The sequence below is a fragment of the Flavobacterium sp. DSP2-3-1 genome (genome assembly GCF_049896865.1).
In the GTDB taxonomy this organism is placed as follows: Bacteria; Bacteroidota; Bacteroidia; order Flavobacteriales; family Flavobacteriaceae; genus Flavobacterium.
Genome location: NZ_JAFCVD010000005.1, coordinates 173,014 through 258,145 on the forward strand (window position 1 = coordinate 173,014; position 85,132 = coordinate 258,145).

The window sequence follows — 85,132 nt, forward strand, 5'->3', positions numbered from 1 at the left end:
CGATTGGTGGGGAATCGTTCTATTAACCGCTTTTATTGGCTCCTTACAATACGTTCTGGAGCATGGTCAGCAAGACGATTGGTTCAATAATAACACAATTGTATTGTTAACTGTTGTTTCTGTTTTTGGTTTAGTGCTTTTTATTTGGAGAGAACTTACCTATCAACATCCCATAGTAAATTTAAGAGTTTTGAAAGACACCAACCTGAGAGTAGGAACCATAATGTGTTTTATTCTAGGTTTCGGATTATATGGCTCTACTTTTATCATCCCTATTTACACACAATCCGTATTGGGCTGGAGTGCTTTAGATGCCGGTTTACTGTTGATTCCAAGTTCCATTACTACCGGAATTATGATGCCTTTTATTGGTAAAATGATTCAGCGTGGCATACCGCAAACGTATATGGTGGCAGCAGGATTCTTGTTATTTTTCTTTTTTACGTATTGGATGCAACAGGTAATCACACCAGATTCTGGTGCAGAACATCTGTACTGGCCACTGATATTAAGAGGAATTGGATTGGGATTATTATTTGTTCCTATTTCTACACTTTCCTTGTCCACTTTAAAAGGAAAAAGCATTGGCGAAGGAGCCGCTTTTACAGGAATGATGCGACAATTGGGAGGTTCTTTCGGAATTGCTATTATCACTACTTTTATTGCTAGATTCAATCAGGAACACCGCGTGAATCTTATTTCGCATCTGAATTCAACTTCTTATGAAGTACAAAAAATAGTGCAACAACTAAAAATGGGATTTATGTCTAAAGGCTATTCAGAAAATGAAGCTTTGGCAAAAGCCTACAAAGCCATTGAATATAAAGTAATGGTTCAAAGTTCCGTATTATCTTATATGGACATCTTTTTGTACTTAGGCGCATTATTTTTGTTGTGTATTCCTTTTATACTTTTGATAAAAAAAGGAAAAAACAAAATCAATCCTGCCGATGCCATGCATTAATATTGAAATATACCTGAAAGATAAACAGCATTTGATGCATTCCTTCATCGGAGCTGTAAATATTATGCTAATGTTTTAAGAAAAATACTTATCATTACGTAAAAATTGTGATCCTTTAAAAAATACGATAGCAGATAGAATTAAACTAAATCTAAAAAGAATGAGCCCGACACAATATCGAGCTCATCATTATTTCAATTAATTATAAAATTGTATAAGATTTTATGTACTGTCGTGATCCGCTTTTGGAATGTAATTCGCTACTTAAAATTTCAACTGGTAAACTTCATCCAAATCTTTTTCAGAACTGATATTAACCTCTAAATCGGTAACAAAACCGGAGTTTAATCCGTAAGCCCATCCGTGTAACGTCAAATCTTGACCATTTCTCCAAGCTGCCTGAACAATTGATGTTTTAGCAAGGTCAAAAACCTGTTCTTTTACGTTCAATTCTACGAAAGTGTTAAAACGTTCTGTTTCGTCCAGAATAGAATCCAAGTACGTATTATGCAAACGATACACGTCTTTGATGTGGCGAATCCAGTTATCAATGATCCCAATAGAATCATTTCCCATTGCTGCTTTTACACCTCCGCAACCGTAATGTCCGCAAACTAAAACGTGTTTGACTTTCAAAACGTTTACTGCGTAATCCAATACGCTCAACATATTCATATCAGAATGAACAACCATGTTAGCGATGTTTCTGTGTACAAAAACTTCACCCGGTTTTGCACCTACGATTTCATTTGCAGGAACGCGACTATCCGAACAACCAATCCATAATAATGGTGGTGTTTGACCTTTAGCAAGATCTTGGAAATAATTCGGATCGCTTGCTAACGAAGTTTCAACCCATTTTTTATTATTCTCCAATATTTTTTTATAAAAATCGCTCATAATTTTTTTTATTAATAATTATACAAACGTATATTTTTTGTCATTAGGTGTAAAGAAACATTTTTTTGAATTTAAATTCCTAATTATTTTTCGCTTTATTTTTGAAAAAATTATTCCTCTGTCATTTCTTTTTTTACCATAACTCGTTTTGCGGCATCGTAATAATGCTCAATAGTAACGTATTTTTGTATATCCGTGCTGTTTTCCAACTGATATGCTTTTTTAAATCCTTTTAATTTAACTTTAATGTTATTGTCTACAGCTCTGGTAGTTTTAAACTCATGGATCAAATCCAAAATATCATGCGCAATATAAACCGTATCTTTTGCATCAATGATAACCTTAGAATTTTCCGGTATTTGACTTAATGTTTGTTTGATGGCTGCTTTGTTTAAGAAAGAAACTTCTTGAGCTAAATCGATATGAATCACATCTCCATCTTCATATTCCTCTTTTCTAAAATAATAAGCTCTTTTAAGATTCCCTTTTAAAACAAAAATAACACTGATGATGATTCCCAAAGCTACTCCTTTCAACAAATCCAAAAATACAACTGCTAATAATGTAGCAATAAAAGGAACAAACTGATATTTTCCTTTTTCCCAAAAATGTATAAATCTAGCAGGTTTAGCCAGCTTATATCCCACTAAAATCAAGATGGCTGCTAAAGTTGCTAATGGAATTTTATTAAGAACTACCGGAATAGCAAGTACACTAATTAACAATAATGATCCGTGAATAATGGTTGACATCTTAGACTTTGCCCCAGAATTATTGTTTGCCGAAGAACGAACAATTACAGAAGTCAATGGTAAACCGCCTAATAAAGAACTCACCATATTACCAATTCCTTGCGCTTTTAATTCTTTATCGGTGTCAGTATATCTTTTTTGCACATCCATCCTGTCTGATGCTTCAATACTCAAAAGTGTCTCAATCGAAGCTACAATAGCAATCGTAAATGCTACTACCCAAACCTTTGGATTCATAATTCCAGATAAATTAGGTGTGACGATAATTGATTTAAATTCTTCGAATGACGATGGAACCGGTAAAGAAACTAAATGTTCTTTCCCTATCGCCAATGCACTCCCGTTGCCAATGAATATTTCATTCAAAATAACAGCAACAGTTACGGCAATTAATGCTCCCGGAACTAATTTTAGTTTTTTAAAAAATGGAAAATTATCCCAAGAAATTATGATTGCCATAGAAACTAACGTAATAACTATAGAACCTATTTGGAGGTAATCAAAAATATTAAACAACGCTGAAAAAGTATTACTGCCATCCGTTTGCGAAAAGGCTTGATCTCCCTCAAAATCACTGTCATATCCAAATGCGTGCGGCAATTGTTTCAGAATAATTATAATTCCAATACCCGCCAGCATTCCTTCGATAACATTCGTTGGGAAATAATTAGAAATACTTCCGGCTTTCGCAAATCCAAGTATCAATTGTATCAGACCTGCAAAAAAGACTGCTGTCAAGAAAATATCAAATGCCCCTAAATCCGTAATTGCTGTTAGAACAATTGCCGTAAGTCCGGCGGCCGGTCCAGAAACGCTTATGTGAGAAGTACTTAAATAACCCACTACTATCCCTCCTATAATTCCTGAAATAATTCCTGAAAATAAAGGAGCACCCGAAGCCATTGCAATACCTAAACATAACGGTAGCGCAACCAAAAAAACCACTAAACCAGACGCAAAATCGGATTTAAGGTTAGCAAAAAGATTAATTTTTTTTGTCATAATACCTAACTAAAAGTGAATAAAAACAGTTGTTCACATGCTACATGTGAAAATTGATTAAAAAAATATAATCAAAAATTGTGCATTAAACTTCGTTAGGCGGAGGAATAAATATGGAAGCCGTTATATTATCGTGTTTAGATAAATTCTCAGATAAAATGGCGCTTGAAGTTAATTCTGCGGGAAGGATTACATCTAAAAAATTATCCAAATAAAAAAATGTCTTGATTTCCTTCTGAGCATGTTCTTCTTCAGAGACAGTGTAGAAAATTGAAATATCAGCGCTTTTCTCAATCACAGTAACTATTGTTGGTGTGGCAAGAAACGCAATAAATATGATTAAGAATATTTTAGAGATCATTTTCATTGTAGCAAAAATAGAATAATAGTTCATAAAAAAAACATCCAATATCCTAAATTTTAAAAAAATTAACATTAAAAAAAAACCAGTAAAAAATCAATTGATTTCATCTGGTTTTCAATTTATTACAAACTTTCTTCTAGCCACGCCTGCATCATCCAAATTGTTTTTTCTTGTTCAGAAATAAAATCACTCATCATCGAATTTGTTCCTTCATCATTAATCTCACCGGATTTTTTTAAAATTTCTCTTTCTATTTTTAATAAATAGGACAAGGAAGTAACAATCAAATGAACTGCTTTTTCATCGTTAGAAATATTTTTACCTACAACTAATTGATTATTATTTATATAATCTTCAAAAGTATGAAGCGGTGTCCCGCCAACTGTAAGAACCCTTTCGGCAATCAAATCAATCTTAATTTGGGAATCAGTGTATAATTCTTCGAATTTTACATGCAAATCAAAAAAACGTTTTCCTCTAATATTCCAATGAATTCCTCTTAAATTTTGATAATAAACTTGAAAATTTGACAACAAAATATTTAATTCATTTACTATCAATTCTGATTCTTTTACGGGTAATCCTAAAATATTTGTTTTCATTATTTTTATTTTATACAAACGTAGGTAAGAAAAAGCAACTTTACACTATAAGTCAAATTGATTGTTTTTATATTTGCATCAGATATTATTATAAAAGATGACAATTACTCAATTAAAATATGTTTTGGCTGTGGCCGAACACAAAAATTTCACACTTGCTGCTGAGAAATGTTTTGTAACGCAACCAACATTAAGCATGCAAATTCAGAAAATTGAAGAGGAATTAAGTATTCAAATATTTGACAGAACCAAAAAACCGATTCAACTAACTGATATTGGTCAAAAAATAGTCAATCAAGCCAAAAATATTGTCAATGAAGCCGATCGTATCCAAGATATAGTGGAGCAACAGAAAGGATTTATTGGGGGTGAATTCAGATTGGGAATAATTCCAACGATTATGCCTACGCTCTTGCCGATGTTTTTGAATAATTTTATAAAAAAATACCCAAAAGTAAAGCTCATCATCGAGGAGCTCAATACGGACGAAATAATAACAAAACTAAAAAATGGTCATCTTGACGCAGCGATAGCCGCGACTCCTTTACTGGAAGAGAAAATCAAAGAAATTGTATTATATTTTGAACCATTTGTAGCTTACATTCCGGAAAGTCATCATCATTTTCAAAAGGAGGAAATAGAAGTTTCCGATCTAAACTTAGATGAAATCCTGTTGTTACAAGATGGACATTGTTTTCGTGACGGAATATTGAATTTGTGTAAAAACAACACTGGTAAAAGTGAAACGAGTCATTTTCAAATAGAAAGTGGCAGTTTTGAAACGCTGATAAAATTAGCCGACGAGGGTTTAGGAACAACATTGCTCCCCTATTTACACACCTTGGATTTAAAAGAAACTGACAAATTAAAATTACGACATTTTAAGGAACCAAAACCGGCCAGAGAAGTAAGCCTTATATACCCAAAAAGCGAATTGAAAATCCAGATAATTGAAGCCCTTAGGAGCACAATTGCCGGCGTCATAAAAGGCGCTATTGTTTTTCAGAACGTTCAAATTATAAGTTCGATACATAAAAAATAAAAAAAGGAACCGTTTTTTGCGGTTCCTTTCCTTTATGAATTTACTATAAGTAAACATTGTTTCAACTCTGGTTTTCCTATGGTATAACTCAATAACCATTCTCGCAGTTGCTCCATTTCATAAGGCAACAACATTTTGATGGCTTTTTCTAACTCTTTGCAAAAAAGCAACGGATCAAAACTTACTCTTTCTAAGACAGATTTTGTATAATCATACATGATTTTCGACATAATAAATGAAGATTTTAAGTTAGATTTTTTTAATAAAGCTTCGTAAAAATACAGTAATTTTAATCACACTATTATTATTTAACGAAGTTTTTAGTTTTTTATTTTAGATGAAGAAAAATTCAGAGAAAAATAAATAATTGAAAACAAACACTTTAACTATTTAAGTTCGTTTTTCAGGGCTCGAAACATTTCCCTTTTTCCTGGTGGCCCCGCAAGCTTCTCGACAGTAAAACCTACTTCGATCATGCTCCTTTTAACCACACCTCTGGCAGCGTACGTAACCAGCACTCCATTTTGTTTAAGCGCTTTAAACATTTTTTCAAAAATTGCCGTACTCCATAGTTCAGGTTGCACTCTGTATCCAAAAGCATCGAAATAAATCAAATCAAATTTATTTTCATCGTTAATTTCTTCAAAGAATTGTTTCCTTTTAGTCAATGTAAAATCATCATTCAAAACAATTTTTTCTTCCCAATTGCTTTCATGCATAATATCGAAAATCGCACTTTCCTGAGTTGCCTCTAATTCGGTCACATAATTCATCTTCAAAACTTCATCAGTTGAAATTGGATAGGCTTCTACTCCAACATAATCGATAGTTTGCTGCATTTTTTTAGCCTCCAAAAGTGTAATAAAAGCATTTAAACCAGTGCCAAATCCTATTTCCAAAATAGCAACTTTCTGGTTTTGAAATAAGGAAAGACCATTTTTTATAAAAACATGTCTTGCTTCCTGAATGGCTCCGTGTTTAGAATGATAACATTCGTCCCATTCTGATATATGTATGGTTGTTGAACCATCGAGTGTCTGGATTATTTCTCTTTTCAAAATTATACGCTTTATTTGTATTGATTTAAAATTCTAATACTTGTCAAAATTAATAAAAACTATTACGCTTACTGATGAAAAAGCACAATTTATTATGTAATCGAGAGAATTAAACTTATTTATTTCTAATTTTTTAAAACGTAAATAAATCTTAGTCAAAGACTATAATTAATATTGTTTTGATAAGTAATTTGCTGATTTTTATTTAATTTTGCAAAAATTAAATGCCAATTTGTGAAAACCAGATTCTTTTAAGTTTTAACTCATCATTTTAAAAAAATTAAAAAACAATACATTACTATGAGTACAACTCAAACTAACAAAATTGAAATTATAAAATCTTCTACTTCAAAAATAAACGAGGTAGATTTTGACAACTTAAACTTTGGTTCCGTTTTTACGGATCATTTATTTGAATGTGATTTTAAAAACGGGGAATGGCAAGAGCCAGTTATTAAGCCTTATGCCCCTTTTTTGTTAGACCCATCAACAAGAGTTTTTCATTATGGCCAAGCTATTTTTGAAGGGATGAAAGCCTACAGAGACAGCACTGATGCTATTTGGCTTTTTAGACCTGATGAAAATTACAATCGTTTTAATAAATCAGCAGTGAGAATGGCTATGCCGGAAGTTCCAGAAGAAATTTTCATGAATGGTCTAAAGCAATTGTTACAATTAGACAAAGCCTGGATCAAAAAAGGAAAAGGAAACGCCATGTATATCAGACCGTTTATGATTGCAACTGGAACTGGTGTAATTGCAAATCCATCAAATGCTTATAAATTTATGATTATTTTATCTCCTGTATCTTCTTATTATTCAGGCGATGTAAAAGTATTGATAGCTGAACATTTCAGTAGAGCTGCCAATGGAGGAATTGGGGCTGCTAAAGCTGCCGGAAATTACGCTGCACAGTTCTACCCTACTGAGTTAGCGAATAAGGAAGGTTTCCAACAAGTAATTTGGACCGATGATGCAACGCATACTAAACTGGAAGAAGCAGGAACGATGAATGTTTTCTTTCGAATAAATGACACATTACTAACAGCTCCGGTCAGTGAAAGAATTCTTGATGGTGTAACCCGAAAAACACTAATTGATTTGGCTAAAAGTGAAGGTATTGATGTAGAGGTTCGTCCCGTATTGGTTTCTGAACTTGTTGAAGCTTCTAAAAACGGAACTTTAAAAGAGATTTTTGGCGCTGGAACAGCAGCTGTCGTTAGTCCAATTTCTGGATTCTCCTATCAGGATGTTTATTATGAATTGCCAAAAATCGAAAAAACTGTGGCAATACAATTAAAAGATAAGTTGACTAATATCCAAAATAAACTGGAAGAAGATACTTTTGGGTGGACTGTTAAAGTATAAATTCAACATTTTATAATTTTAAAAAAGCGATTTTCACTCTGAAAATCGCTTTTTTGTTTTCTATTATTTTGGCTGAATTTAGTTTGCTAGGACGCTAATTAAGTATTCTCAAATATTTTAGAAAAATCTGGTTTAAAATAATTTGGACCTTTCAATACTTTTCCATCTTCCCGATATATAGGTTTTCCATCTTTATCTAATTTACTCATGTTACTCCGTTGGATTTCATCGAAAACGGCCTCTATTTTATGTTGTAAACCATGTTCGATAATAGTTCCGCACAAAATGTACATCATGTCACCCAATGCATCCACAATTTCTATTAAATCATTGTTTTTGACTGCTTCAAGATACTCTTCGTTTTCCTCTTTCATTAAATTATAGCGGAGCTCATGTTTACTTTCTCCTAAATTAGCGGTGGGAACTTCACTGTGGCCTATTTTAAAAGCCGTGTGAAATTCTTTGACTGAGTTTATCTGTTTTTGCATCTTTTTATTTTATTAAATGAAAAGGCAAATTAGCAACTATTTCTAAACTATTAACTAAATTTGCCTAAAATAATTTAAACTATGTTTAGTCAAGGTCAATTAGTGTTTGCAGGCTTATTTTTTATTGCATTTATTATTGCTGCAATTTATTCTTACCGAAAAGATATAAAAATACATCAAGAGTTTTACAAAGGAAATTACAAAATTCTGATAGGATTTGGAATTTTTATTGGAATTTTATTTTTAATAAAAGTGTTTTTCAAACGTTAATTTTCTTAAAATAAAGAAATAATGTCCACTTTTCAGTGGACTTTTTTATTTCCTTACTATTTTATCATTCCAAATCAAATTCCTTACTTCTGCTTTGTAAAGCTAGATTACAGTTTTAAATATTAGTTATTCTCAATTCGTTTAATCACCAAGATTCATTTCAGAAAATTAACTTTTTTGACTACGATTTTTGATGTAAAAATGACATTATATTTATTTAACACTTTCTGCTACTTGTAAATTAAATCTTTAACTTTACAAAAATTAATAAACCTGTGTATTATGAGGATTTTAAAATATTTATTTCTTTTACTGCTACTTAGTTTTGTGGCTTTATCCATTTTTGTGGCCACTCAAAAAGGAGATTTTACTGTAGAAAGAAGTCAAATCATAAATTCTCCAAAATCAAATGTGTTTAGTTTTGTTAATGATTTCAGAAACTGGGAAGATTTTGGTTCTTGGATTACAGAAGATCCGCAAATGAAAATAAATTACTCTACTGTAACAATCGGACCTGGAGCATCGTATTCATGGGAGGGAAAAGATGGAACAGGAAATATAAAAACTCTTTTTGTTAAAGAAAACGATAGTATATCTCAAAAAATGAATTTTGGCGGTACGGAATCTTTGGTTTTTTGGAAATTTAAAGATACGGTTGGAGGCACAAAAGTTACTTGGAAAACCATCGGAAAAATGAGTTTTTCTATGAAAGTCTACACTGCATTCAACGGTGGAATTGACCATTTCATTGGCAAAATATATGAAAAAAGCTTGGCTAGTCTTGACAAAACTCTTGATTTTGAACTAAATACATACACTGTAAAAGTGAATGGATTAACAAAAAAATCCGGTACTTTTTACTTAAAACAAACCTTTACCAGTAAAATTTCCAGTGTTACTAAAAATTCCAGAGTCGTATTTTATAAAATCATTACATTCTGCAAACAAAATAATATTGAATTAAATGGCAAACCGTTTATACTTTATCACACTTATGATTTAGCGAACGGATTGACCAAATTATCCTTTTGTGTACCAATAAAAAGTCAAATATTAACGAGCTCGGGAAGTGATATTTTAGCGGATAAGTTAGAACCTTTTGATGCAGTCAAAACAACTTTGACCGGCGATTATTCCCATAGTAGAAAAGCATTGGATAAAACCAAAGAATACATAAACGCTAATAGAATTGCGGTATATCCTGTGTTTTCACATTTAGAAATTTTCACAAAAAGCCGATCCCAAATTAAGAATCCTTCGAAATGGGTCACTGAAATTTACTACCCTATTACACCAAAAGCAATTCCTGTCAATTCTTATGTAACACCTGTCATCAAGAAAGTGGAAGCAGTAAAAACACCGGAACCGGCTATCATTAAAGAAGAAGAGCAATCCGAATTTTAAAATTGTTTTACGACGATTAAACCTTTTTAATAAATTCCATTCTAACCTTAAAATAAAAATTTTGCTAGAAGAACAGGAATTTATAAAACGATTGTTAAACCCTAAAACGCAAAACCAAGCGTTTCAGCGTTTGATATTGGATTATCAAAGACCTCTTTACAATCACGTTCGTAACATCGTTTTGAACCACGATGATACCGATGATGTTCTGCAAAATACTTTTATTAAAATATTTCAACATTTGAAAAATTTTAAAGGAGAAAGCAAACTCTTTTCATGGATGTACCGTATTGCGACCAATGAAGCCTTAACTTTTCTAAAACAAAAATCAAAATTAAGTAGCATTTCATCTGAAATATTGCAAAACAAAACGCTCGACAATCTGGAAGCCGACGTCTTTTTTGATGGTAATGAAATTCAACTAAAATTACAAAAAGCGATTGCATTGTTGCCAGAAAAACAACAGCTGATTTTTAAAATGAAATATTTTGAAGAACTCAAGTACGAAGCAATTTCGGAAATTTTGGGAACTTCGGTGGGAGGATTAAAAGCATCCTATCACATAGCAGTAAAAAAAATAGAAACTTATGTATCGATCAATTAAACCTTTTCGCAATAATCATGTCTAAAAAATATGAAAGCATTTAAATTAGAAAACGAGCCTAAAATTGAAACCGGATTTAAAACACCGGATGATTATTTTGAAAATTTTTCGGTCAAAATGATGGAACAATTACCTGCGAGTGAACCAAAAGTAATTTCCATTTTTCAAAAAAGAAAAAATATATTACTGATGGTTGCAGCAGTTTTAGTAATTGCCTTGATGATTCCATCTTTAAATTATTCAACAGCCAATTCTCAAGCATTGGATAGAATTGCACTGGAAAATTACATTAATTATCAATCAAACGTAAACCAATATGACTTGCTCCGTGTTTTGGAAACCGAGGATATTAATAACATGAATACAAGTATTGTTTTAGAAGATGAAGCTATAGAGGACGTTTTATCAACCAATTCAAATTTGGAAAATCTAATTTTAGAATAAATAACAAATATCCTTTAAGCTAAAATTTTAAAAAAACATAAAATGAATTTTAAAAAATTATTACCCCTATTATTGCTGTTTGTTTCAGTCAGCTTTTACGCTCAAGGTGAAAGTATGCAAGAAAAAAAAGAGAAAATAAAAACGTTAAAGGTCGCTTTTTTTACGACAGAACTAGACTTGACAACAAATGAAGCAGAGAAATTCTGGCCTCTTTACAACACTTTTGATGATAAACAATTTGAATTAAGACATCAAAAAATGAGAGCTTTTATGAAAAGAATGAGTGACGGTTCATTAGATAAAATAACCGAAAAAGAAGCTAATAATTTTTTAATTCAAATGGAAGATACCGAAGAAGAATTATTTTTACTTCGAAAAAAATTCACTCTAAATTTGAGAAAAATACTGCCTTCAGTAAAAATTATTAAACTCCGAAAAGCAGAGGAAGATTTCAATAGAAAATTATTACATCAATACCGTAATAAAGGCCAGAAGAAATAATCGCTTTTTTATTTTCACAGTTAAAAAAATACCGTAAGTACCATGTTATTTTGGAACTTAGGTTTTTTTTTACTTAAAATTAATGCGAATCATTTTATTTTGTCCCGCTGCGATAGCGGTTTGTTCATCTGTAAAGCGAATTGTGTTCAGAGTTGAATCGGTTGACAATTGTTTCCATGAAACGCCGCTGTCAGAAGAATAATGAATTCCCGAAAAACCAACAGCAACAAGACCTTTACCGTTACTTTTAGGAACATATTGTACGCAAGAAGCATATCCGAAACCTTGATTTTCAGCTGTAAGCGTCCATGTTTTTCCACCATCTGCTGTAATAGCTTTATTGGAGTAGTTCTGATTTCTGTTTTCGTAATCACCTCCGGCTACAAATCCGTTATCTGCATCATAAAAATCAGCCGTAAAAATTCCGGTCATCGTTTTGCCTTGCACAATAGGAGAATTATAAACAGTCCAGTTATTTCCTCTATTGGAAGAATAAAAAACCCTCGATTTTTTTCCACCGGAAACAATCCATGTATTATTTTCTCTGATGACAATATTAGTATTGCTTGCCGCAAAAGCGGCTTCGCCATCCAACACTTTTGGCAATTTATCACACGGAATTTTATTCCATGAATTTCCTCCGTCGCGTGTCGTAATGATGTTAAGACAATCAGCGATTGGATCTCCAATGGCAATACCTTCTTTATCATCCCAAAATTGCATACTGTCATAAAAAACTTTTTCATGATTTTCTTGGTACACTATTTTTGTTTCTTTTCCATCTTTTGAAATTCGGTGTAACAACGCCGGATTTGCAACATTTAAAATAAATAAATGCTTCGCTGTTTGGGCAATACTTCTGAATTCAAGTTTTAAAGAATCCTTGATAATGGTGTTCTCCAATTTTTGACCGGTATTTAAATTGTAGAAACCATATCTTCCTTTATCTGCAGCATACCAAATTTTATTTTCATCAATCAGAATCGCTCTAATACTTATTTTATCTTGAAAAAGCGTATCAATTATAACAGATTGAAAACTAATTCTATTTAAATTCACTAATTTATAATCAGCTGTTTTACAAGACACCAGAACAATTACAACCAATATAATTAAAAAAATATTTTTCATTTTCATACATTTTAGGGCTAATTTACAATTAATAATCAAAACACAAATAGCGACTAATATTAATTGGCATAATAATTGGATCTTGAAAAAAAAAGGGAAAACTTAATCCATTTAATTATGAAAACGAAATTACTATTATTGAGTCTATTGACCTCTGTTTTCGCAACACAAACGCAAGCGCAAGATAGAACATCAGTAAATGCAATGAATGCCGAAATCAGCGATAATCTTGATCTAAGAGCTGTTGCTTCTATTTTTGGGGATTCTAGAGACTTACAGGATTTTGAAAGACGCCTGAATGATCCTGAACTTCAAATATCAAATTTAGATTTAAACGACGACAATCAAGTTGACTATTTACGGGTTATTGAAACCGTCGAAAATAGAACGCATTTAATTATTATTCAATCTGTCCTTGATGATGATTTTTACCAAGATGTTGCTACAATTGATGTTGAAAAAGACAGAAACAATAAAATTCACGTTCAAGTGGTTGGAGATGTTTTCATGTATGGTGAAAATTATATTTATGAGCCCGACTATTATACCACTCCTTTAATATATGCTTCATTCTGGTCACCTAATTATCATCCTTATTACTCTACTTGGAATTGGGGATATTATCCTTCCTATTATTATGCATGGAATCCATTTCCTGTATTCCGTTATAGAAATAATATTAACATTAGTCTGAACATCAATAACAATTATAATTATGTTAACAACAGAAGAAGTAATCGTGCTGTAGTTTTACACAATTCAAGACGTTCAAATGGTTACGAAAGACAAAATCCGAATTATTCGTTTTCAAGAAGAAATGTTAATGTAACAAACCGTTATGAATTAGATCAGAGAAGAGCTTCTAGAAATGAAGTTGGTTACTCAAACAGAAGAACTGAAACTCAAAGAGACAATTCGCAAAACAGAATGAACACTACAAGAGGTGGAGTTTCAGCACAAAGGTCAGGTTCGTCCCGGGATTATTCTCAAAACAGAACCAATCCTTCTACTCAGGCATCGCCAGAAAGAGGAAATTCTCAAAGAGAGTATTCTCAAAACAAAACCAATCCTTCTACTCAGGCATCGCCAGAAAGAGGAAATTCTCAAAGAGAGTATTCTCAAAACAGAACCAATCCTTCTACTCAGGCATCGCCAGAAAGAGGAAATTCTCAAAGAAAGTATTCACAAAACAGAACCAATCCTTCTACTCAGGCATCGCCAGAAAGAGGAAATTCTCAAAGAGAGTATTCTCAAAACAGAACCAATCCTTCTACTCAGGCATCGCCAGAAAGAAGAAATTCTCAAAGAGAGTATTCTCAAAATAGAACTAATTCTTCTACTCAGGGAACGCCACAAAGAGGAAATTCTCAAAGAGAGTATTCTCAAAACAGAACTAATTCTTCTACTCAGGGAACGCCACAAAGAGGAAATTCTCAGAGAGGGTATTCTCAAAACAGAACCAGTCCTTCTACTCAGACATCGCCAGAGAGAGGAAATTCGGAAAGAGGAGAATCACAAGGCAGAATCGATCCTTCTAGTCAAGCTGAACCACTAAGAGGTAATTCTCAAAGAGATTATTCTCAAAGCAGAACCAGTTCTTCTGGTCAGGCATCGCCAGAAAGAGGAAATTCTCAAAGAGGAGAATCACAAGGCAGAACCAATCCTTCTAGTCAAGCTGAACCACAAAGAGGAGAATCACAAAGAAGAGAATCGCAAAGCAGAGGCAATTCTTCCAGAAATGACAACGGAAGATCTTAAAAAACGGTATCAGAAAAGTAAAAAAACACGGCTCATTTAGCCGTATTTTTTTTATGAAATAAAAAGCGCTAATTTATTATAAAAGTGTAAATTTGAACCAGTTTTTTAAAAATTATACATGAGCACAGCGCACAAGGACTTGCATAGCAAATTGACATTAGGAGGTTTATTAATTTCATTGGGAATAATTTATGGCGATATCGGAACTTCGCCTTTATACGTAATGAAAGCTATACTTGGGGATCATATCATTAATGCAGATATTGTTTTAGGAGGCGTTTCAGCAGTTTTTTGGACACTTACTTTACAGACCACCATAAAGTACGTCATCATCACTTTAAGTGCTGACAACAATGGCGAGGGTGGAATCTTTGCTTTATATGCTTTAGTCAAAAAAACAAAAATTAAATGGCTGATTGTCCCAGCAATAATCGGTGGAAGTGCCTTACTCGCTGACGGAATTATAACACCCCCGATTTCAGTATCGTCTGCAATAGAGGGGATAAAAACATTTTATCCACAAATAAATACAATCCCAATTGTTATAGGTATTTTATTTGTGTTGTTTACAATTCAGCAATTTGGAAGCAAATTAGTCGGTAAATTTTTTGCACCTATGATGCTGATTTGGTTTAGTATGCTTGCTGTTTTGGGAATTACACAGATTTCTCAACATGCTGAGGTTTTTAAAGCAATCAACCCATATTATGCTTATCATTTATTGACGATTCATCCGGAAGGCTTTTTTGTTTTAGGGTTTGTATTTCTTTGTACAACGGGAGCTGAAGCATTATATTCGGATATGGGACATTGCGGCAGAAAAAATATTAGAATCAGCTGGATTTTTGTAAAGACTGCTTTAGTGCTTAATTATTTTGGTCAAGCAGCTTATTTAATTCAACACGAGGGAAAAACATTACAAAGTTTGGGTGGAGAAAACGGAAATCCTTTTTACCTAATAATGCCAGACTGGTTTCAACCTATCGGAATTGTCATTGCTACACTTGCTGCCGTAATTGCGTCGCAAGCATTAATTAGCGGATCTTTTACTTTGATAAATGAAGCGATGCGATTGAATTTTTGGCCAAAAGTAAAAATCAAATATCCTACTGAATTGAAAGGCCAACTGTACATTCCATCAATCAACTGGTTGTTGTTTATCGGTTGTGTTGGAATAGTTTTGCACTTTGAAGAATCCAGCAATATGGAACATGCTTACGGTCTGGCCATTATCTTGTGTATGATTATGACCACTATTTTACTTAATTTTTATTTAATATTGAAAAGAGTAAAATTATATTTCATTGTACCATTGATTACTATTTATTTAATAATCGAATTTAGTTTTTTGGTAGCCAATATTACTAAGTTCGCTGAAGGTGGTTATGTAACGCTTTTAATAGCAATCGCTTTAATTAGTATAATGACCATTTGGTATTTAGCGAAGCAAATTAATAAAAGCTACACTAAAATTGTTAAAATTGAGGATTATAAAAAAGTTCTTGGTGAATTAAGTACTGACTTATCTATACCGAAATATGCAACACATTTAGTTTACATGACCAATGCCGGAAGAGTGGATGAAATAGAAGAAAAAGTAATGTATTCTATTTTACAAAAAAGACCAAAAAGAGCTGATATTTACTGGTTTGTTCATGTTAATATATTAACGGAACCTTACAAAACAGAATATAAGGTAACTGAAATAGTAAAAGATGATTTGTACCGTGTAGACTTCAATTTAGGCTTTAGAGAACCTACTAAAATCAACCTGATGTTTAAGGAAGTTATCAAGGATATGGTCCAAAAAGGAGAAGTTGATATTACCAGCCGTTACGAATCTTTGAACAAAAATAACATCATCGGTGATTTCAAATTTGTATTGTCTGAAAAGTTCCTTTCTAACGACAGTGACTTAAGATGGCATGAAAAAATAATTATGAACTCTTATTTCTTAATTAAAAAATTAAGTTTATCCGAAGAAAGAGCCTTTGGTTTAGACAGCAGTTCTGTTAAAATCGAAAAGTTTCCAATGGTGCTTCACGCGCCTGAGAAGATCGCATTAACAAGGGTAAAATAAACTTTTTTCATTTTAAAATATAGAAAAACACTGTTTTAAATGCAGTGTTTTTTTATGCAAAAAAATTAAAATCAATAACATTCATTGTTTAAAATATAACATTCGATCAATTAATAGTACCTTTGCACCTCAATTATTTAAAATGAGATTACACAGAAATTTAGTTTACACAACAATAGACGCCTTGAATGCCATTTTTAACGAAGGCGAATATGCGGATAAAGTAGTGGCAAGATCCTTAAAAAAAGACAAACGTTGGGGAAGTTCTGACAGAAAGTTTGTTGCCGAAACCATCTACGAAATTGTACGTTGGAAAAGATTATACGCAGAAATAGCCGAAGTAAAAGAGCCATTTGACCGAGAAAATCTTTGGAGAATGTTTTCTGTTTGGGCAGTATTAAGAGGTTATCCTATTCCGGATTGGCGTCAACTGGAAGGAACTCCAGAACGAAAAATAAAAGGGCGTTTTGACGAACTTTCAAAAGTAAGAGCTTTAAAAGAATCTATTCCGGACTGGATGGATGAATTAGGCGTAAAAGAATTAGGCGAGAAAGTTTGGGCTACCGAAATCACAGCTCAAAACCAACCAGCTAAAGTAATCTTGAGGGTAAATACTCTTAAGACAACAAGAGAAGCGTTGCGTGCTATTTTGATGGATTTGAACATTGAAACAGAAACGCTGAAAAATCAGCCTGACGCTTTAGTGCTGAAAGAAAGAGCTAATGTTTTCTTGACTGATGCATTCAAACAAGGTTTTTTTGAAGTTCAGGATGCCAACTCACAATTAGTTGCTGCTTTCCTTGATGTAAAACCAGGAATGCGTGTAGTTGATACCTGCGCTGGCGCCGGAGGGAAAACGCTTCACATTGCTTCTTTAATGGAAAACAAAGGACAGTTAATCGCTATGGATCTGTATGAAAGCAAATTAAAGCAATTAAAAATCAGAGCCAAAAGAGACGGTGCTTTCAATATTGAATACCGTATTATTGACTCGACAAAAATCATAAAAAAATTACATGAAAAAGCAGACCGTGTTTTGATTGACGCACCATGTAGCGGTTTAGGAGTTTTGAAAAGAAATCCCGACGCTAAATGGAAATTGAAACCGGAATTCATTGACAACATCCGTAAAGTACAATCGGAAGTTTTAGAAAGTTATTCTAAAATTGTAAAACCGGGAGGGAAATTAGTGTACGCTACTTGTTCTATTTTACCATCCGAGAATCAAGATCAAATTGCTCGTTTTTTGACTACAGATATTGGTAAACATTTCAATTTTATAAAAGACCAAAAAATCTTGGCTTCAGAGTCAGGTTTCGATGGATTTTACATGGCTCTTTTAGAACGCAAAGATGAAGTCAAAAAGGTTCAATTGTAAGAAGAAACTAAAATATAAACATATTACTAAGAGTACAGAAGCTGTCCCATAAAGACAGCTTTTTATTATTACAAACATTGTCTTAATTCGAAATCCTTTTTACATTTAATTTATTTTTTTATTTTAAAATTTTCTACCGCTTTTATTTTGATTTTTTGATTTCAAAAATATGGCGCTATTTTATTTATTTTAAAAATATTGACCTAGGATTAGATAACTTTAGCTAGTAACCTTTTGATTTCTAAAACACTGTTTTTCGATAACCACTATTTTTGTTGATTTTTTGATACGAATTTGCTCATTTTTATCACATATGGCAAACTAAACTAATCTTTCTGTCTTAACATAGATTTCTGATACTAAAATTATTTTGAATTTTGTAGGAATAGATTAGCATAATCGGCTGTAATGGCTTCCCAAGTGTAAATTTTATTAGCCACATTTTTCATATCCTTAGCAACCACATTTAACTCTTCTTGATTAATTTTTGATAATATTTTTAACAATTCATTTTTATTTCCAAAATACTTGGCTTTGTTAGCTGTAGTTTCCACATTATAATTTACACTATAAGCTATAATTGGCAACTCTAAATACATAGCTTCCACTAATGAAGGATTAGTTCCTCCTGCACTATGGCCATGTACATATACATAACAATTACTTCTAATTTGGTTTAATATATTTTGATCATAAATGGGCTCTAATAAATGGATATTTTCAAAATTATTGAATTTCAATTTCATTTCTTTACCATAATTACTGTTGTTCCAATTCCCAATAACAACAATATTTAAACTTGGATGTTCTGAAAAGGAATGCAATATTAAATAGATGTTATTTTCTGGTTCTATTCTACAAACTTTAAATGCGTATTTTTTAGCCAAGAAAGGATATTGAGATACAACAATGGAACTTAACGCTTCTTTCTTTGTGTGATTAGCACCATATGCAATTAACTCACTATTGATATTATAAACGTATTTTACATACTCTTGGATTACTTTGTTGTCTGCAACAACATTATCGGCGTAAGTTACTGCTATTTTTTCAGAATATTTTAAAAACATTTTAGCTACCCTCCCCCATTTTGCACGTTTCCACTCTAACCCATCGATGTTAACAATAATTAATTTATTAGATATCAATTTAATAAATGGCAAAACAATACAACCCGAAACTCCCAATATTAACAGTACATCGGCATAAAATACGGCGTTAAAAATGGAAATTATATCGTACAAAATACTTTGAACACCATTTGCATTTAATGGAATGTATTTTAAATTGGCATTATTATACCTTTTTAACTTTTTAGAATAAAAAACACCACTACAATAAACAGTAACATCAAATGAATTGGTTAAGTGCTTCGTTAAATATTCAGTAAGAGTTTCAAAGCCACCATATTTAGCAGGAAGACCAACAACACCGATAATGGCTATTTTTTTTTGTATCATACTGAAATTACTTTTTCAAGCATTATTTTAGCGCTTTCTTCCCAAGAATATTTTCCTTTAATAGTTGATTGTATTGCACTTAAATCTATATTTTTTATGTTTTTTGTCATTTGATTAATGATTTTAGCGAATTCGTCGTAATTATTTGGATCAAAAAAATAGGGTTTAAAAAAATCAAAATCAGCCATTGCGGTAGTATTAGAGCAAATAACAGGTGTACACAATGCTCCCGCTTCTAGTGGAGGGATACCAAATCCTTCAGCTTTAGAAGGATAGACAAAAAATTCTGCTGCATTTAAAAAATTCTTCAAATCTAAATCACTAACTTTCTCAAACCAGAAAATAGATTTTTTAATTTCTTTTTTTAAACTACTTATATTGTCAAAAAGTCCACTGTGCAATGTATTGTCTCCAATTAATACGAGAGCAAAACCTTTTTTCCAAAGTTTTTCCTTCACAAAAGCTGTAACTAATAAATTTTGATTTTTTCTCGGTTCTATACGGCTTACATATAAAATAAAATTTTGGACGGCATATCGATCATTGATGTATAATTTTGACACATCTTTTGAGCTTTTAAAATGAAAGTAATCATCTGAAACAGCATTTGGGGTAATTATTATTTTATTTGCTTTAATATTAAATTGTTTGGCAATTTTTTGTTTGGAATAATCTGAGACCGTTAGTAAATAGTCACAGCGTTTAGCACTTAAAAAAAATAATATGTTACGTTGTAATCGATAGAAAAAAGAAAAATCATTAAAAAAATCATTAAAAAGAATATCATGAATTGTAACGATATACTTGCAGTTTCTATTTTTAAAAAAAGGAATAACATACTGAAAATGAGCATGTGTGCAACCTAATTCATTGATTATTTTAGGTATTTCAATAAAAATCCTATTAAAACTTCTTGTCGAAGAATACTGAATGTATTTTACATTCGGATGATTTCCAAAATATTCCTTAATATTTTCAATTTTATTTGCACCAAAATACAAGGTAATAGTAGGGTTTAAAAATAAAATCTTTAAATACAATTCTTTAACATATGTCAATGTACCTTGAAATTCCCCGTCAAATATATGTGCATCAACAAAAATTTTATAGTTTTTCATACATATACTGATTTTAAAAAATTTACTACCGGCATTCTGTTACTTCTTTACACTCAAATATATCTTTATTTTTCTGACAAAATAACTTTCAATTTTCCATACTTCAAATAAAGATTTTAATAAAAAGATTTTTGAGTTGCTCGACTTAAGATATGCTTTATGAAAATAGATTTTACTTTTGAAAGCGTATTTGTGCATTTTAATAAAACTCAAATGATTTGAAATAGTTTGTGAGGATAAATGATTATAATTTAAGTTATACAAAAGGTAATTGTTAAGTCCCAATCTTTTAACTTTGATACCTATAATAGATTCTTCCATATACAAAAAAGTATTTTCATCTAACAACCCCATATCAAAAAACACTTTTTTAACACCCATGAAAAAAGAGCCCGCCAAACAATCTACAGGCTTGGTTTTTGAAAGATGGTCAGTATTATAGATTTGCCTCCCTCTGAAGAAGTCTTCATCACGAAAAAAAAAATCTAATATGAATAGTGAGCCTTTTAAATCATCTATAAATCTTGGGATTTTCCATGCTGACATCTTTGATATCTTTCCATTATCATGCATTAAAGGAGCGATAAAAGCCGGTTTATTTAATTTTTTATATTGTTCAGCCATTTTGAATAATAATAATGTGTCTTTTATCATAATATCATTATTGCTAATTACAATGAAATCTATGTTCTTTTTTTCTAAATGATGTAAACCAAAATTATTGCCATATGCATAACCTCCATTTTTTTCGCTAAGAATTACTTCAATATTTTTAATTTCTAGATACGTATCTTTTAATATATCATATGATTTATTGGATGAGCAATTATCAACTATTAGAATATTTAAATCTATTTTTTCTTGTTTTTGCAAGTACTTAACGCAGTTAATAGTATCTAAATAAGATTCAAAATTCAAGACTATTACATCAATAGACGTTAATTTATTTACTTTTTTCATCAAATAGTGTTTTGCTTTAGAAACTGTTTTTAGAGCACCAAATATCAACTTGTTAAGTGTAGTAGTTCAAAACATTAGTTCAAGTTTTTTTTGTGGAGTGAAGTAAAACACCAATTTGATTAAGAACCGTTTTAAATGAAATATTTCTTGTTGTATTGACAATTTTTTTTCCAAGGGTTCGGGAGAAAATTACTAAAATTGACTAAAATTTATTATTAAAAAAAATTACAACCAACGGATTAAATTAATTTAACGTAGCTCTAGCAATAAAGAAATTTTAGCTTTAATTAGTTATAAAAGAAAATTCTATAAATTAAAAACAATATAATTATCAGTTAAATGCTAAACTCCTAATTACTTTCGCTCTTGTAATTTGGAAGTTTTGTCATTTTAAGTATTTCTCTCATTTTCTGTCCCCAAATGTCCCAATTTAATTCGTTTTCAAATTTCTTGCGGGCGTTTAAAGATAAATTACTTAATTGGACTCGATCATCTAAAAGCGATTGAATAGTAGCCGCATAATCATGTGAAGTAGCTGTAAACGGCAAAGTATAACCATTTACACCACTTTCAATAATTGAACTAACTCCACCGGTATCTGTAGTTATAACCGGTATTCCAAAAGCATTAGCTTCGCAAAACACTATAGGAGTGCAATCAGCACGGGTAGGAACAAATAGAAGATGTGTATTGTATAAAATATTTAATAAAATATCATATTCTTCACATTTGTTTTTATCAAGAAATGGCACTATTTTAATTTTATCATCATTTTGTAATAAAACAGGAATACAACCACAAATTGTTAAAGTTATATCATATCCTCTATTAATTAAAAGATTGAATGTTTCTATTACAATTTCTCCACCTTTTCTTTGCCAATCTACTCCTAAAAAAAGAAAATTTATGGTACTATCGAATTGTTTGTTTAAACTTGCTTTTTGCGGTGTAAAATCTAGATTGGCTCCAAATTGCACTGTAAATACAGAACTTTTATCAACTTTATAATTATTAATTACATATTCAGCTGCCCAAGTGGAAGAATAAACATGAGTGACGGACTTTATAAGTGCGTATTTTTCAATTAAATTACCCTCTTTATAAGAAAAATAGGAAATATTTGAAAAATAATCATAATAATTGTTTAATTGTCCAAAAGAGCTATCTGACAAATAACATATTGGTATCGATGTGTCCAAATGAGCTATTTCCGTCGATGCTACTGGAGCAAAAATTACATCAATTTTTTTATTTTTGAGTTTTTTTTTTATTTGAGAAGCATAAAATTTACTTAGTACCAAACTGTGCGATCTATCATATTTTTTTAAAAAAAACATCTGATTTATAAAAGTGTTTATTAAAAGCAGTGATTTTATTATTAAATTGTACTTTACTGGCGCAATTAAATAAACTTCATCGACTTCTTTCAATAAGGATTCATACATCTTAAAATGGGTTCCGGACCAACTTCTTTTATCTTTTGGATTTTTTGCGGTTAGATATCCAACTGTAATTTTTTCTTTCATATTGTTGGTTACAATTAATTTAACTTTATAATTTTTCCTCTGAATGTTTTCATTTTAAGTGTAGCGCCAATTACAATTAGTAGCAGCATAGGCGTTGTTGTTGTAAAAATTCCATGAACTACAAAAGTTAGAAGTAAGACTGTAAATACAGCTGCCTGTAAAAGCATTGTCGTTAATTTTTCTAGCTTACTAAAACTTAGTACAGGAACTTTCAAGGCCACTTTTAATAGTTTAAATAAAAAAAGAAAGAAAAAAAATAACCCAAGTAATCCGGTTTTTAATAATACTGTAATAAAACCATTATGGAACATAGGTAAAACATCTAATGAATCCATTTCACCATTAAAAATCCAATTCGGAGTATAAACGACAGTACCGAAGCCCTGGCCAACTAATATCTCAATAAAATTACCTTCACTGAATTTTGTTAACCCTAAAAATGCTTCATATCCGCGCCAGTTTTGACTTATTTCAAATGATGTTTCATAATCCTGAACAAGAATTTCATTGAAAGAATGATTTATTTTTGATTGAAATGTATCTTCTTCAATTGCACTGGATTCAACTTTTATGAAAAAGCTTCCAAAAATAATTACTACTACTACAAACACTGTTAGCCAGTAGATTTTTAAAATATAAAAAGCTTTGTTTATTAAAGGAATTAAAATCATTACCAATAATAAAAAATAATCTGTTCTCGAAAATGATATCGCAACTGAGAACAGAGAAATACCCATTATCAGCCATTCTTGAAAATTTTTAAATATTTTAAATTTACATATTCTTGCGTAAAACAATATTGTAAATGCTAACAATGCTGTTGCATTTGATAAGCTATACTCATATCTTGTTTCAAGACCTAGTTGGGTCAATAATGCTGGATTTAAAACTAACTCTACAAATTTATAAACAGTTATAACAAGCGAACTTAGTACAACAATTCGTATTAGCTCTCTAAAATCAATTATGTTTTTAGACATGTAAAACCCGATAATTATAAATATTGGAGCTTGAATAAAGTACATTATATCTCTAGAAAAATAATACAAATCATATTCCGCTAAATGGACTATCCCAACTAAAAATCCTGTAAAAATAATCATCTTTAAAAAAAAAATATTTTTTAATCCAAGAGAGGTATTTACTGATCTATTAAGTTCAAGATGAATTAATAAAGGAATTGATAAAAAAACTACAGCTTGGTCCCAAGCTGTTTGGGAAAGAACCAATAGCAGGGCAGTATACCAGAAAGTCAGATCTTTTTTATTAGATTTTAGAAATCTTTTCATGATTTATTTATAAAATGAAAATACTTTTATATTGTTTCTTTGAATAACTATTGCGGCATAAATTGTTATGGTAAACTCGCAAATTAATAAAGATATAGCTGCCCCAACAGTAGATAGTTTGAATACAAAAAGTAAAATTCCTAAGACAAACAAATTTAAAATTGCACCCGTCATGTAGATTCTAGAAAAATATTTATCCATTTTAAAAGGTAACAATACAACGTTAAATAGTATTGATGCAGTGGGCAGTATTATTATAAGTGGAGATAAAATTCTAAAAATTAATATTGAATGGTTTACATTTTGACTAAACAACAAATGAAATATTGGCTCTGCAAAAATGAATCCGATTATCCAAATAAAAATTGAAATTAAAATCGTAAAATTTAAAATTCTCCGCAAAAAAACTACAGTTTCTTCGAATGAGTTTTTTGCCAATTGAATAACATGTGGATAAATTGTTTGAGTAAAGGGAGAAAATATGGCTACAATTATTCTCAAAGCTTTTTCTGCGATTGCATAATAACCAACCATAGTTGTATTAGTTACCAATCCTAAAACAACTGTAGTTGTTGTTGTGTATAAATTAGTAGAAATTGTAGAAATAAAAATATAATATCCTTCTCTAAGATGTCTCCAGACATTTATACTTTTTTGGATTTTAAACGGAATTTTAAAATTTACATTTATTATAATCATTGAAATAATACCAACAAAAATATATCCTCCAGAATTTAATACTGGGACTAATAAATAATCACTTGGAGATTTTACAAATACAAATATCGAAATAGTAAAAATAGCTTTTGAACTTACAGACAGAATTGTGATGTATTTCATCTTTTCCATTCCTTGAAAAAACCACGTCGGAAATAACATTGTTCCTATGACCATACCAAAGGTTAAAAAATACAACTCCCAGTGAATTGAAAATTTTTCAAAACTAAAAACTATAATTGCCATTACAACAAAACAGATTATTACTAATACAAAACGAGCTGTCATAATTGAATTATAGGCTGTCGTTAATTCTTCGGTGTTATTCTTGGTTAATGATATTTCTCTGGTTCCGGAAAAATTAAATCCATATTCCGAGATGATAGAAAAATAGCTAATAAGTGCTTGTGCAAAGATAACAAGTCCGTAAATTTCTATTCCAAGAGTTCTAACCATATAGGGAAATGTAATTAATGGTAATATTAAATTAGCAGCATGTAAAAATGATAATGATATAAAATTAGAATATAATTTTTTGTTTTCCGCTCTCTTAAATTTTTTTATCATTATCTAATGTCTTTAATTTTCAATTCAAAAAAGAAGATTTCTTAACTAAAGTTTTTTGGTAAAATCACTTGATTTTTTAAACTTAAATTATAGTTGAACAATACTTTAAAGAAATTATTTAATTTTTTAAAAGACGATGAAACTTATTTTAATTAAAAACTTAAAATGCGTGATGTATATTATTAAGTTCGCTGGATGATTGAAATTGAATACTATTATAATTTAAACAAACATAACAAATCCAACCATCGCTATTAATAAAAGTGCAATAGCTATAATAAATATAATACCAAATTTGTTTTTAGAAAAAATCATCTAGATTAGCTATTTAAGAATAAAATATTTTAAAAAAAATTTAATTCACAAACAAATCTTTTTACAGCTCCGCTGTAGAAAGTTACATAAATGAACAGTCCACGTTTAATAAAAATTATGATTTATTCCTTTTTTTTAGTAGTAATAAAAAGTGATTAACGCTATTAATTCATTTGAAAAAAGAATCAAATCAATTATAAAAAACACTTTGTCAATCATTTAAAAGTAAGATTACTAACTTATGAATCACAAAAAGTTAAAAAAATAAATCTTAATTTTAACTAATCAAAATAATTCGAAAAATTTATGATTTTGATTTGTAATGATTTCAGTAAATTTATCAGTTTGACTTTGAAAGGCCAATAAGCAACAATACTATTGAAATGTTTTGATTTCCCTTATCGAATTATCCTACTATGATCCTTTTCCACCAGTTTTTTTTTGGAATAGATCTACCGTACCCATAACTTTGCCCATACCCGTAGCCTCGTTTTAAATCAACACCATTTATAAGAATCGCCATATTAGGCAATCGCTTTTCATTGAACATTTTTTTTGGAATTTCTAAAAGCCTCTTGTCTAAATTATTAAGTCTAATTACATACAAGCATAAATCAGCATAATGACTTAACAATAGCGAGTCAGTAACCATTTTTACAGGAGCTGTATCTACAACAACGTAATCATAATTATCTTTTGCGTAATCGAAAATTTCATCAAAACGACCGTTCATTATTAGCTCAGATGGATTAGGAGGTACTGTCCCTGAATTTATAATGTCAAAGTTTCCTTCTAAAGAACGTTCAATCACATCCGAAACTTTTAGAAAATTATCCATTAAAAAATTGGACAATCCATTTCCTATATTTTGATTAATATATTCATTACTATTTGCTTTTCTAATATCTCCACCTATTAACAATACTTTTTTATTAGAAAGGGCAATTACCGATGCTAGATTTAATGTGGTAAAAGTTTTACCTTCTCCAACAATTGTCGACATAATAAATATTATTTTTGCGCGACCTTTTATTTTAGAAAGCATAAAATTAATATTGGTTCGCAACATCCTGAAAGATTCAGAAATATTCTCTTTATCAGTGTCGTGAATTACGATTTTACTACCTCTAATCGTTTTAGGGATTTCTCCAATTATTGGTGCTTTTATGATACTTTCAATGTCTTTTATAGATTGGACTTTATTATCAAAAAAATATATAATATACAAAGTTGTAAATGGTATTAATAAACCTAATGACAGCGCTGTGATGATTACAAGAATTAATTTTGGACTTGTAGGTCTATTGCTCCCATCTGCAAAATCAATTATTTTTGCTTTAGGTGCAGTTACTGCTAGTGAGATAGCATTTTCTTCTCTTTTTTGTAACAGAAACAAATATAAGGTTTCAATAATTTGCTGTTGACGTTGAAATTCTTTAAATTGTCGTTCTTGTTTTGGCGCCGAATAAATTCTTGAAAATACTTTATCTTCCTCTTTTTTAGTATTATTTAAAGCGATATTCAGAGATGCTTTTAAATTTTGCAAACCATGTGATATTCCGGTTCTCAATTGTTTCAGTTGCTCATCCAAATTTATAATAACAGGGTTCTTTTTGCTTGAACTCTTTAAAATCCGATTGCGTTCTATTAATAATTCATTGTATCTAGCACTATTTGTACTAACCGCATCATCTGATAGCCCTATATTTGACGGTATAATTTGTTCAGTGTTTTTGTTAACATAATCTGTAACATACTCAGCAACTCTTACCTGAGTATTTAAATCAACAATCTTTTTTTCTAATTCTGCATTGTTTTGTAGTATTAGTGAAGATTCAGAGTCAATGTCGGTTAATTGATTATTTTTTTTAAAATTTTCCACTCCCTGATCTACATTTGACAATTCATTTTTAATAAGATCCAGACGTTCATTTATAAATAAATTTGTGCTTTTACCGATAAATAATTTATCATCCACGGCATCTTTGTTATATTGTTGTACTAAATTATTTAAAATATCTTGTGACTTTAATTTAACAGGTGCTTTTAAAATTAATTGAATTAAACTAGACTTTTTATACATTGTTTTAACTTCAATATTTGTTCTTAAGTCTTCAATAATATTTTTTATGGGAACGACCTTAACTACTATTTCTTCATTTTTTTTTAAGTTTTTTAATTCAGCTGGTATAATAGTAATATTTCCAAAATCTGTTTGCACATTTTCACCAAATAAATAGACTTTACTAACTGTACCCCTACTGTTTTTGAGAACAAATTTTGCAGGTGTTAAAGCAAGAATGGAAAAAGTAGTGTCTTTACTATACACTAAGGAATCTTTCAATAAAAAATTAATTATGAAAGGAATTTCATTTTTGTATAATTCTTTATTGGAAATCATTCCCTTTTCATAAAAAGTAATGTTTGTACCTAATTTTTTTACTACACTTTCCATCAAACTAAACGATTTTAGCATCCCAATTTCATTATCGATAGATGTTTTACCAAGAGTGGTCAGTCCTAAGTCTTCAAAAGCTGAAAGTTCAGAAGGCAACCCCTTACTGTTTTCATCGTTAATTAAAATTGTTGAAGTAACAGTATATTGTTTAGGGATAAATTTTAAATATGCGTATGCGCCTAAACTAAAAATAAATATGCTAATTAAAAACCATTTCCAATTGTAGGCATACTTTTCAAATTTTTCTCGATAATTAATGGGTTCTTCGTCTTCAAACATATAATTGGAGGGGTTCTCATTTTGCATAATTTAGATTTTAAAGTTTTAGCGAGTAAGAATGGCTATTATTGAAATTAATGATGAAATTGATGAAAGTATTATACCTGCATTAGCGCCAACAGCTGATGAGTTTAACTTTGTTTTATTAGGTTCTACATAAATCACATCATTTTGCGCTAAATAAAAATAAGGAGAACTAAAGATTTTTTTATCCGTTAAATCTAGTTTGATAATAGCTCTTTTTCCTGCCTGCTCTCTTATTAACATTACATTTTTTCTCTTACCGTGTATGGTTAGATCACCGGCTAAGCTAATGGCTTCTATTATGGTAACTCGCTCGTTTGGTATTAAATAAGTACCTGGAGTTTTTACTTCACCTAAAACAGCTACTTTAAAATTTATTAATCGAATGTTTACAATAGGTTTTGCAAGATATTCTGCTAAAGTCACAGTTAATTTTTTTGTCAATAATTTTGTAGTAATTCCTTCTACTTTAACAGCTCCAATAACTGGAAAATTAATTTCACCTTCATTATCAACGATATAAGTTAAGGGTTCTGGATCCGCTGCACTAATCGATTCATATAAATTAAAAGGAACTGCTGCTCCTTTATCAATTGCTGATACGTTGATGCTTAAAATATCACCTATTTGAATTTTAGGCTCAAAAATTTCATAATTTTCAAAAGTTAAATCATTCCCATTGTCTTGAAAATACACCATTTTTTTAGAAGAAACACAGCTGGTGAAAATTACAGTTAACCATACTAGCAATAAGTATTTAATATTTTTATTTTTCATATAATTGTTGTTTAAATTTTATTTTTATACGGAGATAATATTTTTCATAATTCACTTTTTTCATTTTTATTTAAAAGAAAATAATTGAATTTACTTATGAAAATTTCACCTACACTATACATTGTTAATTCTTTTAATAGGCTGAAGAAAAGTAACATGATAACATATAAAAATATTAAAAAAACAGACATTTGAAAACTATCTAAAAATGATGAAAGCCATAAAGTAATTATAATAATTACATAGTTTAGAAATCCTAAAGTCATTGCAACTTTAAAATGTGACAGACCTGAATCAATTAAAATATGATGAATATGATTTCTATCTGCCTTAAAGGGACTTTTTCCTTCCATCATTCTTAATCCAATCACCCTAAACATATCAAATAAAGGCATGAATAGTACCGCAAATACAATTACTAATTTATTTTCAGCTTTAAACGTAAAATTGCTTAACAATGAAGTATCCATAGAAAGAAATTTTAATGTACAAAATCCTATAAAAAATCCTATCAGCAACGAACCTGTATCACCCATGAAAATTTTCTGTGTCGTCGAAAAATTATAATATAAATAAGCCAGTAACATTCCTATAACACTCAAACTAATTAAAAAATAAAAGTGTAAATCAGAGGCGTAAAAAATTAAAGAAAACACACTAAAGATTACAATTGCGATTGTGGAAGCTAAACCATCTATTCCATCGATAAAATTAAATGCATTAATAATCGTCAATAAAATAAAAATAATTCCACAATATTCTAATATTTCAGGTAATTCATATATTCCTAAAAATCCATTCAAAGTTTTCACATGCATACTATTTGATGCTAATAAAAAAATGATAGCTATGGTTTCCATTGTTAATTTGTCCCGTGGAGATGTCACTACCAAGTCGTCTTTTAAACCTATTATAAATACTATTGTTATCGCTGCAATTAGATTATTGCCAATATTTTCAATATCAAAATGTTTAATAAAAAAAAGTGAAATCATAATTGTAAAATAAAAGGCTACACCTGCCATAGTGGGTGTTGGACAAAAATGAGAGCTACGATTATTGGGTTGATCGTTTAAATTCCGAACTTTTATTATCCGATGTATATTTGGTATAATAACATACACTAATAAAAACGAAATTATAACTATCATTATACTTAACACTGATAAATTAGACATGATTTCTTGTAACATCTTTTTTATTTTTTTATTATTATAAAATATTTTATTCAATGAAATAATTTCTTTTTCTATCTGCTTTTGATAATTAATTCCTGTCTACTTTTACTTTTTTTATTTTTAAGAAAATATTTATTTATGATAAAAAAATTAATTAACCTGAATCTAAGACATTTTTAAAATTTCAAATGACTAATTTTTTTATTAGGAATATTATCAGTCTGAATTTCTTACATGATAAAAAATTATTTATTAGTATTAAAAATGTTATGGGTAATAATTATTTTTCTTATTTACAAATGGGGTTACAATTTTGATCTAAATCTAAATATAATTATTGGTTTCAAATAATTTTAACTATCAATAACCAATATATTCGATAAAAGGTAATATTGTCTTAAAAACATGATAAACAGCATATTACAGTTCATTATTTTTATAATTAAAACTTTAAATATTACGATTTCAATTTTGAATTTTGATCTTAAAAGTTGTTACAATATAAAAAAAACGAATAATGAAGTATCATTGAAAAAATGAAAAGACTTAAATCCAAAATGAATAACGCGGTTACTAAAAAGCCGATACCATTTGGAAATCTAAAATTTTTTACCGAATGGAAGAGGAAATAGTAAAGATTTCTTGTGACTATTTAGTTTACAAAAAAGGAATGAAAACGAATTTCCGAAAGATTTAGAGATAAATTTTAATAGCATATCAAACAAAAGAAAAATCAGATTTTTTTGAATTAATTTGCTTTAGATGCAATAAAATTAAAGCGTTGCGGTACAAAATTACTCTAATCATAAACAGCCATCAAAGTTGTTACAGCAGAGATTTTTAAGTACTGGAAATAGGATTATTTTTAGCAATTCAAAACCGGAAAGCGTGTTTGGATATTGCTGTTTTTGTGATAAAAGTTGTTGAGATAAAAGAGTATATCTTGGGAAATAAAATACGATTATTTGTCAACTGTAAATTTCTTTAACGAAATGGTGGTTGCAGAAGTGCTTTTTAGAGATGCCTAAAAAGCGGTTACTTAACATTTGGAAAATGGGACATTTCAATCTCGAAAAGAAATCAAGCACATTTATGAAGAAAGCAATAATAATTTGTGCTTGGATCCCATGAAAAAGAAAATAAACGATTCTTATTAAGAATAAAAAAACCTCGTTTAATATTTTTAAACGAGGTTCTTTTTTAAATACTTAAAAAATAAATTCAGAAACAAAACTGTATCTCCCACTTTCATAAAAAACTAAATATTTATAAATTAGTTTAAAATTTTAATTTTCCAGTTTTTAAATATATCGCTGAGTTTTTAATCGAACTGATAATTGCATCTGTAAGGGCTTTCTCAAATGCAAAAAACATAACGCTACCATTTCCTTTTGATATAAAATCCAATACTTTTTTTCGTGACTTTACATCATAAATCTGAAAATGAGATTTAATAATACAACTTTCACTTTGAGTACCTGCAGTCATACCCATACCTCCGGACATAGCCATACCCATACCAGGATTTCCTTGTATACTGTTTGTAATTTCGTGATCATAAATTCTTATCAAGTAATCAGCGCTAGTATTTGTAAATAATGAATCTACTTTCTTTTGTTGATCTTGGGTAACAATCACTTGATCATTTGAAATAAATTCAAATGATTTATCATACTTTATATCACCAAATATATTTTCTTGTTTCAATGTAACAGCACATAAACTATCATACTGTTTCACAAAATCCTTTTTTTGTTTGTACTCTTTATTAAATGTTTTGGAAAATTCACTAATTAATACTGTGTCATCACCAAAAAGTACCGCAGTTTTGTTGGGACCAAAAACAAATTTTGAATCCTTATAATTTGAATTTTCACTAATACGAACTACTTCGCATGAAACTAATAATTGACCAACTACTATTCCGGCGATCAGCCATTTACTTACCTCCATTTTATCATTAAATTAATTAATAACTTGTTAAATTTTAAAATTTCCTTGAGTTTTTTTTAAACTTTTCTCCCCAACTCTTCCGCATCAATATCACTATGAGAAACATTATAAATGGCTTTTCCTTCTTTGATTAAAATCAATTGGGGAGATTGATGATGTACTCCAAAACGAGTTGCAATTTCATTAGAAATATCGCGATGTGCTATTAAATCTAAAAAATAAGGCGTAACTTTATCTGAGCTATTAAACTCATTTTCAAATTGTTTCAGCGCCATCCTACTTATACTGCATCGCGTACTGTGTTTAAAAATAGCCACCGGTTTTTCATTCGAAATGATGGTAATTTCATTGAGTTGTGCCAAATCAGTTAGTTGGTTCCAGATGATTTTGTTTTCATTTGAATTTGCATCGTTTGAACTATTAAAAATATTTTTAAAAAAACTCATAATTTTATTGTTTTAAGACATTTTGACTTTTATACATGATATAAATCATGAAATTTCTGTCAATTTGTCGGTACTATTGTATTGGAATATAAATTGAATAAAGATTTACAAAGTTAGTCAAATTACCACAAAACACTCTCTCATCATGAACATAAATAAATTCACAATCAAATCTCAGGAAGCCATTCAGCTTTCGCAACAATTAGCGCAAACTAATGGACAACAACAAATAGAAAACGAACATATTTTTAAGGCTATTTTTGAAGTCGATGAAAATGTGGCGCCTTTTCTGCTTAAAAAACTCAATGTAAATGTGAGTTTATTGGAACAAATAATAGACAGCACGATACGAAGTTTCCCAACCGTTTCAGGTGGCGAAATTATGCTTTCCAGAACCGCAAACTCAACACTAAACGAAGCCGAAATTATTGCCAAAAAAATGAATGATGAATTCGTTTCTGTAGAGCACTTAATTTTAGCCATATTTGGTTCCAAAAGTAAAGTTGCACAAATCCTAAAAGACCAGGGCGTAACTGAAAAAGGACTAAAAGCCGCTATCGATGAATTGCGAAGAGGTGAACGAGTGACTTCGGCATCGGCTGAGGAAACCTACAATTCTTTAAATAAATACGCTAAAAATCTTAATGAATTGGCACGCGCAGGTAAACTCGATCCAGTTATCGGTCGTGATGAGGAAATTCGTAGGGTATTACAAATATTAACGCGCAGAACCAAAAACAATCCAATGCTCGTGGGAGAACCCGGAGTGGGGAAAACTGCCATCGCCGAGGGATTAGCACACCGAATTGTAGATGGTGATGTTCCAGACAATTTAAAAGATAAAATTGTATATTCCCTTGATATGGGAGCCTTGATAGCAGGCGCGAAATACAAAGGTGAATTTGAAGAGCGTTTAAAATCCGTAGTGAAAGAAGTGACTTCTGCTGAAGGAGATATTGTTTTATTTATTGACGAAATTCACACACTCGTTGGTGCCGGTGGTGGCGAAGGAGCCATGGATGCGGCAAATATCTTGAAACCGGCGTTGGCTCGTGGAGAACTTCGCGCCATTGGAGCTACAACTTTAGACGAATATCAAAAATATTTTGAAAAGGACAAAGCACTCGAAAGACGTTTCCAAAAAATAATGGTCGAAGAACCGGATACTGAAAGTGCAATTTCTATTTTACGAGGTATTAAAGAAAAATATGAAACACACCATAAGGTTCAGATAAAAGATGAAGCCATTATTGCTGCAGTCGAATTGTCTCAACGCTATATTACCAATCGTTTTCTTCCCGACAAAGCCATTGATTTAATGGACGAGGCAGCTTCAAAAATACGCATGGAAATCAATTCAAAACCTGAAGAACTAGATGTATTGGATCGAAAAGTAATGCAGTTGGAAATAGAAATTGAGGCAATTAAAAGAGAAAAAGATGAAAGTAAACTCAAAGTTTTAGGAATGGACTTGGCGAATCTAAAAGAAGAAAGAAACGAGATTTACGCCAAATGGAAATCAGAGAAAGATGTGGTGGATAACATTCAATCGGTAAAAACGGAAATTGAAGATTTCAAATACGAAGCGGAACGTGCCGAACGTGATGGAGATTATGGAAAAGTAGCCGAAATTCGTTATGGAAAAATAAAAGAAGCCCAGGAACGATTGGATGTATTTCAGAAACAATTAGCCGAGGACCAAACTGGAGGAACATCATTGATAAAAGAAGAAGTTACCCGCGAAGACATTGCCGAAGTCGTAGCAAAATGGACCGGAATTCCAGTGATGAAAATGCTTCAGGGAGAAAGAGAAAAATTATTGAAACTGGAAGATGAATTGCATCACAGGGTAGTTGGTCAGGAAGAAGCGATAGAAGCCGTGAGTGATGCCGTGCGCAGAAGCCGCGCCGGATTGCAGGACATGAAAAAACCAGTTGGAACTTTTCTATTTCTCGGAACTACAGGAGTTGGTAAGACAGAATTGGCAAAAGCTTTAGCAGAATACTTGTTTGACGATGAAAATGCGATGACTAGAATTGACATGAGCGAATATCAGGAGCGCCACAGTGTAAGCCGTTTAGTTGGTGCGCCTCCAGGATATGTAGGTTATGAAGAAGGCGGACAATTGACCGAAGCAGTTCGTAGAAAACCGTATTCTGTGATATTATTGGATGAAATTGAAAAAGCGCATCCAGATACTTTCAACATTTTGTTACAAGTCCTTGATGAAGGACGTTTGACAGATAACAAAGGACGTCTAGCCGATTTTAAAAATACGATTATCATCATGACTTCTAATATGGGAAGCCAAATAATTCAAGAAAAATTTGAAAATTTAAAAGGAGGCGTCGAAGCTGCGACCGAGGCTGCAAAAGTGGAAGTTCTCGGACTATTAAAACAAACCGTTCGCCCGGAATTCATTAATCGGATAGATGAAATTGTAATGTTTACGCCATTGACTAATGAAAATATTACCAAAATCGTAGGTTTACAACTAAAAAGCGTGACTAAAATGTTAGCGCTGCAAGGCATCACTATGGATGCTACTCCAGAGGCTATCGCCTATTTGTCCGAAAAAGGATATGATCCTCAATTTGGAGCCAGACCAGTGAAACGCGTGATTCAAAGAGACGTTTTGAACCAATTATCCAAAGAAATTCTAGCCGGAAAAATCACAACCGATAGCATTATTTTGCTGGATGCTTTTAATGGACAATTAGTTTTTAGAAATCAACCCGAATTAGTTTCTTAATCGGAATAATTTCAAAAAATGAAAAACATCAGTCGAAAGGCTGCTGTTTTTTTATGCCGTATAGTTTTTTAGGAGCAGAACACTTATTGCTTTTCAATACGAGTTGTCCCGCTGTCCGCAGTATCTTTTTTTAAACGCAACCCTTCCAGAATTCAAAACTCAATAAGGATAAGAAGCGTTTAAAAAAAGGATACTTACTTCCATCAGGGCTATACCAGAAATTTATGTCTCTCAAGCCCATTTTATAATTTGAGTAAATCAAAAAAGTATTAAATTCGCATTATTAAATAAACAAAACGCGCAGATTAAATTTTGGGACAGCAATTCCAAAATCAACTCAGTTTCTAAAAACAATCAAAATGGCATCAGGTTTTTTCGCACTATTAGATGATATCGCAGCAATCATGGATGATGTTGCAGTAATGAGTAAACTTGCAGCCAAGAAAACAGCTGGCATTTTAGGTGATGATTTAGCCGTAAATGCCGAGAAAGCTTCTGGATTTATATCATCAAGAGAACTTCCCGTATTGTGGGCCATTGCAAAAGGTTCCTTTATAAACAAAGTAATTATTTTACCTATCGCTTTTTTGCTAAGTGCCTTTTTGCCCATAGCCGTCGTTATCATCTTAGTGCTTGGCGGACTATATTTAGCCTACGAAGGCGCCGAAAAAATATTTGAATACTTCTTTCCTCATGAGCATTCCAAACATGAAATTTCATTGGAACCGTTGACTGAAGAACAGATTTTAGCTTTTGAAAAAGATAAAATAAAATCAGCCATAGTAACTGATTTTATTTTGTCTGTAGAAATCGTAATCATTGCGCTAGGCACCGTAATTGGAAAACCTATTTCATCACAAATAATAGTTGTTACCATCATCGCGATCATAGCCACCGTTGGAGTTTACGGCATTGTTGCGCTAATAGTCCGCATGGATGAGGTAGGTTTAAAACTGATGCAACTGAGTTCTAAAGAAAAAAGTTTCTCAAAAACTTTAGGAAATATTCTGGTACAAGCCTTGCCAAAAGTCATCAAAAGTTTGTCCGTAATAGGAACTATCGCTTTATTATTAGTGGCTGGTGGTATATTTGTACATAATATCGATTTTTTACATGGCGTATTACCCCAATTACCTTCCATTGTAACCGAATTTATAGTGGGACTTGTAATAGGAGGACTTGTTTTGGCAACTGTAAACCTCTTCAAAAAAATAATAGGCAAAAAGTAAGCATCCCAAAATAGGAATTTGAATAAAACAAAAACAGCATCACCGACTGGTGATGCTGTTTAATGATATAAATAAAAATGAATTTTATTTTACAGAAATTGGAATTATCCAATTATCCCAACTTAAAGAAATAGAATTATTATTTATTGAATAAATTAATTTTTCAGCTTTTGACTTCGCGACTTTTTGTTTAACTGTTAATCGAAGTTGATCTTCTTTTTCTTTGTATTTATAAGCTCCCCATTGTTTCGATTCTTTATTAAAGATAATAGTGCATTGCTTATCATTTGGAATTATAAAAAAAGAATATTTTCCTGCTGGTAATTTTGATCCTTCAACAGTTAATTCTTTGTCGGTTTCAAAAGTTGTTGCATCATTTGCACCGGCACGCCAAACTTGATTGAATGGAACTAATTTACCCCAAATTTCTCTGGCTCTAACAGATGGACTGCCGTAATTGATAGTGATAGTCGCTCCATTTATTTTTCCTGAAGCCACTTCCTTTGTACTCGTTGGTTTCTCTTGAGCATTTATTGTATTTGTAATCAAAAATGCAACAAGTAAAAGATGTATTTTATTAAGTAATCTCATAATTTAAAAAGATTTAGTTTATTTCATAAAATTAAAATAAGTTCGATCAACTTAGTATATTTACTCTTAATTTTAAGAAAAAATTATGAACTTAATAATTAAATTGTTTTAGCATTACAATGACAGTATTATAATTTATTATTTTATTATTTTTACAAACAATACATTATTTATTTGACCAACCATGAATACAATTGCTGAACATATCGCTGATTTTTTAAAGGAATATCCGCCATTTAATCACTTGACTTTTGGAGAGTTATCTGAAATAGCCATGAGCATTCGCGTTGTAAATTTAGAAAAACATAAAACATTATTCCAAATCAATGATGTCTTACATGACAGTTTCTACGTTGTAGCCTCAGGGGTTATCAATTTATCCATTATCGCAGATGCTGAAGAAACACTTTTGAATAAATGTACTGAAGGAGACATCTTTGGTTTACGTCCGTTTTTTGCCAAAAACAACTACATGATGACGGCCAAAGCCAGAGAAGAAAGTATTGTTTATGCCATTCCCATAGCCAAATTTCGTCCTTTCGTAGCTGATAATTCGGAAGTTTTAAATTTCTTATTGGAAAGTTTTGCCGTAAACACGCGGAATCCAAAAGACAAAGAAAATTTAATTGGAAAGTTGATTTCCGATAATGTTTTTTATTCGGATCAGCATTCAGAAATGCAATATTTTCAATCTTTGTCCTATAATATTTCACCATTAAAAACGACGATTACAGCAATTGTACAAGAAGCTGCTCAATTAATGACAGAAACATTAAAAAATAATATTGTCATTTGTGAAAATAATCTGCCTATCGGAATTGTAACCGATAGTGATATGCGTTCTAAAATTGCCACTGGCAGATATCCCGTCACTGTTACTGTCGATAAAATAATGTCTTCTCCTGTCATTACTGTCGTGGAGAACGTCTCCCTGGCCGAAGCTCAATTACTAATGCTAAAACATAATGTAACTCATTTATGTGTAACAGAAGATGGAACCGATAAATCGGACTTAAGAGGTATCATTTCTGAACATGATTTGATCGTTGCTCAAGCTAACAATCCCGGTGTTTTAATCAAAGAGGTTAAGCGTTCGCAAAATCCAAAAGAATTAAAACAAATACGAGAACGTTTAACAGATTTGGTTCAAACATCAATTTCTAAAAACATACCGCTTTCTCATGTTTTCAATATTGCCAGTGAAATAAATTTAGCAATTATTAAACGTTCTGTAGAGTTGTCGATTTTAGATTTAGGTTCTCCTCCTGCGCGTTTTGCTTGGCTAAGTATTGGAAGTCAAGGAAGAAAAGAGCAATTATTATTAACGGATCAGGATAGTATTTTAATTTTTGAAGATGTATCTGCAGATAAATATCGTGAGGTAAAAGATTATTTCCTTAAACTAGGAAAAAGAATAACTTCTACACTCGAAAAAATTGGTTATGAGTTATGTCCAAACGGACACATGGGAAGCAATATGCTTTGGTGTAAGTCATTGACTGATTGGACGAAACAATATGACAGCTGGATGAATACTCCCGGTGAGAACAGCAATGATTTAAGCAGTATTTTCTTTGATTACGAAATCACATTCGGAGAACAAAGAATCGAAGATGCCATAGGAAATGTTGTTTTTAAAAATGCCAAAAACAATACTTTGTTCTTTGACTTTTTAGGAAATGATGCTTTGAGAAAGAATTCTTCATTGACATTTTTCAAAAATTTTATTGTTGAAGAAGAAGGAGTTAATAAAGATAAATTTGACATAAAAACACGTGCGTTGATGCCTTTGATTGATGGTGCTCGTCTATTCACCTTAAGTTTTGATATTCGAGGAATCAATAACACTTTTCAACGATTCAAACAACTGTCGATTACCGATCCAAAACATGCGGAAATTTATCTTAGTTGTGCTGAAGCCTTTTTAATTTTATCTAAATTCCGAGCCTTAGAAGGTTTAAAAAATGACAATTCAGGTCAATTTATAAATTTGAATGAATTATCAAAAATTGACAAGGAAAAATTAAAAAATGCTCTAGCTCCCATGAGAGAATTGGAAGAATTAATAAAAAATAAATTTCAACTTACTCAATTTTCATAATTATGTTGGACTGGTTAAAAAATATTAATAAAGAATATCCGGAATTTTGGAAAACCTATATTTCTAAATTTGATAAAAAATCGTCTCGTTTTGTGATTTTATCGACTGAAACATCCGGTTTAAATCCAGATAAGGATGTGATTTTATCAATTGGCTCTTTCGCTATTATTGACAATAGTATTGTTATTGGAGATGGTTTTGAAACGGTTTTGTTACAATATAAATTTTTCCATGAAAATGGACTTTCTCATGAATTTTTAGTAGAAAGCAAAATGAAAAAACTAGGAGAACCTGATGCCATAAAATTATTTATAGAGTTTATAGGGAACTCCGTTTTAGTTGGTCATCACATTGACTTTGATGTGGAAATGATTAATGCAGCCTTGGAACGATTAGGTTGTGGACGTTTAAAAAATGAGGCGTTGGATGTTGATGTTATGCATCGTAAACTTCACGATGTTAATGATAAGCAATTTTCTTTGGATGAACTTTGTACCGCCTATAACATTCCTAAAAGTGACCGAAATTCATCTTCAGAAGATGCTTACAAAACGGCATTATTATTTTTAAAATTAAAATCAAGACTGGGAATAAAGTAATATTTATTCTAATCATTAAGAATAATTCCTTCCCAAAATCGTCCGTGATGACTTATGGAAATGGGTTTTTCTATTTTTGTATTGGAATCTATTATAAATGGAATTCCATTTCTTTTAAAAATTTCCGCAGCAGAATCAATACTTTTAATTTTTTTGAAATGCTCTTCCTTTGCAACAGCAATCGTGTAAATAAAATCGCTTTCAATTTTGCTTAAGGTAAAATAAATTTTTTCTTTTATGGAAACGGTTCCAAAAGTTACATTTTCGTAAAAACATTCTAAACGTAAAGGAAAAAAGCCACGAATTCCTGTTTCCCGATTATATATTTTATAAGCTGCTTCTTTTCGAGACCATAAATTCCAGACCATTATTTCTGGATTTTCACTGGCAGAAATCAATAATTGCTCTTTTACAGTAAAAATTTTATCCAAAAAGCGGTTTCGTTTCCAATTGCTTTCTTTTCTGGCTAAAGCCAAATCTACGATGTCATTTCCAATCATTCTTTAGTAGTAATTCACTAATTTTTCTCTGCTAATTTAGTTTCAATAATCTCCATTGCTGCTTTTACATTTACCATACGTTCCATTGCTTCATTGTCAATTATTATATCATATTTCTCCTCAATATCTAAAATTATATCTACTAAACTAGCAGAATTAATCTTTAAATCATTGATGAAATCAGTGTTTTCCGTAAGGGAGTCAAAAGCTTCCTTATTTTGAATATACGGCTTAACTATGTTTTTTAACTCTTCAATTGTTTGTTCTTTATTCATATTTTTTTTCTTTTTATTGATGTACTGAATTTAAAATTATCTTCCAATACGAGACTAAATGTATTTCTTAAAAATTACGCAGCCATTCACATCTCCAAAACCAAAACTGGCTTTTGCGATTATATTTAAATCCTGTTCAATCAGTTGTTGTGGTATACATAATTCATCAATTATTGCTGAAATTTCAGGATGCAAATCGGCACAATTGATATTTGGGAAAATAAATCCATGATGCAATTGTAATACCGAAGCCACACTTTCAATACTTCCTGCACCAGATAAACAATGACCTACCATCGATTTCAAGGAGTTTATGTATGGAAATTCTTTTCCTTTTCGACCCAAAGCCTCACTCCAATTTTGAATTTCAAGACTGTCTTTTGAAGTTGCTGTCAAATGTCCGTTGATTGCGTCTACATCATTGGCGTTGATTCCTGAATTTTTTAAAGCATCTTGAATGCATTTCTGCACTGCAATAGGATTTGGAGCAGTCATCGTTCCTAAACCACGTTGCCCGCCAGAATTTATATTTCCACCCAAAACTTCGGCATAAATTGTAGCACCTCGCTCCGATGCACTTTCTAAATCTTCGAGAACTAAAGCTCCTGCTCCACTTCCGGGAACAAATCCTGAAGCACTTGAAGACATTGGCCTTGATCCTTTTTCGGGATTTTCATTATGCTTAAAAGTACAGACTTTCATAGCATCAAAGCCACCCCAAATATAAGGTCCGGAATCGCTGGTGCTTCCTGCTAAAATGCGTTTTGCCTGACCTGATTTAATCCTTTCATACGCCATCAAAATACTTTCGGTTCCAGTTGTACACGCTGAGGAATTAGTGGAGACCTGGTTTCCTAATCCTAATTTTCCGCCCAGATAAGCACTTACGCCACTATTCATAGTTTGAGCTACAGCGGTACTACCTAATTTTCTCGTTTGAAAATCATCTATTTTATAAATACTTTCGCGAAATTTATCAATTCCTGATGTTCCTGTGCCAAAAATAGTACCGCTATCCCAATCCGGTTCTTTGTTGATTTCCATTGATAAACCGGCATCTTTCCACGCATCAATTCCTGCAATTACACCGTACAAAATCCCCGTTGAATTAAAGTTTCTTAATTCCAGTTCAGAGAAATATTTTAATGCTAATTCGGTAGAAATTACTGGTTTCCCTGCTATTTGACAAGAAAATTGCAATCGTTCCAGCTCAGCGTCATGCTTGATTCCAGAAATTCCATTTTTAATGGCATGAGTAAACGCTTCAAGTCCTACTCCATTTGGAGCAACAACACCAAGACCAGTTATAACTACTCTTTTTTTCATTTATTTAGAGATTATCATGCCTGCGATTATACCTGTACAAACTACATCTCCTTTTTCATTTTTCATGATGACTTTACATTTCAGTTTTCCAAATCTAAAGTAAACTTTTTCTGAAATTACGGTAACTTTTTCATTTGGAAAAACAGGTTTTAAAAATTCAATTTCTGTTAATGTTAAGGCAATTGAAGCATTTTTATTCAATGAATTATCTAATAAAAAAATCCCCAGACAAACCAAACCAATTTGCGCCATAACTTCCGTTAAAATGATACCTGGAGTCACGGGATTATCTTTAAAATGTCCTTTATAAAAGTCAAGATTTTCGTCAAAAGTATAGGTTCCTTCTACTCCATTTTCATTGATTTGAAGAATTTCGTCCACAAACAAAAACGGTTTTGAATACGGTAATTTTGATATTATTTCTTGGTTAGTCATATTTTTATATACAGATTTCACATACTAATAAAAAAATAAGATGAAATTACTTAATTTGTGTAAATCTTTGACATTTGTGTTAAACTAATTTAAAACTGCAATAAAACTCGTTGTGCTGAAAAACCTGGGCCAAAACTTAACATTAAGCCTTTCTCTCCCTTTTTAGGCTGATTGTCCATTATTCGTTCCAAAACATATAAAACTGTTGCACTTGACATATTTCCGTACAAACGCAAAACTTCTTTCGTGTCGTCTATATTTTTACCCAAACTAGAAAACAAACTTTCAACCGTTTGAACAATCTTTTTTCCACCAGGGTGAAAAATCAAATGATTAATGTCCTCCATTTTTAAATTGTTTTTTTCTAAAAAAGGATGAATAATATCGGGGAAATGAGAAGCAATCGTTTCTGGAACTTCAATATCCAATACCATTTGTAATCCAGAATTTGTAAGTTTAAAACCCATCATGTGAATATTATCATAGAAATGATACATCTCTTCCGCCAAAATTTCCGGACCTTCATCATTTTCATGTGAAGAAAGTAAAACGCAAGCTGCTCCATCACCAAAAATTGCCGCGCTTACAATATTTGCCATTGAAAAATCATCTAATTGAAATGTAGCTGTTGGGCTTTCAACTGCAATTACAGCAGCGCGTTTCCCCGGATTGGCCTGCAAAAAGTTTTTCGCATAAATAATTCCTGAAATACCGGCGGCACAACCCATTTCAGTGACAGGAAGACGCACAATATCCTGACGTAATTTTAATCTGTTTATCAGATAAGCATCCAGTGACGGAATCATGATTCCGGTGCAGCTTACCGTAATAATATAATCTAAATCTTCAGGGTTCCAATTGGCTTTTTTTAACGCTTTTTCTAAAACTTTTTCACCTAAATCGATAACTTCACGAATATAAATATCGTTTCTTTCTTCGAATGACGTTTTTGTAAATACTTCAATCGGATCCATAATGGAATAGCGTTTATCGACTGCTGCTCCTTCAAAAATTTTTTTTACTTTTCTAATGAAACGTTCGTCTTGCCCAACGAGCCATGTATCCAAAAAAGGAATAATTTCATCTGTATTTCTGGAATATTTTGGTAACTGTTTAGTAACGGTTTTGATTTTTACACTCATATTTTTGAAATTATCCATTGGTATCTAAAAGCCCACTTCCAATGAATTTTATAGTTTTTAAAATTTAATTTTTTAGAGAAATTAACTAATTCTTCTTTTTTAAAACCTCTTAAAATTGAAGTCAAGCCGTCTTCTCTGGACATATCATTCAATTGAAACACGAAACATAAAGCTTGAAATAAACGATAGGCAACCTCACTTCGATGCAAATCGTTGATTACAATTCCGATGGATGCATTAGTATGAAAAACATTCAATAACTGTATGATTTCATCGTCTTTGAAATGATGTAACGTCAAAGTGCATAAAACAATATCATACTTTAAATCATTAAATGATTTATCAAAAATATCTTCACAATGATAACTGACATTCGGATATTTTTCTGATAATTTTAATGCGTGAGAGATTGTGAAATTGTTGGCATCTATACCTATTAACTTGAATTTCAAATTATTTTTCAGCCCAAAATCAGCTAAAGTTCGCAACATATCCCCATTGCCACAACCCACATCCAAAATTACAATTTCTCTTGTTTTGGAAAAATCCTGAATCAGTTCCTGTACTCCTTTTAAAGTTAATTGATTTCCACCTAAAAGTTGATTAATTTTGGCTATTTTATCCAAAGCATCACGCAAAATTTCACCTTCCATGGCAAAATCATCCATGATTTCCGGTTTGTCTGTTCTATATTTGGTATTTAGCGCCATTTATGAGTCTAAAATGATTGGTTTTCCATGCGTCTTTTTAATGATTTTAGGCAATAAAAACGGAAATATAATTAATAAACGCATCAATACGACTGAAAGTTTTTGCTTTTGCAAAATATTGGATAAAAATCGCCCCATTTTAAGTCTTTCTCTAAAGTTTAAATTCCATTCGTGAATGTATTTTTCTTCCAGTTCATTTCGGGATTTTATTTCATTTGTATAATATTTATGAATTAATTCTGAAACAATTTTGGCACCATGAATTGCTATTGCCATTCCGTTACCACACAAAGGATGTATCAGTCCTGCAGTATCGCCAATCATCAAAATATGATTTTCAACGACTTGTTTTTTCTCAAAAGAGATTTGGCTTATGGTCAACGGTTTTTCAAAAAGTAAATTACTTTTTTCAAAAATTACTTTTAAATGCGGGTTTTTTGAAACGACATTATTTTGATATTCCTCAATATTTTTAAACTGTTTAAAAGTTTCGTAATCTGCTAGATAACAGATATTAATTCTGTCTTTTTCTACTTTAGAAACACCGCAATATCCGCCTTTAAAATTATGTAAACCAACTAAATCATTTGGGAAACCTCCCGAATAATGTGCTTTAACCGCTAACCAATATGATTTTTTATTAATAAAATCCCGATTCATTTTTAGGTCTACGTTTGAACGTTTTCCAAAAGCGCCAATAACAATTTCTGATTTTAAAATATTATTATTAGTAGTCGTAACTATAAATTGATCGTTTTCGAAGACTATATTTTCAACATTATCTTGAAGAATTATGCAACCGTTTTTAAGAGCTTTCTTGTACAAATATTCGTCCAATGTAAAACGACTTATACCAAAACCTCCCAGTGGAAGAACACTTTTAATTGTTTTTCCGCTTGCTGTTGAAAATTCAAGTTTGGTAATCTTTGTAGGATTTAAATCGTCTAGTTTTAAATCCAGCCAATTTAAATAATGCAAAACCTCATTGGATATATATTCGCCACAAACTTTATGTTTGGGATAACTATTTTTTTCTATAAGCGTAACATGTAGGCCTAATTTAATTAAATGAATTGCCGAAGTCAATCCAGCTAAACCACCACCAATAATTAAAACTTCTTTAGCTTTCATATAGAAGTAAATTTATGGATTTGTTTGAGAATTTTCGCTATACTTTTACAAATAAACTTATATAATTATGAGACTCTAAATAATCATTAGTTTTTTTTTCAAAAAAAAAGCCGCTTTGTAACAAAACGGCATTTAATTTATTTACACTTTCCCTTCTTTTATTTCCTCGACAATCTCTGGATTTAATAAAGTTGAAATATCCCCAAAATTAGAATAATCTCCTTCGGCAATTTTTCGAAGGATTCGTCTCATAATTTTTCCCGAACGGGTTTTTGGCAAACCAGAAACAAACTGAATTTTATCTAACTTGGCTATTGGTCCAATATGATCCGATATGTGCTGATTAATCTCTTTACTAAGATTTTGTCTATCACGATATTCTCCGCTTTCTTTTAAAATTACAAAACCATACAAAGCATTTCCTTTGATGTCATGCGGGAAACCTACAATTGCTGATTCCGCAACGGCTGGATGCTCATTAATCGCGTCTTCTATCGGTGCCGTCCCAAGATTATGACCCGAAACAATTACGACATCATCTACTCTGCCCGTTATTCTGTAATACCCTACCTCATCGCGTAAAGCGCCGTCTCCGGTAAAATATTTACCCGGAAAAGCAGAGAAATAAGTGTCTTTATAGCGCTGGTGATCACCCCAAATGGTTCTGGCAATTCCCGGCCAAGGAAATTTGATACACAAACTTCCGGTAACCTGATTTCCTTCAATTTCATTGCGCTTTTCGTCCATCAAAACAGGTTGGATTCCCGGTAACGGTAATGAAGCGTATGTCGGTTTTGTGGGTGTTACAAAAGCAATTGGCGAAATCATAATTCCTCCAGTTTCTGTTTGCCACCACGTATCTACAACAGGACATCTTTTATCTCCCACGTGATCGTTATACCAATGCCAAGCTTCTTCATTGATTGGTTCACCAACAGATCCAATTACTTTAAGCGACTTTAATGGATATTTTTGTACAAATGCTATATTTTCTTTTGCCAAAGCACGAATAGCAGTTGGTGCTGTGTAAAATTGAGTAACTTTATGTTTTTCGATTACTTCCCAAAAACGGCTAAAATCAGGATATGAAGGTACTCCTTCAAAAATTACAGTTGTCGCTCCGTTCAATAATGGGCCATAAAGGATGTAAGAATGTCCCGTGATCCAACCAATATCGGCAGTACACCAAAAAACATCATTCTCTTCATAATTGAATACATTCTTAAAAGTATACGCTGTGTAAACCATGTAGCCAGCCGTAGTATGCACCATTCCTTTAGGTTTTCCAGTTGAACCAGAAGTGTACAAAATAAACAATGGATCTTCGGCATCCATAATTTCGGCAACATTATTGTCTGATGCTTGATCCAAAAGAGGTTGTAGCCATTGATCACGACCATCTTTCATATAAATTTCGGTATGAATTCGTTTGGCTACTAAAACTTTTTCTATACAAGAGCATTTTTCTAACGCTTCATCAATTATTAATTTTAAGTTAATAGTTTTATTGCCACGATACCCACCATCTGAGGTGATAACCATTTTACATTCGCTGTCATTGATGCGACTGGCGACTGCCGATGCTGAAAATCCTGCAAAAACAACAGAATGTATGGCTCCAATTCTGGCACAAGCCAATACTGAAACGGCTAATTCAGGAATCATTGGCAAATAAATACACACACGATCTCCTTTTTTTATGCCTTGTTCACGCAATACGTTTGCCATTTTACAAACGCGTTGGTGCAATTCATTATACGTAATATGCAATGCCGCTTCTGAAGGATCATTTGGTTCAAAAATAATTGCTGTTTTTTCTCCTCTTTTAGCAAGATGTCTGTCAATACAATTTTTTACTATATTGACTTTTGCTTCAGTAAACCATTTGATGTCGGCATCAGCCATATTAAATTCAACCACTTTATCCCATTGTTGGTACCAAGTGAAATTTTCTTCTGCTATTTTACCCCAAAATTTTCTAGGTTCACGAACTGATTTATTGTAATGTTTAAAATATTGTTCTAGATTTTCAATTTTGTAGTAGCTCATGTTATAATTTTTTATAAAAGTATTAAATCTCTCGCAATTCTTAAAATAATTTAAATTATAAATAGTTACAAAAAAAAACAGATTCGTAAATAAAAAAGCTGTTTTAATTGTAATTTCTTTGATTTTTATTGTTTTAGACCAAATGTGTAATACACAAAAAAGCGAGACAGATGTAAATCTACTTCACCTTATGTATTTACAAAAATTTAACAACAATTATTTTAAGGCTACAAATGATGATTTTTTGAAAAATAATCAACCAAAACTTTTCTTCTTGAATTAAGAAATTTATTGTTACGCTTTTATTTAAGATTCCAAATATAAATAGACATGAATATAATACTATCCTATTAATTAATTTGGGATTACTTCACTTAACTTCTAACAAATTTAAAGTTAAGTGAATGTAAAAGCAACCATATCTATTTATCATTGTAACATTTTATAACTAATTCAAAAAGTAAGAAATCAAATGATATAGCGCTAATCCCGGCACACCTTTTTGTGTAATAATTTCAATCGTATTATTTACCCTAGTTTTTTCATTGCAATCATCGATTCTCTTAACCATTCCCCTACTTCTTCAATTGGATGCTGACGAATACTTTTGTTAACAGCAATAAGAACCGCATTATCTACTCCATTTGAAGTTGAAAAAGGTTTTCCTATTACATTAGTATCAACTTTTTTCATGAAATCCGTTAATAACGGTTTACAAGCATGATCAAATAAATAACAGCCATATTCTGCAGTATCAGAAATGATTCTGTTCATTTCATATAATTTTTTTCGGGCTACTGTATTGGCTATTAAAGGCAATTCGTGTAAAGACTCATAATATGCTGATTCTTCAATAATTCCTGTTTGTGTCATGGTTTCAAAAGCCAATTCTACACCTGCTTTTACCATTGCAATCATCAAAACACCATTGTCAAAATACTCTTGCTCTGAAATATGCGCAGCTGTTGGCGCTTTTTTTTCAAAGTTTGTTTCTGCAGTTGCAGCTCTCCAAGTCAATAAATTGACATCATCATTTGCCCAGTCAATCATCATGTTTTTTGAAAATTCTCCAGATATGATGTCATCCATGTGTTTTTGAAATAACGGACGCATGATGTCTTTTAATTCATCTGCCAATTCGTAAGCTTCAATTTTTGCAGGATTTGACAAACGATCCATCATATTTGTAATCCCACCGTGTTTCAAAGCTTCCGTTACTGTTTCCCAACCGTATTGAATCAATTTTGAAGCATACGCTGGTTCAATTCCTTTTTCGACCATTTTATCGAAACATAATATTGAACCTGTTTGTAACATTCCGCAAAGAATGGTTTGCTCTCCCATTAAATCCGATTTTACTTCTGCTATAAATGAAGAGTTTAAAACTCCTGCTTTGTGACCACCAGTAGCAACTGCGTATGCTTTTGCTTGCTCGAAACCTTCACCGTTTGGATCATTTTCAGGATGAACAGCGATTAAAGTTGGTACACCAAAACCTCTTTTATATTCTTCACGCACTTCTGATCCTGGACATTTTGGCGCACACATAATTACAGTGATGTCTTTACGAATTTGCATTCCTTCTTCAACAATATTAAATCCATGAGAATACGCTAATGTTGAACCTTTTCTCATCAAAGGCATGATTGCCGTAACGACAGCAGTATGTTGTTTATCCGGCGTAAGGTTACAAACCAAATCAGCAGTTGGAATTAATTCTTCATATGTTCCCACTTTAAATCCATTATCAAAAGCATTTTTAAACGAAGCTCTTTGTTCTGAAATTGCATCTGCGCGCAATGCATAAGAAATATCCAATCCAGAATCTCTCATGTTCAAACCTTGGTTCAAACCTTGTGCTCCGCAACCAACAATGACTACTTTTTTTCCTGCTAATGCTTTAATTCCATTTACAAATTCAGATTGATCCATGAATTCACAAACGCCTAATTGTTCTAGTTGTAATCTAAGTGGTAAGGAATTGAAATAATTTGCCATTTTTTATTTTTTAATGATTGTAAAATTTAATAATTGATAGGTTTACTAATTGAAAATTAAACTGGTTCTTGTTTAAGTTCTTCTAATAATGTTGAAATCTCCATTTTTGCTTTGGAAACAGATATTCTTCCGGAGCGAACAAATTGCATGATTCCATAAGGTTTTAATTTTTTGTACAACGATTCTATTTCAGCACGTTGTCCGGATTTTGAAATCACAAAAAAGTCTCTTGCAACCGTGACTATTTGGGAGTGGCTTTCTTTTATTATATTCTGAATTTGTTTCTCATCAAAAAGCAAGCTCGATTCAATTTTAAATAATGCATTTTCCAAGAAAATAGTTTCTTCGTCAATATGATAAAACGCTTTAATGACTTCGATTTGTTTTTCGATTTGTCCAACTATATTGTGGACCCATTTTTCGGTTGTGTTGACTACAATGATAAATCTTGAAACATTTTCAATTTCAGATTCGGATACATTTAAACTCAAAATATTGATGTGGCGTTTCAAGAATATTCCGGATATTCTGTTTAGTAAGCCAACGTTGTTTTCTGAATAAACAGAAATGGTGAATGTTTTATTTTCCATTTTTTTGTTGTTTGATTAGTTAACCGTTTAATCGATTAAACGATCAACCATAATAACTATTTTAGGACAAACGAATGTCTGAAACCGACGCTCCTGTTGGAATCATTGGGAATACGTTATTTTCTTTTTCTACCATAACTTCAAGGAAATACGATTCTTTTGAAGCCATCATTTCTTCAACGGCCGCATCTAAATCTTCCCTTTTTGTTACTTTTTTAGCTTTAATATAGTAACCTTCGGCAATGGTAATAAAATTAGGGTTGGTCATTTCCGTAGAAGCGTATCTTTTGTCAAAAAACAATTGTTGCCATTGGCGTACCATCCCTAAAAATTCATTGTTTAGCACTACAATTTTCACGGGAACTTTGGTTTGAAAAATAGTTCCTAATTCCTGAATCGTCATTTGAAAACCTCCATCACCAATAATGGCGACAACTTCACGATCTGGCATTCCCATTTTGGCACCTATAGCCGCAGGCAATGCAAATCCCATAGTTCCTAGACCTCCTGAAGTCACATTACTTTTTGTCGAATTGAATTTGGCATAACGGCACGCAAACATTTGGTGTTGTCCCACATCCGATACCATAATCGCATCTCCTTTAGAATGTTTGTTGATCATTTCAATAGTTTCTCCCATAGAAATGCCTTCTTTTTTGGGTTTTAACTCGTCATTGATTACTGCTTCTAATTCAATCTCATATTTAGCTTTGAATTCATTGTGCCAAGATTCATGCGTGTTACTTTCGATTAAAGGAAGTAAAGCGGTTAAAGATTCTTTTAGATCGGCTAAAACAGCCACGGCAGTTTTTACATTCTTGTCTATTTCTGATGGATCAATTTCAAAGTGAATTACTTTGGCTTGTTTTGCATAAAAAGCTAAATTTCCTGTAACACGGTCGTCAAAACGCATCCCAAGCGCAATTAAAACATCACATTCATTCGTCAAAACATTAGGTCCGTAATTCCCGTGCATTCCCACCATTCCTACATTCAGTGGATGATCAGTCGGTAATGCCGAAAGCCCTAAAATGGTCCAAGCTGCCGGAATTCCTGATTTTTCTACCAAAGCTTTTAACTCCGCTTCCGCTTCACTAAGAATAATTCCTTGTCCAAATATGATAAATGGTTTTTTTGCAGTATTGATTATCTCTGCCGCTTCTGCCACTTTTTCAAGATTCAAAATTGGTTTTGGATTGTAACTTCTAATACTGGTACATTTTTTATAGCTAAATTCGATCTTATCAAACTGAGCATTTTTTGTAATGTCAATTAATACGGGACCTGGACGACCAGATTTAGCAATGTAAAATGCTTTAGCCATGATTTCAGGAATTTCTGAAGCTTCCGTAATTTGATAATTCCATTTTGTTACCGGGGTGGAAATTCCAATAATATCTGTTTCTTGAAACGCATCTGAACCCAATAAATGCTTCCCAACTTGTCCCGTAATGCAAACCATTGGAGTTGAATCGATTTGCGCATCAGCAATTCCGGTGACTAAATTTGTTGCTCCCGGACCCGAAGTTGCAATCGCAACTCCCACTTTTCCTGTTGCTCTCGCAAAACCTTGTGCTGCATGAGTTGCGCCTTGTTCATGACGCACTAAAACGTGGTGCAATTGATCTTTAAATTTATATAATTCGTCGTAAACTGGCATTATGGCTCCACCTGGATAGCCATAAACCAAATTTACCCCTTCTTCTAAAAGGCATCTTATAACGGCTTCGGCGCCGGATATTTTATTATTTTCCATATATACATTTATTTTTTTTCCTCCCCCCAACCCCCTCCGAAGGAGGGGGAGGGATAATGCAAGGGAATTGTTTTTTCACTTCTGAATTTTCAGTCTCGACTCCCCCTCCTTCGGAGGGGGTTGGGGGGAGGACTATTTATCGGTTACACATCCTTCAGAGGCACTTGAGACCGAACGCATATATTTGAGTAACACTCCTTGTTTAATGGGTGATTCCGGTTTTTTCCAGTTGGCTTTACGTTTTGCCAATTCTTCGTCAGATATTTTTAGATTGATAGTGTTTTTCACAGCATCAATAGTAATCACATCACTATTTTCAATTAATGCAATTCCGCCACCCTCATAGGCTTCTGGAGTGACATGTCCTACTACGAAACCGTGAGACCCTCCAGAAAATCGTCCGTCAGTAATTAAAGCAACAGTAGTTCCTAAGCCAGCTCCCATAATTGCGGATGTTGGTTTAAGCATTTCGGGCATTCCCGGACCGCCTTTTGGACCACAGTACCTAATAACCACCACATTTCCTGGTTTTACTTCGCCTTCTTTAATACCTTTTATTACATCGTGTTCATTTTCAAAAACTACCGCTGTACCTTCAAAAAACTCACCTTCTTTTCCACTAATTTTAGCCACACAACCCTCTGAAGCTATGTTTCCGTATAAAATCTGAATATTTCCTGTGGTTTTTAATGCTTTTTGGATTTCATGAATTACTTGTTGTCCATCGTTTAAATCAGGAACTGAAGCTAAGTTTTCAGCAATTGTTTTTCCGGTTACCGTTAAACAATCTCCATGTAAAAAACCTTCTTTCAATAAATATTTCATTACTGCCGGGACGCCACCAACATTATGTAAATCTTCCATTAGATATTTACCGCTTGGTTTTAAGTCAGCGAGCAATGGTGTTTTATCACTAATATCTTGGAAATCTTTTAATGTAAGATCGACACCTACTGAATGTGCCATTGCAATTAAGTGCATAACCGCATTAGTAGAACCTCCTAAAACAGCCACAATTGTAATCGCATTTTCAAATGCTTTACGAGTCATAATATCTCTAGGCTTAATATCTTTTTCCAATAATATTTTGATAGCGTCACCAGCATCAGCACATTCTTGTTTCTTTTCTGGACTCAAAGCAGGATTAGAAGAACTGTAAGGTAAACTCATCCCTAAAGCTTCAATCGCAGATGACATGGTGTTAGCAGTGTACATACCGCCGCAAGCACCTGCTCCCGGACAAGCATTTTGTATCACGCCTTTAAAATCTTCAGGTGTAATGGTGTTGTTAAATTTTTTTCCTAATGCTTCAAAAGCAGAAACAATATTCAAATCTTCACCTTTCCATTTCCCTGGGTGAATAGATCCTCCATAAACCATGATAGAAGGACGATTTACTCTACCCATCGCCATTACAGCTCCTGGCATATTTTTATCACAACCTGGAACAGCAATCATTCCATCATACCATTGTGCTCCCATAACAGTTTCGATAGAATCGGCAATAACATCACGAGAAACTAAAGAAAAACGCATTCCATCATTACCATTTGAAATTCCATCACTGACGCCAATAGTATTAAAAATTAAACCAACTAAATCAGCTGCCCAGACGCCTGTTTTAATATCTTTAGCCAAATCGTTTAAGTGCATATTACAAGGGTTTCCGTCATAACCCATGCTCACGATTCCGATTTGTGCTTTTTTAAGATCTTCTTCCGTTAATCCAATTCCGTACAACATGGCCTGAGAAGCTGGTTGTGTTTCATCTTGAGTAATAGTCTTGCTGTATTTATTTAATTCCATCATATGATTATTTGTATGTAAATTATTTTATTTCAAAGTTTAAACAATTGTAGACTGCCCTATGTAGACATTGTCACTTTTAAAATATAGGTCGTCTTTGCTTAAAATATAATTCGAAATAAAATCTCCAACTTCATTTGTTCCAAATTTGGAATACGGATTCAAATCTGCCGTGACGACGTTTAACTCGATTGCTTTGTGTACTGCTTCGTATACTTTCTGAGATTCTACATAAAGGCCAAAGTGTTCCAAAAGCATCGCCGCACATACTATTGATGCAATAGGATTGGCAATGTTTTTACTTTTTGCATCAGTATAAGAACCATGAATAGGCTCAAAAAGCGCAGTTGAACTTCCTAATGATGCCGATGGAATTAATCCTACTGAACCAGTAATTACACTAGCTTCATCAGACAAAATATCCCCAAATAAATTTTCAGTTAAAATGACATCAAATTGTTTTGGATTAATAATAATTTGCATGGCAGCATTATCAACTAAAAGAAATTCTAAGGTTACATCAGGATATTCTTCAGCAATTTCTGTAACCACTTTTCTCCATAATCTTGAAGTTTCAAGAATACTGGCTTTGTCAACCAAAGTCAATTTTTTTTGTCTTTTTTGCGCCGTTCTAAAAGCCAAATGACTGATTCTAATGATCTCTTCTTCTGAATATTCACATAAATCCGATGCTAAAGTTCCTTGTTCGTTACTCTTTTTTTCGCTGAAATAGGATCCTCCCGATATTTCCCTGAAGATTACAAAATCAGCACCTTCGATTATTTTTCTTTTCAAAGGAGATAAATCCAATAAGTCATTATATGGTTTTATAGGTCTTATATTTGCATATAATCCTAATGCTTGTCTTAATTTTAACAATCCTTCGATGGGACATAATTTTGAATTTGAAACCAAATCATAATTGGAATCATCAACTGCTCCAAATAATATTGCGTCCGTATTCAAACACAAGTTTAATGTTTGCTCCGGCAATGGAGTTCCTGTTTTCTCAATGGCAACAGCACCAATAAGAGCATCTTCAAAAACAAACTCGTGGTCAAACACCACTCCAACTGCATACAATGCTTTTTTGGCTTGTAAGATTACTTCCGGACCTATTCCGTCTCCTGAAAGTACTGCTATTTTTAAATTCATAATAGTAGGATTTAGTTTGTAATAGAATTTAAAATATTTTAATTAAGGATCAATTCCTTATTCATTTTACACGCTTCAACTATCTGATGAATATCACCATCCAACACTTCTTTTTTAATATCGGCAAACTTTAAAAACTCACCATAAACCACATCCAATTGTACTTTTGTAAGTTCGTACCCAACTTTTTTGGCTCTGTAGGCCAACGCTGCTCTACCACTTCTGGCGGTTAACACTATTGATGATTCATTGACACCTACTTCTAAAGGGTCCATGATTTCATATGTTGCTCTATTTTTTATCACTCCATCCTGATGAATTCCGGAGCTGTGCGCAAAAGCGTTCGCGCCAACAATCGCTTTATTGGATTGCACCATCATTCCCATACTTTCAGAAACCAATCGGCTCATTTCATTCAGCTGACGTGTATTGATATTGGTATCGAAATTTAAATGCGGATGCTGTTTAAAAATCATTACCACTTCTTCAAGAGCAGTATTTCCAGCTCTCTCCCCTATTCCGTTTATGGTACATTCAATTTGTCTGGCTCCATTTATAACTCCTGCAATAGAATTTGCTGTTGCCATTCCTAAATCATTATGACAGTGACAAGACAAGATTACGTTTTCAATGCCTTTAACATTTTCTTTTAAATATTTAATCTTTGCACCATATTCTTCCGGTAAACAATATCCAGTTGTATCTGGAATATTAAGTACGGTTGCACCTGATTTTATTGCTTCTTCACAGACTCGAGCCAAGAATTCATTATCCGTTCTACCAGCATCCTCCGCATAAAATTCTACATCTTCAACATACGATTTAGCATGTGAAACGGCAAATTTTGCTCGGGCTATAATATCTTCTCTAGTTGTGTTTAATTTGTGTATTATGTGCGAATCAGAAGTTCCAATTCCAGTATGTATACGAGGTCTTTTTGCATGTTTTAAAGCTTGAGCAGCTACATCAATATCATTTTTCACTGCTCTTGTTAATCCGCAAACAATTGCATTTTTAACAACCTTACTTATTTCTAAAACAGATAAAAAATCACCTGGACTAGAAACAGGAAAACCAGCTTCAATAATGTCAACGCCCATTTCATCGAGTCGATTTGCGATAACAAGTTTTTGATTGGTATCTAATTTACATCCTGGAACCTGCTCGCCATCTCTCAAAGTGGTATCAAAAATTTGAACTTTCTCTCTATTCATTTTCATTTATTTAATGTAATTTCACAACTTGACAACAAAAATATCTTTCATTTCTTTATTCTAAAACTCAATTTAATGAAATATACTGCTTATAAAGCAATTAAAAACTTTGTAATCAACTGAAAAACATAACATTAAGAGACTACATTCTACAATGGCTAACCATCAAAAAGATTTCTTGTTTGTATTAATTAAATCCCTTTCAAAATCTGAAAAAAGACAATTCAAGATTTTTGCAAGCCGATTGGAAACCAGTTCCAATACAAAGTTCATCGAACTATTCAATATTTTTGACAAATCAGAAGTCTACGATGAGAAACTCATTTTGAAAAGTGGCATCATTAAAAAAGTGCAATTATCAAATCTTAAATCCTATTTGTACAAACAAATTTTGGTAAGTATTCGATTGAATATCCCGAGTCAAAACATTAGATATCAGCTTAGAGAACAAATTGATTTTGCTGCCATATTGTACAATAAAGGGTTGTACAAGCAGAGTTTAAAAATCTTGGATAAAACAAAGATTTTAGCTTTAGAAAATGACGAAAAACTCATGGCGTATGAAATTGTAGAATTCGAAAAACTTATTGAATCACAATACATTACACGAAGTATTCAAGGACGCGCTGATGAATTAGTTATTCAGGCCAAAGAACTGAATTATCGCAATACCATTTCCAGTAAATTATCCAATTTATCCCTTCAATTATATGGTATAATGCTTAAAACCGGTTACGTAAAAAGTGACGAGGAATATAAATACATAGACGACTATTTTAGAAAACACATTTCCAAATTTGATGATAAAAAATTTGGATTTCGGGAGAAATATTGGTTTTACAATGCCAATCTTTGGCGAAGTTTTTTAGTCCAGGATTTTTTATCATGCTATAAATATTCTTTGAAATGGGTAACACTTTTTTACGATAATCCTGGCATGATTCATTTAAATCCTGTATTTTTCCTAAAAGGAAATCATTATTTATTGGAATCTTTATACATGTTGAAATACAAATCAAAATTCAAAAAGTATTTATCACTGCTGGAAGATACTATTAAAGATTCCCATTTTCCGGTTAATGACAACATCGCGTCATTATCATTCTTATATGTCTATAACAATAAATTAAATTACCATATTCTGGAAGGAACCTTTGCAGAAAGCGAATACTTAATTCCCGATGTATTAAATAAATTAAAAATTCATACGGACCATCTTGATGAACATCACGAAATGTTGTTTTATTATAAATTTGCATCTATTTATTTCGGGAACGAAAAATATGTTGAATGTATTTTCTATTTAGAGAAAATAATAAACAACAAAAATCTTTCGATGCGGGAAGATTTAATGTGCTTTGCCAGACTACTATGTTTGATCGCTCATTACGAATTAGGAAAAGATTATTATCTGGAAAATCAGTTGAAAAACACTTATAAATTCCTAATCAAAATGAATGATTTGCATGAAGTGCAAAAAGAAATCATTAAGTTTTTGAAAAATTTAAACTCCATTTATCCAACAGACATCAAAAAGGAATTTGTAAAAATGAGAGCGCGTTTTATCGAATTAGAAAAAAATACTTATGAAAAAAGAGCCTTCTTATACTTAGATATTATCTCCTGGCTGGAAAGCAAAATTGAAAACCGAAAAATTAGCGATATTATTAAAGAAAAAGCCAAGTTGATTAATCGATAAGATTTTAAAGATTAATATTATTTGCAACAATTTAAATATTTTTTCCTGTGTTTTATTGCTGTAATTTTAATATTAAACGCGATGCATATTATAAATTCTTGCTTCTATTGCTAACTACTTACCGATAAATTCAGTATCTGTTAAGTATTTGTTTTAATAAAAACCACTATTATTTGATTTATAATAATATTTAATGATCCAACGTACTGCACTGATTGTCACTTTTTCGACCAGTACTAGTTGTTATAACGATCTGATCTTACGTTACATCTAGTTTTTTTTATTTAAAATAAAATTTGCAGTTCCAAAAATAAATTTTAAATTTAGAAATACTTAAATCAAATACTTATGAATGGATTTTTTAAAACAATTCTCGCAGGTTATGGTGCCAAAAAACTAGGCGGTGGCTGTTTTGGTACAATTCTAATTTTTATAATTATCTATTGGATCTTAGGTTATTTTTAGAATTACAACGCTAAAAATAACCTAATTATAATTTCAATATTAGTACGCCAATAGTTCTTTCAGATCATTTTCGAATCTGCTTTTTGGTAAATATTGATCTTCCAATGCTTTTGTAAATGGAATTGGCGTGTCTAAACTTGCCACTCGTTTTACTGGCGCATCAAGGTATTTGAAACAATTTTCCATTATCATTGCCGAAATATCACTGGCTATTCCACCAAACATAGAATCTTCCTGATAAATAATCACTCTTCCTGTTTTCTTCACCGATGCAAAAATAGCTTCTATATCCAAAGGTTGCAAGGTTCTTAAATCCAACAAATCAGCCGAAATTTCAGGATTTTTTGCTAAAGTATATAGAGCCCAATGCACGGCTGCACCAAACGAAATAATTGTAACATCATTCCCTTCTTTCAATAAAGCGGCTTTTCCTAATGGAATGGTATAATACTCTTTTGGTACATCTTGGTAAACGCTTCTGTACAATTGTTTGTGCTCAAAGAATAATACCGGATTTGGATCGTTTATAGACGTATTTAAAAGTCCTTTTGCATCATAAGGAAATGCCGGATAAACAACTTTTAAACCTGGAGTTTTGGTAAACCAAGCTTCATTGGTTTGCGAATGAAAAGGTCCTGCTTGTGTTCCGCCGCCGCAAGGCATCCGAACCACAACATCGGCTTTTTCTAACCATCGGTAATGTGATTTGGCTAATAAATTCACAATAGGATTAAAACCAGTCGAAACAAAATCAGCAAACTGCATTTCCACAATCGCTTTGTATCCATTAATGGACAATCCCATTCCTGCCGATACCACTGCGCTTTCACAAATGGGTGTGTTGATTACCCGTTCTTTTCCAAACTGCGCTACAAAACCATCTGTGATTTTGAAAGCACCGCCATATTCAGCAATATCCTGACCCATGATTACTGAGTTTTCATGGCGTTCCATCGATTGTCTCAAACTGCTAGAAATCGCATCTACAAAACGGATATTTTCATTCTCTTCTGAAGGATTAACTTGCTCAAAAACATACGATTTGTAAACATCATTAAGCTCTTCACTTAAAGAAGCTTCAATCTCAGGTTCGGCGTTGGCAATAGCCAAACTTTCATCAATTTCCTTTTTTATTTCAGCATTCAAAGCCGCATCAAAATCAGCTGTAAGAACTCCGTTTTCTGCCAAATATTTTCTGTAATTTTCTACAGGATCTTTAATCGCCCACACATCCATTAGCTCCTGCGGTACGTATTTGGTGCCACTCGCCTCTTCATGCCCACGCATTCTGAAGGTTTTGAATTCCAATAAAACGGGACGCGGATTTACTTTCATCGAAGCCTTCAAGTCAGATAACAAATTATATACTTCCAGAATATTATTTCCATCCACAATATGACTTTCCATTCCGTAGCCTTTTCCTTTATCGGCGAGGTTTTCACACCTATATTGTTCATTCGTTGGAGTCGAAAGTCCGTAACCGTTATTTTCTATCACAAACAGCACCGGCAATTCCCAAACCGAAGCAATGTTCAAAGCTTCATGAAAATCTCCTTCGCTTGTTGCTCCTTCACCAGTAAAAACTGCCGTAACTTTTCCGTTTTTCTTTAATTTATTCGCCAAAGCGATTCCATCAGCAACGCCTAATTGCGGGCCCAAATGTGAAATCATTCCTATAATCTTGTATTGTTGTGTTCCAAAGTGAAAACTTCGATCACGACCTTTGGTAAAACCATTGGCTTTGCCTTGCCATTGCGAAAAAAGTCGGTACAACGGAATGTCTCTTCCGGTGAAAACACCAAGATTTCTATGCATAGGCAAAATATACTCATCCGAATCTAAAACTGCCGTGACACCAACAGAAATAGCCTCTTGGCCAATTCCGGAGAACCATTTTGATACTTTTCCCTGACGAATTAGAATCAACATTTTTTCTTCTATAAGTCTTGGTTTAAGTAACCGTTTGTATAAATCTAATAATTGATAATCCGTGAGATTTTTTCTGTCAAAAGTCATTTTTAAGTTTTATTGTATGGTTCAAAGATAAAAAAATATAACAGTTTGAATGTATTTTGTTATATATTTTTATTTTACTCCTAAGTTTAAAATTAAGATATAAAATTATTCTTTACATTTGTATCTGCAAGGTTTTAGGCCTTCAAGTTATTAAAAAATATTTAAAAAGTATGCAAAACATTCCCAGTGTTGACTTGCGTGATTTCCTTTCGGACGACCCGAAACGTAAACAAAAATTTGTAAATGAAATCGGAAGTGCATTTGAAGATATTGGCTTCGTGGCACTCAAAGGGCATTTTTTAGACGACCAGTTGGTTGATGAATTGTATGGTGAAATCAGAAATTTTTTCGCTTTACCTTTAGAAACAAAACACAGTTATGAAATTCCTGGCATTGGCGGACAAAGAGGCTATGTTTCTTTTGGAACAGAGCATGCTAAAGGCAGAAAAGAAGGCGATTTAAAGGAGTTTTGGCACTTTGGACAATACGTCTCTGAAGATTCAAAATACGCATCTGAGTATCCTGAAAACGTTGAAGTAAAAGAGCTTCCCCGTTTTAATCTTGTAGGTAAACAAGCGTACCAAATGCTTGAAAAAACCGGCGTTTATGTTTTGAGAGCTTTGGCTTTACACCTTGGTTTGGATGAATTTTATTTTGACCAATATGCCAAAGACGGAAATTCAATCTTACGACCTATTCATTATCCACCGATAACCTCTGAACCAGCAAACGCCATTCGTGCAGCAGCTCACGGTGATATCAACTTGATTACTTTATTGATGGGTGCGCAAGGAAAAGGGTTGCAAGTGCAGAAGCACGATGGAGAATGGATTGATGCCATTGCTGAATCGGATGAATTAGTTATCAATGTGGGTGATATGTTATCGCGTCATACTAATAACAAATTGAAATCAACGATTCATCAAGTGGTAAACCCACCAAGAGAATTATGGGGAACTTCACGTTATTCTATTCCGTTTTTTATGCATCCGGTGAGTGACATGAAATTAGATTGTCTAGAAAATTGTATTGATGCAGAACACCCAAAAAAATTCGAAGATATAACGGCAGGAGCCTATTTATACGAGCGTTTAGTAGATTTGGGACTTATTAAAAAATAAACTTAAATTTACTTCAGATACCAAAAGACATTAAGTGTATGCTTAATGTCTTTTGTTTTTTTTAATGGTGGAGACTTAAAGAAAACAGCATAATTTTAACCACATAGAAACATAGATAGAACAGAATAATACAAACCATTTTTGAATTTACATAGCAATGTTTTACTTTAAAAAAGTAAAACGCCTCATTCTATAAAATATGGCTATGATTCTATGTGGTAAAAAATAATTTAAATATAATATGGACTTACAAGACCAATTAAAAAACCTTTTTCCGGATCACGAACCATTGCCTGAAGAGCAAATTACAGAAGTGGCACATGAATTATACGTTCAAAAAGAGCCTATGATTTGCAAATTTGAAAAACGAAAAGGAAAAGCGACCACTATAGTTGAAGGTTATGAAGGAACCGACGAAGATTTTAAAATTCTTGCCAAGGAAATCAAAACTAAATTGAGTGTTGGCGGAACTTTCAAAGATGATTCTATCATCATTCAGGGTGATTATCGAGATAAAATAATGACTATTTTAAAAGAAAAAGGATTTAAAACAAAACGTGTTGGCGGGTAAAAAGTGTTCCGTCATTAGTGTTCTGTTTATCAAACTTTAACCTTCAAGATCAAACAAAAAAACAATGATACAATCATCAGAATTAATCTTAAATCCAGACGGAAGCGTATACCATTTGAATTTAAAACCAGAACATATTGCACACGATATCATCTTTGTAGGAGATCAAAATCGCGTGGAGAAAATCACACAATTCTTTGAAACTATCGAATTTTCGACTCAAAAAAGAGAATTCAAAACCCAAACCGGTATTTTTAAAGGCAAACGAATTACGGTGCTGTCAACAGGAATTGGTCCAGATAACATTGATATTGTAATGAACGAATTGGATGCTTTAGTCAATATTGATTTTACAACCCGTCAACCAAAAGAAAATTTGACTTCCCTGAACATTATCCGTATTGGAACTTCGGGGTCTTTACAGGCAGATATTCCCGTTGACAGTTTTGTGATGTCAAAATTTGGTCTGGGATTAGACAACATGCTCCGCTCCTATTTGATTGACGAGGTCTCAGATCTTGAAATGGAAGACGCCTTTGTGAAACACACCAATTGGGATTTAAAAAAAGGAAAACCATACGTAATTGCTTGTTCCGAAAAACTGGAAAAGATGATAGAGAGCGACAAAATGCACAAAGGAATTACCGCAACTGCAGGTGGTTTTTACGGTCCACAAGGACGTGTATTGCGTTTAAATATTCAAGATGAAGCATTAAATTCTAAGATGGATAATTTTACATTTGGTGACAACCAAATCACAAACTTGGAGATGGAAACAGCCGCAATTTATGGACTTTCCGCCCTTTTAGGACATCAAGCATTGTCATTAAACGCGATCATTGCCAATCGTGCTTCGGGAACATTTAGTGAAGATCCGTACAAAGCTGTTGATGAATTGATTGGATATACGCTGGATAAATTGAGTAAATAGCTTTTGATTTAAGAATGTAGATTAACGATTTTTGATCTCAGATTTATAAAAACATGAACTTACGTATCGCAAGACACATCGACGATTTAGAAAAAATAGAATATTTTTATATTAATGTTCTTGGTTTTGAACGTCTTGGAGGTTTTCAAAACCACAACAATTATGATGGTGTTTTTATTGGAAAACCAAAACTAGATTGGCATTTTGAATTTACAAAATCAAACTTAAAAACCAATCATCATTTTGATGAAGATGATATTTTAGTACTCTATCCTGAAACTATTTTAGAATATAATACCTTAATAAAAAGCATTTTAAAAAGCAATATTTCAATTATAACCTCCAAGAATCCATATTGGAATGAAAACGGCAAAATGTTTCTTGATCCTGATGGATTCCGAATTGTTATTTCTGATTTGAAAACAAAAGATTGATAATTATTGATTGACTCTAAAATAAACTCGATACGGCTTTAAACCTGAAATATTTAGTATTTAAAACTACCTTTGCTTTTACAACAAAACTAATAATGAAAATAATACTTACAGGTGCAACAGGAGTTTTGGGATCTCATATTATGTATGAAATTCTGGAGCTTTTCATCAACACTAAAATTGATGGAAAACTCTTTATTATTGCACGAAATAAAGGTAAAAATTCCGCTGTAGATCGAATAAACGAACTTTTATCCAGCAGTTATACGCCTAAAATCATAAAAGACAAAGGCATAGCAAAACTGCACGAATACATTGAAATCATCGATGTTGATTTGGCTGTCATTCAGGACACTATTTCTAGCAAAATAAAAGATGCTTATTTAATTCACTCTGCTGGATTCGTGAATTTATCTACCGATGAAGAACAACGCGAAAAGATTTTTGATGAAAATACCAAAATCACAAAATCCCTTTTCCACCTGTTTCATCCTTTCATAAAAAAGTTTATTTACATCGGAACTGCTTTTTCATCCGGTAACCGAAAAGGATTAATTGACAATGATTTTCATCGTTTAGGATTCAAACCAGAGCATCGCAATGCCTACGAGAATGCCAAATTTCATTCTGAAAATTTTATAGCTCAGGAATGCAAAAAAATTGGTTTACCGTTCCAAATTCTGCGTCCAAGTGTGATTGGAGGCAAAATGTTAGGAACAGAAAATGCGTATTTTATTTCGAAATATATGGTTTTTTATCTTTTAGCAAAATTCTTTCACTTCACTTCCCAACGAAAAGGAGATCAAGAAAATGTGCGTTTTATTATCAATGAAGATACTGTTTTGAATATTATTCCTGTTGATTATGTGGCAAAAGTTATTGTAAGTACTTTTGAAAGAGACGATATTGAACAGCTTAATATTGTAAATACTAAAAGCTTCAATATGATAAAAGGATTGCAGTTGATTATGAAAGAAGTTGGTTATACTAATTTCACTTTGATACAAAATTCGTTAGATTTTAAATATAAAAATTCGATTGAAAAATTGTATTATGAAAGTATTGGAAAACATTTAAACCCATATTTCACTACAGCTGCCAATGAATATGACACCACTTTGCTGAACTCTATTCTGGAAATACCAAAATTGGATCAGGAGGCGTTCACCAGTATGATTCGGTATGCGAGATTAAATAATTTCAAAGATATTAATGTGTAATTTTAGGAGCTATTTCCTGCTGTACACTACAATCTATTGCGCCGAACCCCGGCACAATAGGATTTCCGATTTCCATCAGGGCTAGGTAAATCGATTCACAATAAAAATCAAAAAATGAAAACTATAAAAATAGCCGGAGTTCCGGAACATTTCAATCTTCCTTGGCATTTAGCCATAGAGAACGAAGATTTTGAAAAAGAAAATATTGATTTACGATGGACTGATGTTCCAGAAGGAACCGGCAAAATGTGCCAAATGCTTCGTGATGGAGAGACAGATATTGCCGTAATCTTGACCGAAGGAATTGTCAAAGATATCGTTGCAGGAAACCCAAGTAAGATAGTTCAAGTTTATGTAGAAAGTCCCTTGATTTGGGGAATTCACGTGGCGGCACACTCAAATTTCAAAACATTATCTGATTTAGAAAATAAAAAAGTGGCTATTTCCAGATTGGGTTCCGGTTCGCAATTAATGGCGTATGTCAACGCCGATAATCAGGGTTGGAAAACAGATAATCTTCAATTCGAAATTGTAAATACCATAGATGGAGCTGTTGAAGCTTTATCAAACGGAACTGCTGATTATTTTATGTGGGAACGTTTCATGACCAAACCATTAGTCGACAAAGGCATTTTTAGAAGAATTGCTGATTGCCCAACGCCTTGGCCTTGTTTTGTGATTGCGGTTCGTGAGGAAGTTTTGGAAAACAATCCAGTCCTTATTTCAAAAATTTTAGCAATCATTAATCAAACTACAGAGGAATTCAAAGATATTCCCAGTATTGAAAAAACTTTGGCTTTAAGGTACCATCAAAAAATAGAAGATATCCAAGAATGGTTGTCGTTAACGCATTGGTCACAAAAATCATTATCAGTTGAAATGTTAAACAAAGTTCAAAATCAACTTTTTCAACTTAAAATTATCGATAAAAAAGGTACTTTTGAGGACATTGTGAAAACAGTCTAGAATACTGTTTTTATTTTTACTATGATAAAAATAAAAGAAATTAATTTTCAGGGTATTAAACAGCGATTCCGGGTTAAAAAACCTTGGGATGACGTTATGATTTTTATCCTTAACATATTAATTGCTATTCCATTATTTATCATTGTTCACCAGAATTTAATCAATCCCAATTGGTTTCTGAACATCGACAGGGTAATTTTATTTTTGGTGATGATTGTTGTCATTCAAATCATCCTTCGTTTCTTGAGAACGATTATTTTATTTTGTATCATTCTATATTTCTTGGTTTTAGTTTACGGTTCTACAATTGGTAACTATGGCTTTAACAGCGTTTTTGAAGATTACAATTCAATTATGTACACCATGTCAGACAATCCATATCCGCAAGATATTATTATTGCAAAGTTGCTTCCGTTTCCCAATAAATCAAAAATTATCAATGCTATAGAATATCAAAATCCAAAAATCAGGAATTTTGCGGTTATGGCCACCACCAAACATTTTAAAGACATAAAAGGATATTCGGATTATAGAACCATAATACAATGCTTTGCCGTTTTTAAAGAAATCAACAGCAGATGGAACTATGTAAGTGACCCAAAAGCACGTGATTATATCGCTACGGCTACGGAATCTTTACTTTATTTCTCTGGGGATTGTGACGATCATTCGATTCTAATGGCCGCCGCAATTAAGTCGATTGGTGGAACTCCCAGATTAATTCATACTACTGGACATATTTATCCAGAAATACTGATAGGATCTCTGACTGATTTAGAAAAAGTCAATTTTCTAATTAAAAACATTTTATTTGTAAATGAAAGCAATGAAAACAAACTTCATTACCACGTGGACGAACGGGGTCAAATATGGTTGAATCTGGATTACACCGCGAAATATCCAGGCGGACCATTCATGTCTGAAGAAATTTTAGGAGCTTTGACATTGGATTAGTGCCACTTTAGACTAAAAAATATTCTAATAATTTACCGTTTTTATATTTGTACAGAAACAAGTCTCAAATCATTCAATTCAAGATTAAAGAAAATTAAAAAAAAATTAGCGATGCGCAATTCTTTTTATTTTAATTTGAAAAAAGTGGTTTTGCGCTTTTACGTTTTGTAATTTCCATAAGTTGCATAACATTGAAAAATGTAAATTTCTCACGATAAATTACAATGATGAAGTGAAAATCATAATTACGATATTACAAATAGATCCAGCATTAGTTATTTCGGTGGAGTTTTTTTTGGCGATGAACACTCAAAAGAAAGTTTAAATAAAACAGGAAGTGAAAAAATTGAAAAATGAAGAAGCAAGCTTGATATTTTGTCCCGATTGTCAGGGACGTGGCAAAAAGAGTCGAGGTCTCAGCAAGAAAGTACGACTCCATTACCAACAGGCATTAGATCAATTTAATAAAAATGAAGGCAGAGGAACAGCTCCTGTGCAACCGAAGGGCCATCTTTACTCCTGCTTGAACTGTGCCGGATCCGGTTTGGTTCTTTCTATCATTTCTCCAACAGCGGATAAAGAAAATTATCCTCACGTTGCTATTATAGGTGGCGGTATAGGCGGAATAGCTTTGGCTGTGGCTTGTTTGCACCGCGAGATTCCTTTTACCTTATTTGAGCGGGACAGTAATTTCGATGCCCGATCTCAGGGCTACGGACTCACTTTGCAACAAGCTAGCAAAGCGATTGAGGGATTTGGTATTTTTTCATTAGAAGATGGAGTGATTTCAACAAGACATTTGGTGCATACTGCAGAAGGAAAAGTGATTGGCGAATGGGGAATGAGAAAGTGGATGCCGTCAGTAGCGAAAACGACTCCGAAACATTCTAATGTCCATATCGCACGACAATCTTTGCGATTAGCATTACTAAAGCAACTCGGTGGACATGATGCGGTACAATGGGGACACCAGTTAATAGATTTTAACAAATGTGAGGATGAAAGTGTTGCACTAAACTTTCAAGTAGATGGAAAGACGAAAAGCTGCAAAGCAGATCTCGTGGTTGGAGCCGATGGAATTCGCAGTTCGGTACGAAGGTTGCTGATTAGTGAAGATCTAACCCCTTTACGATACTTAGGTTGCATTGTGATCTTGGGTATTTGTCCTTTGAGTGCTCTCGTAAATGTTAACAGTTCTTTACTGGATTCGGCCACTGTATTTCAAACCGCCAACGGCACTGAGCGGATCTACATCATGCCTTACACGTCAGACTCTGTGATGTGGCAACTTAGTTTCTCAATGCCCGAGGAGGAAGCTAAGGCTTTAAGCGCTCAAGGACGACAAGCACTCAAGGAAGAAGCGTGTCGCAGAACGCAGTGGCATGATCCTATTCCGCAGATTTTAGCGGCAACTCCGGAAGCCAACATTTCTGGCTATCCCATATATGACCGCAATTTACTGCAATCAGAATGGCTGCAAAAAGGAGGTCCAGTAACACTAATTGGAGATGCAGCTCACCCCATGAGTCCGTTTAAAGGACAGGGTGCGAATCAAGCATTGTTGGATGCGCTCGCGTTAGCCCGAGGAATTATAAGCGGATGCCGACCTGTATCACAATGGAAAAAAACTGGAATACGGGAAAGTATCCTAACTAAGTTTGAAGCGGAAATGTTAGAACGCAGTGCTGTCAAAGTGAAAGATTCAGCAGCTGCCGCACAGTTTCTGCATTCTGAAACTGTACTTCATGAAAGTAATTCGCCTAGAGGTCGGTGTGTTAAGAATAAGTAAAAAAAGAATGGTCACTGCAAAGTTTACAGTAAAAAAAAACGCAACGCTCACAAAGCTATATTTTAAATTTATATAAGTTTCGCGTACTTTTTAGCTAATTTATTTTGCATAAAAAAACTCCATTATTTCTAATGGAGTTTGTCTTGTGGGCGATGAGGGGTTCGAACCCCCGACCCCCTCGGTGTAAACGAGGTGCTCTGAACCAGCTGAGCTAATCGCCCTTAACAAAAAGGTCATTTTCATTTCCTTACTGCGAGTGCAAATATACAGCTAGAAATGGTATCTGCAAGCAAATCCGTAAAAAAATCAATAAAATATAAGCATTATTTGCTTTCGTGCTCTACAATAGCGCTTTATGTAAGGCATGAATTATTGGTATTTTTTTGTATTGATTCGTTATAGTCATACATTTGCGCTTTAAACAATAAATAATGGCCAGGTTCAAAGAAAATGATTTACCAAAATCAAAAATTACCGCAAGTTCAATCCAGAAAGCAACTGTAATATTTCAATATGCAGGAAATCACCGTTGGAAATTTTATGTGGGATTGGTTTTTTTATTATTTACCGGGGCTACTGCGCTTGCTTTTCCTAAATTGATGGGAATGCTCATCGATTGTGTAAAAAATAAAGACAACTCCCAAGCTAACATGATTGCTGGAGGTTTGATAGTAATCTTATTTCTTCAATCAATATTTTCGTTTTTTAGATTGTATTTATTTGTCAATTTCACTGAAAACACGTTGGCTAATCTTAGAGTAGCACTTTACAGTAATTTAGTGAAACTGCCGATGTCTTTCTTCTCGCAAAAACGTGTTGGGGAATTAAATAGCCGAATCAGTTCTGATATAACTCAGATACAAGATACCTTGACGTCAACAATTGCTGAATTCCTGAGACAATTTATTTTAATTGTTGGTGGCGTTCTTTTGTTAGCAAATGAAAGTATTAAATTGACATTGTTAATGTTATCAGTAGTTCCTCTGGTCGCTGTAGCTGCAGTTATTTTTGGACGTTTCATCAGAAAATATTCAAAAAATGTTCAGGATAAAGTTGCCGATAGTCAGGTAATTGTTGAAGAAACCATGCAAGGCATTAGTATTGTAAAGGCTTTCGCCAATGAATGGTACGAAATTGCCCGTTACAATGGAAAAATAAAAGAAGTAGTTACAATAGCCATTAAAGGTGGTAAATACCGAGGTTACTTTGCTTCATTCATTATTTTCTGTCTTTTCGGAGCCATTGTGGCCGTTGTTTGGTACGGCGTTCGATTGAGCATTAGCGGAGAAATGAGCGTGGGACAATTGATATCCTTTGTGTTGTATTCCACTTTTGTTGGTGCTTCTTTCGGAGGTATTGCAGAACTTTATGCTCAAATCCAAAAAGCAATTGGCGCAACAGAACGAGTTTTTGAATTATTGGACGAAACTCCTGAAAAAATTAATTCAGTTCGAGATGTTGCTAAAACTCAAAAAATAAAAGGAAACGTTACATTCAAAAATGTCGCGTTCAGTTATCATTCCAGAAAAGAAATCAAAGTATTAAAAGACGTCAGTTTTACTGCTAATTTTGGTCAAAAAATTGCTATTGTTGGACCTAGTGGAACTGGAAAATCGACAATTGCTTCGCTTTTATTGCGTTTTTATAATATTGATGAAGGAGAAATATTGGTTGACGGAAAAAATATTTATGATTTTGATTTAGAAAACCTTCGTGGAAACATGAGTATTGTGCCGCAGGATGTGATTTTATTTGGTGGAACCATCAGAGAAAATATCGCTTATGGAAAACCAAATGCCACCGAGGAAGAAATTCTTACCGCTTCAAGACAAGCTAACGCCTATAATTTCATTGAAAGTTTTCCTGAAAAATTTGAAACTATCGTGGGGGAAAGAGGAATTAAACTTTCAGGCGGACAACGACAACGTATTGCAATTGCGAGAGCATTATTGAAAAACCCAAGTATTTTGATTCTGGACGAAGCCACATCCTCATTAGACAGCGAAAGCGAAAAGCTAGTTCAAGAAGCGCTTGAAATTTTGATGGAGGGAAGAACCAGTATTATTATCGCGCACCGTCTTTCGACAATTCGCAGTGCGGATCAGATATTAGTTTTGGACAAAGGAAAAATTACAGAACAAGGAACACATCAAGAATTAATCGCTTTAGAAAATGGTATCTATAAAAATTTAAGTAATTTACAGTTTAGCCATTCTTAAATTTAAAGTTCTTTCATTTTTTTGGACACTGAAAATACGGATTCACAAAAGCGAAAACACGGATAAAAACTGATTTTTCCTTGTTGTTCCTACAACTAAAATCAGTTTTAATCCGTGTTTTTACAAAGTAAATCCGTGTAATCCGTGTTCTATTTTACATTGACTACTTCCCTTTTCTTCGGTTGCGTTCTGCTTTTATCATCTCTAATTCACGACTCGTTTGTCCCGCTACTGAAGTATTTTCTTCCGCACGACGGATCAAGTACGGCATCACATCTTTAACTGGACCAAAAGGTAAATATTTTGCAACATTAAACCCATTAGCAGCTAGATTATAGCTGATATTGTCGCTCATTCCGTACAACTGACCAAACCAAATTCTGTCATCGTTTGTTTTAATTCCTTTTTGCTGCAATAATTCCATTAGAGTATACGTACTTAACTCATTGTGGGTTCCTGCAAAAATTGACATCATATCTAAGTGTTCGATCATATAGCGAACTGCAGCATCATAATTTTCATCTGTATCTTCTTTTGAAGCGCATATTGGTGATGAATATCCCTTCTCGTTAGCGCGAACAATTTCTTTTTCCATGTAAGCACCACGAACCAATTTCATTCCAATGAAGAATTCTTCCTTTTTTGCCTGTTCATGCAATTTTTTCAGATAATCCAAACGATCCCAACGATACATTTGTAACGTATTGAAAACAATAGCTTTTTCTTTGTTGTATTTGCGCATCATTTCGGTCACTAGTTCATCTGCGGCGTCTTGCATCCAACTTTCTTCACCATCAATCAAAAGAGCAACATTTTTAGAATGAGCATCTTTGCAAACCAAATCAAAACGTTCTACTACTCTATTCCATTCCGCTTGCTCTTCTGGAGTTAACGCTTGTTTATCTCCCAATTTCTCATACAGTTCAAAACGACCAAATCCAGTAGGTTTAAAAACGGCAAAAGGAATCGCTTGGCGTTCTTTGGCAAATTCGATTGTTTTTAAGGTCATTTCAAGCGCAGCATCAAACTGATCTTCCTCTTCTTTTCCTTCTACAGAATAATCCAGAACAGACGAAACGCCCTTGGTGTACATTTTATCCACCACTGAAAGGCAATCAACTTCATTCACACCTCCGCAAAAATGATCAAAAACAGTAGCGCGAATTAAACCTTCAACAGGAAGATTTGCTTTCAGGGCAAAATTAGTAACCGCAGTTCCAATACGAACCAGTGGCTGATTGGCAATCATTTTGAAAAGAAAATAAGCTCTATCCAATTCGGTATCACTTTTTAATGAAAAGGCAACTTGTGTATTATTGAATATTTTTTCCATTATTTGTTAAATTTTTGTACAAATATAGACAGAGTTTTGAATATTATTTAGCAAAAATTACCTTATTTTGCGGTTCCAATTAATCCATAAAGATGCAGTCAATTCAAGCCAACAGTTATCCGATACATTTCAACGAAAAAGCATATGAAGCATTAAACCTTCATTTAAAAGAAAATAAATATTCCAACTTATTTATAATTGTAGACAGCAATACCAATGAGTTTTGCTTGCCTAATTTTCTTCCTTATCTGGAAACTGATCTTACTATTGAAATTATAGAATTTGATTCCGGTGAAGAAAATAAAAATATTGAGACTTGTGTCCAAATCTGGAATGTATTAACGGAACTTGGTGCCGACAGAAAAAGTCTTTTAATTAATCTCGGCGGCGGCGTTGTTACTGATTTAGGTGGATTTGTTGCTTCAACATTCAAACGTGGAGTTGATTTTATTCACGTTCCTACTACGCTATTAGCAATGGTTGATGCTTCTGTAGGAGGTAAAAACGGCGTAGATTTAGGGAACTTGAAAAACCAAATCGGTGTTATCAATGTACCAAAAATGGTGCTTATCGACACTCAATATCTCGAAACAGTGACACAAAATGAAATGCGTTCCGGTCTTGCCGAAATGCTGAAACACGGTTTAATATATGATAAGGAATACTGGGAACAATTTCTAGATTTAAAAGCCATAGATTTTGCTGATTTTGACACATTTATTTACCGTTCGGTTGAGATAAAAAATGAAATTGTCCTTCAAGATCCTACCGAAAAAAATATCCGAAAAGCATTGAACTTTGGTCACACATTGGGTCACGCCATTGAAAGTTATTTTCTGGAAAATGAAAATAAAACTACTTTGCTGCACGGAGAAGCCATTGCTGTTGGAATGATATTAGAAAGTTTCATTTCATTACATAAAAAACTAATCAATAAAGAAGAATATTCCGAGATAAAATCCTGCATCAAATCAATATATGACGACATCATTTTTGAAGAAAAGGATATCGAACCTATCATGCAACTACTGATTCACGACAAGAAAAATGAGTACGGCAACATTCAGTTTGTATTAATCGAAGGTATCGGGAAAATAAAAATTAATCAATCAGTTGAAAATGAATTAATTCTTAGAGCGTTTCTGGATTATAAATCTTAATTAATTTTTATAAAAAGGATTGCATTGCGTATATAATATTTTTTACATTTGCACCGATGAAAAAAAGTCAAAACAAGCCAAATTATAGTTCCAGTAAAACTCGAAACAATATGTCTTTTTTAAGAATATTGAAGCGGTTTTATTCTATTAAAGGAAACTTTAGTTTTGATGTTTTCCAATACTTAAAAGCAGATCACGAGAAGCTTCAAATCGTTTATGCAAATATCCGGGTTTGAATTATAGGTTACTTTATTTTACAATATTCTAATCTATAATCACGACATCTAATGAATACAAAATATTCTGATTTAATCAATCAAACCTACTATTTTCCCCAAGAAGAATTTACATTAAACAAAGATAATCTTCAGTTTCACAATATCGATTTGATGAAATTGGTAGAGCAATATGGTACGCCTTTAAAATTTACTTATTTACCTCAAATTTCCAACAACATCAACAAGGCCAAAAGCTGGTTTCGTAAGTCGATGGAAAAAAACAAATATGAGGCAAAATATTACTATTGTTATTGCACAAAAAGTTCTCATTTTGAATATATTATGAACGAAGCGTTCAAAAATAATATCCATATTGAAACGTCATCTGCATTTGATATTAATATTGTTGAAAACCTTTTAGCTAACGGTAAAATTAATAAAAGTACGTATGTGATTTGCAATGGTTTTAAAAGAGACCAATACATTGAAAATATTGCCAGACTTATTAATAATGGTCATAAAAACACCATTCCAATTATTGATAATTTTGAAGAACTTGACTTGCTTCAAGGACAAATAAAAAACAAATTCAAAATTGGAATTCGTATTGCTGCAGAAGAAGAGCCTAAATTTGAATTTTATACCTCAAGATTAGGAATTGGATACAAAAATATTGTTCCGTTTTACAAAAAAGAAATCAAGGAAAATAAGAAATTGGAACTTAAAATGTTGCACTTTTTTATTAACACAGGAATTAATGACAACGCCTATTACTGGAATGAATTAGTAAAATGTATTAAGGTTTACGTAGCTTTAAAAAAAGAATGTCCTTCGCTTGACGGATTAAATATTGGCGGTGGTTTTCCTATAAAAAACTCATTGGCATTTGAATACGATTATCAATACATGATTGACGAAATCATCAATCAGATCAAAATAGCTTGTGACGAAGCCGAAGTCGATGTTCCGAATATTTTTACTGAATTTGGGTCTTTTACTGTTGGAGAAAGTGGTGGAGCGATTTATCAGATTTTGTATCAAAAACAACAAAATGACAGAGAGAAATGGAATATGATTGATTCTTCTTTTATCACTACTTTACCGGATACATGGGCAATCAACAAACGTTTTATCATGCTGGCCATAAATCGCTGGAATGACATGTACGAGCGGGTTTTGTTGGGAGGAATGACGTGTGACAGCGATGATTATTACAACTCAGAGCAAAACATGAATGCTATTTATTTGCCAAAATACAATAAAGAAAAACCATTATATATCGGATTTTTTAACACGGGAGCTTATCAGGAAACTATTGGCGGATATGGTGGTTTGCACCATTGCTTAATTCCGCAACCTAAACATATATTGATAGACAGAGACGAAAACGGTATATTAGCCACTGAGGTTTTTTCAGAACAACAAACCTCTGAGGAAGTTTTAAAAATATTAGGTTACGACAAAAAATAAATTAACAATTATTCAATTATTCAATATAAAAATTCGTTAAATTTGAAATTATAATTTTAACGTATTGATTTTTAAGCATTTAAATTTTAAAAAATGAGCAAGGGACCAATCAGTCAGTTTATAGAAAAGCATTATTTGCATTTCAATTCTGCATCTTTAGTTGACGCAGCTAAGGCATACGAAGAACAATTAGCCAATGGTGCAAAAATGATGGTAAGCATGGCTGGCGCTATGAGTACTGCCGAGATTGGAAAAATATTTTCTGAGATTATTCGTCAGGATAAAGTACATATTATTTCGTGTACTGGAGCAAATCTTGAAGAAGACATCATGAATTTAGTTGCTCATTCTCATTATGAAAGAGTTCCAAATTATCGTGACTTAACTCCGCAAGACGAATGGGATTTACTTGAAAGAGGTCTAAACCGTGTAACGGATACTTGTATTCCGGAACATGAAGCTTTTCGTCGTTTGCAAAAACATATTTACAAAATCTGGAAAGATGCGGATGATAAAGGCGAAAGATATTTTCCACATGAGTTTATGTATAAAATGTTACTTTCAGGTGTTCTTGAAGAATATTATGAAATTGACTTAAAAGACAGTTGGATGTATGCAGCTGCTGAGAAAAATTTACCTATAATTGTACCGGGATGGGAAGACAGCACCATGGGAAATATATTTGCATCGTATGTAATTAAAGGAGATTTAAAAGCTTCTACAATGAAATCCGGTATCGAATATATGGTTTTCTTATCTGATTGGTATCCGAAAAATAGTACAAATGGTGTAGGTTTCTTCCAAATTGGTGGAGGTATTGCTGGAGATTTTCCCATATGCGTGGTGCCAATGTTATACCAAGATATGGAAATGCATGACATTCCGTTTTGGAGTTATTTCTGTCAGATTTCAGATTCCACAACTAGTTATGGATCGTATTCTGGAGCGGTGCCAAATGAAAAAATCACGTGGGGTAAATTAGACATTAAAACACCAAAATTTATTATTGAGTCCGATGCTACCATTGTAGCACCTTTAATTTTCGCTTATTTATTAGATTTATAGAATATTTTATGAAAAGAGTAATTGTAGATTACGCCAAACTTACCAACGAAATTTTAAACCTATTGGTAGATAGATTTCCAGATGGATATGATGATTCAAACATTATTAGTTTTAGAAATGCTAAAAATGAATTGATTGAAGCAGTCGAAGTACGAACTGACGATACTATTTATTTAGTAAAAGTGAGCACTAAACTTGCTGATAGAATTGAAAACTTTGAGGAAGATGATGAAATTATAATCGACGAGGTAGTTGAACCAATCAAAGGTTTGGATTTAGACGATGATATTGATGACGACGATGAAGATGACGCTATCGACAAACCGGATTCAGATTCAGGAGATGACGATGACGACGACGATGCTGATGAAAAAGATTTCTCAGATGAAGACGACGATGAAGATGAGGATTAATTAATCCCATTTTAAATATATTTCTAAAAAGGAACTCATTCACGAGTTCCTTTTTTTTATAATTTCAGACTTCTAAATACACGCCAAAATGACTCATGAAATTTTACTCGCCAAACTCAAAGAAAACTTTGGTTTTGAAAAATTTAGACCTAATCAGGAACAAATAATAAATTGTATTCTTTCTGGACAAGATACAGTAGCAATAATGCCTACAGGTGGAGGGAAATCAATTTGCTTTCAATTACCCGCATTGGTTTTTCCGGGAATTACAATCGTAATTTCTCCGCTTATTGCTTTGATGAAAGATCAAGTCGATGGTTTGAAAGCTAATGGAATTGCAGCCTGTTTTATCAACAGCAGCCAAACCGAAGATGAACGACAATTTTATATTGAAAGTTTAAAATCCAACACAATTAAATTGGTTTACATTGCTCCGGAAAGTTTGTCTTTTCTAGATAATATTTTCAATAGTTTAACAATAAGTCTTATTGCCATTGATGAAGCGCATTGCATTTCATCTTGGGGTCATGATTTCCGACCAGCGTACACTAATCTAGGATATCTAAAAAACCGCTTCCCCTCTACTCCAATATTAGCTTTAACTGCAACTGCTGATAAAGCTACACGTAAGGACATTAGCGAACAATTAAATCTAAAAAATCCGAAACTATTTGTGGCTTCTTTTGATCGAAAAAATCTAAGTTTAGAAGTTCGACCCGCTTTGGACAGAGTCAAACAAATTATAGATTTTATCCAAGAAAAACCAAATGAATCCGGAATCGTATACTGCTTAAGCAGAAAAACAACCGAAGAACTTGCCGAAAAATTACAAAAAACAGGCATTAGCGCCAAAGCATATCATGCCGGTTTAGACAATAAAATTCGCTCAACAACTCAAGACGAGTTTATTAATGATGATTGCAAAGTGGTTTGCGCAACCATTGCTTTTGGAATGGGAATTGATAAATCAAACGTACGCTGGGTGATTCACTACAATTTACCAAAAAACATCGAAGGTTATTATCAGGAAATTGGTCGTGCCGGTCGCGATGGTTTGCCATCAGAAACGGTATTATTCGAAAGTTATGGCGATGTAATTCAATTACAAAAATTTGCTTCACAAGGTTTAAACGCTGAATTACAATTAGCTAAACTGGAACGTATGAAACAATATGCCGATGCATTAAGTTGTCGCAGAAAAATATTGCTTTCTTATTTTGGAGAACTTGTTACAGAGAACTGTGGGAATTGTGATATTTGTAAAAATCCACCGCTGTTTTTCGATGGAACGGTAATTGCACAAAAAGCATTATCTGCAATTATTCGATTACAGGAAACTGAACCACTGCCTGTAATAATTGACTTTTTGCGAGGTTCCAAAAATGCTTACATCTATGAAAAAGAATATCAAAACTTAAAAACGTATGGCGTTGGCGCTGATCTTTCGTGGTATGACTGGAATCAATATTTGATACAATTGATAAATCTAGGGTATTGTGAAATTGCTTTTCACAAACAAAACAAAATTAGATTAACAACTCTTGCAAAAAAGGTATTGTTTGAAGATGAAAAAGTACAATTAACCGCAGTTCAGAAAATCAATAGTGAGAAACAAGAAACCAAAGAAACGAAAAGTAAATCAGCAGCAAGTTCGCTTTTTGAAACCTTAAGAAAATTACGTTACGAAATTTCTAAAGAGGAATCAGTTCCTGCCTATGTAATTTTTAGTGATGCGGCTTTGCGCCAAATGGAAACCGAAAGACCCATGAGCGACCATGAATTGCTAGCAATTGATGGCGTTGGAAAAGCAAAACTGGAAAAATATGGTGATGCTTTTATCAAAACTATAATTGATTTTCAAAAATTTAAAGTTGTCAAAAAAAAGAAAGAAGCCACAACTTACAAAGAAACACTGGAACTTTATAAAAACGGATTGTCTGTCGAGGAAATTGCTCAGAAGAGAAAATTAGGCCTTAGTACAATTATGTCACATATAGCGAAACTGTATTTTGATGGAGTAGATATTGACTTAGATTGTTTTATTTCAAAAGAAGAAGTTTCTCAAATTGCAGAAGCGCAAATTAAATTAGAATCACCAAATACTTTAAAACCTTATTTTGATTATTTTGAAGAAAAAATAGATTACGGTAAAATTCGGTTAGCATTGGCGATATTAGAAAAAGAAAATGCTGTAGTTTAAAAAACTTCATATGATACAATCCTTTCCTCCTTTTGTAAATTCCAAAACCGAGATTTTGATTTTAGGAACAATGCCTGGCATCGCATCACTCGAAAAACAGGAATATTATGCGCACAAAAGAAATCACTTCTGGAAAATAATGTACACGCTCTTGGATAATTTACCAATAGCTGCAGTTTTCGAAGAAAAAATACAATTGCTTCAAACAAATAACATTGGACTTTGGGATGTATTAGAAAATTGTGAAAGAAAAGGAAGTTTGGACATTCACATTAAAAATCATAAAGAAAATGATTTTAAAACATTTTTCAAAAAATTTCCCGGAATTACAACCATTGTTTTTAACGGAAAAGAAAGTCATAAATTCTTTCTAAAAAAATTTGGACAAATAAAAGGCATCACGTATTATGTGATGCCTTCCACTAGTCCTGCAAATACAATGACTTTTGAAAACAAACTAAAAATCTGGTCGGCCGGTTTTCAATAAATTATAAATACCTTTCTTCGAAAACTTTTTGATGGTGTTTCTGATGTCCCATCATAATAAAACCAATCGCACGAACTGATACAGCTGCATTCGAAGCGATTCCAATCCTCCTAAATTGTTCATCTGATAAACTTTTAAAAAGAAACAAATTCGAATGTCGCACGGCAGAAAATTCAGTTAGCAAATCCTGAATACTTCTATTGGCAGCTTCAGTGTTCGCCACATAATAATTTTCATCAAAACCTGGTAAAGGTGTTACATCGTTTCTGGAAATTCGTAAAGCACGATACGCAAAAATGCGCTCGGTATCGATTACATGTTGAATAATCTCTTTGATATTCCACTTCCCTTCCGCATATCGGTAATCAAACTTATCCATTGGAATATTTTGAACAAAACGGATAAAATCATGCAATGAAATTTCTAATTCTTCCATCAAATTTACTTCTCCTAAAGCATTTATATAAGGAGCATAAAAAGATGCATATTCGTTTACTGGTAATTGTGTTGACTTCATTTTTTATCTTTTAAGCGGAGTTTCTACTGGCATTTGTATTTCCGAAAAGGGAACGGGTAACAATTTTTTCGTACACTTTTATTAAAGCATCATCTGGTTTATCCTCTTTATTTAATTCATTAATACGAAGTAATGCATATTGTTGTATAGTCAACAATGGCAATACTATACGTTCTCTTATTTGTATCGATGCTTTACCATCAGGATAGTTTTCCATAAGCTCTTTATGACCTGCGATTTTCAAAAGCAATCGTTTTGTTTCTAAAAACTCGTCGTAAATAATTTGCCAAAAAGCACCAAATTGAGGGTCTTTTTTCATGTAAGCTGTTAATGGAAAAAATGATTTTGCTAATGACATCATACTGTTTTCTAACAAGGTTTTAAAGAACATAGAATTATCATATAAATTCTGAACTTTATCCCATTGATTTGTTTCTTCAAAATGCTTCAAGGCAGTACCTACTCCAAAAAATCCAGGGACATTTTGCTTCAATTGACTCCAGGAACCCACAAAAGGAATCGCACGTAAATCAGCAAAATCTAAATTTTCTGATTTGCTTCTTTTGGATGGTCGGCTTCCAATATTCGTTTTAGCATAATATTTCAACGTGCTCATTTGTTCCAAATAAGGAATAAATTTAGGATGATTTTTAAAACTTAAATACTTTTCATAACCAAAACCTGCCAATTGATCTAATATATTTTTTTCGTCCAAAGTCAATTCGTTTTCCCCTTTATTAAAAACTTGATTTGTCACACCGGCACTTAACAAATTCTCTAAGTTATATCGACATGAATCTAAGGTTCCAAAATTCGAGCTAATAGTCTGTCCTTGCACTGTAACCTGAATTTCATTGTTTTCAATATTTGGACCCAAAGAAGCATAGAATTTATGTGTTTTTCCGCCTCCACGTGCGGGCGGGCCTCCACGACCATCAAAGAAAATTGCTTTTACGCCATATTTTCTGGAGATTGCAGTGAGTTCTTCTTTCGCCTTATAAATACTCCAATTCGCCATTAAATACCCTCCATCTTTTGTTCCGTCAGAGAAACCAAGCATTATCGTTTGCTTATTGTTTCTATTCGCCAAATGCGCTGAATAAGTGGGATTTGTATACAATTTCTCCATGATTTCATGCGCATTCTGCAAATCATCAATTGATTCGAAAAGCGGAATAATATCAACGGGAGGATTTTCCCAATTACTTAAACGGAATAATGCAAAAGTCTCCATTACATTAAGCGCGCTTTCATTGTTACTAATTATGTATCGGTTTGCACCAAATTCACCATTTCTTTCCTGAATTGTTTTTATCGCGTGAATCGATTCGATTGTCAAACGAGTTATTTCATTTGCAAATACAGCAGCATCAAGATTTCCGTTAGTATTTGATAATACTTTAAATTTATCTTCCTCTGATAATTCAAAATAGTTTTCAGGAAAAACAGAGGCATCCGTTTTTAAATAAAAACCCACTATATCTCTGAACACAGTATCATGAATCTTACTGTTCTGACGTATGTCCAAGGAAGCAAAATGAAATCCAAATAAATTTACTTTTATCAATAGTGCGTCCAATTCATCTAAATATAAAGATTGATGCTGGTCGATAACTATTTGTTTAATTTTATTTAATTGTGCTTTGAACTCATCTAAAGTAATAAAAATTTCTCCTTTGGAATAAAATACAGACCTATAAAGTTTTTGTTCCAGTTCAGTCACTAAAGTATTTACTCCTGAGAAGGTTAGCTTTCTTTTTAAATTCCTGATTTCGATGTAATAACATTTCAAAATAGAAGTTCGCAAGCGTTCCGCTACTTTCAGCGTTATTTCGGTAGTCACAAATGGATTTCCATCACGGTCACCTCCAGGCCAAAATCCCAGCTTAATCAATGGATTCTTTATGGAATTGCCGTTGAAAATATTCTTTTGTAAATACTGCACCATCTCACCGGAAGTTTGGTAAAATACATTTTCGAGATACCAAATCAAACTTACAGCTTCATCAAAAGGGTTTGGTTTTTCGTTTTGAATAAAAGGAGTTTTACCCAATTGAGCCAGCAATTGTTTGATATTAAGTAAGTCATTTTTTCGAATCGCTTCTGTCAAATCATTGATAATGCCAAGAACTGCACCGGGGTAAAATTGTGTAGGATGAGCGGTCAAAACAGTCCTTACATTGAAATCCTCCAAAAAATCAATCAACTCCTCTTCTTTGTCTTTTGCATCTGATTTTTCCTTGATATCTCTTAAGGAACCTCGTCCTTCCATATTATTAACAACTGGAAAAGCGGCATCTTCAATGGCATCAAACAATACAATCTGACGTTCAATATATTGAATAAAACGAAACATGATATCAATTTTCTCTGTTTCTGAAGGATCATGTAAATACCTTTTAGCAAAAAAATTAACAATTTCTTTCGGAGTTTCTTGCTTTTTAAATCCCGTATCACAAATGTCTGTAAACAAAGGAAGTAAAGCTCCAGTGTTATCTATAGAATGAAACGGCAATGTGATAAAAACGCTATTGTAAATATGGTATTTAGAGAGAACGTCTTGATTGAAACGTTCAATTTTAGGTAGTGTGTACATAATTTAGTTGTAGTTGGTTTAGTTAATTTGTCACAAAAAAACCCCAAGAGTAAACTTGAGGTTATATTTATATATCGCATTCAAGATAATTACATATTTTTGAAAATAGTGTGCATCAAGCGCTTCTTGTCATTTATGCTTTCCTCAAGTGAGATCATCGTTTCGGTTCTGTAAACGCCTTCAATATCATCAATCATAAAGATAACATCTTTTGCATGTTTAGTATCTTTAGCTCTAATTTTACAAAAAATATTAAATTTCCCTGTAGTCACTGAAGCTACCGTTACAAATGGAATTTCGTTGATACGTTCTAAAACAAATTTTGTTTGAGAAGTGTTGTTAAGAAAAACACCGACATAAGCGATAAATGAGTATCCCAATTTATCATAATCAAGAACTAATGAAGATCCCATAATAATTCCGGCATCTTCCATTTTTTTTACTCTTACATGCACAGTTCCTGCTGAAATCAATAATTTTTTTGCAATATCCGTAAATGGAACTCTTGTATTGTCTATCAACATATCTAAAATCTGGTGATCTACTTCATCTAAACGAAATTTACTCATAATTCTTAAATTAACATTATTAATTACTATAACAAAGTATAAAATTATACATAAAAACAACAAAAAGACGTAAATATTATATTTTTATCATTCCGTTAACAAATTTTATGTCATTATCTAAATAAAAATCAGCTTTTTGGTTTAATTTAGGAATCGACTCAAAATTATCTTTGTATAACGCACCTTCAGCGTCATATTCAAAATGACCAAAATAATTTTCTAAATCCCCTATTTGTGAAACATATGCATTAAAACAAATCTGATTTTCAATCAACTCTTCTTTGTATTGTGCTGCAAAATTGGTGATTATTTCGATACCATCATAATTTATTTTGATGTTTTTATACATAAAATCATAAAAAACGACTTTATTTTGAGGAATATTCAAATATTTGTTAATTCCGTTGCTAACTATAACGTTTTCGCTAAGTGTAGTGAAACTCGAAATTAACGCCATAAAAACATATTTACGAGTTTTCTCTCTTTCATAATCGTTCGGAAAATGACCTGCTTCGAACAATAACGTCGGAACTCCCAAATATTGAAATTTATCTCCAATGCAGTTGATATTAAAAGAATCATCAAAACGTCCAATTTGATTTGGTAAATATTCTTGAAGGACCTCGTTTATACTCGCAATCAAATTGATGGCTTTCAATCGGGAGTCGTTTATCTCCCGTTCTTCGTTGTAAGAAGGAGCTAAAAATGACAATGTAGCCGGTTTCCCGGTACCGCTTACGCCAAAAATCGTACGCTGATCATGAAGATTAAAGCAATAATCTGGTTTAAATGATTCAAAAACTGCTCTTAATAGCTTACTTTCTGGCTGTGTGAGCTCATTCGAATCGCGATTTAAATCCACTTTGTTGGCATTTTCTCTAGTATATAATTTGGCACCATCAGGATTCAACATTGGAATAGTGTAAAAAGTAAATGACTTTAATAATTGTTGTGCCAATTCAGAACCACTCTCCAACACATTCAAAAAGTCAATTAAAGCTTTCGTTGTGGTACTTTCATTTCCATGCATTTGTGACCACAGTAAAATTCTAATTTTACCATCTCCTATTTGGTACGAATAAATAAATTTTCCTAGAACTGATTTCCCAATAATTTTAAGTTGATTGTTGCTGTTTAATTTTTGAAGTAGTGGCTCAATCGATTCTAAAGTAATATAACGACCGTGGATAGTTTCTTCACTATGTTGACTGAATAATTGCTCTAAATTCATGCTGTTTTATTTGATTTACAAAAGTAAACATCTTTATATTTACATTTGTAAACTAGTTAAATGCAAAATATTTCAAAGATGTAAACACTTATCCGCAGTAAGTCGTATTGACTTAGCATCCTATAATTAACAAATGTTATCAATTTATAATATATTATTTAAATATCTATTTATCAGTGTTTTAAATATTCTCACCTTTTTAAATACTTTAATAAAATACATCAATTAAAATAAATTTACAGTTGTAATTTAGGTATTTCAAGCTATTATAATTACATTTGTAAATAGTTTATTTTTAATACTAATTCACAATGGTAAACATAGAAGATTTTATAAAAAGATTAGAAATCATACTGGATTACTACAGCTTGAATGCTTCTTCTTTTGCGGACAGAATTGGAGTGCAGCGCTCCAGTTTGTCTCACCTGCTGTCAGGAAGAAACAAACCCAGTTTGGACTTTATCCTTAAAATATTAGATGTTTTTCCTGATGTAGATTTGTATTGGATTTTAAATGGAAAAGGAACTTTTCCAAAAAATTTAGAGCAGTTAGATGCAAAAGAAAAAAGTGTTGAGCACATTGGAAAACAAAATATTCCTACTCCACCGAATACTGAAATAATTCCTGAGAATTTATTTTCGGAAATAAAAAGCCCAAATCCGATTCCAGCATTCGAAACAAAAAAAACAGAAAATCAAAATAGCGCAAAAGAATCATATTCTGGTGCCATTGATAAAATCGTGATTTTTTATAAAAATGGAACTTTTAAAAGTTATGTTCCCGATTAAAAAAAATAACCCCAATTCAGATTTCTAAATTGGGGTTATTTACTATTACTAGATTCAACTAATTAATGCAACTTTTAGGGGGGAGATAAAGATATTTTTTCAAAAGAAAGGACTTTTAAAAAGCCCTCTCTCTCGAATGGAATAAATGTTCTTTATTTGCTCCT

The 85,132-nt window shown here is 32.5% G+C and carries 71 protein-coding genes and 1 tRNA gene (1 of these 72 cut by a window edge); 31 read left to right on the forward strand and 41 right to left on the reverse strand.

Annotation, left to right across the window (positions count from 1 at the left end):
* Positions 1–964: the 3' portion of a DHA2 family efflux MFS transporter permease subunit gene (locus ACP7AT_RS07720; protein WP_426063764.1), read on the forward strand. Its footprint begins 620 nt before the window's first position; 964 of the gene's 1,584 nt are visible here — the last part of the coding sequence; its start codon lies beyond the left edge, outside the window; the stop codon is at positions 962–964.
* A gap of 264 nt (positions 965–1,228) precedes the next feature.
* Here ACP7AT_RS07720 and can read toward each other — a convergent pair whose 3' ends face one another.
* The 4 genes from can to ACP7AT_RS07740 all read right to left on the reverse strand — a co-directional run bounded on the left by can (position 1,229) and on the right by ACP7AT_RS07740 (position 4,584).
* On the reverse strand, positions 1,229–1,864 hold the full coding sequence (can, locus tag ACP7AT_RS07725; protein WP_426063765.1) for a carbonate dehydratase: 636 nt from the start codon (positions 1,862–1,864) through the stop codon (positions 1,229–1,231).
* A 110-nt stretch (positions 1,865–1,974) separates the two neighbouring features.
* Positions 1,975–3,618 (reverse strand): SulP family inorganic anion transporter, encoded by a 1,644-nt coding sequence (locus ACP7AT_RS07730; protein WP_426063766.1) that lies wholly within the window; start codon positions 3,616–3,618, stop codon positions 1,975–1,977.
* A gap of 85 nt (positions 3,619–3,703) precedes the next feature.
* Complete coding sequence (locus ACP7AT_RS07735; RefSeq protein WP_426063767.1) at positions 3,704–4,012, reverse strand: hypothetical protein; 309 nt, start codon at positions 4,010–4,012, stop codon at positions 3,704–3,706.
* A gap of 92 nt (positions 4,013–4,104) precedes the next feature.
* Positions 4,105–4,584: a Dps family protein gene (locus ACP7AT_RS07740; protein WP_426063768.1), complete on the reverse strand. Its 480-nt coding sequence runs from the start codon at positions 4,582–4,584 to the stop codon at positions 4,105–4,107.
* Between the two features lie 97 nt (positions 4,585–4,681).
* On the opposite strand from ACP7AT_RS07740, the gene ACP7AT_RS07745 reads away from it, so the two are divergent.
* Positions 4,682–5,626, forward strand: coding sequence for a LysR substrate-binding domain-containing protein (locus ACP7AT_RS07745; RefSeq protein ID WP_426063769.1), 945 nt, complete (start codon positions 4,682–4,684; stop codon positions 5,624–5,626).
* A gap of 32 nt (positions 5,627–5,658) precedes the next feature.
* Here ACP7AT_RS07745 and ACP7AT_RS07750 read toward each other — a convergent pair whose 3' ends face one another.
* The gene (locus tag ACP7AT_RS07750) at positions 5,659–5,856 is read right to left on the reverse strand and encodes a hypothetical protein (RefSeq protein WP_091208837.1); all 198 of its coding nucleotides are present in this window, start codon (positions 5,854–5,856) and stop codon (positions 5,659–5,661) included.
* A 156-nt stretch (positions 5,857–6,012) separates the two neighbouring features.
* Positions 6,013–6,684: a tRNA (5-methylaminomethyl-2-thiouridine)(34)-methyltransferase MnmD gene (gene mnmD, locus ACP7AT_RS07755; RefSeq protein ID WP_426063770.1), complete on the reverse strand. Its 672-nt coding sequence runs from the start codon at positions 6,682–6,684 to the stop codon at positions 6,013–6,015.
* Between the two features lie 300 nt (positions 6,685–6,984).
* On the opposite strand from mnmD, the gene ACP7AT_RS07760 reads away from it, so the two are divergent.
* Complete coding sequence (locus ACP7AT_RS07760) at positions 6,985–8,052, forward strand: branched-chain amino acid aminotransferase (RefSeq protein WP_426063771.1); 1,068 nt, start codon at positions 6,985–6,987, stop codon at positions 8,050–8,052.
* Between the two features lie 98 nt (positions 8,053–8,150).
* Here ACP7AT_RS07760 and ACP7AT_RS07765 read toward each other — a convergent pair whose 3' ends face one another.
* Positions 8,151–8,540 (reverse strand): hypothetical protein, encoded by a 390-nt coding sequence (locus ACP7AT_RS07765; protein WP_426063772.1) that lies wholly within the window; start codon positions 8,538–8,540, stop codon positions 8,151–8,153.
* 552 nt (positions 8,541–9,092) lie between these two features.
* On the opposite strand from ACP7AT_RS07765, the gene ACP7AT_RS07770 reads away from it, so the two are divergent.
* From ACP7AT_RS07770 to ACP7AT_RS07785, 4 genes are all read left to right on the forward strand, one after another.
* A complete protein-coding gene (locus ACP7AT_RS07770; RefSeq protein WP_426063773.1) occupies positions 9,093–10,214 on the forward strand; it encodes an SRPBCC family protein in 1,122 nt (373 codons plus the stop codon).
* Positions 10,215–10,275: 61 nt separating this feature from the next.
* Positions 10,276–10,818: an RNA polymerase sigma factor gene (locus ACP7AT_RS07775; protein ID WP_426063774.1), complete on the forward strand. Its 543-nt coding sequence runs from the start codon at positions 10,276–10,278 to the stop codon at positions 10,816–10,818.
* 30 nt (positions 10,819–10,848) lie between these two features.
* Positions 10,849–11,262: a hypothetical protein gene (locus ACP7AT_RS07780; protein WP_426063775.1), complete on the forward strand. Its 414-nt coding sequence runs from the start codon at positions 10,849–10,851 to the stop codon at positions 11,260–11,262.
* A gap of 42 nt (positions 11,263–11,304) precedes the next feature.
* Positions 11,305–11,763, forward strand: coding sequence for a sensor of ECF-type sigma factor (locus tag ACP7AT_RS07785; RefSeq protein WP_426063776.1), 459 nt, complete (start codon positions 11,305–11,307; stop codon positions 11,761–11,763).
* Positions 11,764–11,832: 69 nt separating this feature from the next.
* Here ACP7AT_RS07785 and ACP7AT_RS07790 read toward each other — a convergent pair whose 3' ends face one another.
* Entirely contained in the window at positions 11,833–12,894 is a 1,062-nt protein-coding gene (locus ACP7AT_RS07790; RefSeq protein WP_426063777.1) for an oxidoreductase, read from the reverse strand.
* Between the two features lie 117 nt (positions 12,895–13,011).
* On the opposite strand from ACP7AT_RS07790, the gene ACP7AT_RS07795 reads away from it, so the two are divergent.
* The 3 genes from ACP7AT_RS07795 to ACP7AT_RS07805 all read left to right on the forward strand — a co-directional run bounded on the left by ACP7AT_RS07795 (position 13,012) and on the right by ACP7AT_RS07805 (position 18,110).
* Complete coding sequence (locus ACP7AT_RS07795; RefSeq protein WP_426063778.1) at positions 13,012–14,652, forward strand: hypothetical protein; 1,641 nt, start codon at positions 13,012–13,014, stop codon at positions 14,650–14,652.
* 118 nt (positions 14,653–14,770) lie between these two features.
* Positions 14,771–16,732 carry a KUP/HAK/KT family potassium transporter gene (locus ACP7AT_RS07800; protein WP_426063779.1) on the forward strand — a complete coding sequence of 654 codons (1,962 nt, stop codon included), beginning with the start codon at positions 14,771–14,773 and terminating at the stop codon, positions 16,730–16,732.
* 142 nt (positions 16,733–16,874) lie between these two features.
* Positions 16,875–18,110, forward strand: a complete 1,236-nt coding sequence (locus tag ACP7AT_RS07805; RefSeq protein ID WP_426063780.1) for an RsmB/NOP family class I SAM-dependent RNA methyltransferase — start codon at positions 16,875–16,877, stop codon at positions 18,108–18,110.
* Positions 18,111–18,475: 365 nt separating this feature from the next.
* On the opposite strand, the gene ACP7AT_RS07810 is transcribed toward ACP7AT_RS07805, so the two are convergent.
* The 11 genes from ACP7AT_RS07810 to ytxJ all read right to left on the reverse strand — a co-directional run bounded on the left by ACP7AT_RS07810 (position 18,476) and on the right by ytxJ (position 33,177).
* Complete coding sequence (locus ACP7AT_RS07810) at positions 18,476–19,570, reverse strand: DUF1972 domain-containing protein (RefSeq protein ID WP_426063781.1); 1,095 nt, start codon at positions 19,568–19,570, stop codon at positions 18,476–18,478.
* Entirely contained in the window at positions 19,567–20,688 is a 1,122-nt protein-coding gene (locus tag ACP7AT_RS07815; RefSeq protein WP_426063782.1) for a glycosyltransferase family 4 protein, read from the reverse strand. Before ACP7AT_RS07815 ends, ACP7AT_RS07810 begins: the two co-directional genes overlap by 4 nt.
* A 39-nt stretch (positions 20,689–20,727) precedes the next feature.
* Entirely contained in the window at positions 20,728–21,648 is a 921-nt protein-coding gene (locus ACP7AT_RS07820) for a glycosyltransferase (RefSeq protein WP_426063783.1), read from the reverse strand.
* Between the two features lie 350 nt (positions 21,649–21,998).
* Positions 21,999–23,174, reverse strand: coding sequence for a glycosyltransferase family 4 protein (locus ACP7AT_RS07825; RefSeq protein WP_426063784.1), 1,176 nt, complete (start codon positions 23,172–23,174; stop codon positions 21,999–22,001).
* A gap of 14 nt (positions 23,175–23,188) precedes the next feature.
* On the reverse strand, positions 23,189–24,463 hold the full coding sequence (locus ACP7AT_RS07830) for a hypothetical protein (RefSeq protein ID WP_426063785.1): 1,275 nt from the start codon (positions 24,461–24,463) through the stop codon (positions 23,189–23,191).
* Positions 24,464–24,466: 3 nt separating this feature from the next.
* Positions 24,467–25,747 carry an oligosaccharide flippase family protein gene (locus ACP7AT_RS07835; protein ID WP_426063786.1) on the reverse strand — a complete coding sequence of 427 codons (1,281 nt, stop codon included), beginning with the start codon at positions 25,745–25,747 and terminating at the stop codon, positions 24,467–24,469.
* 721 nt (positions 25,748–26,468) lie between these two features.
* Positions 26,469–28,799, reverse strand: coding sequence for a GumC family protein (locus ACP7AT_RS07840; protein ID WP_426063787.1), 2,331 nt, complete (start codon positions 28,797–28,799; stop codon positions 26,469–26,471).
* Positions 28,800–28,844: 45 nt separating this feature from the next.
* The gene (locus tag ACP7AT_RS07845) at positions 28,845–29,600 is read right to left on the reverse strand and encodes a polysaccharide biosynthesis/export family protein (protein WP_426063788.1); all 756 of its coding nucleotides are present in this window, start codon (positions 29,598–29,600) and stop codon (positions 28,845–28,847) included.
* Positions 29,601–29,644: 44 nt separating this feature from the next.
* Complete coding sequence (locus ACP7AT_RS07850; protein WP_426063789.1) at positions 29,645–30,793, reverse strand: MraY family glycosyltransferase; 1,149 nt, start codon at positions 30,791–30,793, stop codon at positions 29,645–29,647.
* A 1,263-nt stretch (positions 30,794–32,056) separates the two neighbouring features.
* Positions 32,057–32,731, reverse strand: a complete 675-nt coding sequence (locus ACP7AT_RS07855) for a hypothetical protein (protein ID WP_426063790.1) — start codon at positions 32,729–32,731, stop codon at positions 32,057–32,059.
* Positions 32,732–32,787: 56 nt separating this feature from the next.
* Positions 32,788–33,177 carry a bacillithiol system redox-active protein YtxJ gene (gene ytxJ / locus ACP7AT_RS07860; RefSeq protein ID WP_426063791.1) on the reverse strand — a complete coding sequence of 130 codons (390 nt, stop codon included), beginning with the start codon at positions 33,175–33,177 and terminating at the stop codon, positions 32,788–32,790.
* Positions 33,178–33,322: 145 nt separating this feature from the next.
* On the opposite strand from ytxJ, the gene clpB reads away from it, so the two are divergent.
* Complete coding sequence (gene clpB / locus ACP7AT_RS07865; RefSeq protein ID WP_426063792.1) at positions 33,323–35,929, forward strand: ATP-dependent chaperone ClpB; 2,607 nt, start codon at positions 33,323–33,325, stop codon at positions 35,927–35,929.
* A gap of 359 nt (positions 35,930–36,288) precedes the next feature.
* Complete coding sequence (locus tag ACP7AT_RS07870) at positions 36,289–37,158, forward strand: DUF808 domain-containing protein (RefSeq protein WP_426063793.1); 870 nt, start codon at positions 36,289–36,291, stop codon at positions 37,156–37,158.
* Positions 37,159–37,242: 84 nt separating this feature from the next.
* Here the strand turns inward: ACP7AT_RS07870 and ACP7AT_RS07875 are convergent, their stop codons facing one another.
* On the reverse strand, positions 37,243–37,749 hold the full coding sequence (locus tag ACP7AT_RS07875; protein ID WP_426063794.1) for a DUF2911 domain-containing protein: 507 nt from the start codon (positions 37,747–37,749) through the stop codon (positions 37,243–37,245).
* Positions 37,750–37,933: 184 nt separating this feature from the next.
* Here ACP7AT_RS07875 and ACP7AT_RS07880 point away from each other — a divergent pair, with 184 nt between their 5' ends.
* Positions 37,934–39,850, forward strand: coding sequence for a DUF294 nucleotidyltransferase-like domain-containing protein (locus ACP7AT_RS07880; protein WP_426063795.1), 1,917 nt, complete (start codon positions 37,934–37,936; stop codon positions 39,848–39,850).
* 2 nt (positions 39,851–39,852) lie between these two features.
* Positions 39,853–40,449, forward strand: a complete 597-nt coding sequence (locus tag ACP7AT_RS07885; RefSeq protein WP_426063796.1) for an exonuclease domain-containing protein — start codon at positions 39,853–39,855, stop codon at positions 40,447–40,449.
* A gap of 8 nt (positions 40,450–40,457) precedes the next feature.
* On the opposite strand, the gene ACP7AT_RS07890 is transcribed toward ACP7AT_RS07885, so the two are convergent.
* From ACP7AT_RS07890 to ACP7AT_RS07955, 14 genes are all read right to left on the reverse strand, one after another.
* Positions 40,458–40,949 carry a 4'-phosphopantetheinyl transferase family protein gene (locus tag ACP7AT_RS07890; protein WP_426063797.1) on the reverse strand — a complete coding sequence of 164 codons (492 nt, stop codon included), beginning with the start codon at positions 40,947–40,949 and terminating at the stop codon, positions 40,458–40,460.
* Between the two features lie 17 nt (positions 40,950–40,966).
* Positions 40,967–41,224: an acyl carrier protein gene (locus ACP7AT_RS07895; RefSeq protein WP_426063798.1), complete on the reverse strand. Its 258-nt coding sequence runs from the start codon at positions 41,222–41,224 to the stop codon at positions 40,967–40,969.
* A gap of 54 nt (positions 41,225–41,278) precedes the next feature.
* Positions 41,279–42,550 (reverse strand): beta-ketoacyl-[acyl-carrier-protein] synthase family protein, encoded by a 1,272-nt coding sequence (locus ACP7AT_RS07900; RefSeq protein WP_426063799.1) that lies wholly within the window; start codon positions 42,548–42,550, stop codon positions 41,279–41,281.
* A complete protein-coding gene (locus tag ACP7AT_RS07905) occupies positions 42,551–42,985 on the reverse strand; it encodes a 3-hydroxyacyl-ACP dehydratase FabZ family protein (RefSeq protein ID WP_426063800.1) in 435 nt (144 codons plus the stop codon). It abuts the gene before it with no gap.
* Between the two features lie 89 nt (positions 42,986–43,074).
* The gene (locus ACP7AT_RS07910) at positions 43,075–44,127 is read right to left on the reverse strand and encodes a type III polyketide synthase (protein ID WP_426063801.1); all 1,053 of its coding nucleotides are present in this window, start codon (positions 44,125–44,127) and stop codon (positions 43,075–43,077) included.
* On the reverse strand, positions 44,124–44,837 hold the full coding sequence (locus ACP7AT_RS07915) for a methyltransferase domain-containing protein (protein WP_426063802.1): 714 nt from the start codon (positions 44,835–44,837) through the stop codon (positions 44,124–44,126). The genes ACP7AT_RS07910 and ACP7AT_RS07915 overlap by 4 nt, the downstream gene beginning before the upstream one ends.
* Positions 44,838–45,968 carry an NAD(P)/FAD-dependent oxidoreductase gene (locus ACP7AT_RS07920; RefSeq protein WP_426063803.1) on the reverse strand — a complete coding sequence of 377 codons (1,131 nt, stop codon included), beginning with the start codon at positions 45,966–45,968 and terminating at the stop codon, positions 44,838–44,840. It abuts the gene before it with no gap.
* A 141-nt stretch (positions 45,969–46,109) separates the two neighbouring features.
* Complete coding sequence (gene acs, locus ACP7AT_RS07925; RefSeq protein WP_426063804.1) at positions 46,110–48,017, reverse strand: acetate--CoA ligase; 1,908 nt, start codon at positions 48,015–48,017, stop codon at positions 46,110–46,112.
* Between the two features lie 528 nt (positions 48,018–48,545).
* Positions 48,546–50,015 (reverse strand): ketol-acid reductoisomerase, encoded by a 1,470-nt coding sequence (ilvC, locus tag ACP7AT_RS07930; RefSeq protein WP_426063805.1) that lies wholly within the window; start codon positions 50,013–50,015, stop codon positions 48,546–48,548.
* Positions 50,016–50,071: 56 nt separating this feature from the next.
* On the reverse strand, positions 50,072–50,605 hold the full coding sequence (ilvN, locus tag ACP7AT_RS07935; protein ID WP_426063806.1) for an acetolactate synthase small subunit: 534 nt from the start codon (positions 50,603–50,605) through the stop codon (positions 50,072–50,074).
* A 61-nt stretch (positions 50,606–50,666) separates the two neighbouring features.
* On the reverse strand, positions 50,667–52,361 hold the full coding sequence (gene ilvB, locus ACP7AT_RS07940) for a biosynthetic-type acetolactate synthase large subunit (RefSeq protein ID WP_426063807.1): 1,695 nt from the start codon (positions 52,359–52,361) through the stop codon (positions 50,667–50,669).
* Positions 52,362–52,493: 132 nt separating this feature from the next.
* Positions 52,494–54,167 carry a dihydroxy-acid dehydratase gene (ilvD, locus tag ACP7AT_RS07945; protein ID WP_426063834.1) on the reverse strand — a complete coding sequence of 558 codons (1,674 nt, stop codon included), beginning with the start codon at positions 54,165–54,167 and terminating at the stop codon, positions 52,494–52,496.
* A gap of 39 nt (positions 54,168–54,206) precedes the next feature.
* Positions 54,207–55,322 (reverse strand): 3-isopropylmalate dehydrogenase, encoded by a 1,116-nt coding sequence (gene leuB / locus ACP7AT_RS07950; protein WP_426063808.1) that lies wholly within the window; start codon positions 55,320–55,322, stop codon positions 54,207–54,209.
* A gap of 38 nt (positions 55,323–55,360) precedes the next feature.
* Entirely contained in the window at positions 55,361–56,536 is a 1,176-nt protein-coding gene (locus tag ACP7AT_RS07955; RefSeq protein WP_426063809.1) for a 2-isopropylmalate synthase, read from the reverse strand.
* 154 nt (positions 56,537–56,690) lie between these two features.
* Here ACP7AT_RS07955 and ACP7AT_RS07960 point away from each other — a divergent pair, with 154 nt between their 5' ends.
* Positions 56,691–58,235, forward strand: a complete 1,545-nt coding sequence (locus ACP7AT_RS07960; RefSeq protein ID WP_426063810.1) for a hypothetical protein — start codon at positions 56,691–56,693, stop codon at positions 58,233–58,235.
* 504 nt (positions 58,236–58,739) lie between these two features.
* Here ACP7AT_RS07960 and ACP7AT_RS07965 read toward each other — a convergent pair.
* A complete protein-coding gene (locus ACP7AT_RS07965) occupies positions 58,740–60,716 on the reverse strand; it encodes an alpha-ketoacid dehydrogenase subunit alpha/beta (RefSeq protein ID WP_426063811.1) in 1,977 nt (658 codons plus the stop codon).
* Positions 60,717–60,886: 170 nt separating this feature from the next.
* Between ACP7AT_RS07965 and ACP7AT_RS07970 the strand changes: the two genes are divergently transcribed.
* From ACP7AT_RS07970 to ACP7AT_RS08005, 8 genes are all read left to right on the forward strand, one after another.
* The gene (locus ACP7AT_RS07970; protein ID WP_426063812.1) at positions 60,887–61,837 is read left to right on the forward strand and encodes an isopenicillin N synthase family dioxygenase; all 951 of its coding nucleotides are present in this window, start codon (positions 60,887–60,889) and stop codon (positions 61,835–61,837) included.
* A gap of 241 nt (positions 61,838–62,078) precedes the next feature.
* Entirely contained in the window at positions 62,079–62,408 is a 330-nt protein-coding gene (locus ACP7AT_RS07975) for a translation initiation factor (RefSeq protein ID WP_426063813.1), read from the forward strand.
* A 64-nt stretch (positions 62,409–62,472) separates the two neighbouring features.
* Entirely contained in the window at positions 62,473–63,339 is an 867-nt protein-coding gene (locus ACP7AT_RS07980; RefSeq protein ID WP_426063814.1) for a nucleoside phosphorylase, read from the forward strand.
* Between the two features lie 53 nt (positions 63,340–63,392).
* Positions 63,393–63,773: a VOC family protein gene (locus tag ACP7AT_RS07985; RefSeq protein ID WP_426063815.1), complete on the forward strand. Its 381-nt coding sequence runs from the start codon at positions 63,393–63,395 to the stop codon at positions 63,771–63,773.
* 95 nt (positions 63,774–63,868) lie between these two features.
* Complete coding sequence (locus ACP7AT_RS07990) at positions 63,869–64,993, forward strand: SDR family oxidoreductase (RefSeq protein ID WP_426063816.1); 1,125 nt, start codon at positions 63,869–63,871, stop codon at positions 64,991–64,993.
* A 114-nt stretch (positions 64,994–65,107) separates the two neighbouring features.
* A complete protein-coding gene (locus ACP7AT_RS07995; protein ID WP_426063817.1) occupies positions 65,108–65,959 on the forward strand; it encodes a substrate-binding domain-containing protein in 852 nt (283 codons plus the stop codon).
* 21 nt (positions 65,960–65,980) lie between these two features.
* Entirely contained in the window at positions 65,981–66,913 is a 933-nt protein-coding gene (locus ACP7AT_RS08000) for a transglutaminase (protein ID WP_426063818.1), read from the forward strand.
* A 337-nt stretch (positions 66,914–67,250) separates the two neighbouring features.
* Entirely contained in the window at positions 67,251–68,702 is a 1,452-nt protein-coding gene (locus ACP7AT_RS08005; protein WP_426063819.1) for an FAD-dependent monooxygenase, read from the forward strand.
* A 146-nt stretch (positions 68,703–68,848) separates the two neighbouring features.
* Here the strand turns inward: ACP7AT_RS08005 and ACP7AT_RS08010 are convergent.
* Positions 68,849–68,923: transfer RNA gene (locus ACP7AT_RS08010), tRNA-Val, on the reverse strand.
* A 210-nt stretch (positions 68,924–69,133) separates the two neighbouring features.
* Here ACP7AT_RS08010 and ACP7AT_RS08015 point away from each other — a divergent pair.
* Positions 69,134–70,921, forward strand: coding sequence for an ABC transporter ATP-binding protein (locus ACP7AT_RS08015; RefSeq protein WP_426063820.1), 1,788 nt, complete (start codon positions 69,134–69,136; stop codon positions 70,919–70,921).
* 163 nt (positions 70,922–71,084) lie between these two features.
* On the opposite strand, the gene ACP7AT_RS08020 is transcribed toward ACP7AT_RS08015, so the two are convergent.
* Entirely contained in the window at positions 71,085–72,254 is a 1,170-nt protein-coding gene (locus ACP7AT_RS08020; RefSeq protein ID WP_426063821.1) for a proline dehydrogenase family protein, read from the reverse strand.
* A gap of 92 nt (positions 72,255–72,346) precedes the next feature.
* On the opposite strand from ACP7AT_RS08020, the gene aroB reads away from it, so the two are divergent.
* From aroB to ACP7AT_RS08050, 6 genes are all read left to right on the forward strand, one after another.
* Positions 72,347–73,414, forward strand: coding sequence for a 3-dehydroquinate synthase (aroB, locus tag ACP7AT_RS08025; protein ID WP_426063822.1), 1,068 nt, complete (start codon positions 72,347–72,349; stop codon positions 73,412–73,414).
* Positions 73,415–73,701: 287 nt separating this feature from the next.
* Positions 73,702–75,102, forward strand: a complete 1,401-nt coding sequence (locus ACP7AT_RS08030; protein ID WP_426063823.1) for an arginine decarboxylase — start codon at positions 73,702–73,704, stop codon at positions 75,100–75,102.
* A gap of 93 nt (positions 75,103–75,195) precedes the next feature.
* On the forward strand, positions 75,196–76,167 hold the full coding sequence (locus tag ACP7AT_RS08035) for a deoxyhypusine synthase family protein (RefSeq protein ID WP_073353127.1): 972 nt from the start codon (positions 75,196–75,198) through the stop codon (positions 76,165–76,167).
* 8 nt (positions 76,168–76,175) lie between these two features.
* Positions 76,176–76,580: a DNA primase gene (locus tag ACP7AT_RS08040; protein WP_426063824.1), complete on the forward strand. Its 405-nt coding sequence runs from the start codon at positions 76,176–76,178 to the stop codon at positions 76,578–76,580.
* Between the two features lie 88 nt (positions 76,581–76,668).
* Positions 76,669–78,780, forward strand: a complete 2,112-nt coding sequence (gene recQ / locus ACP7AT_RS08045; protein ID WP_426063825.1) for a DNA helicase RecQ — start codon at positions 76,669–76,671, stop codon at positions 78,778–78,780.
* A gap of 10 nt (positions 78,781–78,790) precedes the next feature.
* Complete coding sequence (locus tag ACP7AT_RS08050) at positions 78,791–79,267, forward strand: DNA-deoxyinosine glycosylase (protein ID WP_426063826.1); 477 nt, start codon at positions 78,791–78,793, stop codon at positions 79,265–79,267.
* Between the two features lies 1 nt (position 79,268).
* Here ACP7AT_RS08050 and ACP7AT_RS08055 read toward each other — a convergent pair whose 3' ends face one another.
* From ACP7AT_RS08055 to ACP7AT_RS08070, 4 genes are all read right to left on the reverse strand, one after another.
* Positions 79,269–79,784, reverse strand: coding sequence for a DinB family protein (locus tag ACP7AT_RS08055; RefSeq protein WP_426063827.1), 516 nt, complete (start codon positions 79,782–79,784; stop codon positions 79,269–79,271).
* 10 nt (positions 79,785–79,794) lie between these two features.
* The gene (locus tag ACP7AT_RS08060) at positions 79,795–82,380 is read right to left on the reverse strand and encodes a phosphoenolpyruvate carboxylase (RefSeq protein ID WP_426063828.1); all 2,586 of its coding nucleotides are present in this window, start codon (positions 82,378–82,380) and stop codon (positions 79,795–79,797) included.
* An 89-nt stretch (positions 82,381–82,469) separates the two neighbouring features.
* Positions 82,470–82,949, reverse strand: a complete 480-nt coding sequence (locus ACP7AT_RS08065) for an Lrp/AsnC family transcriptional regulator (RefSeq protein ID WP_114755272.1) — start codon at positions 82,947–82,949, stop codon at positions 82,470–82,472.
* A 76-nt stretch (positions 82,950–83,025) separates the two neighbouring features.
* Positions 83,026–84,180 carry a M14 family metallopeptidase gene (locus ACP7AT_RS08070; RefSeq protein WP_426063829.1) on the reverse strand — a complete coding sequence of 385 codons (1,155 nt, stop codon included), beginning with the start codon at positions 84,178–84,180 and terminating at the stop codon, positions 83,026–83,028.
* A gap of 311 nt (positions 84,181–84,491) precedes the next feature.
* Between ACP7AT_RS08070 and ACP7AT_RS08075 the strand changes: the two genes are divergently transcribed.
* Entirely contained in the window at positions 84,492–84,968 is a 477-nt protein-coding gene (locus tag ACP7AT_RS08075; RefSeq protein WP_426063830.1) for a helix-turn-helix domain-containing protein, read from the forward strand.
* Positions 84,969–85,132: the final 164 nt, after the last annotated feature.

Coding starts and splice junctions, on each gene's coding strand:
- can (WP_426063765.1), bottom strand. CDS start 1,864: ATGAGCGATTTTTATAAAAAAATATTGGAGAATAATAAAAAATGGGTT.
- ACP7AT_RS07730 (WP_426063766.1), bottom strand. CDS start 3,618: ATGACAAAAAAAATTAATCTTTTTGCTAACCTTAAATCCGATTTTGCG.
- ACP7AT_RS07735 (WP_426063767.1), bottom strand. CDS start 4,012: ATGAACTATTATTCTATTTTTGCTACAATGAAAATGATCTCTAAAATA.
- ACP7AT_RS07740 (WP_426063768.1), bottom strand. CDS start 4,584: ATGAAAACAAATATTTTAGGATTACCCGTAAAAGAATCAGAATTGATA.
- ACP7AT_RS07745 (WP_426063769.1), top strand. CDS start 4,682: ATGACAATTACTCAATTAAAATATGTTTTGGCTGTGGCCGAACACAAA.
- ACP7AT_RS07750 (WP_091208837.1), bottom strand. CDS start 5,856: ATGTCGAAAATCATGTATGATTATACAAAATCTGTCTTAGAAAGAGTA.
- ACP7AT_RS07760 (WP_426063771.1), top strand. CDS start 6,985: ATGAGTACAACTCAAACTAACAAAATTGAAATTATAAAATCTTCTACT.
- ACP7AT_RS07765 (WP_426063772.1), bottom strand. CDS start 8,540: ATGCAAAAACAGATAAACTCAGTCAAAGAATTTCACACGGCTTTTAAA.
- ACP7AT_RS07770 (WP_426063773.1), top strand. CDS start 9,093: ATGAGGATTTTAAAATATTTATTTCTTTTACTGCTACTTAGTTTTGTG.
- ACP7AT_RS07780 (WP_426063775.1), top strand. CDS start 10,849: ATGAAAGCATTTAAATTAGAAAACGAGCCTAAAATTGAAACCGGATTT.
- ACP7AT_RS07785 (WP_426063776.1), top strand. CDS start 11,305: ATGAATTTTAAAAAATTATTACCCCTATTATTGCTGTTTGTTTCAGTC.
- ACP7AT_RS07790 (WP_426063777.1), bottom strand. CDS start 12,894: ATGAAAAATATTTTTTTAATTATATTGGTTGTAATTGTTCTGGTGTCT.
- ACP7AT_RS07795 (WP_426063778.1), top strand. CDS start 13,012: ATGAAAACGAAATTACTATTATTGAGTCTATTGACCTCTGTTTTCGCA.
- ACP7AT_RS07800 (WP_426063779.1), top strand. CDS start 14,771: ATGAGCACAGCGCACAAGGACTTGCATAGCAAATTGACATTAGGAGGT.
- ACP7AT_RS07805 (WP_426063780.1), top strand. CDS start 16,875: ATGAGATTACACAGAAATTTAGTTTACACAACAATAGACGCCTTGAAT.
- ACP7AT_RS07810 (WP_426063781.1), bottom strand. CDS start 19,570: ATGATACAAAAAAAAATAGCCATTATCGGTGTTGTTGGTCTTCCTGCT.
- ACP7AT_RS07815 (WP_426063782.1), bottom strand. CDS start 20,688: ATGAAAAACTATAAAATTTTTGTTGATGCACATATATTTGACGGGGAA.
- ACP7AT_RS07820 (WP_426063783.1), bottom strand. CDS start 21,648: ATGAAAAAAGTAAATAAATTAACGTCTATTGATGTAATAGTCTTGAAT.
- ACP7AT_RS07825 (WP_426063784.1), bottom strand. CDS start 23,174: ATGAAAGAAAAAATTACAGTTGGATATCTAACCGCAAAAAATCCAAAA.
- ACP7AT_RS07830 (WP_426063785.1), bottom strand. CDS start 24,463: ATGAAAAGATTTCTAAAATCTAATAAAAAAGATCTGACTTTCTGGTAT.
- ACP7AT_RS07835 (WP_426063786.1), bottom strand. CDS start 25,747: ATGATAAAAAAATTTAAGAGAGCGGAAAACAAAAAATTATATTCTAAT.
- ACP7AT_RS07840 (WP_426063787.1), bottom strand. CDS start 28,799: ATGTTTGAAGACGAAGAACCCATTAATTATCGAGAAAAATTTGAAAAG.
- ACP7AT_RS07845 (WP_426063788.1), bottom strand. CDS start 29,600: ATGAAAAATAAAAATATTAAATACTTATTGCTAGTATGGTTAACTGTA.
- ACP7AT_RS07850 (WP_426063789.1), bottom strand. CDS start 30,793: ATGTTACAAGAAATCATGTCTAATTTATCAGTGTTAAGTATAATGATA.
- ACP7AT_RS07855 (WP_426063790.1), bottom strand. CDS start 32,731: ATGGAGGTAAGTAAATGGCTGATCGCCGGAATAGTAGTTGGTCAATTA.
- ytxJ (WP_426063791.1), bottom strand. CDS start 33,177: ATGAGTTTTTTTAAAAATATTTTTAATAGTTCAAACGATGCAAATTCA.
- clpB (WP_426063792.1), top strand. CDS start 33,323: ATGAACATAAATAAATTCACAATCAAATCTCAGGAAGCCATTCAGCTT.
- ACP7AT_RS07870 (WP_426063793.1), top strand. CDS start 36,289: ATGGCATCAGGTTTTTTCGCACTATTAGATGATATCGCAGCAATCATG.
- ACP7AT_RS07875 (WP_426063794.1), bottom strand. CDS start 37,749: ATGAGATTACTTAATAAAATACATCTTTTACTTGTTGCATTTTTGATT.
- ACP7AT_RS07880 (WP_426063795.1), top strand. CDS start 37,934: ATGAATACAATTGCTGAACATATCGCTGATTTTTTAAAGGAATATCCG.
- ACP7AT_RS07885 (WP_426063796.1), top strand. CDS start 39,853: ATGTTGGACTGGTTAAAAAATATTAATAAAGAATATCCGGAATTTTGG.
- ACP7AT_RS07890 (WP_426063797.1), bottom strand. CDS start 40,949: ATGATTGGAAATGACATCGTAGATTTGGCTTTAGCCAGAAAAGAAAGC.
- ACP7AT_RS07895 (WP_426063798.1), bottom strand. CDS start 41,224: ATGAATAAAGAACAAACAATTGAAGAGTTAAAAAACATAGTTAAGCCG.
- ACP7AT_RS07900 (WP_426063799.1), bottom strand. CDS start 42,550: ATGAAAAAAAGAGTAGTTATAACTGGTCTTGGTGTTGTTGCTCCAAAT.
- ACP7AT_RS07905 (WP_426063800.1), bottom strand. CDS start 42,985: ATGACTAACCAAGAAATAATATCAAAATTACCGTATTCAAAACCGTTT.
- ACP7AT_RS07910 (WP_426063801.1), bottom strand. CDS start 44,127: ATGAGTGTAAAAATCAAAACCGTTACTAAACAGTTACCAAAATATTCC.
- ACP7AT_RS07915 (WP_426063802.1), bottom strand. CDS start 44,837: ATGGCGCTAAATACCAAATATAGAACAGACAAACCGGAAATCATGGAT.
- ACP7AT_RS07920 (WP_426063803.1), bottom strand. CDS start 45,968: ATGAAAGCTAAAGAAGTTTTAATTATTGGTGGTGGTTTAGCTGGATTG.
- acs (WP_426063804.1), bottom strand. CDS start 48,017: ATGAGCTACTACAAAATTGAAAATCTAGAACAATATTTTAAACATTAC.
- ilvC (WP_426063805.1), bottom strand. CDS start 50,015: ATGGCAAATTATTTCAATTCCTTACCACTTAGATTACAACTAGAACAA.
- ilvN (WP_426063806.1), bottom strand. CDS start 50,605: ATGGAAAATAAAACATTCACCATTTCTGTTTATTCAGAAAACAACGTT.
- ilvB (WP_426063807.1), bottom strand. CDS start 52,361: ATGGAAAATAATAAAATATCCGGCGCCGAAGCCGTTATAAGATGCCTT.
- ilvD (WP_426063834.1), bottom strand. CDS start 54,167: ATGGAATTAAATAAATACAGCAAGACTATTACTCAAGATGAAACACAA.
- leuB (WP_426063808.1), bottom strand. CDS start 55,322: ATGAATTTAAAAATAGCAGTACTTTCAGGAGACGGAATAGGTCCGGAA.
- ACP7AT_RS07955 (WP_426063809.1), bottom strand. CDS start 56,536: ATGAATAGAGAGAAAGTTCAAATTTTTGATACCACTTTGAGAGATGGC.
- ACP7AT_RS07960 (WP_426063810.1), top strand. CDS start 56,691: ATGGCTAACCATCAAAAAGATTTCTTGTTTGTATTAATTAAATCCCTT.
- ACP7AT_RS07965 (WP_426063811.1), bottom strand. CDS start 60,716: ATGACTTTTGACAGAAAAAATCTCACGGATTATCAATTATTAGATTTA.
- ACP7AT_RS07970 (WP_426063812.1), top strand. CDS start 60,887: ATGCAAAACATTCCCAGTGTTGACTTGCGTGATTTCCTTTCGGACGAC.
- ACP7AT_RS07975 (WP_426063813.1), top strand. CDS start 62,079: ATGGACTTACAAGACCAATTAAAAAACCTTTTTCCGGATCACGAACCA.
- ACP7AT_RS07980 (WP_426063814.1), top strand. CDS start 62,473: ATGATACAATCATCAGAATTAATCTTAAATCCAGACGGAAGCGTATAC.
- ACP7AT_RS07985 (WP_426063815.1), top strand. CDS start 63,393: ATGAACTTACGTATCGCAAGACACATCGACGATTTAGAAAAAATAGAA.
- ACP7AT_RS07990 (WP_426063816.1), top strand. CDS start 63,869: ATGAAAATAATACTTACAGGTGCAACAGGAGTTTTGGGATCTCATATT.
- ACP7AT_RS07995 (WP_426063817.1), top strand. CDS start 65,108: ATGAAAACTATAAAAATAGCCGGAGTTCCGGAACATTTCAATCTTCCT.
- ACP7AT_RS08000 (WP_426063818.1), top strand. CDS start 65,981: ATGATAAAAATAAAAGAAATTAATTTTCAGGGTATTAAACAGCGATTC.
- ACP7AT_RS08015 (WP_426063820.1), top strand. CDS start 69,134: ATGGCCAGGTTCAAAGAAAATGATTTACCAAAATCAAAAATTACCGCA.
- ACP7AT_RS08020 (WP_426063821.1), bottom strand. CDS start 72,254: ATGGAAAAAATATTCAATAATACACAAGTTGCCTTTTCATTAAAAAGT.
- aroB (WP_426063822.1), top strand. CDS start 72,347: ATGCAGTCAATTCAAGCCAACAGTTATCCGATACATTTCAACGAAAAA.
- ACP7AT_RS08030 (WP_426063823.1), top strand. CDS start 73,702: ATGAATACAAAATATTCTGATTTAATCAATCAAACCTACTATTTTCCC.
- ACP7AT_RS08035 (WP_073353127.1), top strand. CDS start 75,196: ATGAGCAAGGGACCAATCAGTCAGTTTATAGAAAAGCATTATTTGCAT.
- ACP7AT_RS08040 (WP_426063824.1), top strand. CDS start 76,176: ATGAAAAGAGTAATTGTAGATTACGCCAAACTTACCAACGAAATTTTA.
- recQ (WP_426063825.1), top strand. CDS start 76,669: ATGACTCATGAAATTTTACTCGCCAAACTCAAAGAAAACTTTGGTTTT.
- ACP7AT_RS08050 (WP_426063826.1), top strand. CDS start 78,791: ATGATACAATCCTTTCCTCCTTTTGTAAATTCCAAAACCGAGATTTTG.
- ACP7AT_RS08055 (WP_426063827.1), bottom strand. CDS start 79,784: ATGAAGTCAACACAATTACCAGTAAACGAATATGCATCTTTTTATGCT.
- ACP7AT_RS08060 (WP_426063828.1), bottom strand. CDS start 82,380: ATGTACACACTACCTAAAATTGAACGTTTCAATCAAGACGTTCTCTCT.
- ACP7AT_RS08065 (WP_114755272.1), bottom strand. CDS start 82,949: ATGAGTAAATTTCGTTTAGATGAAGTAGATCACCAGATTTTAGATATG.
- ACP7AT_RS08070 (WP_426063829.1), bottom strand. CDS start 84,180: ATGAATTTAGAGCAATTATTCAGTCAACATAGTGAAGAAACTATCCAC.
- ACP7AT_RS08075 (WP_426063830.1), top strand. CDS start 84,492: ATGGTAAACATAGAAGATTTTATAAAAAGATTAGAAATCATACTGGAT.